The sequence below is a fragment of the Pseudomonas protegens CHA0 genome (assembly GCF_000397205.1).
Taxonomy (GTDB): Bacteria; Pseudomonadota; Gammaproteobacteria; order Pseudomonadales; family Pseudomonadaceae; genus Aquipseudomonas; species Aquipseudomonas protegens.
The window spans coordinates 6,508,276-6,619,714 of record NC_021237.1 but is presented as its reverse complement, the minus strand read 5'-3'; the positions used below and the strand labels follow the sequence as shown (position 1 = coordinate 6,619,714).

The 111,439-nt window shown below is 63.0% G+C and carries 105 protein-coding genes, 1 other RNA gene and 1 pseudogene (2 of these 107 running past the window's edge); 66 read left to right on the top strand and 41 right to left on the bottom strand.

Features of this window, described 5'->3' with window-relative positions; translation table 11 throughout:
* A protein-coding gene (locus tag PFLCHA0_RS29735; RefSeq protein WP_015637450.1) for a glutathione S-transferase crosses the window boundary here: on the top strand, positions 1-84 show its final stretch. Its footprint begins 564 nt before the window's first position; 84 of the gene's 648 nt are visible here — the last part of the coding sequence; the start codon falls outside the window, past its left edge; it ends in the stop codon at positions 82-84.
* 51 nt (positions 85-135) lie between these two features.
* On the opposite strand, the gene argH is transcribed toward PFLCHA0_RS29735, so the two are convergent.
* Positions 136-1,530, bottom strand: coding sequence for an argininosuccinate lyase (argH, locus tag PFLCHA0_RS29730; protein WP_015637449.1), 1,395 nt, complete (start codon positions 1,528-1,530; stop codon positions 136-138).
* A 626-nt stretch (positions 1,531-2,156) separates the two neighbouring features.
* On the opposite strand from argH, the gene PFLCHA0_RS29725 reads away from it, so the two are divergent.
* From PFLCHA0_RS29725 to PFLCHA0_RS29695, 7 genes are all read left to right on the top strand, one after another.
* On the top strand, positions 2,157-2,903 hold the full coding sequence (locus PFLCHA0_RS29725) for a LytR/AlgR family response regulator transcription factor (protein WP_011064176.1): 747 nt from the start codon (positions 2,157-2,159) through the stop codon (positions 2,901-2,903).
* Positions 2,904-3,029: 126 nt separating this feature from the next.
* Complete coding sequence (gene hemC, locus PFLCHA0_RS29720) at positions 3,030-3,971, top strand: hydroxymethylbilane synthase (RefSeq protein WP_011064175.1); 942 nt, start codon at positions 3,030-3,032, stop codon at positions 3,969-3,971.
* Positions 3,968-4,735 (top strand): uroporphyrinogen-III synthase, encoded by a 768-nt coding sequence (locus PFLCHA0_RS29715; RefSeq protein WP_011064174.1) that lies wholly within the window; start codon positions 3,968-3,970, stop codon positions 4,733-4,735. The genes hemC and PFLCHA0_RS29715 overlap by 4 nt, the downstream gene beginning before the upstream one ends.
* Positions 4,736-4,752: 17 nt before the next feature.
* Positions 4,753-5,892 (top strand): uroporphyrinogen-III C-methyltransferase, encoded by a 1,140-nt coding sequence (locus tag PFLCHA0_RS29710; protein ID WP_011064173.1) that lies wholly within the window; start codon positions 4,753-4,755, stop codon positions 5,890-5,892.
* The gene (locus PFLCHA0_RS29705; protein WP_011064172.1) at positions 5,889-7,127 is read left to right on the top strand and encodes a heme biosynthesis protein HemY; all 1,239 of its coding nucleotides are present in this window, start codon (positions 5,889-5,891) and stop codon (positions 7,125-7,127) included. Before PFLCHA0_RS29710 ends, PFLCHA0_RS29705 begins: the two co-directional genes overlap by 4 nt.
* A 153-nt stretch (positions 7,128-7,280) precedes the next feature.
* Entirely contained in the window at positions 7,281-7,802 is a 522-nt protein-coding gene (locus PFLCHA0_RS29700; RefSeq protein ID WP_015637448.1) for a disulfide bond formation protein B, read from the top strand.
* A gap of 207 nt (positions 7,803-8,009) precedes the next feature.
* Complete coding sequence (locus PFLCHA0_RS29695) at positions 8,010-8,468, top strand: Rsd/AlgQ family anti-sigma factor (protein WP_011064170.1); 459 nt, start codon at positions 8,010-8,012, stop codon at positions 8,466-8,468.
* Between the two features lie 60 nt (positions 8,469-8,528).
* On the opposite strand, the gene PFLCHA0_RS29690 is transcribed toward PFLCHA0_RS29695, so the two are convergent.
* Entirely contained in the window at positions 8,529-9,194 is a 666-nt protein-coding gene (locus tag PFLCHA0_RS29690) for an FKBP-type peptidyl-prolyl cis-trans isomerase (RefSeq protein ID WP_015637447.1), read from the bottom strand.
* Between the two features lie 193 nt (positions 9,195-9,387).
* On the opposite strand from PFLCHA0_RS29690, the gene PFLCHA0_RS31510 reads away from it, so the two are divergent.
* On the top strand, positions 9,388-10,536 hold the full coding sequence (locus PFLCHA0_RS31510) for an AlgP family protein (protein ID WP_080644470.1): 1,149 nt from the start codon (positions 9,388-9,390) through the stop codon (positions 10,534-10,536).
* Here PFLCHA0_RS31510 and PFLCHA0_RS29675 read toward each other — a convergent pair.
* Positions 10,533-10,997: a TIGR02444 family protein gene (locus PFLCHA0_RS29675; protein ID WP_011064167.1), complete on the bottom strand. Its 465-nt coding sequence runs from the start codon at positions 10,995-10,997 to the stop codon at positions 10,533-10,535. The two genes, PFLCHA0_RS31510 and PFLCHA0_RS29675, sit on opposite strands and share 4 nt — an antisense overlap.
* A 50-nt stretch (positions 10,998-11,047) precedes the next feature.
* Here PFLCHA0_RS29675 and PFLCHA0_RS29670 point away from each other — a divergent pair, with 50 nt between their 5' ends.
* From PFLCHA0_RS29670 to PFLCHA0_RS29660, 3 genes are all read left to right on the top strand, one after another.
* Positions 11,048-12,958: an ATP-binding cassette domain-containing protein gene (locus PFLCHA0_RS29670; protein WP_011064166.1), complete on the top strand. Its 1,911-nt coding sequence runs from the start codon at positions 11,048-11,050 to the stop codon at positions 12,956-12,958.
* Positions 12,958-13,539, top strand: coding sequence for a mechanosensitive ion channel family protein (locus PFLCHA0_RS29665; protein WP_011064165.1), 582 nt, complete (start codon positions 12,958-12,960; stop codon positions 13,537-13,539). Before PFLCHA0_RS29670 ends, PFLCHA0_RS29665 begins: the two co-directional genes overlap by 1 nt.
* Positions 13,540-13,647: 108 nt before the next feature.
* Positions 13,648-14,280, top strand: coding sequence for a LysE family transporter (locus PFLCHA0_RS29660; protein ID WP_011064164.1), 633 nt, complete (start codon positions 13,648-13,650; stop codon positions 14,278-14,280).
* Between the two features lie 57 nt (positions 14,281-14,337).
* Here PFLCHA0_RS29660 and PFLCHA0_RS31915 read toward each other — a convergent pair whose 3' ends face one another.
* Entirely contained in the window at positions 14,338-14,460 is a 123-nt protein-coding gene (locus tag PFLCHA0_RS31915) for a hypothetical protein (protein ID WP_015637444.1), read from the bottom strand.
* A 147-nt stretch (positions 14,461-14,607) separates the two neighbouring features.
* Here PFLCHA0_RS31915 and PFLCHA0_RS29655 point away from each other — a divergent pair, with 147 nt between their 5' ends.
* Both PFLCHA0_RS29655 and PFLCHA0_RS29650 read left to right on the top strand, forming a co-directional pair.
* Entirely contained in the window at positions 14,608-16,506 is a 1,899-nt protein-coding gene (locus tag PFLCHA0_RS29655) for a cytochrome c/FTR1 family iron permease (protein ID WP_011064163.1), read from the top strand.
* A 79-nt stretch (positions 16,507-16,585) separates the two neighbouring features.
* On the top strand, positions 16,586-17,041 hold the full coding sequence (locus PFLCHA0_RS29650) for a YaiI/YqxD family protein (RefSeq protein WP_015637443.1): 456 nt from the start codon (positions 16,586-16,588) through the stop codon (positions 17,039-17,041).
* A gap of 18 nt (positions 17,042-17,059) precedes the next feature.
* On the opposite strand, the gene elbB is transcribed toward PFLCHA0_RS29650, so the two are convergent.
* Complete coding sequence (elbB, locus tag PFLCHA0_RS29645; protein ID WP_015637442.1) at positions 17,060-17,728, bottom strand: isoprenoid biosynthesis glyoxalase ElbB; 669 nt, start codon at positions 17,726-17,728, stop codon at positions 17,060-17,062.
* A gap of 113 nt (positions 17,729-17,841) precedes the next feature.
* On the opposite strand from elbB, the gene PFLCHA0_RS29640 reads away from it, so the two are divergent.
* On the top strand, positions 17,842-19,077 hold the full coding sequence (locus tag PFLCHA0_RS29640; protein ID WP_015637441.1) for a sterol desaturase family protein: 1,236 nt from the start codon (positions 17,842-17,844) through the stop codon (positions 19,075-19,077).
* Here the strand turns inward: PFLCHA0_RS29640 and PFLCHA0_RS29635 are convergent.
* Positions 19,058-19,672, bottom strand: coding sequence for a DedA family protein (locus tag PFLCHA0_RS29635; RefSeq protein ID WP_011064160.1), 615 nt, complete (start codon positions 19,670-19,672; stop codon positions 19,058-19,060). The two genes, PFLCHA0_RS29640 and PFLCHA0_RS29635, sit on opposite strands and share 20 nt — an antisense overlap.
* 207 nt (positions 19,673-19,879) lie before the next feature.
* On the opposite strand from PFLCHA0_RS29635, the gene hemB reads away from it, so the two are divergent.
* Both hemB and ppk1 read left to right on the top strand, forming a co-directional pair.
* On the top strand, positions 19,880-20,893 hold the full coding sequence (gene hemB, locus PFLCHA0_RS29630) for a porphobilinogen synthase (RefSeq protein ID WP_041752681.1): 1,014 nt from the start codon (positions 19,880-19,882) through the stop codon (positions 20,891-20,893).
* An 18-nt stretch (positions 20,894-20,911) separates the two neighbouring features.
* Positions 20,912-23,131 (top strand): polyphosphate kinase 1, encoded by a 2,220-nt coding sequence (gene ppk1, locus PFLCHA0_RS29625; protein ID WP_015637439.1) that lies wholly within the window; start codon positions 20,912-20,914, stop codon positions 23,129-23,131.
* 174 nt (positions 23,132-23,305) lie between these two features.
* Here the strand turns inward: ppk1 and ppx are convergent, their stop codons facing one another.
* Positions 23,306-24,808 carry an exopolyphosphatase gene (gene ppx / locus PFLCHA0_RS29620; RefSeq protein WP_011064157.1) on the bottom strand — a complete coding sequence of 501 codons (1,503 nt, stop codon included), beginning with the start codon at positions 24,806-24,808 and terminating at the stop codon, positions 23,306-23,308.
* A 374-nt stretch (positions 24,809-25,182) separates the two neighbouring features.
* Here ppx and trxA point away from each other — a divergent pair, with 374 nt between their 5' ends.
* From trxA to PFLCHA0_RS29595, 5 genes are all read left to right on the top strand, one after another.
* Positions 25,183-25,512, top strand: coding sequence for a thioredoxin TrxA (trxA, locus tag PFLCHA0_RS29615; protein WP_003206727.1), 330 nt, complete (start codon positions 25,183-25,185; stop codon positions 25,510-25,512).
* A 247-nt stretch (positions 25,513-25,759) separates the two neighbouring features.
* Positions 25,760-27,019, top strand: a complete 1,260-nt coding sequence (gene rho, locus PFLCHA0_RS29610) for a transcription termination factor Rho (protein ID WP_011064156.1) — start codon at positions 25,760-25,762, stop codon at positions 27,017-27,019.
* Between the two features lie 125 nt (positions 27,020-27,144).
* Positions 27,145-28,611, top strand: a complete 1,467-nt coding sequence (gene ubiD / locus PFLCHA0_RS29605) for a 4-hydroxy-3-polyprenylbenzoate decarboxylase (RefSeq protein ID WP_011064155.1) — start codon at positions 27,145-27,147, stop codon at positions 28,609-28,611.
* A complete protein-coding gene (locus PFLCHA0_RS29600) occupies positions 28,611-29,579 on the top strand; it encodes a CDP-6-deoxy-delta-3,4-glucoseen reductase (protein WP_011064154.1) in 969 nt (322 codons plus the stop codon). The genes ubiD and PFLCHA0_RS29600 overlap by 1 nt, the downstream gene beginning before the upstream one ends.
* Before the next feature lie 214 nt (positions 29,580-29,793).
* A complete protein-coding gene (locus PFLCHA0_RS29595) occupies positions 29,794-30,444 on the top strand; it encodes a gamma-glutamylcyclotransferase (RefSeq protein ID WP_011064153.1) in 651 nt (216 codons plus the stop codon).
* A gap of 16 nt (positions 30,445-30,460) precedes the next feature.
* On the opposite strand, the gene PFLCHA0_RS29590 is transcribed toward PFLCHA0_RS29595, so the two are convergent.
* Positions 30,461-31,438 carry an NADPH:quinone oxidoreductase family protein gene (locus PFLCHA0_RS29590; protein WP_015637437.1) on the bottom strand — a complete coding sequence of 326 codons (978 nt, stop codon included), beginning with the start codon at positions 31,436-31,438 and terminating at the stop codon, positions 30,461-30,463.
* Positions 31,439-31,596: 158 nt separating this feature from the next.
* Between PFLCHA0_RS29590 and PFLCHA0_RS29585 the strand changes: the two genes are divergently transcribed.
* Positions 31,597-32,004, top strand: a complete 408-nt coding sequence (locus tag PFLCHA0_RS29585; protein WP_011064151.1) for a flagellar basal body-associated protein FliL — start codon at positions 31,597-31,599, stop codon at positions 32,002-32,004.
* 91 nt (positions 32,005-32,095) lie between these two features.
* Here the strand turns inward: PFLCHA0_RS29585 and PFLCHA0_RS29580 are convergent, their stop codons facing one another.
* The 4 genes from PFLCHA0_RS29580 to PFLCHA0_RS29565 all read right to left on the bottom strand — a co-directional run bounded on the left by PFLCHA0_RS29580 (position 32,096) and on the right by PFLCHA0_RS29565 (position 37,540).
* On the bottom strand, positions 32,096-33,214 hold the full coding sequence (locus PFLCHA0_RS29580) for an ABC transporter permease (RefSeq protein ID WP_015637435.1): 1,119 nt from the start codon (positions 33,212-33,214) through the stop codon (positions 32,096-32,098).
* Entirely contained in the window at positions 33,214-35,940 is a 2,727-nt protein-coding gene (gene rbbA / locus PFLCHA0_RS29575) for a ribosome-associated ATPase/putative transporter RbbA (RefSeq protein WP_015637434.1), read from the bottom strand. The genes PFLCHA0_RS29580 and rbbA overlap by 1 nt, the downstream gene beginning before the upstream one ends.
* Positions 35,937-36,902: an HlyD family secretion protein gene (locus PFLCHA0_RS29570; protein WP_015637433.1), complete on the bottom strand. Its 966-nt coding sequence runs from the start codon at positions 36,900-36,902 to the stop codon at positions 35,937-35,939. The genes rbbA and PFLCHA0_RS29570 overlap by 4 nt, the downstream gene beginning before the upstream one ends.
* A gap of 188 nt (positions 36,903-37,090) precedes the next feature.
* On the bottom strand, positions 37,091-37,540 hold the full coding sequence (locus PFLCHA0_RS29565; protein WP_015637432.1) for an EVE domain-containing protein: 450 nt from the start codon (positions 37,538-37,540) through the stop codon (positions 37,091-37,093).
* 196 nt (positions 37,541-37,736) lie between these two features.
* Here PFLCHA0_RS29565 and PFLCHA0_RS31910 point away from each other — a divergent pair, with 196 nt between their 5' ends.
* A complete protein-coding gene (locus PFLCHA0_RS31910) occupies positions 37,737-37,886 on the top strand; it encodes a hypothetical protein (protein ID WP_015637431.1) in 150 nt (49 codons plus the stop codon).
* A gap of 33 nt (positions 37,887-37,919) precedes the next feature.
* On the opposite strand, the gene PFLCHA0_RS29560 is transcribed toward PFLCHA0_RS31910, so the two are convergent.
* The 4 genes from PFLCHA0_RS29560 to PFLCHA0_RS29550 all read right to left on the bottom strand — a co-directional run bounded on the left by PFLCHA0_RS29560 (position 37,920) and on the right by PFLCHA0_RS29550 (position 39,347).
* A complete protein-coding gene (locus PFLCHA0_RS29560) occupies positions 37,920-38,525 on the bottom strand; it encodes a 5-formyltetrahydrofolate cyclo-ligase (RefSeq protein WP_011064146.1) in 606 nt (201 codons plus the stop codon).
* Positions 38,526-38,615: 90 nt separating this feature from the next.
* Positions 38,616-38,794: non-coding RNA, 6S RNA (ssrS, locus tag PFLCHA0_RS31505), on the bottom strand.
* A 23-nt stretch (positions 38,795-38,817) separates the two neighbouring features.
* Complete coding sequence (locus PFLCHA0_RS29555) at positions 38,818-39,141, bottom strand: cell division protein ZapA (RefSeq protein WP_011064145.1); 324 nt, start codon at positions 39,139-39,141, stop codon at positions 38,818-38,820.
* Entirely contained in the window at positions 39,138-39,347 is a 210-nt protein-coding gene (locus PFLCHA0_RS29550; protein WP_011064144.1) for a TIGR02449 family protein, read from the bottom strand. The genes PFLCHA0_RS29555 and PFLCHA0_RS29550 overlap by 4 nt, the downstream gene beginning before the upstream one ends.
* Before the next feature lie 235 nt (positions 39,348-39,582).
* On the opposite strand from PFLCHA0_RS29550, the gene PFLCHA0_RS29545 reads away from it, so the two are divergent.
* The 9 genes from PFLCHA0_RS29545 to gcvH all read left to right on the top strand — a co-directional run bounded on the left by PFLCHA0_RS29545 (position 39,583) and on the right by gcvH (position 49,055).
* Positions 39,583-40,140, top strand: coding sequence for a YecA/YgfB family protein (locus tag PFLCHA0_RS29545; protein WP_011064143.1), 558 nt, complete (start codon positions 39,583-39,585; stop codon positions 40,138-40,140).
* 23 nt (positions 40,141-40,163) lie between these two features.
* Positions 40,164-41,498: a Xaa-Pro aminopeptidase gene (gene pepP, locus PFLCHA0_RS29540; protein WP_015637430.1), complete on the top strand. Its 1,335-nt coding sequence runs from the start codon at positions 40,164-40,166 to the stop codon at positions 41,496-41,498.
* Entirely contained in the window at positions 41,495-42,682 is a 1,188-nt protein-coding gene (gene ubiH, locus PFLCHA0_RS29535) for a 2-octaprenyl-6-methoxyphenyl hydroxylase (protein ID WP_015637429.1), read from the top strand. The genes pepP and ubiH overlap by 4 nt, the downstream gene beginning before the upstream one ends.
* The gene (locus tag PFLCHA0_RS29530; RefSeq protein WP_011064140.1) at positions 42,675-43,160 is read left to right on the top strand and encodes a DUF4442 domain-containing protein; all 486 of its coding nucleotides are present in this window, start codon (positions 42,675-42,677) and stop codon (positions 43,158-43,160) included. The genes ubiH and PFLCHA0_RS29530 overlap by 8 nt, the downstream gene beginning before the upstream one ends.
* Positions 43,161-43,169: 9 nt before the next feature.
* Entirely contained in the window at positions 43,170-44,387 is a 1,218-nt protein-coding gene (locus PFLCHA0_RS29525) for a 2-octaprenyl-3-methyl-6-methoxy-1,4-benzoquinol hydroxylase (protein WP_172621776.1), read from the top strand.
* Between the two features lie 136 nt (positions 44,388-44,523).
* Positions 44,524-45,525 (top strand): extracellular solute-binding protein, encoded by a 1,002-nt coding sequence (locus tag PFLCHA0_RS29520; protein WP_011064138.1) that lies wholly within the window; start codon positions 44,524-44,526, stop codon positions 45,523-45,525.
* Between the two features lie 240 nt (positions 45,526-45,765).
* Positions 45,766-47,382 carry an ABC transporter permease gene (locus PFLCHA0_RS29515; RefSeq protein ID WP_019095408.1) on the top strand — a complete coding sequence of 539 codons (1,617 nt, stop codon included), beginning with the start codon at positions 45,766-45,768 and terminating at the stop codon, positions 47,380-47,382.
* 154 nt (positions 47,383-47,536) lie between these two features.
* On the top strand, positions 47,537-48,619 hold the full coding sequence (gcvT, locus tag PFLCHA0_RS29510) for a glycine cleavage system aminomethyltransferase GcvT (RefSeq protein ID WP_011064136.1): 1,083 nt from the start codon (positions 47,537-47,539) through the stop codon (positions 48,617-48,619).
* A 52-nt stretch (positions 48,620-48,671) separates the two neighbouring features.
* Complete coding sequence (gene gcvH, locus PFLCHA0_RS29505; RefSeq protein ID WP_011064135.1) at positions 48,672-49,055, top strand: glycine cleavage system protein GcvH; 384 nt, start codon at positions 48,672-48,674, stop codon at positions 49,053-49,055.
* 59 nt (positions 49,056-49,114) lie between these two features.
* Here the strand turns inward: gcvH and PFLCHA0_RS29500 are convergent, their stop codons facing one another.
* On the bottom strand, positions 49,115-50,254 hold the full coding sequence (locus tag PFLCHA0_RS29500) for a DegT/DnrJ/EryC1/StrS family aminotransferase (protein WP_041752678.1): 1,140 nt from the start codon (positions 50,252-50,254) through the stop codon (positions 49,115-49,117).
* 191 nt (positions 50,255-50,445) lie between these two features.
* Here PFLCHA0_RS29500 and gcvP point away from each other — a divergent pair, with 191 nt between their 5' ends.
* Positions 50,446-53,319 carry an aminomethyl-transferring glycine dehydrogenase gene (gcvP, locus tag PFLCHA0_RS29495; RefSeq protein WP_015637425.1) on the top strand — a complete coding sequence of 958 codons (2,874 nt, stop codon included), beginning with the start codon at positions 50,446-50,448 and terminating at the stop codon, positions 53,317-53,319.
* A gap of 7 nt (positions 53,320-53,326) precedes the next feature.
* On the opposite strand, the gene PFLCHA0_RS29490 is transcribed toward gcvP, so the two are convergent.
* From PFLCHA0_RS29490 to PFLCHA0_RS29465, 6 genes are all read right to left on the bottom strand, one after another.
* A complete protein-coding gene (locus PFLCHA0_RS29490) occupies positions 53,327-54,259 on the bottom strand; it encodes a PhlI (protein ID WP_015637424.1) in 933 nt (310 codons plus the stop codon).
* Positions 54,260-54,265: 6 nt separating this feature from the next.
* On the bottom strand, positions 54,266-55,531 hold the full coding sequence (locus tag PFLCHA0_RS29485; RefSeq protein ID WP_015637423.1) for an MFS transporter: 1,266 nt from the start codon (positions 55,529-55,531) through the stop codon (positions 54,266-54,268).
* A gap of 109 nt (positions 55,532-55,640) precedes the next feature.
* Positions 55,641-56,690, bottom strand: coding sequence for a type III polyketide synthase (locus tag PFLCHA0_RS29480; protein ID WP_011064130.1), 1,050 nt, complete (start codon positions 56,688-56,690; stop codon positions 55,641-55,643).
* 208 nt (positions 56,691-56,898) lie between these two features.
* Entirely contained in the window at positions 56,899-57,339 is a 441-nt protein-coding gene (locus PFLCHA0_RS29475; RefSeq protein WP_011064129.1) for a Zn-ribbon domain-containing OB-fold protein, read from the bottom strand.
* 12 nt (positions 57,340-57,351) lie between these two features.
* The gene (locus PFLCHA0_RS29470) at positions 57,352-58,548 is read right to left on the bottom strand and encodes a thiolase family protein (protein WP_011064128.1); all 1,197 of its coding nucleotides are present in this window, start codon (positions 58,546-58,548) and stop codon (positions 57,352-57,354) included.
* 29 nt (positions 58,549-58,577) lie between these two features.
* Positions 58,578-59,666, bottom strand: coding sequence for a hydroxymethylglutaryl-CoA synthase (locus tag PFLCHA0_RS29465; protein WP_015637422.1), 1,089 nt, complete (start codon positions 59,664-59,666; stop codon positions 58,578-58,580).
* A 461-nt stretch (positions 59,667-60,127) separates the two neighbouring features.
* Here PFLCHA0_RS29465 and PFLCHA0_RS29460 point away from each other — a divergent pair, with 461 nt between their 5' ends.
* On the top strand, positions 60,128-60,730 hold the full coding sequence (locus PFLCHA0_RS29460; protein WP_011064126.1) for a TetR/AcrR family transcriptional regulator: 603 nt from the start codon (positions 60,128-60,130) through the stop codon (positions 60,728-60,730).
* Positions 60,731-60,781: 51 nt separating this feature from the next.
* On the opposite strand, the gene phlG is transcribed toward PFLCHA0_RS29460, so the two are convergent.
* The gene (phlG, locus tag PFLCHA0_RS29455) at positions 60,782-61,666 is read right to left on the bottom strand and encodes a 2,4-diacetylphloroglucinol hydrolase (protein ID WP_019093573.1); all 885 of its coding nucleotides are present in this window, start codon (positions 61,664-61,666) and stop codon (positions 60,782-60,784) included.
* Positions 61,667-61,807: 141 nt separating this feature from the next.
* Here phlG and PFLCHA0_RS29450 point away from each other — a divergent pair, with 141 nt between their 5' ends.
* Complete coding sequence (locus PFLCHA0_RS29450; protein ID WP_011064124.1) at positions 61,808-62,479, top strand: TetR/AcrR family transcriptional regulator; 672 nt, start codon at positions 61,808-61,810, stop codon at positions 62,477-62,479.
* 72 nt (positions 62,480-62,551) lie between these two features.
* Here the strand turns inward: PFLCHA0_RS29450 and PFLCHA0_RS29445 are convergent, their stop codons facing one another.
* The 7 genes and pseudogenes from PFLCHA0_RS29445 to PFLCHA0_RS29420 form a co-directional block, all read right to left on the bottom strand.
* Complete coding sequence (locus PFLCHA0_RS29445) at positions 62,552-62,869, bottom strand: DUF2388 domain-containing protein (protein WP_011064123.1); 318 nt, start codon at positions 62,867-62,869, stop codon at positions 62,552-62,554.
* Positions 62,870-62,939: 70 nt separating this feature from the next.
* Entirely contained in the window at positions 62,940-63,389 is a 450-nt protein-coding gene (locus PFLCHA0_RS29440) for an NfeD family protein (protein ID WP_015637420.1), read from the bottom strand.
* A gap of 10 nt (positions 63,390-63,399) precedes the next feature.
* On the bottom strand, positions 63,400-64,320 hold the full coding sequence (locus PFLCHA0_RS29435) for an SPFH domain-containing protein (RefSeq protein ID WP_011064121.1): 921 nt from the start codon (positions 64,318-64,320) through the stop codon (positions 63,400-63,402).
* Between the two features lie 126 nt (positions 64,321-64,446).
* Complete coding sequence (locus PFLCHA0_RS32490; RefSeq protein WP_370059455.1) at positions 64,447-65,160, bottom strand: methyl-accepting chemotaxis protein; 714 nt, start codon at positions 65,158-65,160, stop codon at positions 64,447-64,449.
* Positions 65,161-65,301: 141 nt separating this feature from the next.
* Positions 65,302-65,628, bottom strand: a pseudogene (locus PFLCHA0_RS32485) (HAMP domain-containing protein); the annotation flags it as partial.
* Between the two features lie 496 nt (positions 65,629-66,124).
* The gene (locus PFLCHA0_RS29425; RefSeq protein WP_015637419.1) at positions 66,125-67,903 is read right to left on the bottom strand and encodes a GspE/PulE family protein; all 1,779 of its coding nucleotides are present in this window, start codon (positions 67,901-67,903) and stop codon (positions 66,125-66,127) included.
* 113 nt (positions 67,904-68,016) lie between these two features.
* Positions 68,017-68,334, bottom strand: a complete 318-nt coding sequence (locus PFLCHA0_RS29420; RefSeq protein ID WP_011064118.1) for a hypothetical protein — start codon at positions 68,332-68,334, stop codon at positions 68,017-68,019.
* Positions 68,335-68,458: 124 nt separating this feature from the next.
* Between PFLCHA0_RS29420 and PFLCHA0_RS29415 the strand changes: the two genes are divergently transcribed.
* Positions 68,459-68,929 (top strand): Lrp/AsnC family transcriptional regulator, encoded by a 471-nt coding sequence (locus PFLCHA0_RS29415; RefSeq protein ID WP_011064117.1) that lies wholly within the window; start codon positions 68,459-68,461, stop codon positions 68,927-68,929.
* 9 nt (positions 68,930-68,938) lie between these two features.
* Here the strand turns inward: PFLCHA0_RS29415 and PFLCHA0_RS29410 are convergent, their stop codons facing one another.
* Positions 68,939-70,306 carry a CYTH domain-containing protein gene (locus tag PFLCHA0_RS29410; protein WP_041752675.1) on the bottom strand — a complete coding sequence of 456 codons (1,368 nt, stop codon included), beginning with the start codon at positions 70,304-70,306 and terminating at the stop codon, positions 68,939-68,941.
* Positions 70,307-70,464: 158 nt separating this feature from the next.
* Here PFLCHA0_RS29410 and argE point away from each other — a divergent pair, with 158 nt between their 5' ends.
* From argE to coaA, 11 genes are all read left to right on the top strand, one after another.
* Positions 70,465-71,622 carry an acetylornithine deacetylase gene (gene argE / locus PFLCHA0_RS29405; RefSeq protein WP_015637417.1) on the top strand — a complete coding sequence of 386 codons (1,158 nt, stop codon included), beginning with the start codon at positions 70,465-70,467 and terminating at the stop codon, positions 71,620-71,622.
* A gap of 136 nt (positions 71,623-71,758) precedes the next feature.
* Entirely contained in the window at positions 71,759-73,057 is a 1,299-nt protein-coding gene (gene argA, locus PFLCHA0_RS29400; RefSeq protein ID WP_011064114.1) for an amino-acid N-acetyltransferase, read from the top strand.
* A 502-nt stretch (positions 73,058-73,559) separates the two neighbouring features.
* On the top strand, positions 73,560-74,885 hold the full coding sequence (locus tag PFLCHA0_RS29395; protein WP_015637416.1) for an OprD family porin: 1,326 nt from the start codon (positions 73,560-73,562) through the stop codon (positions 74,883-74,885).
* Between the two features lie 273 nt (positions 74,886-75,158).
* On the top strand, positions 75,159-75,797 hold the full coding sequence (locus PFLCHA0_RS29390) for a peroxiredoxin (RefSeq protein WP_011064112.1): 639 nt from the start codon (positions 75,159-75,161) through the stop codon (positions 75,795-75,797).
* Between the two features lie 311 nt (positions 75,798-76,108).
* Positions 76,109-76,702 (top strand): NADPH-dependent FMN reductase, encoded by a 594-nt coding sequence (ssuE, locus tag PFLCHA0_RS29385; protein WP_011064111.1) that lies wholly within the window; start codon positions 76,109-76,111, stop codon positions 76,700-76,702.
* 89 nt (positions 76,703-76,791) lie between these two features.
* On the top strand, positions 76,792-77,757 hold the full coding sequence (locus tag PFLCHA0_RS29380; protein ID WP_011064110.1) for a sulfonate ABC transporter substrate-binding protein: 966 nt from the start codon (positions 76,792-76,794) through the stop codon (positions 77,755-77,757).
* A gap of 24 nt (positions 77,758-77,781) precedes the next feature.
* The gene (gene ssuD / locus PFLCHA0_RS29375; protein ID WP_015637415.1) at positions 77,782-78,930 is read left to right on the top strand and encodes an FMNH2-dependent alkanesulfonate monooxygenase; all 1,149 of its coding nucleotides are present in this window, start codon (positions 77,782-77,784) and stop codon (positions 78,928-78,930) included.
* 9 nt (positions 78,931-78,939) lie between these two features.
* On the top strand, positions 78,940-79,728 hold the full coding sequence (gene ssuC / locus PFLCHA0_RS29370) for an aliphatic sulfonate ABC transporter permease SsuC (RefSeq protein ID WP_011064108.1): 789 nt from the start codon (positions 78,940-78,942) through the stop codon (positions 79,726-79,728).
* Positions 79,725-80,531 (top strand): aliphatic sulfonates ABC transporter ATP-binding protein, encoded by an 807-nt coding sequence (ssuB, locus tag PFLCHA0_RS29365; protein WP_011064107.1) that lies wholly within the window; start codon positions 79,725-79,727, stop codon positions 80,529-80,531. The genes ssuC and ssuB overlap by 4 nt, the downstream gene beginning before the upstream one ends.
* Before the next feature lie 34 nt (positions 80,532-80,565).
* Positions 80,566-80,781, top strand: coding sequence for a TOBE domain-containing protein (locus PFLCHA0_RS29360; RefSeq protein ID WP_011064106.1), 216 nt, complete (start codon positions 80,566-80,568; stop codon positions 80,779-80,781).
* A gap of 117 nt (positions 80,782-80,898) precedes the next feature.
* Positions 80,899-81,816: a type I pantothenate kinase gene (coaA, locus tag PFLCHA0_RS29355; protein ID WP_011064105.1), complete on the top strand. Its 918-nt coding sequence runs from the start codon at positions 80,899-80,901 to the stop codon at positions 81,814-81,816.
* 8 nt (positions 81,817-81,824) lie between these two features.
* Here coaA and PFLCHA0_RS29350 read toward each other — a convergent pair whose 3' ends face one another.
* Both PFLCHA0_RS29350 and PFLCHA0_RS29345 read right to left on the bottom strand, forming a co-directional pair.
* Positions 81,825-82,463, bottom strand: coding sequence for a TetR/AcrR family transcriptional regulator (locus PFLCHA0_RS29350; protein WP_015637414.1), 639 nt, complete (start codon positions 82,461-82,463; stop codon positions 81,825-81,827).
* Positions 82,464-82,604: 141 nt separating this feature from the next.
* The gene (locus PFLCHA0_RS29345; RefSeq protein ID WP_011064103.1) at positions 82,605-83,981 is read right to left on the bottom strand and encodes a glutamine synthetase family protein; all 1,377 of its coding nucleotides are present in this window, start codon (positions 83,979-83,981) and stop codon (positions 82,605-82,607) included.
* Between the two features lie 278 nt (positions 83,982-84,259).
* Between PFLCHA0_RS29345 and PFLCHA0_RS29340 the strand changes: the two genes are divergently transcribed.
* The 8 genes from PFLCHA0_RS29340 to PFLCHA0_RS29305 all read left to right on the top strand — a co-directional run bounded on the left by PFLCHA0_RS29340 (position 84,260) and on the right by PFLCHA0_RS29305 (position 93,444).
* Positions 84,260-85,042 (top strand): gamma-glutamyl-gamma-aminobutyrate hydrolase family protein, encoded by a 783-nt coding sequence (locus tag PFLCHA0_RS29340; protein ID WP_015637413.1) that lies wholly within the window; start codon positions 84,260-84,262, stop codon positions 85,040-85,042.
* A 38-nt stretch (positions 85,043-85,080) separates the two neighbouring features.
* Positions 85,081-86,439 carry a glutamine synthetase family protein gene (locus PFLCHA0_RS29335; RefSeq protein WP_011064101.1) on the top strand — a complete coding sequence of 453 codons (1,359 nt, stop codon included), beginning with the start codon at positions 85,081-85,083 and terminating at the stop codon, positions 86,437-86,439.
* Positions 86,440-86,495: 56 nt separating this feature from the next.
* Complete coding sequence (locus PFLCHA0_RS29330; protein ID WP_011064100.1) at positions 86,496-87,860, top strand: aspartate aminotransferase family protein; 1,365 nt, start codon at positions 86,496-86,498, stop codon at positions 87,858-87,860.
* 184 nt (positions 87,861-88,044) lie between these two features.
* Positions 88,045-89,142 (top strand): polyamine ABC transporter substrate-binding protein, encoded by a 1,098-nt coding sequence (locus PFLCHA0_RS29325; protein WP_026020018.1) that lies wholly within the window; start codon positions 88,045-88,047, stop codon positions 89,140-89,142.
* A gap of 189 nt (positions 89,143-89,331) precedes the next feature.
* Complete coding sequence (locus PFLCHA0_RS29320; RefSeq protein WP_015637412.1) at positions 89,332-90,426, top strand: polyamine ABC transporter substrate-binding protein; 1,095 nt, start codon at positions 89,332-89,334, stop codon at positions 90,424-90,426.
* Positions 90,427-90,497: 71 nt separating this feature from the next.
* Positions 90,498-91,640 carry an ABC transporter ATP-binding protein gene (locus PFLCHA0_RS29315; RefSeq protein ID WP_011064097.1) on the top strand — a complete coding sequence of 381 codons (1,143 nt, stop codon included), beginning with the start codon at positions 90,498-90,500 and terminating at the stop codon, positions 91,638-91,640.
* Positions 91,641-91,675: 35 nt separating this feature from the next.
* Complete coding sequence (locus PFLCHA0_RS29310; protein ID WP_169892555.1) at positions 91,676-92,557, top strand: ABC transporter permease subunit; 882 nt, start codon at positions 91,676-91,678, stop codon at positions 92,555-92,557.
* Complete coding sequence (locus PFLCHA0_RS29305) at positions 92,554-93,444, top strand: ABC transporter permease subunit (RefSeq protein WP_011064095.1); 891 nt, start codon at positions 92,554-92,556, stop codon at positions 93,442-93,444. Before PFLCHA0_RS29310 ends, PFLCHA0_RS29305 begins: the two co-directional genes overlap by 4 nt.
* 148 nt (positions 93,445-93,592) lie before the next feature.
* Here the strand turns inward: PFLCHA0_RS29305 and PFLCHA0_RS29300 are convergent, their stop codons facing one another.
* Positions 93,593-94,234, bottom strand: a complete 642-nt coding sequence (locus PFLCHA0_RS29300; protein WP_011064094.1) for an HD domain-containing protein — start codon at positions 94,232-94,234, stop codon at positions 93,593-93,595.
* Between the two features lie 205 nt (positions 94,235-94,439).
* Here PFLCHA0_RS29300 and PFLCHA0_RS29295 point away from each other — a divergent pair, with 205 nt between their 5' ends.
* On the top strand, positions 94,440-95,408 hold the full coding sequence (locus tag PFLCHA0_RS29295) for a GlxA family transcriptional regulator (protein ID WP_015637411.1): 969 nt from the start codon (positions 94,440-94,442) through the stop codon (positions 95,406-95,408).
* Positions 95,409-95,498: 90 nt separating this feature from the next.
* Here the strand turns inward: PFLCHA0_RS29295 and PFLCHA0_RS29290 are convergent, their stop codons facing one another.
* Together PFLCHA0_RS29290 and PFLCHA0_RS29285 are read right to left on the bottom strand one after the other, a co-directional pair.
* Positions 95,499-97,919: a penicillin acylase family protein gene (locus tag PFLCHA0_RS29290; RefSeq protein ID WP_015637410.1), complete on the bottom strand. Its 2,421-nt coding sequence runs from the start codon at positions 97,917-97,919 to the stop codon at positions 95,499-95,501.
* 95 nt (positions 97,920-98,014) lie between these two features.
* Complete coding sequence (locus tag PFLCHA0_RS29285) at positions 98,015-98,602, bottom strand: DUF6436 domain-containing protein (protein WP_015637409.1); 588 nt, start codon at positions 98,600-98,602, stop codon at positions 98,015-98,017.
* 110 nt (positions 98,603-98,712) lie between these two features.
* Here PFLCHA0_RS29285 and bipL point away from each other — a divergent pair, with 110 nt between their 5' ends.
* Positions 98,713-99,651: a phospholipase BipL gene (bipL, locus tag PFLCHA0_RS29280; RefSeq protein ID WP_015637408.1), complete on the top strand. Its 939-nt coding sequence runs from the start codon at positions 98,713-98,715 to the stop codon at positions 99,649-99,651.
* Positions 99,652-99,785: 134 nt separating this feature from the next.
* On the opposite strand, the gene PFLCHA0_RS29275 is transcribed toward bipL, so the two are convergent.
* The gene (locus PFLCHA0_RS29275; RefSeq protein WP_015637407.1) at positions 99,786-100,538 is read right to left on the bottom strand and encodes a DUF2059 domain-containing protein; all 753 of its coding nucleotides are present in this window, start codon (positions 100,536-100,538) and stop codon (positions 99,786-99,788) included.
* Between the two features lie 161 nt (positions 100,539-100,699).
* On the opposite strand from PFLCHA0_RS29275, the gene PFLCHA0_RS29270 reads away from it, so the two are divergent.
* Together PFLCHA0_RS29270 and PFLCHA0_RS29265 are read left to right on the top strand one after the other, a co-directional pair.
* The gene (locus tag PFLCHA0_RS29270) at positions 100,700-101,332 is read left to right on the top strand and encodes a 2OG-Fe(II) oxygenase (protein ID WP_011064088.1); all 633 of its coding nucleotides are present in this window, start codon (positions 100,700-100,702) and stop codon (positions 101,330-101,332) included.
* 2 nt (positions 101,333-101,334) lie between these two features.
* Positions 101,335-101,823, top strand: coding sequence for a 2-thiouracil desulfurase family protein (locus tag PFLCHA0_RS29265; RefSeq protein ID WP_011064087.1), 489 nt, complete (start codon positions 101,335-101,337; stop codon positions 101,821-101,823).
* A gap of 149 nt (positions 101,824-101,972) precedes the next feature.
* Here PFLCHA0_RS29265 and PFLCHA0_RS29260 read toward each other — a convergent pair whose 3' ends face one another.
* Positions 101,973-102,758 carry a transporter substrate-binding domain-containing protein gene (locus PFLCHA0_RS29260; protein ID WP_011064086.1) on the bottom strand — a complete coding sequence of 262 codons (786 nt, stop codon included), beginning with the start codon at positions 102,756-102,758 and terminating at the stop codon, positions 101,973-101,975.
* A gap of 132 nt (positions 102,759-102,890) precedes the next feature.
* Between PFLCHA0_RS29260 and PFLCHA0_RS29255 the strand changes: the two genes are divergently transcribed.
* The gene (locus PFLCHA0_RS29255; protein WP_011064085.1) at positions 102,891-103,328 is read left to right on the top strand and encodes a DUF4399 domain-containing protein; all 438 of its coding nucleotides are present in this window, start codon (positions 102,891-102,893) and stop codon (positions 103,326-103,328) included.
* Positions 103,329-103,388: 60 nt separating this feature from the next.
* On the opposite strand, the gene serA is transcribed toward PFLCHA0_RS29255, so the two are convergent.
* Positions 103,389-104,618, bottom strand: coding sequence for a phosphoglycerate dehydrogenase (gene serA / locus PFLCHA0_RS29250; protein ID WP_011064084.1), 1,230 nt, complete (start codon positions 104,616-104,618; stop codon positions 103,389-103,391).
* Between the two features lie 204 nt (positions 104,619-104,822).
* Here serA and PFLCHA0_RS29245 point away from each other — a divergent pair, with 204 nt between their 5' ends.
* The 4 genes from PFLCHA0_RS29245 to PFLCHA0_RS29230 all read left to right on the top strand — a co-directional run bounded on the left by PFLCHA0_RS29245 (position 104,823) and on the right by PFLCHA0_RS29230 (position 109,024).
* A complete protein-coding gene (locus tag PFLCHA0_RS29245; protein WP_019093428.1) occupies positions 104,823-106,217 on the top strand; it encodes an FAD-binding oxidoreductase in 1,395 nt (464 codons plus the stop codon).
* A gap of 43 nt (positions 106,218-106,260) precedes the next feature.
* Positions 106,261-106,926 (top strand): fumarylacetoacetate hydrolase family protein, encoded by a 666-nt coding sequence (locus tag PFLCHA0_RS29240; protein ID WP_011064082.1) that lies wholly within the window; start codon positions 106,261-106,263, stop codon positions 106,924-106,926.
* A 164-nt stretch (positions 106,927-107,090) separates the two neighbouring features.
* Complete coding sequence (locus tag PFLCHA0_RS29235) at positions 107,091-108,017, top strand: SdiA-regulated domain-containing protein (RefSeq protein WP_015637405.1); 927 nt, start codon at positions 107,091-107,093, stop codon at positions 108,015-108,017.
* Positions 108,018-108,118: 101 nt separating this feature from the next.
* On the top strand, positions 108,119-109,024 hold the full coding sequence (locus PFLCHA0_RS29230) for an SdiA-regulated domain-containing protein (protein ID WP_015637404.1): 906 nt from the start codon (positions 108,119-108,121) through the stop codon (positions 109,022-109,024).
* A gap of 73 nt (positions 109,025-109,097) precedes the next feature.
* Here PFLCHA0_RS29230 and rpiA read toward each other — a convergent pair whose 3' ends face one another.
* Entirely contained in the window at positions 109,098-109,769 is a 672-nt protein-coding gene (gene rpiA, locus PFLCHA0_RS29225) for a ribose-5-phosphate isomerase RpiA (protein WP_015637403.1), read from the bottom strand.
* Positions 109,770-109,971: 202 nt separating this feature from the next.
* Between rpiA and ilvA the strand changes: the two genes are divergently transcribed.
* Positions 109,972-111,439 carry the 5' portion of a threonine ammonia-lyase, biosynthetic gene (ilvA, locus tag PFLCHA0_RS29220; RefSeq protein WP_015637402.1) on the top strand. The gene runs 47 nt beyond the window's last position, so only the first 1,468 of its 1,515 coding nucleotides appear in the window; the start codon lies at positions 109,972-109,974; its stop codon lies off the right edge, out of view.

Here is a 111,439-nt window from a genome sequence, read left to right as displayed (position 1 = left end):
GAGCGCCTGGAGCAGACCCCCAACGCTCGGCGCATCGCCGCTGACAAGGCGGCACTGATGGCCGCCAGAAGGTCAGGGCGCTAGGAACCTGCTCGCACCGGCAGAGGATGCCGGTGTGGGCAGGCTCGCAAGGGCTTAGCGGCTGGCCAGCAGGGCCTGGCCGCGGGCCACTGCCGCCCGGACCTGGGCCGGTGCGGTGCCGCCGATGTGGTTACGGGCATTCACCGAGCCTTCCAGGGTCAGCACGGCGAACACGTCCTGTTCGATCTGGTCGCTGAACTTGCGCAGCTCTTCCAGGCTCATTTCCGCCAGGTCCTTGCCGGTTTCCACGCCGTACTTCACCGCATGGCCGACGATTTCGTGACAGTCGCGGAACGGCAGGCCACGGCGTACCAGGTAGTCCGCCAGGTCGGTGGCGGTGGAAAAACCGCGCAGGGCCGCCTCGCGCATGATGGCGTGCTTGGGCTTGATGGCCGGGATCATGTCGGCGAAGGCCCGCAGCGAATCGCGCAGGGTATCGGCGGCGTCGAACAGTGGTTCCTTGTCTTCCTGGTTGTCCTTGTTGTAGGCCAGGGGCTGGCCTTTCATCAGGGTCAATAGGCCCATCAGCGCGCCGAATACCCGGCCGCTCTTGCCCCGTACCAGTTCCGGCACGTCGGGGTTTTTCTTTTGCGGCATGATCGAGCTGCCGGTGCAGAAACGGTCCGGCAGGTCGATGAACTGGAATTGCGCGCTGGTCCACAGCACCAGCTCTTCGGAAAACCGCGACAGGTGCATCATCGCTACGCTGGCAGCGGCGCAGAATTCAATGGCGAAGTCCCGGTCCGAAACGCTGTCCAGGGAGTTGCCGCCCACGCCTTCGAAGCCCAGCAACTGGCAGGTCAGCTCGCGGTCGATCGGGTAGGTGGTGCCGGCCAGCGCGGCGCTGCCCAGGGGCATGCGGTTGGTGCGCTTGCGGCAGTCCACCAGGCGCTCGTAGTCACGGCTGAGCATCTCGAACCAGGCCAGCATGTGGTGGCCGAAGGTCACCGGCTGGGCAGTCTGCAAGTGGGTGAAGCCCGGCATGATGCTCTCGGCTTCACGCTCGGCCAGCTCCAGCAGGCCTTTTTGCAGGCGGGTGATTTCACCGAGGATCAGGTCGATCTCGTCCCGCAGCCACAGGCGGATGTCGGTGGCCACCTGGTCGTTGCGGCTGCGGCCGGTGTGCAGTTTCTTGCCGGTGATGCCGATGCGGTCGGTCAGGCGCGCTTCGATGTTCATGTGCACGTCTTCGAGGTCCACGCGCCAGTCGAAACGGCCAGCCTCGATCTCGCCCTGGATGGTCTTCAGGCCGTCGATGATGCTGTCGCGCTCGGCATCAGTGAGCACGCCGACCTTGGCCAGCATGGTGGCGTGGGCGATGGAGCCCATGATGTCATGGCGATACAGGCGCTGGTCGAAAGTGACAGAGGCGGTGAAGCGGGCGACGAAGGCGTCGACGGGTTCACTGAAGCGGCCGCCCCAGGACTGATTGGTCTTGTCAGTGCTCATGAATTCGCTCGTGATCTGCTGAAGGAAGATGGCGTGAAAAACAGGCGCCGATAATAACAGGGTTGCCCGGGCTGTCGCTGGCGCTGGTCGGCAGCTTTTTTCTGCGCCGGACACCTGGGTGGCTTGTCGCCGGCCTCGGGGGCGCAGAGACTGAGGTCGGCGCAGTCGTAGGTGCTTCCTGCGAGGTGAGCGCCTTGAGTGCGGAAGGTGATATCGGTCAAACGATATTTATCGATTGAGCAATATCGTCTTGGCAACCGTCTACAGTTGGACAGGAGGACCGGCACAATTGCGTAACACCCCTCGCGTGTTCGCAGTGGGCCCCTCCAGCAAGTTCACACCGCACAGGGCCAGGCAATCCGTCCACCAAACGAGACGGGTGCGGGCAGGGTGGGCGGCGACCACAATCACGAGGGGGGCTTTGTGTTGAATACCAGCATTCCCTGCGACGTCGTCGCGCATCAGCCGACCTTGAGCGGTATCGGGCAGGCACGGGCAAATATTGGTGCCCGACTTGCGGCACTTTTTGGCCTTCGCACTAGTCTTAGCGTGGATCGCGGTGACGGACGTCACTCCACCTGTCTACGCTATCCTTGTGCGAGACTCACGCAGGAATCCAGCGCAATATGAATGTCCTGATCGTTGATGACGAACCCCTAGCCCGCGAGCGCCTGAGCCGGATGGTCAGTGAGCTCGAGGGATACAGTGTCCTGGAGCCTAGCGCCACCAATGGCGAAGAGGCGTTGAGCCTGATCGACAGCCTGAAGCCGGATATCGTCTTGCTCGACGTCCGCATGCCAGGGCTGGACGGTCTGCAGGTCGCCGGCAAGCTGTGCGAGCGCGAGACGCCTCCGGCGCTGGTGTTCTGCGCTGCGCCGGACGAATTCGCCCTGGAGGCCTTCGATGCCAGCGGCGTCGTCCACCTGGTCAAGCCAGTGCGCTCCGAGCTGTTGCTGGAGGCCTTGAAAAAGGCCGAGAAGCCCAACCGTGTACAACTGGCGGCACTGACCCGGCCCGCGGCCGAAAGCGGTAACGGCCCGCGCAGCCATATCAGCGCCCGTACGCGCAAAGGCATCGAGCTCATCCCCCTGGCCCAGGTGGTGTATTTCATCGCCGACCATAAATACGTGACCCTGCGCCACGAGGGCGGCGAGGTGCTTCTGGATGAGCCCCTGAAGGCTCTGGAAGATGAATTCGGCGACCGCTTTGTGCGTATCCACCGCAATGCGCTGGTGGCCCGCGAGCGTATCGAGCGTCTGCAGCGCACACCGTTGGGGCACTTCCAGTTGTACCTCAAGGGCCTCAATGGCGATGCGCTGATTGTCAGCCGGCGGCATGTGGCGGGCGTGCGCAAGATGATGCAACAGCTCTAGGCCAGGGTTTGACCCCTGCAATGGGTGAAGCCTGGCGTCGGGAGGAGGCTAGGTTTCTGATACAAGTCAAAGCTGATTTGGTTGAGCTGTTATTATCTGCCGTATCTATTCAGTACGGATTGATCCATGTCCTCTCGCGAAATCCGCATCGCTACCCGCAAAAGTGCTCTGGCCTTGTGGCAGGCCGAATACGTCAAAGCCCGTCTGCAAGAGGCCCATCCGGGTCTTGTCGTGACCCTGGTGCCCATGGTCAGCCGCGGCGACAAACTATTGGACTCGCCCTTGTCGAAAATCGGTGGCAAGGGTCTGTTCGTCAAGGAACTGGAAACCGCGCTGCTGGAAAACCAGGCTGATATCGCCGTGCACTCGATGAAAGATGTGCCCATGGACTTCCCCGAAGGCCTGGGTCTGTTCTGCATCTGCGAGCGCGAAGACCCGCGTGATGCCTTTGTTTCCAACACCTACGCCAGCCTCGACGAGTTGCCTGAAGGCAGCGTGGTGGGCACCTCCAGCCTGCGCCGTCAGGCTCAGTTACTGACCCGTCGCCCCGACCTGCAGATCCGTTTTCTGCGGGGCAACGTCAATACCCGTCTGGCCAAGCTGGACGCTGGCGAATACGACGCCATCATCCTCGCGGCCGCTGGCTTGATCCGCCTCGGATTCGAGGATCGCATCAGCTCCTCCATCAGTGTCGACGACAGCCTGCCCGCCGGTGGCCAGGGCGCCGTCGGCATCGAGTGCCGCAGTGCCGACATTGAAATCCACGCCTTGCTGGCCCCCCTGCATCACGCCGACACGGCCAGCCGGGTAACCGCCGAGCGCGCACTGAACAAGCACCTCAACGGTGGTTGCCAGGTGCCAATTGCCTGCTATGCGGTGCTGGAAGGCGAGCAGATCTGGCTGCGCGGCCTGGTGGGCGAGCCTAGCGGCGGCCTGCTGCTCAGCGCCGAAGCTCGTGGCCCTCGCGCATCGGCCGCCGAGCTGGGTGTGCAAGTGGCGGATGCCCTGCTGGCCCAGGGCGCCGATGACATTCTGCGCGCGGTCTACGGCGAGGCGGGCGAGGAGTGACTGGCTGGCGCCTGCTGCTGACCCGGCCGGCCGAGGACTGCGCCGCGCTGGCGGCGATCCTGGCGCAGTCCGAGATCTTGAGCAGCAGCCTGCCATTGCTGGAAATCCAGGCGTTGCCGGTCAGTGACTCGCAGCGGGCTACCCTGCTGGCATTCGACCAGTACTGTGCGGTGATTGTGGTCAGCAAGCCGGCGGCGCATCTTGGCCTGGAGCTGTTGCGCCAGTATTGGCCGCAACCACCAGACCAGGCCTGGTTCACCGTAGGCGCCGCTACCGCGCAGATCCTTGCGGATGCCGGCTTGCCAGTGGCCTATCCCCAGCAGGGCGATGACAGTGAAGCCTTGCTTGAACTTCCCCAATTGCGCGAGGCTATCCGCCGGCCTGATCCACGGGTGTTGATCGTGCGCGGGGAGGGTGGGCGCGAGCTGCTCTCTGAGCGCTTGCGCGCCCTAGGTGCTAGTGTCGATTATCTGGAACTCTACCGCCGCTGCCTGCCGCACTACGCCGAAGGCGCGTTGCTCCAGCGGATTGAAGTGGAACGCTTGAACGGGCTGGTGGTCAGCAGTGGACAAGGTTTCAGCCACTTGCGGCAGCTGGCGGGGCCCGCCTGGCCGCAACTGGCGAAGATGCCGTTGTTTGTTCCAAGCCCCCGGGTCGCCGACATGGCGCACGCCGCAGGGGCGGAAAAAGTTGTGGATTGTCGCGGCGCCAGTGCCGCGGCTTTGCTAACGGCGTTACGGGAGCAACCCGTGCCCGTTCTCTAAACGCAAAGGATGGATACGTGAGCGAAACAGCCTTGCCTAAAGATGAAGCCCAGCCGGTGCCCGAGACACCTGCTGAACCCACGAAACCAACCGTTGAGCGTCGTGGCAACGGGTTGGCAATTCTGGCCCTGCTGCTGGGGGCGGCGGGCGTCGCCGTTGGTGGCTGGGGGATCTGGCAGGTGCGCCACCTGCAAGCCAATAACCAGCAGCAGTTCAGTCAGTTGCAGGCCCTGGGGGATCAGGCCCAGAGTCTCAAGCTCAGCGAACAGCGCTTGAGCGAACGCCTGGAACAACTGCCCGCGGCCGATGAGCTGGAAGACCGGCGGCGTCTGGTGGCCCAGTTGCAGGGTGACCAGCAGCGCCTGAACCAGCGCCTGGAAACCGTACTGGGCGCCAGCCGCAAGGACTGGCGCTTGGCGGAAGCCGAGCACCTGTTGCGCCTGGCCAGCCTGCGTCTTTCGGCGCTGCAGGACATCAGCAGCGCTAGGGCCCTGGTCCAGGGCGCCGACGATATCCTGCGGGAACAAAACGATCCGGGAGCCTTCGCAGCCCGCGAGCAGTTGGCCAAGAGCCTGGCGGCCCTGCGCAGCACCGAGCAGCCGGACCGCACCGGGCTGTTCCTGCAACTGGGGGCCTTGCGTGACCAGGTGCTGGAACTGAGCGCCGTGGCTCCGGAGTACAAGGACCGCGGTGAATCGCTGCTCGGCCTGACAGCCGATGGTGACGGCGCCAGCCGCTGGGCCCAGTGGTGGGATCAGATCTCGCGCTATTTCCGCATTGACTTCAACGCCGACAAGAACATCCGCCCCTTGCTGGCCGGTCAGGGCCTGACCCAAGTGCGCCTGGCCCTGAGCCTGGCGCTGGAGCAGGCGCAGTGGGCTGCCCTGAACGGCCAGGCCGCGGTCTATACCCAGGCGTTGACCGAAGCCCGCGACGTGCTCACCGGCAACTTCAATCAGGACAACCCGCAAAGCAAGATCATGCTCGAGCGCCTGGCCGAGCTGAGCAAGCAGCCGGTGACGGTCGTCACCCCGGACCTGGCCAAGACCCTGAGTACGGTCCAGGCCTACCTGGAGCGGCGTAACCTGAATGTCGAGGAGTCGGTCAAGCCTCTGGCCAAACCTGCGGCGAACAACGCCCAGGAGACGAGCCCATGAAGCGTACCTATGTGATCGTCCTGCTGGTCATTGCGGCCATCGGCCTGCTGGGTCTGGCCATTGCCGAGCATCCCGGGTACGTACTGATCGCCTACAGCAACTTCCGTTACGAATCGAGCCTGTGGGCAACCCTGGCCCTGGTGGCGCTGGTCTGGCTGGTGGTATGGGGCATCAAGCTGCTGATCGAGCTGGTGATGGTGTCCGGTGGTGTGGTCAATCCCTGGTCACGGCGCAATCGCAGCCGCCGGGTGCAGATCGCCATCGAGCAGGGCCAGATGGACCTCGCCGAAGGGCGCTGGGCCAGCGCGCAAAAGCACCTGCAGCGTGCCGCCGAGGCCGAGCGCCAGCCGCTGCTCTACTACCTCGGCGCTGCCCGGGCGGCCAACGAGCAGGGCCACTATGAAGAATGCGACCGGTTGCTGGAGCGGGCGCTGACCCGCCAGCCCCAGGCAGAGCTGGCCGTGGCCCTGAGCCACGCCCAACTGCAGACGGATCGCGGCGATACCGAGGGAGCCCTGAGCACCCTGCAGGCCATGCATGAGCGCCATCCCCATAGTGTCCAGGTGCTGCGCCAGTTGCAGCGCCTGCATCAGCAGCGTGGCGACTGGTCGGCCCTGATCCGTCTGTTGCCCGAGTTGCGCAAGGACAAGGCGCTGCCGGCCAGCGAACTGCAGGAACTGGAACGTCGGGCCTGGGGTGAAAACCTGTCCCTGGCCGCGCGTCGTGAAGAAGATGAGGTTGCCGGCCTGCAATCTCTCAATCGTGCCTGGCAACAGTTGACCTCGGCACAGCGCCAGGAGCCGCAGTTGGTGCTGGCCTATGCCGAACAACTGCGTCAACTGGGCGCGGGGGCCGAGGCGGAAGAGGCCCTGCGCACGGCAATTAAACGCAAGTACGAAAGCCACCTGGCACGGCTCTATGGCCTGGTGCGTGGCAGCGATCCGTCGCGCCAGTTGCAGACTGCCGAGCACTGGCTGAAAGAGCATGCGGACGATCCGAGCCTGCTGCTGACCCTGGGCCGCCTGTGCCTGCAGAACAGCTTGTGGGGCAAGGCCCGGGACTATCTGGAAAGCAGCCTGCGCTTGCAACGCAACCCCGAAGCCTGTGCGGAGCTGGCGCGCCTGTTGGCACAGCTGGGGGATACCGAGCGCAGTAACCAACTGTTCCAGGAAGGTCTGGGCATGCTCGATGAGCGCCTACTGGCCTCACCGCTGCCGGTCCCGGTGCGGGCCTGAGGTGGCCCGGGGCCGGTTGCCTGTTTCAGGCAACCGGCCCTTTTGCTGCTGTACCTGCGGCGCTGTTGTCGATCGGTTGCGACATAGCGCTTCTTGAAAGCAGCGAGCGCTTTCTCTACCGTGGCTGCCTGTTTCTCCCGTTACGGATATCTCATGTCGCTGGCCGGCTCCCGCTTGCTGTTCTCCCTGGTGTTCCTGGTGGGGGCCTTGGCCTCGTGGGCGGCGTTCAACCTGCAAACGGGTGGCGGCCTCGAGTCCTGTTCGCTGTGGGGCGTGCAGCGCCTGCTGTTGCTGGCATTGGGTGGGGTCAATCTGCTGGCCGTGATCCAGGGGCCAGGGCGCGTGGGGCGGGCGGTCTACTGGGGGCTCAACCTGCTGTTGGGCCTGCTGGGGGTGGTCACCGCGGGACGCCATGTGCTGTTGCAGAACATTCCTTCCGAACAGTTGCTGGCCTGCCTGCCGGACATGTCCTTCATGCTCCGCCAGCTGTCCTGGTGGCAGGCGTTGAAGCTGACTTTCATGGGCACCTCCGATTGCGCTGAGGTCACCTGGACCCTGCTGGACATGAGCTTGCCGGAGTGGAGCCTGCTGTTTTTCGTGATCATGCTGATCTTTAGCGGCTACCGCCTGTGGCGTCAGCTACGGGGCGTGCGCAAGGCCGTGGCGTTGCCCTGAGTCAGTGTTTGGCAGGAGGGCGGGGATTAAACGCTTGTATGAACTTTATCTCCTGCGTACCTTGATGCTGTAGTCGAGCGGGCATAATCTGGCCCGCACCTGTCACTGGAATTATGTTGCTCGATGCTGTTGTGCCTGACCGGATCCAGAGTCTCCAGAAAGGAGCGGCGGGCAAGCGGCATGACCCATAAGGGAAGAGAGATCACCATGCTCGAAAGTTGTCAGAATGCTCAGGAACGCTGGGGTGGAGTGCATCTGCTGATCGACCGCTGGTTGCAGGAGCGTCACGAACTGGTTCGAGCCTATGATGCGCTGGGCGCGGAGCCCGAGGCACTGAGTGAGAGCAAGAAGCCGCTGCAGGAATTCTGCGGGATCCTGGTGGACTACGTTTCCGCCGGCCATTTTGAAATCTACGAACAGCTGACCAGCGAAGCCAAGGCGTTTGGCGACAAGCGCGGGCTGGAGTTGGCCGACACCCTCTACCCACGCATCGACGTGATCACCGAAAAGCTCCTGGCGTTCAATGACCTGTGCGACGCCGGCCAGTGCGTGGCGCAGAAGTTCAAGGAACTCGGTGGCCTGCTGCACGAACGCTTCGAGCTGGAAGACTGCCTGATCGAAGTGCTGCACAACGCCCACAAGCAGGAAGCTGTGGCTCAGGCCTGAGCACAGGAACCTACCAGGAAAAACGGCACGCCTCGGCGTGCCGTTTTTCGTTGTGGCGCTTCAGCCAGCGACACCGAGCAATTCGATGTCGAACACCAGTGGGGTGTAGGGCGCGATCAGGTCCCCGGCGCCTTCGGTGCCATAGGCCTGGTTCGACGGGATTACCAGGCGCCACCGGGCTCCGGTGGGCATCTGCGACAGTGCGCTACGCCAGCCGGCGATCACGCTGTCGAGGCGGAACCATTGCGGCTGCTGGGTCTGATCGAACACGGTGCCGTCTGGCAGGCGCCCGGTGTAGCGCACCTGGACCGAGCCGTTGGGGCTGGCCTTGTTGCCGCTGCCAGGGCTCAACTCGGTCAGCAGGATGCCGTCTGCCAGTTGGCGGACCCCGGGCTTGGCCTTTTCTTCATCGAGAAAGCGCTGTTCGTTTTTCAGCGCGATCTCTGTCTGAGACTTGGCCGACTGTTCGCTGATCTGTGCGTCGTGCTCGGCAAGGATCTGTTCGATGCGTTCGCTTTTCAGCGCCAGAGGCTTGCCTTGATAGGCGGCCCTCAAGCCTTCGACCAGGGCCTGGATCTGCAGGTCGGGCACCTCATCGCGCAGGCGTTCACCGAGGCTTGCCCCCAGGCTGTAGGCAAGATCGTGAGCGTTGTTGGATGGTGCTTCGGCAGCCGCCTGAGCCAGTGGCAAGAACAGGCTCAAGGATAAAAACAGGTAACGCGACATGGGCACTCTCCGGCCTGAGTTGCGGTGGATTATGCCAGCGACAAAGCGCTCGTTGGTGAGCAACTTCGATGGGGGCGAAGAACATTTTCGTTCGGCTGCAACGCCAGGCTTTCGATACTGTCAACATGCCCTAGCGGCGGTAGCAGCAGAGGTCTAGTATGAGCCGCAACTCACGTCAGCCAGGAGGTAAACCATGTCGGCCAATAAGAAGCCTGTAAATACTCCGTTGCATTTGCTCCAACAGCTGTCGGGCAGCTTGCTCGAACATTTGGAAAACGCTTGTTCCCAAGCCTTGGCTGATGCTGAAAAACTGCTCGCCAAGCTGGAAAAACAACGGGGCAAGGCGCAGGAAAAACTGCACAAATCGCGCACCAAACTGCAGGACGCTGCGGCGGCCGGCAAGGCCAAGGCACAAGCCAAGGCGAAGACCGCGGTCAAGGAACTCGAAGACTTGCTGGACGCCCTGAAAGAGCGTCAGGCACAAACCCGCAGCTACATTCTGCAACTCAAGCGCGATGCCCAGGAGAGCCTGAAACTGGCTCAAGGCGTGGGTCGTGTGAAGGAAGCGGTAGGCAAGGCATTGAGCTCTCGTGATGCCAAGCCGGCAGCGGTAGCAGCTAAAAAACCAGCGGCCAAGCCTGCTGCCAAGGCACCGGCCAAACCTGTTGCCAAGCCGGCGGCGAAAAGACCTGTTGCTGCCAGTGCAGCCAAGCCCGTCGCGGCCAAAACCGCAGCCGCCAAGCCTGCTGCCAAACCAGCGGCCAAGCCTGTTGCCGGCAAAGCGGCGGCTGCCAAACCGGTAGCTGCCAAGCCAGCCGCCAAGCCAGCCGCCAAGCCCGCCGCCAAGCCCGCTGCGAAGCCTGCGACCAAAGCCGCTGCGGCCAAGCCAGCTGCTAAACCTGCCGCCAAGCCCGTAGCCGCCAAGCCAGCAGCGAAACCTGCTGCCACCAAGACCGCTGCGGCTAAACCGGCTGCCGCCAAACCGGCCGCTAAACCAGCAGCGAAACCCGCCGCTGCAAAAGCTCCGGCCAAACCCGCGAGCAAACCTGCAGCTGCCAAGCCAGCCGCGGCATCGGCGGCCAAGCCTGCCGCCAAGCCTGCTGCCGCCAAACCCGCAGCAAAACCCGCTGCCAAGCCGGCCGCGAAAAAGCCTGCTGCCAAGCCCGCAGCCGCCAAGCCTGCTGTAGCCAAGCCAACTGCTCCAGTTGCCAAACCTGCAGCTCCCGCGCCCGCAGCGGCCAAGCCTGCAACTCCTGCTCCGGCTGCCTCGCCGGCACCAGCTGCAAGTGCACCTGCTGTTCCTGCGTCGGCTCCAGCCAGCAACCCTTCCAGCGCTTCCTAAGCGCCGGCCACCGCGATGCGCAGTACCTGCAGCGCATTGCGGTTCCGGACGGCGGCTTCGGCCGCCAGTCCTTCCAGCCAGTCATTCAGGCTCCGGGCCTGAGCTTCGGGCCACTTTCGTGCCCCTTCCTGCAGACGCAGCAGCAACTGCCGTTCGGCATCCAGCTCCAGGGCCTTGAGTTGTTCGCGCAAGGTGCTCAGTTGCACGTCGCTGGCCGCGGCGGCTCGCCACTCAATCCGCAGTTTGCGCAGGGGTTCGACCACCTCCTGATACCAGGGCGCAGCCAACTCTTCGAGCGCTTGCAGGCGCTGCTTATCGCAGTCGACCCCCCTTTGGCCAAGCCAGGCGCCACAGAGCAGCAGACAGACATTGGCCCCGCCATCCTGCAGCTGCAGGCAGGCCTCCTGCACACCGGGCAGGGCGTAGGTCTTCAGGGCAAAGCTCCACAGGTCAGGGGACATATTGCTACTCGCGCCAGTTGCTAACGAAGCTGGTAGACTCCGCCGCCATTATGATTCGACTTCAGAACCTGACTTTACAGCGTGGCCCGCAACGTCTGCTAGAAGACGCCGAGCTAACCCTGCACGCCGGCCAGAAAGCCGGCCTGATCGGTGCCAACGGCGCCGGCAAATCCAGCCTCTTTGCCTTGCTGCGCGGTGAGCTGCACCCGGACTCGGGTGACTGCTTCCTGCCGGCCGACTGGCGCATCGCCCACATGCGCCAGGAGGTCGATACCCTCGAGCGCCTGGCGGTGGACTATGTGCTCGACGGCGACTTGCGCCTGCGCCAGGTGCAGCGTGACCTGGCCGCTGCAGAAGCGGCCCAGGACGGCGCCGCGCAAGCGCGCTTGCATGCCGAGCTGGACAGCGCCGACGGTTACACCGCCGACGCGCGGGCGCGCAAGCTGCTGGCTGGCCTGGGTTTCACCAACGAGCAGATGGACCGTCAGGTCGGCGACTTCTCCGGGGGCTGGCGGATGCGCCTGAACCTGGCGCAGGCGCTGATGTGTCCCTCGGACCTGCTGCTGCTCGACGAACCTACCAACCACTTGGATCTCGACGCCATCATCTGGCTCGAAGAGTGGCTCAAGGGTTACCCCGGCACCTTGCTCCTGATCTCTCACGACCGGGACTTCCTTGATGCCGTGGTCGATCACGTGGCCCACGTCGACCAGCGCAAGATCACCCTCTATCGCGGTGGCTACAGCGCCTTCGAACGCGCCCGTGCCGAGCGTCTGGCCCAGCAGCAGCAAGCCTACGAGAAGCAGCAGGCGCAGCGCGCGCACATGGAAAGCTACATCGCCCGCTTCAAGGCCCAGGCCACCAAGGCCCGGCAGGCACAGAGCCGGATCAAGGCCCTGGAGCGCATGGAGGAGCTGTCGGCGGCACACGTCGATTCGCCCTTCGATTTCACCTTCCGTGAGTCGACGAAGATCTCCAGCCCGCTGATCGACCTCTCCGATGCCCGCCTGGGCTATGGCGAGCGTGCGGTCCTGGAGAAGGTCAAGCTGCAGCTGACTCCGGGCGCGCGGATCGGCCTGCTGGGGCCCAACGGCGCCGGCAAGTCGACCCTGATCAAGAACCTCTCCGGCGAACTCCAGCCGCTGTCCGGGCGCCTGACCCGGGGCGAGAACACCGTTGTCGGTTACTTCGCCCAGCATCAGCTCGATTCCCTGGACTCCAAGGCCAGCCCCTTGCTGCATCTGCAGCGCCTGGCGCCCACCGAGCGCGAGCAGACCCTGCGCGACTTCCTCGGCGGTTTCGACTTCCGCGGCGCACGGATCGACGAGCCGGTGCTGAACTTCTCCGGCGGTGAAAAAGCCCGTTTGGCCCTGGCCCTGATCGCCTGGGAGCGGCCCAACCTGTTGCTGCTCGACGAACCCACAAACCACCTGGACCTGGAGATGCGCCTGGCCCTGACCATGGCCCTGCAAGAGTTCAGTGGTGCGGTGCTGGTGGTCTCCCACGATCGCCATCTGCTCAAGAGCACCACCGACAACTTCTTCCTGGTGGCCGACGGCAAGGTCGAAGAGTTCGACGGCGACCTGGACGACTACACCCGTTGGCTGGTGGATTACCGCCAGCGCAATGCCCCGGTCAGCAACACACCGGTGAACCCGGACAAGACCGACAAGAAGGCCCAGCGCCAGGCCGCCGCGGCGTTGCGTCAGCAACTGGCACCGCACAAGCGCGAGGCCGACAAGCTGGAAGCCGAGTTGGGCAAGGTGCATGAGCGCCTGGCCAAGATCGAGGCCAGCCTGGGCGACAGCGGTTTGTACGAGGCTGCGCGCAAGGATGAGTTGCGGGATCTGCTGGCCGAGCAGGCCAAGCTCAAGACCCGTGAGTCCGAGCTGGAAGAAGCCTGGATGGAGGCCCTGGAACTGCTGGAAAGCATGCAGGCCGAGCTGGAGGCGCTGTCCTGATGGAGGCGCTGCAATTACCGTTGCCGGCCCAGTGGATCGGCCCGTTGTGGATTGGCGTGCAGATCCTGCTGATCCTCCTGGCGGGCTACCTGGCCCAGCGCTTCGTGGCCCGTGGCCTGACCCGCCTGGGCGAGCGCTACCCGTTCCCGCCGCAGTTGCTGATGCCCCTGCGGGGCGGCCTGCGCTGGCTGATCATGGGCAGCGCGGTGATCTTCGTGCTGGAGCGGCTGGGGGTTTCCGCCACGGTGCTGTGGACCGCCCTTTCAGGCTTCGTCGCCGTGGCGGCGGTGGCCTTCTTCGCCATGTGGAGCGTGCTCTCCAACCTGCTCTGCGCGATCCTGATCTTCACGGTTGGTCCGTTCCGCCTGGGTGACGTGGTGGAGCTGGTGGACACCGTCGACAAGCCTGGGGTCAAGGGCCGGGTCGTGGCGATCAACCTGCTGTACACCACCCTGATCGAAGCCGAGGAAGCCGGCACCGGCAGCGCCATGGTCCAGGTGCCCAACAGCCTGTTCTTCCAGCGCTCGGTGCGCCGCTGGCGTGGCACTGATGTGCTGCCCGTGGGCAGCGGCGAAAAGTAACCCCTTCCTCTGTAGCCGTTGCATCACCTTTGGGCGAAAAAAATATGGTCAGCCGCCAAGCGGAGGATTAGCTTAGGCAGTCACGACCAATTCGATCCGAGGTGTGCGATGGTGCTTGAGACATGGCTGGCGTTCTTTGCCGCCAGTTGGGTAATCAGTCTTTCTCCGGGCGCCGGCGCCATTGCGTCGATGTCCTGCGGCCTGCAATACGGTTTCTGGCGCGGCTACTGGAACGCCCTGGGGCTGCAACTGGGCCTGGCCATGCAGATTGCCATTGTCGCGGCCGGTGTCGGGGCCATTCTCGCGGCCTCTGCCACTGCCTTCTATGCCATCAAGTGGTTCGGTGTCGCCTACCTGGTGTACCTGGCGGTCAAGCAGTGGCGCGCGCTGCCCAGCGACCTCAGTGATGACGCCGCCATTCGCCCCATCGGCAAACCCCTGGCCCTGGTGTTTCGCGGTTTCCTGGTAAACATCAGCAACCCCAAGGCGCTGGTGTTCATGCTGGCGGTGTTGCCGCAGTTCATCGACCCCCATGCCCCCCTGGTCAAGCAGTACCTGATTCTCGGCGCCACCATGATCGTGGTCGACCTGATCGTCATGGCCGGCTATACGGGGCTGGCGTCCAAGGTCCTGCGCCTGTTGCGCACCCCGGTCCAGCAGCGGCGGATGAACCGCACCTTCGCCGGCCTGTTCCTCGGCGCTGCGGGTTTTCTGGCAACTATCCGCAAAGCGGCGGCCTAGGTTTGCAGGAACAAGAAAAGGCGACCCACCGGGTCGCCTTTTTCGTTTGCGTGCGGTTTAGCGCAGGATCACTGGCGCCGTGTCCGGCGGCTGGTTGTTGTGCATCGGCGCTTGGCGCGGTTGCTCGCAGCTGTCACGACCCAACTGCCGGGTGACGTCTTCGCCCAGGGGCTTGGACACTTTGCACAAGCAAGGAGAGCGGGTGCTAGCTGGGCGTGGGGCTGGTGGCCTGTGAGCGAAGATGTTTCAGCGGGGCTGATAAGCCTTGAGTGAAACTCGTTGGGAGGGAACAATATGTTACTTCTTATTTCCCTTTGAGATTTATTCATGATTGCCCCTTCCCGTTTACTGGCGTTGCTAGTGTTGCCGGTGCTGGCGCTTTTCAGCTTCAACCTGCTGGCCGATACCGTCGACGGCGCGCCCAAGGCCCTGCATTTGCTGGATTACATTGGCGCGGACTATCCCGCCACGGTCGAGGGGGGCAAGGTCATTGACGAGTCCGAGTACCGTGAGCAGGTGGAGTTTCTCGGCGTCCTGCAGGGGTTGATCGCCGATCTGCCGGCCAAACCGGAAAAGGCTGAACTGGAGCAAGGCGTTGTCAGCCTGCGCAAAGCGGTGGATGACCGCGTCGATGGCAATCAGGTAGCTCGCCAGGCGCGGCAGATGGGGGCTCGGCTGGCGGTAGCCTATGAGGTCAGCCAGGCGCCGATCATCACCCCGGATCCGACCCGTGGCGCGCCGTTGTACGCCCAGCACTGCTCGGTATGCCATGGCGAGCAGGGCGCCGGCGATGGTCCGGCGGGCGTGGGCATGACCCCACCACCGGCCAACCTGCGGGATGTCGAACGTCTCGACCGCCTGAGCCTGTATGCCATCTACAACACCCTGGGGTTGGGCGTGGAAGGCACCGACATGCCGTCCTTCGCTGATCAACTGGATGATCGCCAGCGTTGGGACCTGGCCACCTACATCGCCAGTTTCAGCGCCGACCCTGCGGCCGCCAAGGGCGAGCAGAGCTTCAATCTGGCCGACCTGGCCCGGCAGACACCGGGTGAAGTACTGGCCGCCCAGGGCCCTCAGGCAGCCGCGACTTTCCGCGCCCAGCGGGCCCAGCCGCCTCAGGTCAAGCGGGGGCCGGCGCAGTTGCTGGACTACACCGCATCGACCCTGGACAAGAGCCTGGCGGCCTATCGCAGCGGTGATCACGAACAGGCCTACGATCTGTCGGTAGCGGCGTACCTGGAAGGTTTCGAGCTGGTAGAAAGCTCCCTGGACAACGTCGATGCCAACGTCCGCAAAGACACCGAAAAGGCCCTGATGGCCTACCGGCAGTCGTTGCAGGACGGTTTGCCGGTGGCCCAGGCCGAACAGCGTCTGGACGCGGCCAAGGCCAAGCTCAAGGAGTCCGCCGAGCTTCTGGGCGGCGACAGCCTGAGCTGGTCTCTGAGTTTTATTTCCGGCCTGCTGATCCTGCTGCGCGAAGGCCTGGAAGCGATCCTGGTGCTGGCGGCCATCCTCGCCTTCCTGCGTAACACCGGCCAGCAATCGGCGGTGCGCAGTGTCAACGTCGGCTGGGGACTGGCCTTGCTGGCCGGCCTGGGTACCTGGGCCTTGGCGGCCTACGTGATCGATGTCAGCGGTTCCCAGCGTGAACTGCTCGAAGGCGCCACCGCGCTGTTCGCCAGTGTCATGGTGCTGTGGCTCGGGGTGTGGATGCATGACCGCCGGCATGCGGCGGCCTGGCAGGACTACATCAAGAGCAGCCTGGTGGGCGGCGGCGGGCGATTCGGCTTTGCGGTGCTGGCGTTCTTCTCGGTCTATCGCGAGCTGTTCGAAGTGATCCTGTTCTACGAAACCCTGTGGCTGCAGGCCGGCCCTGCCGGGCACAACGCGGTACTGGCCGGTGGCGCCACCGCCCTGGTGCTGCTGGTGGGGCTGGCCTGGGTGATCCTGCGGGGCTCGGCCAAGCTGCCCCTGGCGCTGTTCTTCGGCATCAACGCGGCACTGCTCTGCGCCTTGTCGGTGGTGTTCGCCGGGCACGGCGTCAAGGCGTTGCAGGAAGCGGGTATCTTCGGTACGCGGCCAGTGCCGTTCTTCGACTTCGACTGGCTGGGTATTCATGCCGACGCCTACTCGCTGGGTGCCCAGGCGGTGGCGATCCTGGCGATCGTGGTGCTCTACAGCCGCAGTCGCATGAGTGAGAAGCGCCGCGTGCAGGCTTCCTGAGCCGGCGTAGTTGATTGCGGGCAAGCCCGCTCCTGAAGGGGCGGCTTGCCCGTTCTGCATTCTGGAGGGAGAACATTCAATGCGTGTCTGGATCGATGCCGATGCCTGCCCCAAGGCGGCCAAGGATCAAGTAGTGCGCTTCGCCCTGAAGCGCCAGTTCGAAGTGGTGCTGGTGGCCGGACAGGCGCAGATCAAGCCGGCCTTCGCCTGCGTCAGGCTGATCGTGGTGCCCAGCGGCCCGGATGCCGCCGACGATTACCTGGTGGAGCACGCAGTGCCCGGTGAACTGGTGATCTGCAGTGACGTGCCGCTGGCCGACCGCCTGGTGAAAAAGGGCGTGGCGGCCCTGGACCCGCGGGGCAAGGAGTTCGACGCACAGAACATGGGCGAGCGGCTGGCGGTACGCAACCTGTTTACCGACCTGCGTGAACAGGGGCAGGTCAGTGGTGGGCAAGCGCCCTATGGCGACCGGGAAAAACAGGCCTTCGCCAACGCCCTGGACCGCATCCTGACGCGCTTGGCGCGCCAGGCCTGAGGGGCGCTCGCTAGAGGCTCACTTGTCGCCTTCGTGGGTCAGCTCCAGCACCCGGTCCACCAGTTTGTTGATGCCCGAGGCCGCTTCGCTGATGGATTTCGCCAGCATGTAGGCGGGGGTGCTCACCAGTTTGCGCGCCTTGTCTTCGATGATCTCGCCCACTGCGCATTCGGCGTGGGTGGCGCCCATCTTGCCCAGGGCGGCTGCGGTGTCGGCATCGTTGCCGATGGTGCAGGTCACGCCGGGGCCGTAGATCTTCGCGGCCATGGCCGGGGCGATGCACATCAGGCCCACCGGCTTGCCGGCTTCGGCAAAGGCTTCGGCCAGGGCCAGGACGTCGGCCTGGACTGTGCAGGCAGCGCCTTCGGTGGCGAAGCTGGAGAGGTTCTTGGCTGCCCCGAAGCCACCGGGAATGATCAGCGCATCGAAGTCTTCGACGCGGGCTTCGCGCAGGTCCTTGACCTCACCCCGGGCGATGCGCGCCGATTCCACCAGCACGTTGCGGGTCTCGGCCATGGTTTCGCCGGTCAGGTGGTTGAGCACATGCATCTGGGGGATGTTCGGGGCGAAGCACTGCACCTGGGCGCCGCGTTGGTCGAGGCGCAGCAGGGTGATCACGCTTTCGTGGATTTCGGCGCCGTCGAACACGCCGCAACCGGAAAGGATCACTGCAACTTTTTTGCTCATGGGTTTTTCTCCAGATTCATGGCGCTAAATGTCCGCCTGTTTGTCACACCTGGCCATAGGGGGATGGAGTCGTCGGACCTAATCTTGGTTATCGATTTCGATCGGGTCGCGCCATGAACCTCATCCTCTATGCGGTGCCGTTTTTCTTTGTGTTGATTGTTGCTGAATTGTTGGCCGATCGCTGGCGGGGAGTGAATAACTACCGGGTTGCCGATGCGGTCAATAGCATCAGCACCGGCGTGTTGTCCACCACCACGGGCCTGCTGACCAAGGGGCTGGGCCTGGTCACTTATACCTTCGCCCTCCAGCACTGGGGGCTGTTCGAGCTGCCGGCGCACAGCCTCTGGGTGTGGATCGGGGCCTTTGTCCTGTACGACTTCTGCTACTACTGGCTGCATCGCTGCGGTCATGAACGCAATATCCTCTGGGCCGCTCACTCGGTGCACCACCAGAGCGAGGACTACAACCTCTCCACGGCTCTGCGCCAGACCAGCACCGGCTTCCTGTTGAGCTGGATCTTCTACCTGCCCCTGGCGGTACTCGGGGTGCCGCTGGTGGTGTTCGTCACGGTGGCAGCCCTCAATCTGCTGTATCAGTTCTGGGTGCATACCCGGCACATCGGCAAGCTGGGCTGGTATGAATGGTTCTTCGTGACCCCCTCCAATCACCGGGCCCATCACGCGCAGAACGCTCTTTATATGGATCGCAACTACGGCGGGGTGTTCATTCTCTGGGACCGGCTGTTCGGCACCTACCAGGAAGAGGACGACAACGAGCCCGTGGTGTTCGGCGTGACGACCCCGCTGGCCAGTTGGAACCCGCTGTGGGCCAATCTGCAGTTCTATTCCCAGCTCTGGAATGATGCCCGGCGCACCGAGCATGTGCGGGACAAGCTGCGGATCTGGTTCATGCGCACCGGCTGGCGCCCGGCGGATGTGCAGGCCCGTTATCCCCTGGCCAAGCCGGAGCTGAGCCAGTTTCGCAAATTCGAGGTGGCCCTGGATGTGCGGCGTCAGGTGTACGTGGTGCTGCAGTTCGCGGTGTATGTAGCCCTGGGCAGCTACCTGATGAATGCCCAGAGCAGCCTGTCGGTCCAGGCACTGCTGCTGGGCGGGGGCGCGATGGCCATGGGTCTGTTCGTACTGGGCGCGGCTCTGGAGGATCGGCCCTGGAGCCTGAAACTGGAAGGGGCGCGGCTGCTGCTGAATCTGCCCCTGGTTTGGCTGGCGCCGCTGGTCGGTCTGTGGCCGGCCAGCCCCCTGGCCTGGGTGGCGCTGGGCAGCCACAGCCTGCTGAGTGTCTGCGGGCTTTATGGCTGCGGCTCGCGTGTCACTCGGCTGGCGTCTTAGGTTCCCGGGCGGAGGCCTGTTCGGCTTCGTAGATCTGCTTGGCCAGGCGTGCGTTCTTGAAGCGCCGGCGCAGCCACAGGCCGAAGCCCAGGACCAGCAGGGCGCCCAGCACCCACAGCTCGTACTTCTTGATGCTGCCGAGCATGCCTTCCATGACTGCGCCGAAATGGTAGGCCGCCTGGGCCAGGGCTATGGCCCAGATCGCTGCGCCGATACCGTTGAGCAGCAGGTAGCGGCCCGGCGGATAGCCGGACAGGCCAATGGCCACCGGCATCACGGTGCGCAGCCCGTAGACGAAGCGAAAGCTCAGTACCCAGATATCCGGGTGCTTGCGGATATGCTCCAGCGCCCGGTCACCCATCATTTGCCAGCGCGGTTTGCGCGCCAGCAGCTTGCGGCCATGCTTGCGCCCCAGGAAGTACCACAGCTGGTCACCGGCGTAGCTGCCGAAGAAGGCAACCACCATCACCAGGTTGATATCCATGTATCCGCGGAACGCGAGAAATCCGGCAAGAACCAGAATGGTTTCGCCTTCGAAAAACGTGCCGAGAAAGAGGGCGAAGTAGCCGAAATCCTGAAGAAATTGTTGGAGCATTGTCTGGATGCTGGCGAAATGAACGCGCAGCCTACCCCTTCGACGACGTTCGGGAAAGTATCGAAATGTGTCTCGACGTGAACAATCCGGCCAATGACAATGAGTGTTGCTGCCGGTCAACAGCTTGAGCACAACTGTCATCTGTTCGTCATAATGCCCGCTTATAACTGTCCCGCTCGTCCGCCAGCGCGAGCCCTGGAGTCCGCCGTGAGCTTTACCCCCGCCAACCGTCTGTTTCCAGCCACTCGTCTGCGGCGCAACCGTCGCGATGACTTTTCCCGCCGTCTGGTGCGGGAAAACCGCCTGAGCGTGGACGACCTGATCCTGCCGGTGTTCGTGCTCGAGGGTGAGAATCGCCGCGAAGCGGTGGCTTCGATGCCCGGGGTCGAGCGCCTGACCATCGACCTGCTGCTGGAAGAGGCGGCGAACTGGGTCGAACTGGGAATTCCGGCACTGGCGCTGTTTCCGGTGACGCCCGGGGCGCTCAAGTCTCTGGATGCGGCCGAGGCCTGGAACCCCGACGGCATCGCCCAGCGTGCCACCCGCGCCCTGCGCGAACGCTTTCCGGCCCTGGGGGTGATCACCGACGTTGCCCTTGACCCGTTCACTACCCATGGCCAGGACGGCATCCTCGACGAACAGGGTTATGTGCAGAACGACATCACCGTCGACGCCCTGGTGCGCCAGGCCCTGTCCCATGCCGAGGCCGGCGCCCAGGTGGTGGCACCGTCGGACATGATGGACGGGCGGGTCCAGGCGATCCGCGAGGCCCTGGAACTGGCTGGGCATGCCAACGTGCGCATCATGGCTTACTCGGCCAAGTACGCCAGCGCCTACTACGGCCCCTTCCGCGATGCGGTGGGCTCGGCGCTGAACCTGGGCAAGGCCGACAAGGCCTCGTACCAGATGGACCCGGCCAACGGCCAGGAAGCCCTGCATGAAGTGGCGGCGGACCTCGCCGAAGGCGCGGACATGGTCATGGTCAAGCCGGGCATGCCGTACCTGGACGTCCTCTGGCGGGTCAAAGATGAATTCAAGGTGCCGACCTTTGTCTATCAGGTCAGCGGCGAATACGCCATGCACATGGCAGCAATCCAGAATGGTTGGTTGGGTGAGGGGGTTATTCTTGAATCCCTGACCGCTTTTAAACGTGCAGGTGCCGATGGCATCCTGACTTACTTTGCCGTTCGTGCTGCTCAATTGTTACGAGAGCAAAAATAGCCCTCCCAGGAACACGCGATGAATACTGAAGGACTCTCAGAAGTTGCCGTAAAAGAAGCTCAGCCGGTGGTCGAGCAAGTGGTGGAGACCCCGCCAGAACTGGAGCCAGTGGCCCCGGCCGCGGTGGCCGAGACGCAACCGGCACCGGCCATCGTCATTCCCAACCTGGATGACAGCAGCCTGTACATCCACCGCGAGCTGTCGCAGCTGCAATTCAACATCCGCGTGCTGGAGCAGGCACTGGATGAGTCCTATCCGTTGCTGGAGCGCCTGAAGTTCCTGCTGATCTTCTCCAGCAACCTGGACGAGTTCTTCGAGATCCGCGTGGCGGGCCTGAAGAAGCAGATCACCTTCGCTCGCGAACAGGCCGGTGCCGACGGTCTGCAGCCGCACCAGGCGCTGGCGCGCATCAGCGAACTGGTGCACGGGCATGTCGACCGCCAGTACGCGATCCTCAACGACATCCTGTTGCCGGAACTGGAAAAACATCAGATCCGTTTCATCCGTCGCCGCTACTGGACCACCAAGCTCAAGACCTGGGTTCGCCGCTATTTCCGCGACGAGATCGCGCCGATCATCACCCCCATCGGCCTGGACCCGACGCACCCGTTCCCATTGCTGGTGAACAAGAGCCTGAACTTCATCGTCGAGCTGGAAGGCATCGACGCCTTCGGGCGCGATTCGGGCCTGGCGATCATCCCCGCGCCGCGCCTGCTGCCGCGGATCATCAAGGTGCCGGAAGAAGTCGGCGGCCCTGGCGACAACTATGTGTTCCTCTCGTCGATGATCCACGCCCACGCCGATGACCTGTTCCAGGGCATGAAGGTAAAAGGCTGCTATCAGTTCCGCCTGACCCGAAACGCCGACCTGGCAGTGGACACCGAGGACGTCGAAGACCTGGCCCGTGCGCTGCGCGGCGAGTTGTTCTCCCGTCGCTACGGTGACGCGGTCCGCCTGGAAGTGGCCGACACCTGCCCCAAGCACCTGTCGGACTACCTGCTCAAGCAGTTCAACCTGCACGAGACCGAGCTGTACCAGGTCAACGGCCCGGTGAACCTGACGCGGCTGTTCAGCATCACCGGCCTGGACAGCCACCCGGAGCTGCAATACACCCCGTTCACTCCGCAGATCCCCAAGCTGCTGCAGAACAGCGAGAACATCTTCAGCGTCATCAGCAAGCAGGACATCCTGCTGCTGCACCCGTTCGAATCCTTCACCCCGGTGGTCGACCTGCTGCGCCAGGCTGCCAAGGACCCGCATGTGCTGGCAGTGCGCCAGACCCTGTACCGCAGTGGTGCCAACTCGGAGATCGTCGACGCCCTGGTGGACGCGGCGCGCAACGGCAAGGAGGTCACCGCGGTGATCGAATTGCGTGCGCGGTTTGACGAAGAGTCCAACCTGCAGATGGCCAGCCGTCTGCAGGCGGCCGGTGCGGTGGTGATCTACGGCGTGGTGGGGTTCAAGACCCACGCCAAGATGATGCTGATCCTGCGTCGCGAAGCCGGCGAGATCGTGCGTTATGCGCACCTGGGCACCGGCAACTACCACGCGGCCAACGCCCGTCTGTACACCGACTACAGTCTGCTGACCTCCGACGATGCCTTGTGCGAGGACGTGGGCAAGCTGTTCAGCCAGCTGATCGGCATGGGCAAGACCCTGCGCATGAAGAAGTTGCTGCATGCGCCGTTCACCCTGAAGAAGGGCATGCTCGACATGATCGCCCGGGAGACTCAGTTCGCCCTGGACGGCAAACCGGCGCACATCATTGCCAAGTTCAACTCATTGACCGATCCGAAGATCATTCGCGCGCTGTACAAGGCCAGCCAGTCGGGCGTGCGCATCGACCTGGTGGTGCGTGGCATGTGCTGCCTGCGTCCGGGCATTGCCGGGGTCTCGCACAACATCCACGTGCGCTCGATCATCGGCCGCTTCCTGGAGCACACCCGGGTGTTCTACTTCCTCAATGGCGGCGAGGAACAGATGTTCCTTTCCAGCGCCGACTGGATGGAGCGCAACCTCGACAAGCGGGTCGAAACCTGCTTCCCGGTGGAGGGCAAGAAGCTGATTCTGCGGGTCAAGAAAGAGTTGGAGAGCTATCTCACCGACAACACCCACAGCTGGAGCCTGCAGTCCGACGGCCGCTATATCCGCAACACGCCGACCGGCAACCAGAACCCGCGCAGTGCCCAGGCAACCCTGCTGGAGCGCCTTGGCAGCCCGGTACTGCCGGTGCGCTAAGCGCGTCAGGCGTCGCCGATAATAAAAAGGCCAGCCCGATCACCGGGCTGGCCTTTTTTGTGCGGCTTGCAAGAACTGTGGGAGCTGGCTTGCCAGCGAAGGCGCCCCTGAGGGCGATGCAAGGGTTCGCGGCCTTTTCGCCGGCAAGCCGGCTCCTGCAGCTCCGTGGCAGGGTCAGTTGACGTTGAGCACGATGCCCACCCGGGTCAGCCATTCGGCCTCCAGGGCGAAGTCGGCCTGGGTCAGCTGGTTTTCATCCAGCCAGTTTTCCGGGAACTCCACGTCCAGCTGATCGCCCAGGGCGCTGAGGCTCACCTGAGGCATCTGCTGGGTGCCACGGATGTGATGGAAGAGAATGGCGAAACGCAGCAGCACGCACAGCCTGATCAGCTTGATGCCGTCGTCGCCGAACTCGGCGAATTTTTCCTTGGGGATGTTGCGGCGGTGGCCGCGCACCAGGAGAGCCAGCATCTGCTGGTCTTCCCGGGAGAAACCCGCCAGGTCTGAGTGCTCGATCAGGTAGGCACCGTGCTTGTGGTAGTGATAGTGGGCGATGTCCAGCCCCACTTCATGGACCTTGGCCGCCCAGCCCAGCAGTTCGCGCCAGATGCCGTCTTCCAGGTCCCAGTCCGCGGCAACCTGGTCGAAGGCGCGCAGGGCCTTGCCTTCTACGCGCGAGGCTTGTTCCAGGTCGACGTGGTAGCGCTCCATCAGCGAGCTGAGGGTGCGTTCACGGACGTCTTCGTGATGATGGCGGCCCAGCAGATCGTAGAGCACGCCTTCACGCAGGGCGCCTTCGCAGTGATCCATGCGTTGCAGTTCCAGGGCGTCGAAGATCGCTTCGAGAATTGCCAGGCCGGCGGGGAAGATCGCCCGGCGGTCGGGCTTGATACCTTCGAAGTCGATCTTCTCGGCGTCGCCGAGCTTGAACAGCTTGCGCTTGAGCCAGGCCAGCCCTTCGGCGTTGACCTCGCCGCTACCCTGGCCGCCGGCCTTGAGGGCCAGGCCAATGGCACGAATGGTTCCGGACGAGCCGATGGCTTCGTCCCAGGTCAGGCGATGCAGGGCATGTTCGATGCTCATGATCTCCAGGCGTGCGGCGGTGTAGGCCTGGGCATAGCGGGCAGGGGTGATCTTGCCATCGCGGAAATAGCGCTGGGTGAAGCTTACGCAGCCCATCTGCAGGCTTTCGCGCAGCAGGGGTTCGAAGCGCTGGCCGATGATGAATTCGGTACTGCCGCCGCCGATGTCGGCCACCAGGCGCTTGCCCGGGGTGTCGGCGAGGGTGTGGGACACCCCGAGGTAGATCAGGCGGGCTTCTTCACGGCCGGAGATGACTTCCACCGGGTGGCCGAGGATTTCCTCGGCACGGCGAATGAACTCGCCGCGGTTGCGGGCTTCGCGCAGGGCGTTGGTGCCGACGATGCGCACCGTGCCCTGGGGCATGCCGTTGATCAGTTGGGCGAAGCGCTTGAGGCAGTCGAGACCGCGCTGCATGGATTCTTCGTTGAGCTGGCGTTCTTCGTCGATGCCGGCGGCCAGTTGAACCTTTTCTCCGAGCCGCTCGAGAATGCGGATTTCACCGTTCCGGGCCTTGGCCACGACCATGTGAAAGCTGTTGGAGCCCAGATCGATCGCGGCGATCAGGGACAGATTCTTGGCTTGGGATTGGGGCATGGTTGGGGGTCTCGGTCGATAACCTCGCCATCCTGCCACGATCAACGGCTCGCGCCAACGCGCAGTGTCCAATGCGTTGATTCAACGCATAAAAGCCTGCGCCGGGGCGGTGGGCCGGCGGTTCCCTGGCCAGTAAAGATCCCGTTCAATCGGGCGAGCCGCTCCTTGGCAGCCAGGCAAAGATCCAGCTACAACAGGTGCGTGGTGCCGGCCGGGGTTGCCGAATGGCCTGTGCAACCCGCGCAACGTCCCCAGCTGAGCTATACCCAAACTCGTGGGGCACCATAGTTAGAGTCAATCATCTCCGGCTTCCTGAACGCGGGAAGGGCAGATATGATGGGCCACGTTTTTTTGCTTACAACCTGGAGAATTCCATGAGCAGCGATCTTATCAAACACGTCAGCGACGCCAGCTTCGAGGCCGACGTACTCAAAGCCGAAGGCGCTGTACTGGTCGACTACTGGGCCGAGTGGTGTGGCCCATGCAAAATGATCGCTCCGGTTCTGGACGAAATTGCTGAAACCTACAAGGGCAAGCTGACCGTTGCCAAGCTGAACATCGACGAGAACCAGGAAACCCCGGCCAAGCATGGCGTGCGTGGTATCCCGACCTTGATGCTGTTCAAGAACGGCAACGTCGAAGCTACCAAGGTTGGCGCACTGTCGAAGTCGCAACTGGCTGCCTTCCTCGACGCCAACATCTAAGCGTCGATTTTCAGTGCCCTGGAAAAGCCCCGCAAAATGCGGGGCTTTTTCGTAATTGAGGGCTAGACGCTCCGAAACTCAGGTGTTACATTCGGCCCCGCACTGGTTTCTCCATTGCCCCCTGCAAGCCGTCGCCGACGCTCTCCTTTTCGAATTAGTACGCGATCCTGTCGCCTTCTCTGCGGCGCGGCCTCATTAAGCCAAAAGCTTAATTTCCCCCCTCTATAAATGATTACGTCATTCCTATATGAATCTGACTGAACTCAAGCAAAAGCCGATTACCGAACTGCTCGAATTGGCCGAACAGATGGGCATAGAAAATATGGCCCGTTCGCGCAAGCAGGACGTGATTTTCTCCCTGCTGAAAAAGCACGCGAAAAGCGGTGAGGAAATCTCCGGTGATGGCGTGCTGGAGATCCTCCAGGACGGCTTCGGCTTCCTTCGCTCTGCTGACGCCTCCTATCTCGCTGGCCCGGACGATATCTACGTCTCGCCAAGCCAGATCCGTCGCTTCAACTTGCGCACCGGTGACACCATCGTTGGCAAGATCCGCCCTCCCAAGGAAGGCGAGCGTTACTTCGCGCTGCTCAAGGTCGATACCATCAACTACGACCGCCCAGAGAACGCCAAGAACAAGATTCTGTTCGAAAACCTGACGCCGCTGTTCCCGACCGTGCGCATGAAGATGGAAGCCGGCAACGGTTCCACCGAAGACCTGACCGGTCGTGTGATCGATCTGTGCGCCCCGATCGGTAAAGGCCAGCGTGGTCTGATCGTTGCTCCGCCAAAGGCGGGCAAGACCATCATGCTGCAGAACATCGCGTCGAACATCACGCGCAACAACCCTGAAGTTCATCTGATCGTGCTGCTGATCGACGAGCGTCCGGAAGAGGTGACCGAAATGCAGCGCACTGTGCGCGGCGAAGTGGTCGCCTCCACCTTCGACGAGCCGCCAACCCGCCACGTGCAAGTGGCCGAGATGGTGATCGAGAAGGCCAAGCGCCTGGTCGAACACAAGAAGGACGTGGTGATCCTGCTGGACTCCATCACCCGTCTGGCCCGTGCCTACAACACCGTGATCCCGAGCTCCGGCAAGGTCCTGACCGGTGGTGTCGATGCCCACGCCCTGGAGAAACCGAAGCGTTTCTTCGGCGCCGCGCGGAACATCGAGGAAGGCGGCTCGCTGACCATCATCGCCACCGCGCTGGTTGAAACCGGCTCGAAGATGGATGAAGTGATCTACGAAGAGTTCAAGGGTACCGGCAACATGGAACTGCCCCTGGACCGCAAGATCGCTGAAAAGCGCGTCTTCCCGGCCATCAACATCAACCGTTCCGGCACCCGCCGCGAAGAGTTGCTGACCGCCGACGACGAGCTGCAGCGCATGTGGATCCTGCGCAAGCTGCTGCATCCCATGGATGAAGTCGCTGCCATCGAATTCCTGGTCGACAAGTTGAAACAGACCAAGACCAACGATGAGTTCTTCCTGTCGATGAAACGCAAGTAAATCGATCAGGCCAGCAAGAGCCGGGGAAACCCGGCTTTTTGCTATCTGACATTCTCTATTCTGAACCTGTGGGTTCGGCGCTAAACTGCCTGCCCCGAATGCCACGGCGAAAACGAGGCTCACGCATGCAGTATCGCGACTTGCGCGACTTTATCAGCGGCCTGGAACAGCGCTCGGAACTCAAGCGCATCCAGGTTCCGGTGTCCCCAGTGCTGGAAATGACCGAGGTCTGCGATCGCACCTTGCGTGCCAAAGGCCCGGCCCTGCTGTTTGAAAACCCCACCGGTTATGACATCCCCGTGCTCGGCAACCTGTTCGGCACCCCCGAGCGCGTGGCCCTGGGCATGGGCGCCGAAGCGGTCAGCGAACTGCGCGAGATCGGCAAGCTGCTGGCGTTCCTCAAGGAGCCGGAGCCGCCCAAGGGGCTCAAGGACGCCTGGTCCAAGCTGCCGATCTTCCGCAAGATCATTTCCATGGCGCCCAAGGTGGTCAAGGATGCGGTGTGCCAGGAAGTGGTGATCGAAGGCGACGACGTCGACCTTGGCATGCTGCCGGTGCAGACCTGCTGGCCGGGCGATGTCGGCCCGCTGATCACTTGGGGCCTGACCGTGACCAAGGGCCCGAACAAGGACCGGCAGAACCTGGGTATCTATCGTCAGCAGGTGATCGGCCGCAACAAGGTGATCATGCGCTGGCTGAGCCACCGCGGCGGCGCGCTGGATTACCGCGAGTGGTGCGAGAAGCACCCGGGCCAGCCGTTCCCGGTGTCGGTGGCGCTGGGCGCGGACCCGGCGACCATTCTCGGCGCCGTGACCCCGGTGCCGGACAGCCTTTCCGAATACGCCTTTGCCGGCCTGCTGCGGGGCAACCGCACTGAGCTGGTGAAGTGCCGCGGTAACGACCTGCAGGTTCCGGCCACGGCTGAAATCATCCTTGAAGGGGTGATCCATCCCGGCGAGATGGCCGATGAAGGCCCGTACGGCGACCACACTGGCTACTACAACGAGGTCGACAGCTTTCCGGTGTTCACCGTGGAGCGCATCACCCACCGCATCAAGCCGATCTACCACAGCACCTACACCGGCCGGCCGCCCGATGAGCCGGCGATCCTCGGCGTCGCGCTGAACGAGGTCTTCGTGCCGATCCTGCAGAAGCAGTTTCCGGAAATCACCGACTTCTACCTGCCGCCCGAAGGCTGTTCCTACCGCATGGCGGTGGTGACCATGAAGAAGCAGTACCCGGGCCACGCCAAGCGGGTCATGCTGGGTGTCTGGTCGTTTTTGCGACAGTTCATGTACACCAAGTTCGTTATCGTCACCGACGACGATATCAATGCCCGGGACTGGAACGATGTGATCTGGGCCATCACCACGCGCATGGACCCCAAGCGCGACACGGTGATGATCGACAACACCCCGATCGACTACCTCGACTTCGCCTCGCCGGTGTCTGGCCTGGGTTCGAAGATGGGGCTCGATGCGACTCACAAGTGGCCTGGAGAAACCACCCGAGAGTGGGGCCGGGTCATCGTCAAGGATGAGGCGGTCACCCGCCGGATCGATGCCATCTGGAATCAGTTAGGAATAGATTGATGCGTGTAACCTTGCAGCCCTCCGGAGCCGTGCTTGAGACGCTGCCCGGCGAGCGGATTCTCGATGCGGCGCGGCGCCTGGGCTATGAATGCCCGCAGAGCTGCCGCAATGGCAACTGTCATGTCTGTGCGGCGCTGCTGGTGGAGGGCAGCGTGCAGCAAGCTGGCGACGTGCGTGATCACGGCGAGTTCTACACTTGCATTGCAGAGCCGCTGGAAGACTGCATCGTGCTGTGGGATGGCGTCCTTGCGCTGGGAGAATTGCCGGTGCGCAGCCTGTCGTGTCAGCTTACTGAATGCCTGGAGGTCGGCGGCGATGTCTGGCGGGTCAGGCTGCGGGCACCGGCCGGCAAGCCGCCGCGCTATCACGCCGGGCAGTACCTGATGCTGGAGCGGGATAACGGTGAGAAGTCGGCCTTTTCCCTGGCATCGGCGCCTCACAGCGGGCGAGATCTGGAACTGCATGTGCTGGTGCGCGAGAACAGTGCGCAAAGCCTGATGGAGCAACTGCAGCGCAACCGCATGGCTCGGGTGCAGTTGCCTTTTGGCGACACCCACCTGGCCGAGTTGCCGGATGGGCCGCTGGTGCTGATCGCCGCCGGTACCGGCATGGCGCAGATGCACAGCCTGATCGAGCATTGTCGGGCCGCCGGCTTCAAGCATCCGGTGCACCTGTACTGGGGCGTGCGCCGGCCGGAAGATTTCTACCAGCTGGAACACTGGGACGAGTGGCAGCAACTGCCCAACCTCTACCTGCACAAAGTGGTCAGCGACCTGTGTGGCTGGGAGGGGCGCTGCGGCATGCTGCATGAAGCGGTGTGCGAGGACATTACCGACCTGTCGGCGGTACACGTTTACGCCAGCGGCTCGCCGGCGATGATCTACGCCACCCTGGATGCGCTGGTGAGTGCCGGGATGGATGCCCACCAAATGCGCGCCGACGTGTTTGCCTACGCCCCGCGGCCCTGACTGCATCGGGCCTGCGCGGCGCGTTATAACTCTGTATATAGCCTATCGGTATTTATCTAATTAAATAAATGCCGGTAGGTTATATATAAGCCTCCAACTTATGTGCCACTGCTTAGTGGCACTTAACTTGCCTTGAAACTCATGTGTCTTGCAGTTACTGCCAAGCGTTCTATTAAGTAACTTCTTTTACGCGGGGAGCCGAACGCTATTCGCCATGACAGCCCTTGAATCCAGTTATCTGAATCTGGCTTACCCTCCACGGCTCGATCTGGGCCCGCAGCTGACGCACGACCAACTTCGCAGTTCCATGCAATCCACCATGGCCCGGCACAAGGGTGGGCCGGTGTGGCTGTTCGCCTACGGTTCACTGATCTGGCGGCCGGAATGCTCGGCGGTCGAACGCAAGCGGGGCAGGGTGCATGGTTATCATCGCGGCCTGTACCTGTGGTCCCACGAGCATCGCGGCACGCCGGAGCTGCCGGGGCTGGTGTTCGGCCTGGATCGTGGCGGCTCCTGCAGCGGCTTCGCCTATCGGCTGCCGGAAGAGCAACTGGACGCCTCGCTGTACGCCCTGTGGCAGCGTGAAATGCCTTATCCCTCCTATCGCCCGCACTGGCTCAACTGCCGCCTTGAGGATGGCAGCCAGGTTCAGGCCCTGGGCTTTGTGCTGGAGCGGCACCTGCCCAGCTATGCCGGCAATCTGCCGGACGATGTGCTGAACCAGGTGTTCGAAAGCGCTTGCGGGCGGTATGGCACCACCCGCGATTATGTCGAACAGACGGTCCAGGCCCTGCGCAGCCACGCCATGCCGGATCGCAACCTGGAGGCGCGGCTCAAGCGCTGCAAGGGGGCGGACGCCCATTGAGGCCCTGTAGCCGGTCTTAGCGCACCTGCACCACGACCTTGCCCACCGCTCTGCGCTGGCCGAGATCATCGATGGCTCGCGCAGCCTCCGTCAGCGGATAGACGTGGGAGACCAGCGGCTTGAGCTTGCCCTCGGCGAACCAGCCGAACAGTTGCTGGAAGTTCGCCGCGTTGTCCTGGGGCTGGCGCTGGGCGAAGGAGCCCCAGAACACACCCACCACCGCTGCACCCTTGAGCAGGGCCAGGTTCACCGGTAGCTCGGGGATGCGCCCGCTGGCGAACCCCACCACCAGCAGCCGGCCGTTCCAGGCGATGGAGCGGATGGCCTGGTCGAACAGGTCGCCGCCCACCGGGTCGTAGATCACGTCCGCGCCATTGCCGCCGGTCAGGCGCTTGATCTCGTCCTTCAGGCTGCTTTCGCTGTAGTTGATCAGCTCGTCGGCACCGGCGGCCTTGGCCACGGCGAGCTTTTCCGCGCTGCTGGCAGCGGCAATCACCCGGGCGCCCATGGCCTTGCCGATTTCCACGGCGGCCAGCCCGACCCCGCCCGAGGCACCAAGCACCAGCAAGGTTTCACCGGGCTGCAGGTTGCCGCGCTGCTTGAGGGCGTGCATCGAGGTGCCGTAGGTCATGCTGAAGGCGGCGGCTGTATTGAAGTCCATGGCGGCGGGAATCGGCAGCACGTTGTAACCGGGGACGGCCACCTGCTCGGCGAAGCTGCCCCAGCCGGTCAGGGCCATGACCCGGTCACCGGCCTTGAGGTGGCCGACCTTCTCACCCACTGCGCTGACTACGCCGGCCGCTTCGCCCCCCGGGGAGAAGGGGAATGGCGGCTTGAACTGGTACTTGCCCTCGATGATCAGGGTGTCCGGGAAGTTGACGCCTGCGGCATGCACTTCCAGCAGGATCTCGTTCTTCTTCGGCACGGGGCTTGCGACCTCTTCCAGCACCAGCGTTTCGGCAGGGCCGAAGGCTTTGCACAGCACGGCTTTCATCAGGGCTATTCCTTTGGGAGTGGTGGCCGATAAGTGTAGGAGTGTGAATCAGGCGGTCAACGAGCATGCCCGGTCCTGATGACCAGCCATAAGCTTGTGCTTGGGCTCAGGCGGGCGGGCCTTTATGCTAGGCCGCAAACCGGATTAAGGAGCGAATTGTGAAAGCGTGGATCATGTTGCTGCTGGCCCTCTCCCTGCCCATGGCAGCGATGGCCGAAGAGGCCAAAGAAGGTGAAGCACCGAAAGTCAGCTACATCAGCCTGAACCCACCCTTCGTGGGCAACTACGGCCTGGACGGCGGCCCTAAACTCAAGGTCTACAAGGCCGACGTGGCCCTGCGAGTAACCGGCGACGCCTCGGCCCAGGCGGTCAAGGCCAACGAGCCGCTGATACGCAACCAGTTGGTGGCGCTGTTCGCCCAGCAGACCAGCGACACCATGAATAACGTCGAAGCCAAGGAAAAGCTGCGCCAGGAAGCCCTCAAGCAGGTGCAGCAAGTCATGAACGACGAAACCGGCAAGCCGGTGGTGGAAGACCTGTTGTTCAACAACCTGATCATTCAGTAAGCCTGCCCCCGCTACAGGCGTAGGAGCTGGCTTGCCAGCGAAGGCGTCCCTGCGGCCCTTCGCCGGCAAACCGGCTCCTACGTGGTGTGGGTCATGAAGCCAGGCTCTTGCGAAAGCGCGCCAGGGCGATGGCGAAGAACACCAGGCCGATGGTCGCCAGGGCCAGCAGGTCGGGCCAGACCACACTGACTCCCGCATCGCGGAACAGGATCGCCGCGCTGAGGCTGACGAAGTGCGTCGACGGCGAACCCTGCATCACCCACTGCAGCCACTGCGGCATGCTGTCCAGCGGCGTACTGCCGCCGGACAGCAGCAGCATCGGGATGATCACCGGAATCGCCAGCAGGCCGAACTGCGGGGTCGAGCGGGCCAGGGTGGCGAGGAAGATCCCCAGGGCGGTACTGGCGAACAGATAGAGCGCAGTAACCATCAGGAACAGCGCCATGGACCCCGCCAGCGGCACCCCCAGCACACCCTTGACTATCACCTCCAGCGATACCCAGGTGCACAGCACCACCACCAGCATGTTGCTCCAGACCTTGGCCAGCATGATCTCCAGCGCTGTCAGCGGCAGCACCAGCAGGTGATCGAGAGTGCCGTGCTCGCGTTCGCGCAGCAGCGCGGTGCCGGTGAGCACGATGGCCAGGATGGTGATGTTGTTGACGATCTGGATCACCGCCAGGAACCAGCCGCCCTCCAGGTTGGTATTGAACAGGGCGCGGGTGGTCAGCAGTGCCGGGGCCTTGCTGGTGGCGTCCGCCTGGTTGGCGTAGGTGAGCAGCTCGCGCTGGAAGATCCGGCCGATGTAGCCGGCGCCCATGAAGGCCTGGCTCATGGCGGTGGCATCGACGTTGACCTGTACCGCAGGCTGGCGCCCGGCCAGCAAGTCGCTCTGGAAGTTGGCCGGGACATTGATCACAAAGGTGTACTGGCCGCTGTCCATCACCGAGTCCAGCTGGTCATAGGGCAGCGGCACCGGAGCCTGGAACTCGGGGGGTTGCAGCGCTTCGGCCAGTTGCCGGGAGAGGGCGCTGTGATCTTCGTCCACCAGGGCCACGCTGGCGTTGTGCACGCCGATCACCGAGCCGGCGGCGGGCAGGTAGATGGCCACGGTGAAGGCATACATCAAGAACAGCAGCAGCACGCTGTCGTGGCGCAGGCTGGTGAGCTCCTTCAAGCCCAGGCGCAGGATATGGGCGAGACGATTCATCAGACCTCCTGCTTTTTCAGCATGACCAGGCTGAGCCCGGTGAAACCAAGGAAAAAGCCCACCAGGGCCAGGCACTGGGGCCAGAGTTCGCGCAGGTCCAGGGCCTTGGTGAAGGTGCCGACGGCGATGTCGAGGAAGTAACCGGCGGGAAACAGCTGGCCCATGACCGCCGCCGAGCCTTCCAGGGACGAGCGCGGCACGATCAGCCCGGAAAACTGGATGGTGGGCAGGCTGGTGATGATCATGGTGCCCAGAATCGCTGCGATCTGAGTGCGGGTGAATGCCGAGATCAGCAGCCCCATGCTGGTGGTGGCCAGCACATAGAGCACGCCGCCCAGGGCGAGGGTCAGGCCGCTGCCCTTGAAGGGCACGCCGAACAGCCAGCGGTTCATGGCCACCAGCAGGGCCAGGTTGATCAGACTGACGGCCAGGTAGGGCGCCTGTTTGCCAAGGAGGAACTCCAGGCGGGTCAGGGGCGTGGCGTAGAAGTTGGTGATCGAGCCCAGCTCCTTTTCGCGGACGATGCCCAGGGCCGTGAGCATCGCCGGAATGAACGCCAGGATCAGCGCCATGACCCCGGGGCCGATGGCATTCACGCTGACCACGTCCTGGTTGTAGCGAAAGCGCGTTTCCAGCTTGGCCGCCGGCCTGGTGCTGAGGGCCGGGCTGCTTTGTTCCGCCAGCAGCTCGAGGTTGGCCTGGTGCACGGCCTCGACATAGTTGCGGCTGGTTTCCGCACGAAACGGCATGCCGCCATCCAGCCAGGCCGCCACCGCGGGCTGGCGTCCGGCATAGAGGTCACGGCCAAAGCCGGGAGGAATCTCCAGTGCCAGCTTGATCTCCGAGCGTTGCAGGCGCCGATGCAGTTCGGCGGAGCTGCGGATGGTCGGTTTCTCCTCGAAGTAGCGTGAGCTGCGGAAGGCTTCCAGGTAGGTACGGCTCTGTGGCGTCTGATCCTGGTCGTAGACGGCGAAGGCCAGTTTCTCCACGTCCAGGGAAATGCCATAGCCGAAGATCACCATCATGAAGATCGCCCCCAGCAGGGCGAAGCCCAGGCGCACTTTGTCCCGCAGCAGTTCCTTGCCCTCGCGGCTGGCCACCGCCAGCAGGCGCGCCAGGCTCAGGCCCGAACGCGGGGCGGCTAGGGTGCCGGCAGCGGTGGGGGTAGCCGCCTCCGGTGATGGCGCAGGTGTGTCCGGCGTGCCCTGGGCCTCTTCCAGGCAGCGGACGAAGGCGGCCTCCAGGGTGTCGCCGGCAAACTGTTGCTGCAGCGCCGCCGGGGTGTCGCAGGCCAGCACCTTGCCGGCGTGCATCAGCGAAATGCGGTCGCAGCGCTGGGCCTCGTTCATGAAGTGGGTGGACAGGAAGATGGTCACTCCCTGTTCCCGGGACAGCTCGATCAGTAGGCGCCAGAAGTCGTCTCGGGCCGCCGGGTCGACCCCGGAAGTGGGCTCGTCGAGGATCAGCACTTCCGGGCGGTGCAGCACTGCCACTGCCAGCGACAGGCGCTGGCGCAGGCCCAGAGGCAAGGCGCCGGACTGCTGCTCGGCAATCGCCCCGAGGTCGAAGCGCTGGATCAGTTCCTCGATGCGCGGGCCGCTTTCGGCTTTCGGCAGGTCGAACAGGCGGGCGTGCAGTTCCAGGTTCTGGCGCACGCTGAGCTCGCCATACAGGGAAAAGCTCTGGGACATGAAACCGACCCGCTTGCGGGTGGCCAGGTCCTTGGCGTCCACCGGGTTGCCCAACAGCTTGGCGCTGCCCTCGCTGGCGGGCATCAGCCCGGTGAGGACCTTCATGGTGGTGGTCTTGCCGCAGCCGTTGGAACCGAGGAAACCGAAGATCTCCCCGCGGCCGATGGCGAAGCTGACCTTGTTGACCGCGGTGAAGTCGCCGAAGCGCAGGGTCAGCTCATGGGCCTCGATGGCGATGTCCTGGTTGTCGCCGGAACGCGGCGGAATCACCAGGGGCTGGTTGTCATGACCGCTGTCGCCCTGGAAATGGGTGAAGGCGTCGTCCAGCTTGCCGCTGGCGGTGATCTGCGCCAGCTCCTGGCTCAGGCCCTGGGCGATCAACTTGCCCTGGTCGAGCATCAGGCAGTGCTCGAACTGTTCGGCCTCCTCCATGTAGGCGGTTGCCACCAGCAGGGTCAGTTGCGGGCGTTGCCGGCGTACGTCTTCGACCAATTCCCAGAAACGCCGGCGCGATAGGGGGTCGACCCCGGTGGTGGGCTCGTCGAGGATCAGCAGGTCCGGTTCGTGGATCAGCGCACAGCACAGGCCAAGCTTCTGCTTCATCCCGCCGGACAGCTTGCCCGCCGGGCGTTCGGCGAAGCGCAGCAGGTCGGTGGCCAGCAACAGGCTGTGCATGCGCTGTTCGCATTCATCCTTGGGCAGGCCGAACAGGGTGGCGAAGAAGCGGATGTTCTCGCTGATGGACAGCTCGGGATACAGGTTGCCCCCCAGGCCCTGGGGCATGAAGGCGATGCGCGGATAGAGGCTGCTGCGGTGGCGCCGTTGCGAGATCGGTCCGCCGAGCACGTCGAGCTCGCCCTGCTGAAGTTTCTTGACCCCGGCGATCAGCCCCAGAAGGCTCGACTTGCCGGCACCGTCCGGGCCGATCAAGCCGCAGCGGGTGCCCGCTGGCAGGTTGAAGCTGATGTCGCTCAGGGCCTGCTGTGAACCATAGCGATGGCTGATGCCGTTCGCTTGCAGCGCCAGGGCGCTCATTGCAGGTTGGCCGGCCAGTCCACGGGGGCGGTGCGCACATAACCGGCGCCGGGCATGCCCGGTTTGGCCTGGGGCACGGCGGCGGGTTGAGTCAGGCGCACCTTGACCCGGAACACCAGCTTCTGGCGCTCGTCCCGGGTTTCCACCTCTTTGGGGGTGAATTGGGACTTGGCCGCGACGAAGCTGATCTTCGCCGGCAGGGGCTGGTTGGGCAGGGCGTCGAGGAGGATCCGCGACTCGTCGCCAACGGTCAGGCGGCCGGTGACCGAAGCCGGCAGGTAGAGGTTCATGTACTGGTCATTGGGGTCGATCAGCAGCAGCACACGGCCGCCGGCGCCCAGCACTTCGCCGGGTTCGGCCAGGCGCAGCTGGATGATGCCGTCGATGGGCGCCCGCAGGCTGCTGTCGTCGATTTCGCTGGTGAGCTGGGCAACCTGGGCCTGGGCGGCGCCGATGGCGGCCTTCACCGCTGCGACCTGGGCCTGGGCCGCCAGGACTGCTGCGTTGCCGGTGTTCAGGCGGGCCTGCTGCTGGTCGATGATCTGCTGGCTGGCGAAGCCGCGCTTGAACAGCTCCTGAGAGCGCCTGAGTTCCTGATTGGCCAGCAGCAGTTCGCTCTGGCGCAACTGCACATTGGCTTCGGCCGCAGACAGGTTCTCTCGGGCGCGCAGCACTTCGGCCTCGGCCTGATTGCGCTGGGCTTCCAGGGTGCGGGTGTCCATGCGTGCCAGCAACTGGCCTTGAAGCACCTTGTCGCCTTCGTTGACCCGCACTTCCGCCAGGCGCCCGGGAATCTTGCTGGCGATCTGCACTTCGGTGGCTTCGAGCCGGCCGTTGCCCATGCTCAGGCCTTCGGGCAGGCGATCCTGGAGGGATTTCCAGTAGCCGAAAGCACCGGCGGCGAGTAACAGAATCAACAGGGAAACAGCAAAAAGGCGGGAGGAACGGTGGTTCGTCGACATGTGTTCTGCGTCCTGCGGCAATAGCGTCCAAGTCTGACGGCTCAAGGCTTTCTACGGCTTGATGCCCGTCAAATGAAAGGGCCAAGCCTAAACCTATTGTTTGCAGGCTGCATGATGATCGGGGCAAAAAAACGTTCGGGCCGGCGCCGTGGACAGATCCGACTCCCGGCGCCAGGGGGGCGGGGTGGTCAGCGCAGGGCGAGTACGGCAGCCCATTGTTCGGCGGTGACCGGCATGACCGACAGGCGGCTGCCTTTGTGCACCAGAGGCATTTCGGCGAGAGCTGCCTGCTGCTTGAGGTAATCCAGGCGCAGCACCTTGGTGAAGGTTTCCACATGGGCCACGTCGATGGCGCTCCAGGCATTCTTTTCGGCACTGGATTTGGGGTCGAAGTAGACGCTGTCCGGCTCCAGGGCGGTGGGGTCCGGGTAGGCGGCCTTGATGATCCGGCCGATGCCGGCGATACCCGGTTCCGGGCAGCTGGAGTGGTAGAAGAAGAACTCGTCGCCTACCGCCATGGCGCGCAGGAAGTTGCGCGCCTGGTAATTGCGCACCCCGTCCCAACGGGCTTGGCCGAGTTGCTGCAAACCCTGGATCGAGAGTTCGTCGGGCTCGGATTTCATCAGCCAATAGGCCATCTTTCTTACCCTCCAAAGGGTGATTGGGCAGGTTGTCGGGCAATTTTATGACAAACCGACGGTCGGTTGACGTCAGCATTTGCGTGTCGGTTCACGTTATCGCAGAATGCCGGGATTTTAAGCTTGACGCTGCTGCATGGCCTGTTATGGAAACCATGCCTGGAGCGTGTGTGATTTGCCTGAGGGGGGGCAATCGATGAAACGCCAACCGGATTTACTATGGATTTTGGTTATTTTGTTCGGTTTGGGCGTTGTGACCACCGGTTATGCGCAGAGCTTATGGGCCAGCAAGACCGATGCCCCCATCGAAATCGCACAACAGCAGCCGCAGCCTTTCAAGCGCTGAACCAGCTCGGGTGCCGCTGATCGAACGCGGCACCTATCGAGCGAAGTACCACCCCCGGTCCGTCACCGTACCGTGCAAGGGTACATCCCAACTGGCCTGGTCCAGCTTTCCGACTTTCTGACATTCATGGGCCAGCCCCAGCAGCTTCGGCTTGCGCCAGTTCTGGCGCCGCGCAAGGTAGGCCAGGCTGCGGTCATAAAAGCCGCCACCCATCCCCAGGCGTCCACCTTCTTCATCAAAGCCAACCAGGGGCAGCAGCACCAGGTCCAGGGCCCAGACCTTGCGTTGCCGCGCGCAATTGACCCGGGGCTCGAGAATGCGAAAACGATTGGGCCGCAGCGTTTCTCCCGGGAGGACCCGCTGGAAAACCATCTTGGTCCGGGGCCAGGCGCTGAGCACCGGCAGGTAGGTGGCCTTGCCCCGGCGCTGGGCGGCACGCAGCAGCAGGCGCGGGTCGATTTCACCGTCGGTGGGCAGATACAGGGACAGGTGCCGTGCCCGACGAAACACCGGGTCCTGAGCCAGTTGGCGGTACAGGCCAAGGGCTGCCTGGCGTTGCTCGGCAGGGCTCAGGGCGCGACGGGCCTTGCGCAGCATGCGGCGAAGTTGCGGGCGGGAAAGCGGCGCAGGTTCGGTCATGAAAGAGGCTATGAGAAGGTCGGATTTGGCAGAACAGCCTACCCGGAAAAACCAATGCCAGCATGGATAACTGGCATTGGCTGACAATTCAGGCTCCCCAGGCGAACCGCTGTCGACTTAGCCCTTGAACCCGAAAGTTCAAGGCGGAAGATGCAGCAGGCTTTAAGGCTTTCCGTCTAGCGGACATGCACACCAGCCCAACGTGCAACTTCCAGGGTAGTGCGAATCGGCTCAGGGACATCGCCAACTGGCAAGCACCCCAGGGAGTGGCGGGAGTATACCGCAACCGCTGTCAGGAATCAGCTTTGCTTGTGTCCGAATCGGTGGCCAGAACCAGGTCAACACGCTCCAGCAGATCCCTCACCTGTTCCCGGGTGGTGGCGCTGGCCTGCACATCCGGACGCTCCTGGCGGTGCAGCAGGTCGTGGGTGATGTTCAGGGCGGCCATGACCGCGATGCGATCGGCGCCGATGACTTTGCCGCTGCTGCGGATCTCGCGCATCTTGCCGTCCAGGTAACGGGCGGCGCTCACCAGATTGCTGCGCTCTTCCTGGGGGCAGATGATCGAATACTCTTTGTCGAGGATCTGCACGGTAACGCTATTGCTTGAACTCATGAGTCTTGCTCCAGGGCCTTGAGGCGCGAAATCATCGATTCGACCTTACGCCGGGCGATTTCGTTTTTTTCAATGAGGTGCGCGCGTTCCTCGCGCCAGGTCTTTTCCTGAGCTAATAAGAGTGCGTTTTGACTCTTTAGTTGCTCGACCCGGGTAATAAGCAGTTCGAGTCTGGCCATCAGTGCGTGCAGGTCGGTGTCTTCCATTGTGTCCCACTGAAGTTGGTCTGATGAGTGGCAACTGGCTGGGCAGCGCCTCAATGGCCTGAGCAGTCGTGGCGCATCTGGCGTTGTCCGGTCGGCGATCTGTCTGTCGCCCGAGGCCCTGCGGGCCACTGTAACGGGGCGCAAAGCACAACGCGGCGCTGGCAATGAATGATGACACGCCCTACGATACAAGGCCTTCATTCTAGACATTGCGCCGCTTGGCGCCTAGCTGCCCATGCCCATTCAGAATTCCCCGTACAACGCCTTCGCCACCCTGCTCAGCAGCAGCGGTCATCCTGTTTCTCCTGCCGAGCTGCACGGCCTGTTGCTGGGTCGCAGCTGCGCCGGCGCCGGCTTCGAAGTCGACGGCTGGCTGGTGGACGCCGCCGAACTGCTCGAAGGCGAGCCGCAAGACAACGTGCGCAGCGCCTTGATCGGCCTGCAGGAGATGGTCAAGGGCGAGCTCACCAGCGATGACATGACCGTGGTCCTGCTGCTGCCCAGCGACGACGCCCCCCTGGCCGAGCGTGCCGCTGCCCTGGGCCAGTGGTGCCAGGGCTTCCTCGCCGGTTTCGGCCTCAACTCCCGCGACAGCAGTGCCCTTAGCGTCGAGGCCACGGAAGTGTTGCAGGACCTTGCAGCCATTGCTCAGGTCCAGGACGCGCTGGAGGAATCCGATGACGGTGAAAGCGACTACATGGAAGTGATGGAGTACCTGCGGGTTGCGCCTCTGCTGCTATTCACCGAGACCAACAAGACTGTTGCGCCGGCTGCCAAGCCTTCTCTGCACTGACTGACAGGGAACTGCGTCCGCCCATGATTCATATCCCGAAAGCGGAATACAGCCGTCGCCGCAAGGCGCTCATGGCGCAGATGGAGCCCAACAGCATCGCGATCCTGCCGGCGGCGGCCGTGGCCATTCGCAATCGCGATGTGGAGCACGTCTACCGCCAGGACAGCGATTTCCAGTACCTCAGCGGGTTTCCCGAGCCCCAGGCGGTGATTGTGCTGATCCCCGGCCGGGAGCACGGCGAGTACGTGCTGTTCTGTCGCGAGCGCAACCCGGAGCGCGAACTCTGGGACGGATTGCGGGCCGGCCAGGAGGGCGCGATTCGCGACTACGGTGCCGATGACGCATTTCCCATCACCGATATCGACGACATCCTGCCGGGCCTGATCGAAGGCCGCGACCGGGTTTACTCGGCCATGGGCAGCAACCCCGAATTCGACCGTCACCTGATGGACTGGATCAACGTGATCCGCTCTAAAGCGCACCTCGGCGCCCAGCCGCCGAACGAATTCGTTGCCCTGGATCATCTGCTGCACGACATGCGCCTGTATAAATCGGCGGCAGAAGTGAAGGTGATGCGCGAGGCCGCACGGATTTCCGCCCAGGCCCATATCCGCGCAATGCAGGCCAGCCGTCCCGGGTTGCATGAGTTCAGCCTGGAAGCCGAGCTGGATTACGAATTCCGCAAGGGCGGGGCGAAGATGCCGGCCTATGGCTCGATCGTCGCGGCGGGCCGCAACAGCTGCATCCTGCATTACCAACAGAATGACGCCGTGCTCAAGGACGGTGACCTGGTGCTGATCGACGCCGGTTGCGAGATCGACTGCTATGCCAGCGATATCACCCGCACCTGGCCGGTCAACGGCAAGTTTTCGCCGGAGCAGAAGGCGATCTACGAACTGGTGCTGGCTTCCCAGGAAGCGGCGTTTGCCCAGATCGCCCCGAACAAGCACTGGAACCAGGCTCATGAGGCGACGGTCCAGGTGATCACCGCCGGCCTGGTGCAACTGGGCCTGCTGGAAGGCGATGTGGACCAGCTGATTGCCAGCGAGGCCTACAAGACGTTCTACATGCACCGTGCCGGACACTGGCTGGGCATGGATGTACACGACGTCGGCGAGTACCGGGTCGGCGGCGAGTGGCGGGTGTTGGAGGTCGGCATGGCGCTGACCGTGGAGCCGGGCATCTACATATCCCCGGACAACCAGCAGGTAGCGAAGAAGTGGCGCGGCATCGGCGTGCGCATCGAGGACGACGTGGTAGTGACCAAGCAGGGCTGTGAAATTCTGACAGGTGGCGTGCCCAAGAGCGTGGCCGAGATCGAGGCCTTGATGGCCGCTGCGCGGACCCAGGCGTCATGAGCCGGGTCAATCTGGCCATCATCGGTGGCGGTCTGGTAGGCGCGAGCCTGGCCCTGGCGCTGCAGGCCGGGGCCAAGGCCCGGGGCTGGAAGATCGTGCTGATCGAGCCCTTCGCCCCGGGCGACAGTTTCCAGCCCAGCTACGACGCCCGCTCCTCGGCCCTGTCCTTTGGCGCCCGGCAGATCTACCAGCGCCTGGGGCTGTGGCAGGCGATCTCCCGGCGGGCCGAGCCGATCAAGCAGATTCACGTGTCCGACCGTGGGCGGTTCTCCACCGCGCGCCTGTCGGCCATGGAAGAAGGGGTGCCGGCCCTGGGCTATGTGGTGGAAAACGCCTGGCTCGGCCAATGCCTGTGGCAAGGGCTGGACAAGGACGTGATCAGCTGGCGCTGCCCGGCCGAAGTCACCCGTCTGGAGCCCCTGGCAGGCGGCTATCGCCTGACCCTGAACGACGAAACCACCCTGGAATGCGATCTCGCCGTGCTGGCCGACGGCGGCCGCTCCGGCCTGCGCGAACAACTGGGCATCGGGGTCAAGAACCGCCCCTATAACCAGAGTGCGCTGATTGCCAACATCACCCCCAGCGAAGCCCACAACGGCATGGCCTTCGAGCGCTTCACCGACGATGGCCCAATGGCTTTGCTGCCGCTGCCGGATAATCGCTGTGCACTGATCTGGACCCGCCAGGGCATGGATGCACAGCGTCTGGCCGACCTGGACGAGCGCAGCTTCCTCAGTGAATTGCAGGGCGTGTTCGGTTACCGCCTGGGAACCCTGAAACAAGTCGGCGCCCGCCATCTCTACCCGCTGTCCCTGGTGGAAGCCGAGGAACAGGTGCGCCCGCACCTGGTGGTGCTGGGCAATGCGGCCCACAGCCTGCATCCGATCGCCGGCCAGGGCTTCAACCTTTCACTGCGCGATGCCCAGGCACTGGCGGACGCCTTGTTGGCCAGCGAAGCGCTGCCGGGGGATTTTGCCGTGCTGCAGGCCTACCGCGAACGTCAGCGCCTGGACCAGAACCTGACCGTGGGCTTCTCCGATCAGGTCACCCGGCTGTTCGGCAGCAAACTGACGCTGCTGTCCGTGGGGCGCAACCTGGGCCTGCTCGGCCTGGACCTGCTGCCACCGGCCAAACGCTGGTTCGCTCGCCAGGCCATGGGCCTGGGCACTCGCCCGGATGCGTGACTGGCTGACCCGGCGGTTCGGCAAGGCCCGCCTGTTGCGCTGGGTGTTGAACCTGTACCCGCCCTACCTCGGGGCTGGCGTGCGGGTTCGGCACATCAGCGCGGATTTCCGTGACGTCCAGGTCTGCATGGGCCTGGGCTGGTACAACCGCAACTATGTCGGCACCCAGTTCGGCGGCAGCCTGTATTCCATGGTGGACCCATTCTTCATGCTGATGCTGATGGAGAACCTGGGCCCCGACTACATCGTCTGGGACAAGGCCGCGACCATCGATTTCATCGCCCCGGGCAGAGGGCCGGTGTTTGCCCGGCTCAGTATCGACCAGGCGCTGCTCGACGATGTTCGCCAGCAGACCGCAACGGGCGAGAAGTACCTGCCGCAGTGGCAGGTAGAGATTCATGACGGCTCCGGCACCCTGGTGGCGCGGGTCGATAAAACCCTTTATGTGCGGCTCAAGCCGCCAGTGAGACAGGCCTAAAGCATGGAAATGCGCGCAGATGTGCTGATTGTCGGAGCCGGAATGGTCGGCAGTGCCTTGGCGTTGGCGTTGCAGGGCAGCGGCCTGGAAGTGCTGCTGCTCGATGGCGGTTCCCTGAGTGTCAAACCCTTCGATGACCAGGCGCCGTTCGAGCCTCGGGTCAGTGCCTTGTCGGCGGCCAGCCAGCGCATCCTGGGGCGCCTGGGCGCCTGGGACGGCATTGCCCGGCGCCGTAGCAGCCCCTACTGCGACATGCAGGTCTGGGACGGCAGCGGCACCGGGCAGATCCACTTCTCGGCGTCCAGCGTGCATGCCGAGGTGCTGGGTCATATCGTCGAGAACCGGGTGGTTCAGGACGCCTTGCTCGAACGCCTGCATGAATGCGATATCGGCCTGCTGGCCAATGCCCGTCTGGAGCAGATGCGCCGCTCCGGCGACGACTGGCTGCTGACCCTGGCGGATGGCCGGCAATTGCGTGCGCCGCTGGTGATCGCTGCCGATGGCGCCAACTCGGCCGTGCGCCGGCTTACCGGTTGTACCACTCGCGAGTGGGATTACCTGCATCACGCCATCGTCACCAGCGTGCGCAGCAGCCAGCCTCACCAATTGACCGCCTGGCAGCGCTTCACCGATACCGGCCCGCTGGCCTTCCTGCCCCTGGTACGGGACGGGCAGCATGATTGGTGTTCGATCGTCTGGTCGACCACCCCGAGTGAGGCCGAGCGCCTGATGGCGCTGGACGACGAGAGCTTCTGCGCCGAACTGGAGCGCGCCTTCGAAGGCCGCCTGGGTTCGGTGATCAGCGCCGACCCGCGGCTCTGCGTGCCGTTGCGCCAACGCCATGCCAAGCGCTACGTGGCCGAAGGCCTGGCGCTGATCGGCGACGCCGCCCACACCATCCACCCGTTGGCGGGGCAGGGGGTCAACCTGGGCTTCCTCGATGCCGCCGTGCTGGCCGAAGTGCTGTTGCAAGCGGCCAGCCGCGGTGAGCGCCTGGCCGAGGTCAAGGTGCTGAGCCGCTTCGAGCGCCGGCGCATGCCCCACAACCTGGCGCTGATGGCGGCCATGGAGGGCTTCGAGCGGCTGTTCCAGGCCGACCCGTTGCCCATGCGCTGGCTGCGCAACACCGGCCTCAAGGTGATCGACCAGATGCCCGAGGCCAAGGCCCTGTTCGTGCGCCAGGCCCTGGGCCTGAGCGGCGACTTGCCGGAACTGGCCAGAGCCTAGGCGCCGGCTTGCTGGCCAAGCGTCGCGAGGACGAGCCTACGCAACATCTGGTAACTCCTCAGCGCCGGGTTCGGTTGAGATGGCAAATGGGAGTCCTTATCATTTCGCCTCACTTTGAAATCGAGAGACCGCTCCCATGTTGGCACCGAAGCGTCTACTGACCGCCCTGGCCCTCACACTCATCGGTGGCACCGCCTACGCCGCCGATGAAGTCGTGGTCTACTCCTCGCGTATCGATGAGCTGATCAAGCCGGTGTTCGATGCCTACACCCAGAAGACCGGGGTGAAGATCAAGTTCATCACCGACAAGGAAGCGCCGCTGATGCAGCGGATCAAGGCCGAGGGCGAGAACGCCACCGCCGACCTGCTGCTCACCGTGGATGCCGGCAACCTCTGGCAGGCCGAGCAGATGGGCATCCTGCAGCCGTTCACCTCCAAGGTCATCGACAGCAACATTCCCCTGCAATACCGCTCCTCCAACCACGCCTGGACCGGCCTGAGCCTGCGGGCGCGGACCCTGGCCTACTCCACCGACCGGGTCAAACCTTCAGAACTGACCACCTATGAAGCCCTGGCGGACAAGCAGTGGGAAGGTCGCCTGTGCCTGCGCACGGCGAAGAAGGTCTACAACCAGTCGCTGACCGCCACGCTGATCGAGACCCACGGTGCCGAGAAGACCGAAGAGATCATCAAGGGCTGGGTCAACAACCTGTCTACCGATGTGTTCTCCGACGACATCGCGGTGCTCGAGGCGATCAACGCCGGGCAATGCGACGTCGGCATCGTCAACACCTACTACTACGGCCGCCTGCACAAGCAGAAACCGAACCTGGCGGTGAAGCTGTTCTGGCCGAACCAGGGCGATCGCGGGGTGCACGTCAACCTGTCGGGCATCGGCCTGACCAAACACGCACCGCACCCGGAAGCGGCCAAGGCCCTGGTGGAATGGATGACCACGCCTGAGGCGCAGAAGATCTTTGCCGACGTCAACCAGGAGTTCCCGGCCAACCCGGCGGTAGCGCCTTCCGCGGAAGTGGCCAGCTGGGGCAAGTTCGTAGCCGACACCCTGCCGGTTGAAATCGCCGGCAAGCGCCAGGCCGAAGCCATTCGCCTGATGGACCGCGCTGGCTGGAACTGAGCCTGCCGTTATACTGCGCCCCGCTTTTGCGGGGCGTTTTCTTTAGCGGCTGGGCTTTTGTGGCGAGGGAGCTGGCTCCCGTTCCACCGCGCAGCGGTGGCCAGCCCTGAATACGTGATTCAACTGGCGTAACGTGGTTGTAGCCGTTGGGGCGGCCATGGCGTCCAGCGGGTGCCGCTCCCTGGCCCCACGCGTTTTGCGCAAGTATTTTTGTCTGTTCCACCTGCCCGAGAGTTTTTTGTGGCCCATCCCGCTCAACGTCGCTGGTATCCCCTGGTCTTTGCCGTAGCGGCCCTGGTCCTTTTGCCGCTGAGCGTGCTGCTATTGTCCTGGCAGGCCGTCGACCAGCAGATCTGGTCCCACCTGTGGGACACGCAAATGCCGCGGCTGTTGGGCAATACCCTGACCCTGGTGCTTGGGGTGGGCGTTGGCGTCACGCTGCTGGGCGTGAGCCTGGCCTGGCTCACCAGTCTCTGCGAGTTTCCCGGACGGCGCTGGCTGGACTGGGCCTTGATGCTGCCCTTTGCGATCCCGGCCTATGTGCTGGCTTTCGTCTTTGTCGGCCTGCTGGATTTTTCCGGGCCGGTGCAAAGCCTGCTGCGGGAATGGTTCGGCAGCGGCCTGCGACTGCCGCGGGTACGTTCCACCGGTGGGGTGATCCTGGTGCTGGTGCTGGTGTTCTATCCCTATGTCTACCTGCTGGCGCGCAACGCCTTCCTGGCCCAGGGCAAGGGGTTGATGGAGGCAGCGCGGGTCCTCGGGCAATCGCCCTGGCAGGCGTTCTGGCGGGTGGCGCTGCCCATGGCGCGGCCGGCCATCGGCGCCGGGGTGGCCCTGGCGCTGATGGAAACCCTGGCGGATTTCGGTGCGGTGTCGGTGTTCAACTTCGATACCTTCACCACCGCTATCTACAAGACCTGGTACGGCTTCTTCAGCCTTTCCAGCGCCGCCCAGCTGGCCAGCCTGCTGCTGCTGGCGGTGATGCTGGTGCTGTACGGCGAGCGCCGCGCCCGTGGCGCCAGCCGTACCGGTAACGAGCGGCCCCGGGGCAAGGCGCTGTACCACTTGCGCGGGCTCAAGGCGTTGGCGGCCACGGGCTGGTGCCTGCTGGTATTCGCCTGTGCCTTCGTGATTCCGCTGCTGCAGTTGCTGGCGTGGTTCTGGCAGCGCGGGCGCTTCGACCTGGATGAGCGGTATGCCGGCTTGATCATCCACACCCTGTACCTGGGCGGCATGGCGGCGCTGATCACTGTCAGTGTGGCTCTGCTCCTGGCCTTTGCCCGACGCCTGGCGCCGACCCGGGGCATCCGCGCCGGGGTCAGCCTGGCCAACCTGGGCTACGCCTTGCCCGGCTCGGTACTGGCGGTATCGATCATGCTGGCCTTCAGTTACCTGGATCGCGAGCTGGTGATCCCGCTGTCCGGCTGGTTGGGCGGGGCCGGCAAGCCGCTGCTGCTGGGCAGCCTGTCCGCCTTGTTGCTGGCCTATCTGGTGCGTTTTATCGCCGTGGCCTACGGGCCGCTGGAAAACAGCCTGGAGCGGATCCGCCCGTCGCTCCCCGAAGCGGCGCGCAGCCTGGGGGTCGCTGGCCCGCGACTGTTTTTCAAAGTGTATCTGCCGTTGTTGCTGCCCGGGACCTTGAGTGCCGCCTTGCTGGTGTTCGTCGATGTGCTCAAGGAAATGCCCGCCACCTTGCTGATGCGCCCGTTTGGCTGGGACACGCTGGCGGTGCGGATCTTCGAGATGACCAGTGAAGGGGAGTGGGCCCGGGCCTCGCTGCCGGCACTGACCCTGGTGCTGGTGGGCCTGCTGCCGGTGATTGGCCTGATCCGCCGCTCGGCCCATCGAATCGGTTAGGTGCCAGCCTTGCACCTTGCAGCTACAATGCGCGGCATTCGGTGCGGCCTGTTGTTTGGCCGGGACGCTGAAATCGGCTGAAAGCCATCTATTTCAAGGCTTTCACACCAACAGCGCCAGTCCGCACCCTCGCCACGCCCGGAAGGAGAAACCCATGGGACAGCGTACGCCTCTGTATGACCTGCATCTCGCCCTCGGCGCGAAAATGGTCGATTTTGGCGGTTGGGATATGCCCTTGCATTACGGCTCGCAGGTCGAGGAGCACCATCAGGTGCGACGTGATTGCGGTGTGTTCGATGTATCCCACATGACCGTGATCGATGTCAGCGGTACCCAGGCCAAGGCCTGGCTCCAGCGGTTGCTGGCCAATGATGTCGAACGCCTGCACAACCCCGGCCAGGCTCTGTACAGCACCATGCTCAATGAACGGGGCGGCATCGTTGACGACATGATCGTCTATCGCCTCGAAGACGCTTATCGCCTGGCGCTCAATGCCGCCACCCGTGATCAGGACCTGGCCTGGATGCAGGCGCAGCTGGGGGATTTCCAGGTGCAGCTGCACGAGCGCCCGGAGCTGGCGATGCTGGCGATCCAGGGCCCTCAGGCGCGGCACAAGATTGCCGAGCTGGTAACCCAGTCCCGCGGCACCCTGATCCAGCAGCTCAAGCCATTCGAAGCCGGCTTTGACGGCGACTGGTTCATTGCCCGGACCGGCTACACAGGCGAGGACGGTCTGGAGATCGTCCTCCCTGCCGACCAGGCCCCGGCCTTCTTCAACGACCTGGTGGGGGCGGGGATCTCGCCCATCGGCCTGGGCGCCCGGGACACCCTGCGCCTGGAGGCCGGCATGAACCTCTATGGCCAGGACATCCATCAGGATGTCTCGCCCCTGGCGGCGAACATGGCCTGGAGCATTGCCTGGGAACCGGCGTCACGTCAGTTCATCGGTCGCAGTGCCCTGGAAGCCGAACGGGCGGCCGGGGTGAAGCAGAAACTGGTGGGCCTGGTGCTCGAAGAACGCGGGGTTTTACGCGCGCATCAGGTGGTTCGCATCGCCGATGTTGGCGAAGGTGAGATCACCAGTGGTAGTTTCTCCCCTACGCTGAGTAAATCGATCGCACTGGCGCGGGTGCCGATGGCCACCGCCGACCGTGCCGAAGTGGAAATCCGCGGCAAGTGGTACCCGGTCCGGGTGGTCAAACCGACCTTCGTGCGCCACGGCAAAACCCTGATCTAACTATTTCCAGCAGGCATTGCGCCGCTGACACTTCTTCTTGAGGACACAGAACATGAGCGATATCCCTGCCCACCTGCGTTTTGCCGACAGTCACGAATGGGCCCGCCTGGAAGCCGACGGCAGCGTGACCGTAGGTATTAGCGACCACGCTCAGGAAGCCCTGGGCGATGTGGTTTTCGTCGAGCTGACTGAAGTCGGCAACGTGTTTGGCGCAGGGGACCAGGCCGGTGTGGTGGAGTCGGTGAAAGCCGCTTCCGACATCTATGCGCCGGTGGCCGGTGAAGTGATTGCGGTCAACGAAGAGCTGAGCGCCAGCCCCGAGCTGCTCAACAGCGATCCGTACGGTGCCTGGATCTTCAAGCTCAAGCCAAGCAACCCGGGCGATCTGGACAAGCTGCTGGACGCCGCCGGCTACAAGGCCGCCATCGGCGAGTAAGCCGTTCTCGCCGGCACGTCCGCCCTGTTTGCGCAGGGCGGGCTTGCTGGCGAAGGCTCTTAAGCCTGCAACACCTCTTTCACCGCCGCCACCGCGCGTTCCACGTCAGCCTTGCTCATGGCGGTGAACATCGGCAACGAGACGATCAGCCGACCGACCCGTTCCGCTACCGGGAACATCCCCTCCTTGAAGCCGCGCTCGCGGTACAGGCTCAGCAAGTGAATCGGCGGGTAGTGATAGCCGATGCCAATCCCGCGTTCCTGCATCTGCTCCATGAAGGTGGCGCGGGCCGGCTTGCCATCCTTGCGCTCTGGCAGTACCAGCTGGAACAGGTGCCAGTTGCTGTTGGTGAAGTCCGCCGGCGGTAGCTGGGCGCCATAGCGGGCTTCGAAATCGCTGCCAAAGCATTCGAAGTAGTGCCGGGCCAACTCACGGCGATGGGTGGTGATCGCCTCGATATGGGCGAACTGCCCCAGGCCGATGGCGGCCGCCACGTCGGTCATGTTGAACTTGCCGCCAAGGACATCCACATCCAGGCCGTCGAAGCCGTTGCGGGTCACGCCTTGCAGGCGGTACTTCTCGGCCAGGCGCACCTCCTCTGGCGTGTTGAGCACCAGGCAGCCGCCCTCGGACGAGGTGACGTTCTTGTTGGCCTGGAAGCTGAAGGACACGAAGTCGCCACCGGCACCGATGCGCTGGCCGTTCCAGCTGGAGCCCAGGGCCTGGGCGGCATCTTCCACTACCCGCAGGCCGTGCTTGTTGGCCAGGGCGTAGAGGCGGCTCATGTCCACCGGCAGCCCGGCCAGGTACACCGGGATAATGGCCTTGGTGCGTGGGGTGATGGCGGCTTCGACCTGGGCCAGGTCGATATTGCGGGTGACCGGGTCGATATCGGCGAACACCGGCGTGGCCCCGACTTCGAGGATGACGTTGGCGGTGGCCACCCAGGAAATCGGCGTGGTGATGACTTCGTCACCGGCACCGATGCCGGCAATGCGCAAGGCGATCTCCATGGTGCAGGTGCCGGAGTTGAAGGTGCGTACCGTGCGCCCGCCGAAAAACTCCGAGAGCTGGGCTTCGAAGGCCTGGACCTTGGGGCCGCTGGTGATCCAGCCCGAACGCAGGACTTCGCCGACAGCGGCGATGGTGGGTTCATCGATGGTGGGTTTGGAGAACGGCAGGAAAGGCAGTTGGCTCATGACGATGGGACACCCGATAAGCGGACGATAGGGGCACAGGTTGCGATGCGCCGGGGCTGGCGCGTTGACGTCGAGCATGATGGTACCGATTGCCCCGGGACGCCAGAGCATCGACGCGGGAAATCGACTGCTATGCTGCTTGGCACCCTGTTGCAGCGACGCTGAGCGCCGTTTATCGGAGAGAGCCGGTCATGTCCCAGTTGCTATCTTTGAGCCAGTTACGCGAGCCCAACGCTTTTCTCAACCGGCACCTGGGGCCCGACGCCGAGGAGCAGCAAGCGATGCTCGCCAGCCTCGGGCTGGGCAGCCGGGCCGAACTGATCGAGCAGACGGTGCCGCCGGGAATCCGCTTCAACCGCGCACTGGACCTGCCGCCGGCCCTGGACGAAGCGGCCGCCCTGGCCAGGCTCAAGGGTTATGCCGGGCAGAACCAGGTCTGGACCAGCCTGATCGGCATGGGTTACCACGCCACCCTGACGCCGACGGTGATCCTGCGCAACGTGCTGGAGAACCCCGGCTGGTACACCGCCTATACCCCCTACCAGCCGGAAATCGCCCAGGGCCGGCTCGAAGCCTTGTTGAATTTCCAGCAGATGACCATCGACCTCACCGGCCTGGACCTGGCCAACGCCTCGTTGCTGGATGAAGCCACCGCCGCCGCCGAAGCCATGGCCCTGGCCAAGCGTGTGAGCAAGTCTTCGAGCAACCTGTTCTTTGTCGATGAACACTGCCACCCGCAAACCATTTCCGTGGTCCGCACCCGGGCCGAAGGCTTCGGTTTCGAGCTGGTGGTCGGCGGGGTCGACGAATTGTCCGGGCACCAGGTGTTCGGCGCGTTGCTGCAGTACCCGGACACCCATGGCGAGATCCGCGACCTGCGGCCGCTGATCGACCAGTTGCACGCCCAGCAGGCCCTGGCCTGTGTCGCGGCCGACCTGCTCAGCCTGTTGTTGCTGACCCCGCCGGGCGAACTGGGGGCCGACGTGGTGCTCGGTTCGTCCCAGCGCTTCGGCGTGCCCATGGGCTACGGCGGCCCCCATGCGGCGTTTTTCGCCTGCCGCGACGAGTACAAGCGCGCGATGCCCGGGCGCATCATCGGCGTGTCCAAGGATGCCCGCGGCCAGGTGGCCCTGCGCATGGCCTTGCAGACTCGCGAGCAGCATATCCGCCGCGAGAAGGCCAACTCGAACATCTGCACCGCCCAGGTGCTGCTGGCCAATATCGCTGGTTTCTACGCCGTCTATCACGGCCCGGCCGGGCTCAAGCGCATTGCCCAGCGGGTACACCGGCTGACCTGCATCCTCGCGGTCGGCCTGGAGCGCCACGGCATTGCCAGGGTCAATCGGCACTTCTTCGACACCCTGACCCTGGAGGTCGGCGGCAGCCAGACGGCGATCATCGAAAGCGCCAGGGCGCAGCAGATCAACCTGCGGATTCTCGGCCGTGGCCGGCTGGGGCTGAGCCTGGATGAAACCTGTGACGAAAGCACCGTGGCCCGTTTGTTCGACGTGTTCCTGGGTGCCGATCACGGGCTGAATGTCAGCAGCCTGGACGCCGAGGCGCTGGAGTCGGGGATTCCCGACCCGTTGCTGCGACGCACGCGCTACCTGACCCACCCGGTGTTCAGTGCCCATCACAGCGAAACCGAAATGTTGCGCTACCTCAAGCAGCTGGAGAACAAGGACCTGGCGCTCAACCAGTCGATGATTCCCCTGGGCTCCTGCACCATGAAGCTCAATGCCAGCAGCGAGATGATCCCCATCACCTGGCCGGAGTTCGCCAACCTGCATCCCTTCGCACCCCGGGAGCAGGCTGCCGGCTATGGCCTGCTGATCGCGGAGCTGGAGCGTTGGCTGTGCGCCATCACTGGTTTCGACGCCGTCTGCATGCAGCCCAACTCCGGGGCCCAGGGCGAGTACGCCGGGCTGCTGGCGATTCGTCGCTACCACGAGAGCCGCCGGCAAGGCGGCCGGCATGTCTGCCTGATCCCGGCGTCGGCCCACGGCACCAACCCGGCCTCGGCGCAGATGGCCGGGATGCAGGTGGTGATCGTCGAGTGCGACGAGGACGGCAACGTCGACCTGGAAGACTTGAAGGCCAAGGCCCAGGCGGCCGGCGAGCGCCTGTCGTGCCTGATGGCTACCTACCCTTCCACCCACGGCGTGTACGAAGAGGGCATCAGCCAGATCTGCGAAGTTATCCACAGCCACGGCGGCCAGGTGTACATGGACGGCGCCAACCTCAACGCCCAGGTAGGCCTGGCCCGGCCGGCGGACATTGGCGCCGATGTCTCGCACATGAACCTGCACAAGACTTTCTGCATTCCCCATGGCGGCGGTGGCCCGGGCATGGGACCGATTGGCGTGTGCGCGCACCTGGCGCCGTTTGTCGCCAACCACCCGGTGGTGCCCATCGACGGGCCGTTACCGGAGAACGGCGCCGTCAGCGCAGCGCCCTGGGGCAGTGCGAGTATCCTGCCCATCAGCTGGATGTACATCGCCCTGATGGGGCCGCAGCTGGCGGATGCCAGCGAGGTGGCGATCCTTGCGGCCAACTATCTGGCCGAGCAATTGAGCGGTGCCTTCCCGGTGCTCTACAGCGGCCGCAACGGCCGGGTGGCCCACGAATGCATCCTAGATCTGCGCCCGCTCAAGGCCCAGACCGGGATCAGCGAGGAAGACGTGGCCAAGCGCTTGATGGACTACGGCTTCCATGCCCCGACCATGTCCTTCCCGGTGCCGGGCACCCTGATGGTGGAGCCCACGGAAAGCGAATCCAAGGCCGAGCTCGACCGTTTTATCGAAGCCATGCTGAGCATCCGCGCCGAGATCGCCCAGGTGCAGGAGGGCAACTGGCCGGCCGAGGACAACCCGCTCAAGGGCGCTCCCCATACCCTGGCGGATATCACCGGAGTCTGGGAGCGCTCCTACAGTATCGAACAGGCGGTGCTGCCCACCGCCCATACCCGAGCCCACAAGTACTGGCCGGCGGTGAACCGGGTGGACAACGTCTATGGCGACCGCAACCTGTTCTGCGCCTGCGTGCCGCTGGCGGACTATCGCTGAACGGGCCTCAGTAGTGGTGGCGCGTCCGCGCCGGCTGGCTGCCATGGCTACTGGCACGGGCAGGTTGGGTTTCCAGGGGATAGAGGTGCAGCAACTCTTCCTCGATCACCTGGTTGCTCAGGCCCAGTTCCAGCTCCGGGCAGTCCAGGTCCAGCCAGTCACCGTGCTGCAACTGCAGGTCGCTCTCGCGCCGGCTGGCGCTGTGGAACACATAGTGGACCATGCCCGGTTGCAGGAACTGTTCGTGCTGTTCGAGGAAGGCCTGGGAGTATTTGCGAATAGCCCACCAGTTCTGCTGGTCGAGGCGATAGCTGCGCTGCGGCAACGGCGTGCCCTGGCGTTCGACCCGGACATTGAGTGACAGGCTGTTCTGCAGTTCGCCGAGGATCAGCGCCGGGGCGATGGCGCACTGGCGCAAACGCGATTGCGCGCAGGAACTGGCGTCCTGATGGCTCAGCAACGGGTCGTGAATGTCGTGGCCGAGGCTGAAGCCGACAAAGCGCAACTGGCCGAAGGGGTCCACCAGGTACACGCACACCACCCCGGGCTGGCTGGAAATGCTCTGGGCGTGGTACGGAATCATCAGCGGCTCGCCGTCGGTCTTCAGCAGGCTGCCATTGCCCTTGTAGAACCAGCCCTGGCGGGTGTGCGGAGTGTTCAGGGTGACTTCGCTGACCTGCACCAGCAGGTTGTCCCGAGGCTTGAGCGGTGGGCGCAACGGGCCTTGCTGGGGGCCGTCCGCGGGCAGTTGCGGGTGGGGCGCGAGGCTGCGCAGGTGTTCGCTCCAGCCCAGATGGCGACGGCTGCAGAACAGCAGGGTCTCGTACAGCCCGCCGTGTTCGGAATAGGCCCGCACGCTGCGGCCATTGTGAAAGTCGAACAGCCCGATGGCGCGCTGGTCCTTGTGGCAGACATCCAGCAACAGCAGGTAATCGTCCATGATTCTCTAGTCCTTCAGGGGCAAGGGGGCGGGGAGGATGGGCAGCGCTTCGCGCACGCGCGAACGGCGCGGTTCGAGGGCCTGTTCCTTGAGCAGGAATGACAGCAGCAAGCCGGCCAGGCTGCCGCTCAGGGCCACGTACAGGATCGATGGCAGGCCGAAATGGCTGGCGGCGAACCCGGCCACGGCCGGTGACAACCCGCCACCCAGGATCTCGCCGAACCCCACCACGATTCCGGTCGCCGCCGGCAGCAGGGCCGGGGTGACCGATTCGCTGGTCAAAGGGCCGACTGTCATGCAGATCAGGCTGAAGTTGAAGAACGACAGCAGGAACAGCAGCAGGAACAGCAGCCAGGGAAGGGGCGGGCTGACGATCAGCAGGCCCACCAGGGTGCTGCTGGTCATGAAGCACACCGACACCACCGGCTTGCGCCCGAGACGGTCGGACATGCCGGGGATGATCAATTGGCCGATGAAGCCGCCCACGCCGATGGCCGAGATGACGAAGGCCATGGACAGGGTTTCCAGGTGCATATGGTCGGTCAGGTAGCTGGGCAGCATGGCGCAGAGGACGAACTGGCAGGTGAGTATGCAGAACATGATCAGGATGTTCAGGCTCACGTTGCCGCTCTTGAAGGCCGCCAGCCAGGTGCCTGCGGTGCGGTCGGCCTGGGGCGCCGGCAGCGGTCGGTAGATTTTCCACAGGTAGCCGGCCAGCAGCAGGCCCGGCAGGGAAATGATGGCGAACACCGCACGCCACGAGCCAGTGATTTGCAGGAGGTATGCGGCGATCAGCGGCCCCAGGCACAGGCCGAGAATCGGGAACAGCGCCTGCTGGATACCCAGGTTCAGCCCGCGCCGGTCGGGGCGCGAGACTTCATTGGTGACAATGATGCTGGTGGGGGTGAAGGCACCCTCGCAGATGCCCATCAGCCCGCGCAGAATCACCAGCCCCAGCACGCCGGTGGCCAGCGCGGAAAAACCGGACAGTAGCGAAAGCACGGCAATCGAGGTCACCAGCACGCGGCGGGTGCCCAGGCGCTCGATCACGCTGCCCATGCCCAGGGCGGACAGCCCCCAGGTGAAGGCCAGCGCGGCGGACAGGTAGCCCAGGTCCTGATAGTCCAGTTGCAGGTCGTGCATGATCACCGGAAACAGCGGCAGGATGATGAAGCGATCCAGCCCCACCAGCCCGAAACTCAGTGACAGCAACAGCACCATGGATCTTTCGTAACGGCTGTTGGCAGCCGTGGTCGGCATTCCAGTGTTCATCGCTCAGCTTCCTTGTGAAACCATGAACCCGGCGCAAGCGCCGTGGGAGGCCACCCGACGTTGCCATGCAGCCCGGCAACGTCAGGTGGGACAGGCACAGGCAGTCACATCAGGCGGTCCACTCGCCCACCGCCATTTCCGCGGTGAACCCCGGGCCGAAGGCCGCCAGCAGGCCGATGTCGCCGCGATTGAGGTTGGAATCGAACTGCCGCTTGAGTACGTCGAACACCACCACGCTGGCAATGTTGCCGGCTTCCGACAGGCTGCTGCGCGATTGCGAGACCCGGTTGGATGCCAGGTCCAGGTGCATCACCAGCTCGTCGAGGATCTTGCGACCACCGGTGTGGAAGATGAAGAAGTCGTTGTGCGCACAGTTCTGTTCGAAACTCTCGTAGTTGAGCCGCTCCATGACCGGTGCCACGTCCTTGATGGAGTTCATCACCGCCTTGTCGAGGGTGAAGTGAAAGCCGGTGTCCTTCACGTCGTACTTGATGTAGTGCTCGCTCTTGGGCAGGAAGTACGACTCGGTCTTCTTGATCTTGAAGCCGCCGGCCTGGTCATCGGCGCGCAGCACGCAGGCGGATACCGCATCGCCGAACAGCGCCGCGGAGATGAAGGCGTGCAGCTTGGTGTCGTCCGGCTGGTAGCACAGCGAGGAGAACTCCAGGGACACGATCAGTACGTGGTTGCGGGCATCGAGCCGGGCGAAGTCGTTGGCGCGGTTGATGGCCGCGGCACCGGCCACGCAGCCCAGCTGGGCGATCGGCAACTGCACGGTGGAGGTTGGCAGGGCCAGGTCGTTGATCAGGTGCGCGGTCAGCGACGGCATCATGAAGCCGGTGCAGGAAGTGACGATCACCATGCGAATGTCGCTGATCTGCAGCCCGGCATTCTCGATGGCCTGGCGCGCCGCGGCCGACGACATCTGCCGGGCTTCACGCTCGTAGACGATGCTGCGGTGGGTGAAGCCGGTGTGCACTGCCAGTTCGTCGATCGGCAACACCAGGTGGCGCTCGTTGACTTCGGTGTTGGCGATCATGCGCTTGGCCAGGGCCATGCGTGGATGGTCGGCGTGCAGGTTTTCCAGGTGATCGACCATCTGTTGCTGGGTGATCTTGTGTTGCGGAAACATGACGTGTGGAAGGCAAAGTGTAGACATGATGGGTCCTTGGCTTTAAGTAAGCCAACAAGTTAAGGGGTGGGGATAGTCCCCGTTTATAGGCACAGGAATCTGTAGGCCCTAAAGGAAATCAGGGCCTTAAGGCAACTTCGGGGCGTGAAGTTGCCGTTGATGTAACTTTTAAGTTGGATTTTATTTTAATGGCTAACTTCAAGGTGCCTTATATAAAGGCACCTTGAATAACAACTTATATATCGAGTACGAACTTATAAGCGTATTGCCAGGCCAGGTTGCTTTCGCGCACATGCTTGCGGATCACCATGCGCACCGGCGCACCGACTTTCAGCTGTTGCTGATCGCACACATCGACGATTTCCGAAGCGATCACCAGGCCGTCGTCCAGGCGCACCATGGCCATGATGCGCGGCACGGTTTCGCCATAGCCCATGGCGGCCAGGATCGGGTTCTCGGCCGGGGCCATGACCTCGATCTTGCCACTGCGCGCGCAGCGATACGGCTTCACACTCAGGGAGTTGCAAGCGCCGCAGACGGTGCGCCGGGGGAAGAAGATTTCGTTGCATTCTTCGCACTGGCTGCCTTCGAGGCGGTACTTGCCGCCATGCTCGCGCCATTCGCGAAGCATGCTGGCGGTGGTCATTCTGTGGATCTGTTCTGGGTACATGGACATGGTCCGGGCTCCTTAGTCGTTCGAGAGGACAATCACTGAGTTGTGCGCCGCGTAACCGCCAAGGTTCTGCGACACGCCGATGCGCGCGCCCTTGACCTGGTTGTCGGATTCACCCCTCAGCTGCCGGAACAGCTCGGTGATGTGCAGGATGCCGTCGCAGCCGGAGGCATGGCCGCGGCCGATGTTGCCGCCGTCGGTATTGAGCGGCAGCTGGCCATCCAGGGCAATGCCGCCTTCGAGCACGAAGTCGCCGGCCTGGCCCTTGCCACAGATGCCCATGGATTCCATCTGGATCAGCCCTGCGCCGAGCAGGTCGTAGACCTGGGCCACGTCGATGTCCTTGGCGGTGATCCCGGCTTTCTTGTAGGCGATCTCCGCACAGGCGATGGAGTTGGCCGAAACCGCCATGCCCACATCCTTGGGCAGGCCCGGATGATGCAGGGTCGGGTTGTGAAAGCGCGTACCGAAATAGTGGGAGACCCCGGTATAGGCGCAACCGCGTACGAACACCGGTTTATCGGTGTACTTGTGGGCCAGGTGTTCGGCCACCAGGATCGCGCAGCCACTGGCTTCGCCCCAGGCCAGCATCGAGCCGCAGGCTTCGCTGTTCTTCAACACTTCCAGGGATGGAATCGGCTGGCCATAACGGGTGGCGGTGGGGGTGTTCTGTGCGTAGATGCGCATCTGCCGGCCGAAGGTGGCCAGTACGTCGGCCTCGCGACCGGCATAGCCGAACTTCTGGAAGTACTCGGCGGTGGCCAGGGCGAAGGCATCGGTGTGGGAAATGCCGAGGAAATAATCGTATTCACATTCAGTGCTGGAGCCGATGTATTCGGCGTAGTTGAAGTGATCGGTCATCTTCTCGAAGCCGCCGCACAGGACGATGTCGTACTCCCCGGACGCCACCATCTGGTGGCCCATCTGGAACGACACCGAGCTGCTGGTGCAGTTGGCGGTGCTCATGAAGGTCGGCGCCGGGCTGATGCCCAGGGCGTCGGAAATGGTCGGGCCCAGGCCGCCATATTCGGAAATGCCTTCACCGTGATAACCATAGGCCACGGCCTGGATTTCCCGGGGGTGCATCTTGGCGTCCTTGAGTGCCTTGTAGGCGGACTCGACGATCATTTCCTTGAACGTCTGCCGAACTCGTGAACTTCCGGGTTTCGGCGTATAGGCGGCCGAAACGATTGCAACACGACGTGCGCACATGTGCATGCTCCTTGCGTAGACAGGCGTAATCAGAGATAGGCGGTCAGGGCGTAGTCAGCCCGCAGGTACTTGAACTCGTACTTGATGGACGTGCCGTAGTCGACGTAGATCTTGGATTCCAGCAGTTCGCGCAGAGGCTTGTTGTGCTTCTGGTACTGCTCGATGGCGTCGGTGACGGTCAGGGCGATGGCGTCGCTGCCGGCGCCGAAACCGTAGGACACCAAAAGAATTTTCTGCCCCGGGCGTGCCTGGTCCAGTACGTTGATCAGGCCGAGCAGCGGGCTGGCCGATCCGGCATCGCCAACGTTGCCGGCATAGATGCCCGGTTCCACCTGCTTGGGGTTGAAGCCCAGGTGCTTGGCCAGGGAGTAGGGCGTGGACACCAGGTTTTGCTGGAACACCACATAGTCATAGTCGGCGGGGCTGGTGTGCAGCTTGGCCATCAGGCCTTCGGCGGCGCGGCGGGTCTGGTCTTCCAGGCCGATGCTGTTCTTGTCCGAGCCCAGGCCCATGCCCGAACGAATGTAGCGATCGCCCTGGGGGCGGATGTTGTCGGCGACATCGGCGGCGCAGGAGAAGCTGGCGTCGAATTCGGCGATGACATCCTGGCTGCCGATCAGCAGCGCAGCGGCTCCGGCCCCGGCATAGGATTCGGTCAGGTCGCCCGGCGCGGTGTTGCGGTTGATGGTGTCGGCGCCGATGGCCAGGGCGCTGCCCGTCATGCCGGAAGCCACCAGCGCCTGGCAGATCTGCAGGGCAGAAGTTCCGGACTTGCCGGCGAACTGCACGTCGGCGCAATAGGCGTCGTAGCCGCTGCCGAGCATTTCCAGGATGATCGAAGCCGAGGCCCGTGAGTCATAGGGATTGGTGCAGGTGCCCAGGTACAGGGCTTCGATCTGATGACCGGGGACTTTATCCAGGGCCCGTTGCGCCGCCAGCACCCCGAGGGTGATGACATCTTCATCCGGTTGCAGCACGGCTCTTTCCGTGACGCCGAGGTTTTCCTCCACCAGCTTGAGGTCGGTGTTTTTCCAGACGTTGATCACTTCCTGGACTTTCAGGCGGCATACCGGAATACCCGCGCCATAGCTGACAATACCTATCTTTTTCACGTTCATTTTCCTCTTGATTCCATTCTTTTCAGAAAACTGGGTCGTGCCTGCTCAGAAGCACCCTTGAAACATACGGAAAACAGTTTTGCTGCCTTTCTCCTGGCCACACCTGATGAAACCTGCAGGCCAGAGCGGTTTAACAGCAGACTCCAAATAGGGGAAAACCCACTCGAAAGCTGTTTTTATTCACCTCACTGTGCTATGATACGGAACGTTTCGTTTAGTAATAATTTCAGACGATCTAATCTCTTAAGGGAAAAGGGCCGAAGCCTCGAATTCGAGGAACTCCAAGTTACAAGGCCTGAGCTGCTCAACCCTTACGCGATATTTTAAAAACTAGATAGATCGGTGTAAGAAATTCATGATTCTTTCAAGAATGAAACGAAACGGACCGTTTCATTTCGATTCGAGGGAATCCTATACCCTGCGTTGCGTTTGTCAAGCGCCCTGCCTGGAGATTTTTTATTGTGGCTCGTACCCCCTCTCGCAGCTCCATCGGCTCTTTGCGAAGTCCCCATACTCATAAAGCCATTCTCACTTCCACCATCGAAATCCTTAAGGAATGCGGCTATTCCGGGCTCAGTATCGAGTCCGTCGCCCGTCGGGCGGGGGCCAGCAAGCCAACTATCTATCGCTGGTGGACGAACAAGGCGGCGTTGATCGCCGAGGTTTATGAAAACGAGAGCGAACAAGTCAGAAAGTTTCCTGATCTCGGCTCGTTCAAGGCAGATCTCGACTTTTTGCTGCGAAATCTCTGGAAAGTCTGGAGGGAGACTATTTGTGGCGAGGCCTTTCGCTGTGTGATCGCCGAAGCGCAACTGGATCCCGCAACCTTGACCCAGCTCAAGGATCAGTTCATGGAGCGCAGAAGGGAAATGCCGAAAAAACTGGTGGAAAATGCCATCAGCAACGGCGAGCTGCCCAAGGACACCAACCGTGAATTACTGCTGGATATGATCTTCGGCTTTTGCTGGTATCGGCTGTTGACTGAGCAACTGACGGTGGAACAGGACATCGAGGAGTTCACTTCTCTGCTGATCAACGGTGTTTGTCCTGGTACGCAACGTTGATCCTTTCGAGCCATTAAGCCCTGGAGTTTCTCGGGCTTAATGGCTGTTGTTTCAGGCCGCGGGGGTGCCGAACTCTCGATACAGGTCCGGCAGGAAGCTGGCCAGATGATTGAACTCGCACATGTCGTGCACCGCGAACTCGTAGGCCAGGGTCTCCAGTTCGGCCTCGCCAAAGCCATTTTCCTTCAGCAGCGATGCAGCCTTTTCTGCCCCTGGAAAGCGGGCCATCGACGGGTGCGCCCCGACCCAGTAACGGCTGGTCAGGTACATGCCGTCCGGTACTTCCTTGAACAGATGCACCATCAACGACACCGGCACCTCAGGATGATCCGCCAGGCTCATCAGGGCGCTGACACTGCCGTCGATCTTCGCTTCGCGATACAGATCGGTGTTCAGGCCCAGGCTGGCCGGCTGCTGGAAGTCGATATGCAGGTGCATCAGGCGATCACCGACATATTCCGATGCGCAGAAGGTGTTGCCATACAGCCGTTCCTCAAAACTCAGGGACTCATCGCACAGGCGTTGGTGGTGCACGCATGGGTTGCTGACATGGGCATAGGGGAACCACAGGGTGTAGCGCTCCGATTCCGCGGGGTGCCAGATGAACCACCACTTGAACATCTGCGCGGTGCAGCCGGGGAAGAACTTGCGGCTTTGCACGTAGGCCATCGGCCCCGGTAGCAGGGCGTAACCGGATTCCTCGCTGACGAAGTCCGGTTCGAGCAGGCGATTGATGTCCTCGATGCTCGGGGTCAGGGTGTCTTCCAGGGCCATGGGGCCTTGCTGAATCTTACGGACGGCGGACAGCGGCACGCGCATTTCCGACCGGAAATACTTGGCGTAGGGCTTGTTCCTGACCGCCGCCTGATTGCGTAGGAACAGCTTCTGCATGGGCAGTGAGAAGTAGGTGAAGGGAGTCATGTTGCGCGCTTCCATGCTGATATCCTTTGGCGTGAATTGACAGATAGCCGCCATTTCGCTGCAACCCTTGACGGAATTGAACGAGAAACTGGCGCTTTGTAGCTAAGCAGTCCATAAACAAAAGTCAAATTTGAATTTAACTTAGTGAGAGCGCCTATGGCCGTTTCCGCTTCCCCGCAGCCAACTGCGGCCCGTACGCCGCGTCAGGATGGCCAGGCTACCCGCCAACAGATCCTGGAGACGGCCGGCCAGCTTTTTGCTGAGCTGGGGTACGCCAACACCACCAGCAAGCAGATCTGCGAGAACTCCAGGGCCAACAACGCCTCGGTCAACTACCACTTCGAGAACAAGGACGGCCTGTATCGGGCGGTGCTGCGCGAGGCCCACGACCGCCTGGTGCGGATCGAGACCATGATCAGCCTGAGTGAAAGCCAGGGCAGCCCCGAGGACAAGCTGCGGGCGATCATCACCGTGCTCATCGAGGGGCTGGGCAACCAGCGTGAGGGCTGGGCGCTGAAAGTCCTGACCCGCGAACTGTTGTCACCCTCCGCGGTGCTGCCGGCGATCCTGGAGGAGCAGGCGTTTCCCAAGGCGAAGATCGTGCGCACCATCCTCGGCCAGATCATGGATCTATCGCCTGAGGACCCGGTTACCCTGCGCAGCGCCGTCAGCGTTTTTGCGCCCTGCCTGTTCCTGCTGATCGCCCATCAGCCGCTGGCGCGCAATGTATTGCCCGGCCTGGAGCTGGATCCACCGGCGTTGATCGAGCACATGATGAGTTATGCCCTGGCCGGCCTGGCTGCAGTGTCCCGCACACCTGGGGTCTAGCCGGCTGATCGGGCACACAAAAACGCCGACCCTGGGGTCGGCGTTTGCTGTCGGCCATCCCTGGGGCAACGGTTACTCCTGAGCGACAGCGTTCTTCGCCAGGATGGCGTTGGCCAGTTCCATGTCGGTGGCCTTGAGGCCGGGGTTGTCGGCGCGGACTTTCTGCATGGCGGCTTCCAGGTACGGGCCGCGAATGCTGCCATCGCTGGCAACGAAGCTGCCGGCGTCATCCTGGGCGGCGACGATCAACTTGTGGTCCTTGAAGGTCAGGTAGGTGGAGCCGGTGGTGGCCCCGGAGGAAATGACGTTACGCCAGAAGGTGTCGGCCATTGCCGAACCAACGGGAAGAGACAGCAGGGCAAGGGTGGCGACAGCAATTTTCAGACGCATGATGGGTGACTCCGAAAGGGGGTATCTGCATCGTTTGATTCTAGATAACCCCGCGGAGTTCCGTGACTCATCAGTCAAGGTTTTCGACCAACAGGATTGCGCCTTCCTGGCCCACCACCCGCACCCGGGCGCCCGCGGGGGCGTCGGCCCCCTTGGCGATCCACACGCCGTCGGCCACCTTGATCCGCCCGCGGCCGTCGACAATCGCCTGGTGCACCACAAAGGTCTTGCCGATCAGCTCCTGGCCCCGCAGGTTGAGGTTCGGCTGATCGCTGGGGCGTACCACGCTGCGCTGGCGGCGCCACCAGTACAGTGCGGTGAGCACCGACAGCAGGCCGAACAGGAGGAACTGCACCTCCCATGACAGGCCGGGAATGAGAAAGGTCAGGACCCCGACTGTGGCGGCTGCGAGGCCGATCCACAGCAGGTAGCCGCCGGCCCCGAATACTTCGAAGATCAGCAGGATGGTGCCAAGGGCCAGCCAGTCCCAGAACGATAGAGCTTGCACAAATGCCAACATGAAGCCTGCCTCAGACCTTCTTGCTGTCGAACGTGGCCTTGACGATCTCGCCGATGCCGCCCACGGCGCCGATGACCTGGCTGGCCTCCAGCGGCATCAGGATCACCTTGCTGTTGTTGGCCGACGCCAGTTTGCCCAGGGCATCGATGTATTTCTGCGCGACGAAGTAGTTGATCGCCTGGACGTTGCCGGTAGCAATCGCCTCGGACACCACTTGGGTCGCCCGGGCCTCGGCTTCGGCCTGGCGCTCCCGGGCTTCGGATTCGAGGAATGCCGCCTGGCGTTCGCCCTCGGCTTCAAGAATCTGTGCCTGCTTCTTGCCTTCTGCGGTAAGGATGGCGGCGGCCCGCAGGCCTTCGGCTTCGAGGATCTGCGCACGCTTGACCCGCTCGGCCTTCATCTGCCCGGACATGGCCGCCATCAGGTCGGCGGGTGGGCTGATGTCCTTGATTTCGATCCGGGTGATCTTGATCCCCCAGGGAGCGGTGGCCTCATCGACGGTTCGCAGGAGTTTCTCGTTGATGCCGTCACGTTGGCTGAGCATGGCGTCCAGTTCCATGGAACCGAGCACCGTACGGATATTGGTTTGCAGCAGGTTGCGGATGGCGTGCTCGAGGTTGTTGACCTCATAGGCGGCCTGGGCGGTGTTGACCACCTGGAAGAAACACACGGCGTCGATCTGCACCGTGGCGTTGTCGGCGGTAATGACTTCCTGGGGTGGGATATCCAGCACGCTTTCCATCACGTTGATCTTGCGCCCGATGCGATCCATCACCGGAATGATGATGTTCAGCCCCGGCTTCAGGGTGTTGGTGTAGCGGCCGAAGCGTTCCACGGTCCATTGGTAGCCCTGGGGCACGACCTTGAAACCCATGAAGACGATGGCCACGGCGAGGCCGACGAAAAGTAACAACACGCTTCCGATCTGCATAACATTCTCCTGCTCAGATGTGATCAAGGGGCACAGGGGGGCGAGTGTACGGCGGCGCCCGGTCGCGCGCAGAGATACCGTGGCCCTTGCATCATCAGGACACACATCACCGGCGTGCCCGTGGCCTCACAGTTGGAAGCGAGTGACCGAGGTCTGCAAGGTGGCCACGGAGTTTTCCATCTGCTCCACGGTCTGGGTCAGCTCACGCATGGCCTGGCTGTTGCGCCGGGCTACCAGGCTGATCATCTCCACCCGTTGCGCCACTTCGCTACTGGCCTTGGACTGCTCGCCGATGGTGAGGGAAATCTCCTCCACCATCACCGCCGAGCGCTGGGCGCCCTGGCGGATCTCATTGATCGAGGTGCCCGCTTGCTGGGCCATCTGGACCCCGTCGTTGACCCGGCTGACCCCGGTTTGCATGCTGTTCACGGCTTGTTCGGTGGTTTCCCGGATGCGTTCGATCATGCCGGTGATTTCCCGGGTGGACTGTGCGGTGCGGGCTGCCAGATTGCGCACTTCGTCAGCCACCACGGCGAACCCCCGGCCGGCTTCCCCGGCCCGGGCGGCTTCGATGGCGGCGTTCAGGGCCAGCAGGTTGGTCTGCTCGGCGATGCCGTTGATCACCTGGATGATCGAGTGGATTTCTTCCGAGGACTGGCCCAGGGCGGTGATGCTGCGGGAAGACTGGTTTACCGCCTCGGCAATATGGCTCATGCCGTCCACGACCCCGAGGATTACCTGGCCGCCGCTACCGGCCAGGGATTCGGACTGGGCGGCAATGCCCTGGGCATTGCGCGCGTGTTCGGCCACCTGGGCGATATTGCTGATCATCTGCTCCATGGCGGCGGCCATGTTGGTGGCGCCGTCGGCCTGCTCGCTGGCGCCGTCGGCAATGCTCAGCGACGTGTCGCTGAGGCTGTGGGAGCGGCCGCGCAACTCTTCGCTTTCATGGCGGATGGTGGTGATCATCTGCCGCAGGTTGTCTTGCATTTCTCCAAGGGCCTGTTGCAGTTGGCCGGCCTCGTCATGCCTGTCGACGCTGATGGGCGTGGTCAGGTTGCCCTGGGCAATGGCCCGGGCGGTGGCCACGGATTTTTCCAGGGGTTTGAGCACCCGGGTGAGCAGCTGCCGGGTCAACAGGGCCAGTGCCAGGGCGGCCAGCAGGCTGCCGCCGATCAGCCACCAGGCGGCCTGGCGGACCGCACTTTCACTGAGTTCGCGGGTTTGGGCGGTGCTGGCTTCGATCTGGCTGCTGAGGGCGGCGTTGCGGCTCTCCACTTCGCTGAAGCGCTGGGAGAACTCCGGCATTTGCAGGCGCGCGGCCTGTGGGTCCTTGAGGGCCTGCCCGGCGATGTTCTCGGCGGCGTGAATGTAGTTTTCCAGCACCGGCTGCAGTTCGGTGATGGCGTTGCGGATTTCCGGTGCCAGGGGCAACTTGGCGTTTTCCGCCAGGGCCTTGCGGAACCAGTCGCCGTGTTCGCGCAGGCTATTGCGGACCTCTTCGCCCGCGGCGGCATCGCCGGGCTGGCTGCTCAGGGCCTCCAGCACATCGGCCCGCAGGGCGTCGTGCATCATGTCGGCCTCCAGGTGGTTGCGCAGGGCGCTGGCGTTGAGCTCGTTGTCCACCAGTGCCCGCGCCAGGCGTGACTGGCCCCATAAACCCAGCCCGGCCACCAGGGCAATGGCCAGGAGGCTGACAACCCCGGTGGCGAGCATGTTTTGACGAATGTTCATACCGGGCTCCCTGCTTATCTCGGCGGTGACTCAAGCGTAGTCCAGCGCCTGGGGTTCGCCTCCTGTGCCGCTATGGGGGCTGGTTGCCGGGCGTGACCCGTAGCACTTCCTCAAGGCTGGTCAGACCTTGGGCAACCTTGTGCGCGGCAGCCAGGCGCAGGCTGCGCATGCCTTCCGCGCAGGCCTGGTGGTGCAGGCGGGCAAGATCCAGGTCGCGATGGATCAGGGCCTTGAGGGGGGAACCCAAGGGCATGATTTCGTAGACCCCGGTGCGCCCGTGGTAACCGGTACCCCGGCATTCGGCGCAGCCCACCGCGCGCTGGCCGCCGGCAGCGGGTGGCAGGTGCCGGGTTCCGGTCAGGCTTTCCCAGTCATCCGCCGTCAGCTCGGCGGGAACCTTGCAGTACGGGCAGAGGGTGCGCAGCAGGCGCTGGGCCATGACCCCGATCAGGGTGGCCTTGATCAGGTAATGGGGCACGCCCAGTTCCAGCAGCCGGCTGATGGCGCCGGGGGCGTCGTTGGTGTGCAGGGTAGACAGCACCAGGTGCCCGGTAAGTGCGGCCTGGATGGCCATTTCCGCAGTCTCAAGGTCACGGATCTCGCCGATCATGATGATGTCGGGGTCCTGGCGCATCAGTGCACGCACGCCGCTGGAAAAACTCAGGTCGATATTGTGCTGGACCTGCATCTGGTTGAACGCCGGTTCGATCATCTCGATCGGGTCCTCGATGGTGCACAGGTTGACCTCGGGGGTCGCGAGCTTCTTCAGGGTGGTGTAGAGGGTGCTGGTCTTGCCCGAGCCGGTGGGCCCGGTGACCAGGATGATGCCGTGGGCCTGGGTGGTCATGGCTTGCCAGCGGCTCAGGTCATCGGTGCCAAAGCCCAACTGGTCGAAATCCTTGAGCAGGACCTGGGGATCGAAGATGCGCATCACCAGCTTTTCACCGAACGCCGTGGGCAGGGTCGAGAGCCGCAACTCGATTTCGCTGCCGTCGGGGGTGCGCGTCTTGACCCTGCCATCCTGGGGCTTGCGCTTTTCCGCGACGTTCATGCGCCCCAGGCTCTTGAGGCGGCTGACGATGGCCAGGGTGACCTGGGGCGGGAACTGGTAGACGTTGTGCAATACGCCATCGATGCGAAAGCGCAGGGTGCCGTGCTCGCGGCGGGGTTCGATATGGATGTCGCTGGCCCTTTGCTGAAAGGCGTACTGGAACAGCCAGTCGACGATATTGACGATGTGCGCATCGTCGGCATCCGGCTCCTGGTCGCTGGCCCCCAGTTTCAGCAGTTGCTCGAAGTTGCCCAGGCCACTGGCTTTCTGTTCGCTGCTGGCGCCGCTGACCGACTTGGCCAGGCGATAGAACTCCAGGGTCAGGCGCTGGATGTCCAGCGGGCTGGCCACCACCCGTCGCACCGTGCGCTTGAGAACATGGGCCAGGTCTGCTTCCCAGGCACTGACGTAAGGTTGGGCGCTGGCCACGGTAACGCTCTGCCCATCCACGGCCACGGCAAGGATCTTGTGCCGCTGGGCGAAGGCGAAGGACATCAGCGGCGTGATGCTGGCCACGTCGATGCGCAGGGGGTCGATACGCAGGTAAGGCTGACCGGCTTGCCGGGCCAGCCAGGCCGTGAGGCTGTCCAGGTCCAGATGTGTGCCGAGTTGCTGCAGGTCGGGCAATTGCTGGCCGGCGATCACTTCCAGGGGATGCAGCAGGTTACCGGCTGCCTGATGCCGGACGCTCATGACCTGTTCGGCGGCATCCTGGCTGATGCGGCCCTGGGCCAGCAGTTCACGCAGCAGTTCGCTGAGGTCCAGCCAGCGGTCCTGGGGAAGGTGCGCGGCGCTCATGGGCGATTCCTTGGGGCTGTTGTCCAGATGTGGGTCTCTGACCACGAACAGCCAAGAATAGTCCCCGGGGCCTCAAGGGAATGCTTGCCAAGGGTTGCAGGGTTTTGCCGGGATCAACCCGCGGCCTGCAGGCGCGAAGGTTCCGCCAGCTCCAGTTCCACGTCACAGACACTGATCAGGTTGCGCAGCTTTGCGCCGATCACCTGGGCCCGATGCCAGCTCAGGTCGTCGAGTTCCACCTCCATATACAGCGTGGCGTCCTGCTGCTGCATCGACACCCGCTGCGGCACCAGGAACTGCAGGGCGAAGTGGTTGAGGATGCGGCACAGCACATCGGCCTCGGCGTCGGCCACTATCCGGTAGTGCACGCGACAGTGAGCATTGTTGAGGTTCCAGGCATCGGCGCGGGGGGCTGGCTCGAAAGGGGGCATGGCGGTCTCCAGGTCAGTGGAGAAATTTTTACATTCGGTTTCGGGTATTTCTTATCTAAGATTGGGTTTGTTTGCTTAAATATGAATTGTTCAATTCATTTTTTAATGTTTATGGGTATTTATTATGCATAGCGACCTGGACGCCTATGACCGCCGCATCCTCGCGCTGCTGCAAGAGGACGCCTCGCTTTCCAGTGCGCAGATCGCCGAGCAGGTGGGGTTGTCCCAGTCGCCATGCTGGCGACGGATCCAGCGGATGAAGGAGGAGGGGGTGATCCGCGGCCAGGTGACCCTGCTGGACCGCAAGAAGATCGGCCTCAACACGCAGATCTTCGCCGAGATCAAGCTCAACGCTCACGGGCGCTCCAACTTCACCGAGTTCACCGAGGCGATCCGCGGCTTTCCGGAAGTGCTGGAGTGCTATGTGCTGATGGGCGCGGTGGACTTTCTGCTGCGGATCGTGACCGCGGATATCGAAGCCTATGAACGCTTCTTCTTCGAGAAGCTGTCCATGGTGCCGGGTATCCAGGAGGTGAACTCGATCGTTGCCCTGTCGGAGATCAAGTCCACCACCAGCCTGCCGGTCATGCGCTGAGGGGCGGGGTTACAGGCGCAGGAGGGTTTTCCAGGCACGGTTCTGGAACACCGCGATGGCCTGCTGCTTGCGGGCGTCGAGAGCTTCGTCGGTGATCGGCTCGTTGGCCAGCTGGGCCAGTTTGTTCAACTCGCCATAGAGACGGTCCAGTTCCGGGATCTCCAGCGCGGAGCGGGAGTGGTGCAACCAGGCCTGGATGCGTTCAATGCGCGGCAACTGCTCGGCCAGGTCTTCCGGTTGCTGCTGATAGCGCGGCAGTTGCAGGGAGGTGGCTTCCTCGGCCAGCAGGCGTGGCAACCAGCTGCCCAGCTGTGCGGCGCCCTGGCGGTTGCCCCGGGTGTTGCGGTCAGCGGTCCAGGCCCGGGCCAGCAGCCAGCGCGAGGTATTCAGCGAGAACAGGCCCCAGCGCACGTCCTGCAACTCTTCGATGAACTGCTCCGGCGCGGCCTTGCGCACGTCTTCGTCATCAAGACCGGCCTGTACCAGCGGACGCCAGTCTTCCAGCAGGGCGTCCAGGGCACTGCGCAACTCAGCGGTGGACTGGCGCGGTGCGGCCTGGCCCAGGCTGCTGGCCAGGGCTCGCAGCTCGGCAAGGTTGTCCACCCAGTCCTGCAGCAGGCGCCAGTGGCCATTGAAGCGGTACTGCTCGGCCAGGCGCTGGCTGCTGCCCAGCAGGTGCCAGGCCAGAGCGGCGAAAGCTTCGTCCAGGGGCGTCTCGGCGCTCAATTGCGGCGCGGGCAGGCTCAGGGAGTAGCTGCCGGCGTCGAACAGGCGATAGCCGCGCTCGGCCTTGCTGATGTCGCAGGGCATCAGCGGCAGGGTCAGGGCCAGCTCCGCTGCCAACTCCAGCAGGGCAGCCGGTTCGCCTTCACGCAGCTCCAGTTCCAGCTCGCAGATTTCTTCCTTTTGCTTGCCGGCGATGACTTGGCCCAAGTCCAGGGCGGCTTCGATCACCACCTTGGCCTTGCCGCGGCCCCAGGCGATTTCCGCGCGCTCGCGGACGAAATCCGTGGTGAACAACGGCTTGAGGGTCTTCTTGTCCAGTTCGGCCAGGGCTTCGGGCCAGCATTGGCCTTCGAGCTTTTTCACGTCCAGCTTGGCCTTGGCCAGTTGCCAGTCGTACTCGTTGCGTTCGGACAGGCCGGCGACGCTCTGGCCGCTGGTCTTCAGGGTCTGGATCACCGCGTCACCGTCGCGACGCAGGCGCAGGGCGACTTTGGCCCGGGCCAGGTCGCGTTCTGGGGTGTCGAAGTACTGATTCATCAGTTCACGGCGTTCCCAGCCACTTTTATTGCGTTTTTTCAGTAGCGGGTGCTCGCGCAGGGCGGCGAGGGTTTCGCGGCTGACGCGGAGTTTGATTTCGGTTTCTTTCTGCATGGCCGGAAAATCCAGGATCGGGAGCGCAGCCGGGGAAGAGTTGGCTGCCAAGGCCGTGCAGTGTACAGGACAAGGCGCCCGCAGGTGCCGCGGCGGTTCCTTCCGCTTGCGGGATGCCTCTATGATGGGCCTCACATTGGGATTCCCGGAGACAGCTCATGCCCCTGCCGTCCATGAAGGATCAGTTTGCCGCGCTGATCGCCGCGCCATCGGTGAGCTGCACTCAAGCAGCACTGGATCAATCCAACCGTGCGGTGATCGACCTGCTGGCCGGTTGGCTCGGCGACCTGGGTTTTGCCTGTGACATCCAGCAGGTCAGCCCCGGCAAGTTCAACCTGCTGGCCAGTTTCGGCAGTGGCCCTGGCGGCCTGGTACTGGCCGGGCACAGCGACACCGTGCCCTATGACAGCGCGCTGTGGCAGACCGACCCCTTGAAACTGACCGAAGTCGACGGCCGCTGGGTCGGCCTGGGCAGTTGCGACATGAAGGGTTTCTTCGCCCTGATCATCGAGGCAGTGCGGCCCCTGCTGGATCAGCCTTTCAAGCAGCCGCTGCTGGTCCTCGCCACTTGCGACGAAGAAAGCTCCATGGCCGGGGCGCGGGCCTTGGCGCAAGCCGGCCGACCCCTGGGGCGCGCGGCGGTGATCGGCGAGCCTACGGGGCTCAAGCCGATCCGCCTGCACAAGGGGGTGATGATGGAGCGCATCGAGATCCTCGGCCGCAGCGGCCATTCGTCGGACCCGAGCCTGGGTCGCAGTGCCCTGGAAGCCATGCACGATGCCATTGGCGAGCTGCGGGGCCTGCGGTTGCTGTGGCAGCGCGAGTACCGCAATGCGCAGTTCAGCGTCCCGCAACCGACCCTGAACTTCGGCTGCATCCATGGCGGCGACAACCCCAACCGCATCTGTGGCCAGTGTTCCCTGGAGTTCGACCTGCGGCCCCTGCCGGGCATGGATCCGGATGTGCTGCGCGAGGCCATCCGGCAGAAGCTCAAGCCGATTGCCGAACGCCATGAAGTGAAGATCGACTATGCGCCGCTGTTCCCCGCGGTCCCGCCTTTCGAGCAGCCCGAGGATGCCGAGTTGGTGCGAGTGGCAGAGCGGTTGACCGGACATCGTACCGAAGCAGTAGCGTTTGGCACCGAAGCACCTTATCTTCAGCGCCTTGGCTGCGAGACCCTGGTGCTCGGCCCGGGTGATATCGCCTGTGCCCACCAGCCGGGGGAGTACCTCGAAATGTCACGCTTGCAGCCTACCGTGCATCTATTACGTGAATTGATTGAACATTACTGCCTGACGCCGGCCCAATTTCAGTAAATTGCCGGTGGCCTTGTCCGTACCCATGAGGAGAGTAAGCGTGTTGCCAAGCCTGTTCCGACGATAACCATCAGCCCGCTGTGAGTTTTCCGTTTCGTCCTTTCATAGGCTGCTTTTTATTTACAGGCTCAGGTTCATGCCCGAATACGTCAATTGGCTTCGCCACGCGTCTCCCTATATCAATGCCCACCGCGACTGCACCTTCGTGGTCATGCTGCCCGGCGACGGCGTTGAACACCCCAACTTCGGCAATATCGTCCACGACTTGGTGCTGCTCCACAGCCTGGGGGTGCGCCTGGTGCTGGTGCACGGCTCGCGCCCACAGATCGAAGCCCGCCTGGCGGCCCGTGGCCTGACGCCCCATTACCATCACGGCCTTAGGATCACCGACGCGGCAACCCTGGAGTGCGTGATCGATGCCGTGGGCCAGTTGCGCATCGCTATCGAGGCGCGCCTGTCCATGGACATGGCCTCTTCACCGATGCAGGGCTCGCGGTTGCGGGTGGCCAGCGGCAACCTGGTGACTGCCCGTCCGATCGGCGTGCTGGAGGGCGTCGACTATCACCACACCGGCGAAGTGCGCCGGGTCGATCGCAAGGGCATCAATCGCCTGCTGGACGAGCGCTCGATCGTCCTGCTCTCGCCCCTGGGTTATTCCCCCACCGGGGAAACCTTCAACCTGGCCTGCGAAGACGTGGCCACGCGCGCCGCCATCGACCTTGGGGCCGACAAATTACTGCTGTTCGGTGCCGACCCGGGCCTGCTGGATGAAAACGGCAAACTGGTGCGCGAATTGCGCCCGCAACAGGTGCCGGCGCATTTGCAGCGCTTGGGGGGCAACTATCAGGCCGAGCTGCTGGATGCCGCCGCCGAGGCGTGCCGCGGCGGGGTCGGACGCAGCCATATCGTCAGCTACGCCGAGGACGGCGCCTTGCTAACCGAACTCTTCACCCGCGACGGTGGCGGCACCCTGGTGGCCCAGGAACAGTTCGAGCGGGTGCGCGAGGCGGCGATCGAGGACGTGGGCGGCTTGCTGGAGCTGATCAGCCCGCTGGAAGAGCAGGGCATCCTGGTGCGGCGTTCCCGCGAGGTGCTGGAGCGCGAGATCGAGCAGTTCAGTGTGGTGGAGCGCGAGGGCATGATCATCGCCTGCGCGGCCCTGTACCAGATTGCCGATTCCGATGCCGGTGAGCTGGCGTGCCTGGCGGTGAATCCCGAGTATCGCCATGGCAAGCGTGGCGACGAGTTGCTGGAAAGGATCGAGACCCGCGCTCGGGCCCAGGGCTTGAAGACGCTGTTCGTCCTCACCACTCGTACCGCTCACTGGTTCCGCGAGCGGGGTTTCGTGCCCAGCAGTGTCGAGCGCCTGCCATCGGCCCGGGCCTCGCTGTACAACTACCAGCGCAATTCGAAGATCTTCGAAAAAGCCCTCTGAACCCGCCTCTTTGCACAACTGGCCGCCACGGCCCGATCAATTGATCGAACCGTGGCGGCCAGTTGCACATGTCAGAAAAATTTCATTTCGATACAAAAACTGTAACAAATTGACGGGAGGATAGGCTCTTAGCCATGATTGCGTCGCTTTTTTGATCCTGAATGATGTTTTGCGCTTGCTACACGCAGGGGATCTTGGGGGCTGAGTCAGGGGAATATTTTTCAGAAATAAGCTTGCGAGCGTCTACGCTGCGATTCGCCGTTTGATAATGGCGAGCTTTATTCCTGAAAGGTATGAAAAAGAATTAAACAATTCTTTTTGGGTTTATGAGTAATTCATTACCCTGCATGGACCAAATCGCTGCGATTAGACCATGGTCGTAGACACAGGTCGTTACGATTGACTTATCAGTCACGGTCTGGCGCTAATCGCGCATCTGTGGCACCCGGGCGTTCGATCCGGGGCCAGGAACCACAAGAATTAGAAACGAGAGGAGCGAAACATGAACAAGTCCACCTTGGCCCTGGCTGTGGCCGTAGGGGTTTTGGCGCAGCAGGCAGGCGCCGCCGGTTTCATCGAAGACAGCAAGGCCACCCTGGGCTTGCGCAACTTCTATATCAATACTGATAACCGTGACGGTCCTGGCGCGAACAAGAACGAAGAATGGGGCCAAGGCTTCGATCTGCGTTTCATCTCGGGTTACACCCAAGGTACCGTTCAGTTCGGTGTTGACGCTATTGGCCTGTACGGCGTTCGTCTGGATTCCAGCCCTGCCAAGAGTGGTAACTCCAGCGGGAGTGCTTCCGGTGGCACCATCTTTCCAAGCGACGGCAACCGTGCAGTTCCTGACTTCGCCAGCCTGGGCCTGACCGGCAAGGTCAAGATTTCCCAGACCGAACTGAAGATCGGTACCCTCCAGCCGAACAACCCGGTTATCAAGACCAACGATGGTCGTCTGCTGCCACAAACCTTCCAGGGTGGCCAGATCACTTCGAACGAGATCAAGGACCTGACCCTGACCGCAGGTCAGATCGAGCACGCCAAAGGCCGTAACTCGACTAACAACGAAGGTCTGTCGATCGCCAACGCCAACGCTGGTTCCAACTACAGCAAAGGTGAGTTCACCAACAAGTTCTATTTCGCCGGTGCGGACTACAAGATCACCAAGGATCTGACCGCTTCCTACTACTACGGCGAGCTGAAAGACTTCTACACCCAGAACTTCCTGGGCCTGGTGCACAACTGGGCTATCGGCCCGGGCGTCCTGAAAAGCGACTTGCGTTACTACCGCAGCCGTGACAACGGCGCCAACGGTGACACCGCCACTTATTTCTCCCCAGGCTACTACGGCGGCAACATCACCAAGGGCAAGGTCGACAACAACCTGTACAGCTACCTGGCTCTGTACTCGGTTGAAGGTCATACCTTCGGTGGCGGTTATCAATACACCAACGGCGACAGCGATTTCCCTTGGCTGAACCAGGGTGATGGTTCGTCCAACAGCACCATCACCGACATGCAGATCCAGAAGTTCGCCCGTGCTGGCGAGCGTACCTGGCAGGCTCGCTACGGCTATGACTTCGCCAAGGTTGGCGTACCAGGCCTGACCGCTAACGTGATCTACCTGCGCGGCAACAACATCGAGACCACCGTCGGCGACAAGACTGAGTGGGAACGTGACCTGACTGTTGCTTACGTTATTCCGGAAGGCCCGCTGAAAAACCTCGGCTTTGCCTGGAAAAACGCTATGTGGCGTACCGACCTGGCTTCGACTCGTTCCCAGGACGAAAACCGCCTGATCGTCAGCTATTCGATCCCGCTGCTGTAATAGCGTGATAAAGCCTCGCCCGGCGCAATGCCGGGCGAGGTGTTGTTTCAAGTCAGGCCCACCCCCGTGAGCCCTTCCTGAATCCCCCTCTTTTTACAGCTACTCAAGGCCTTCTCGAACCTTGTTGAGAAGGGTGGTCTTCGCTTGTCCGCGAGTCCAGTGAAGAGATTTTTAATATTCAATTCAGTTATTAATAAATCGATATATATTCTTTTTAAATAGTCTCCCGTGCAGGCAGAGTAGCTTCATCACGCACTCACAGGAGCAGCACCCATGAGCCTCAGACTGGGCGACATCGCCCCCGACTTCGAACAGGATTCCAGTGCCGGCAAGATTCGTTTCCACGAGTGGCTGGGCGATAGCTGGGGCGTGCTGTTTTCCCATCCGGCGGACTTCACGCCGGTATGCACCACCGAGTTGGGCTTTACCGCCAAGCTCAAGGACGAATTCGCTCAACGCGGGGTGAAGGCCATTGCCCTCTCGGTGGACCCGGTGGACTCCCATCACAAGTGGATCGAAGACATCAACGAGACCCAGAACACCCGGGTCAACTTCCCGATCCTGGCGGATGCCGATCGCAAGGTCTCGGACCTCTATGACCTGATCCACCCCAATGCCAACGACACCCTGACCGTACGCTCGCTGTTTGTCATCGACCCGAACAAGAAGATTCGCCTGACCATCACCTACCCGGCCAGCACCGGGCGCAACTTCCACGAAATCCTGCGGGTAATCGATTCGCTGCAACTCACCGACAACTACAAGGTGGCCACCCCGGCCAACTGGCAGGACGGTGACGAAGTGGTGATCGTGCCTTCGCTCAAGGACGAGGAAGAGATCAAGCGTCGCTTTCCCAAGGGCTATCGTGCAGTGAAGCCCTATCTGCGCCTGACGCCGCAACCCAACCGCTGATACACCAACCGCCGTAGGAGCTCGCTTGCCGACAAAGGCGGTCGTGAGGCTGGCGCAAGTTTCGCGGACCCTTTCGCGGGCAAGCCCGCTCCTACGAAGCACGCAGGAGCAACAGATCCATAAAGCAGGGGTTTTAAGGCCGTTCCGACGGCCTATTTTTTTGCCTGCGGAAAATACTTCCTTATATATTTTTAATGAATAAACAAATGAATAAATAAGATTTATGGATATAAAAATAGGCTGTTAAGGTCTCTCCAATTCGGCGAGATCGCATCCCGCGAATCGCTTTCTTCGTTCAAGGAATTCTCTGCATGCTGGTGGTCTCTCTCGGTGGCAGTCCCAGCCAACGCTCCCGTTCCGGGGTGCTGCTGGAGTTGGCCAAGCGCTGGTTACAGCAGCAAGGCGTGGAAGTGGTCAGCTACCAGGTACGGGACTTCCCGGCCGAGGATCTGCTCCACGCGCGCTTCGACAGCCCCAAGGTCATCGACCTGCTGCAACAGATCGAACAGGCCGATGGCCTGCTGATTGCGACGCCGGTGTACAAAGCGTCGTTTTCCGGGGCCCTGAAAACCCTGCTCGACCTGCTGCCCGAGCGGGCCCTGAGCCACAAGGTGGTGCTGCCCATGGCTACCGGCGGCAGCATTGCCCACATGCTGGCGGTGGATTACGCATTGAAGCCGGTGCTTTCGGCCCTCAAGGCCCAGGAGATGCTCCAGGGCATCTTTGCCGAGGACAGCCAGATCGCCTACGGCGAGGGCAGCGCCCAGCCGCAATTGGCCGAAGCCCTGGAGCAACGCTTGAAAGAAGCGCTCGAGCAGTTCCACAGCGCCATGGCCCGTCGCCCCAAACCGCTGGATCCGCATCTGCTCAATGAACGCCTGTTGAGTGCTCGCTGGAGTATTTGAGCCTCACCCCCGATTGAAATACTCGCCTTACTCGCCCGCCAACGGGCAAGCAGGTGCAGCCACAACCCCACAGCAAAAAGGAGAGCGCCATGCGCCCTGTCATTTTGCGTCGCGGTCTGGTCGCTCTGTTTGCTGCGGCTGTGTCCTTCGGCGCCATTGTTCAAGCTCAGGCCGAGACCTTGCGGATCGGTTATCAGAAGTACGGCACCCTGGTGCTGCTCAAGGCCAAGGGTTCCCTGGAGAAGCGCCTGGCGCAGCAGGGCGTCGAGGTGCAGTGGACTGAATTTCCCGGAGGCCCACAGTTGCTGGAAGGCCTCAATGTCGGGTCCATCGACTTCGGCGTGACCGGCGAGACCCCGCCAGTCTTTGCCCAGGCCGCCGGTGCCGACCTGCTGTATGTGGCCTACGAGCCGCCGGCCCCCCATAGCGAAGCGATCCTGGTGCCCAAGGGTTCGCCGATCCAGTCGGTGCAGGACCTCAAGGGCAAGAAGGTGGTGCTGAACAAGGGCTCCAACGTCCATTACCTGCTGGTCCGCGCTCTGGAAGACGCCGGCCTGAAATACAGTGATATCCAGACCGTGTTCCTGCCGCCGGCTGATGCCCGCGCCGCATTCGAGCGGGGCAGCGTCGATGCCTGGGCCATCTGGGACCCTTACCAGGCAGCCGCCGAGCAGCAGCTACAGGCTCGTACCCTGCGTGACGGCTCGGGCATCGTCGACAACCACCAGTTCTACCTGGCCACCAAACCCTACGCGCAACAGCATCCCGAGGTGATTACCGCCCTGGTGGAAGAAGTACGGGCGGTGGGCGAGTGGTCCAAGGGCAATCCGCAGGAGGTCACCCAACAGGTGGCACCGCTTTTGGGCCTGCCGGCCGACATCACCCTCACTTCGGTTAAGCGCCAGGGCTATGGCGCGGGCTTCCTGACCCCGGAAGTGATCGCCGCGCAGCAGAAAATCGCCGACAGCTTCTACCAGCTCAAGCTGATTCCCAAGCCGCTGAGCATCAAAGACGTGATCTGGACGCCCACCGCCGCCGTGGCCAAAGCACCGTAATTCGACCCCTTAGGAGACAACTCCATGAGCCTCAATATCTTCTGGTTCCTGCCTACCCACGGCGACGGCCATTACCTTGGCACCGCCGAAGGCGCTCGCGCCGTCGATCATGCTTACCTGCAGCAGATCGCCCAGGCTGCCGATCGCCTGGGGTTCGGCGGCGTGCTGATCCCCACCGGACGCTCCTGCGAGGACTCCTGGCTGGTGGCGGCGTCGCTGATCCCGGTGACCCAGCGTCTGAAGTTCCTCGTGGCCCTGCGCCCGGGGATCATCTCCCCGACGGTAGCGGCGCGCCAGGCAGCGACCCTGGACCGGTTGTCCGGCGGCCGGGCGCTGTTCAACCTGGTGACCGGGGGGGATCCGGACGAACTGGCCGGCGACGGCCTGTTCCTCGACCATGAGGAGCGCTACCAGGCTTCGGTGGAGTTCACCCGTATTTGGCGCCGGGTGCTGGAAGGTGAAACCGTGGACTACGACGGCCAGCACATCAGCGTGAAGGGCGCCAAGCTGCTCTATCCGCCGCTGCAGCAACCCCGTCCGCCGCTGTACTTTGGTGGCTCCTCGGAAGCTGCCCAGGACTTGGCTGCCGAGCAGGTGGAGATGGTCCTGACCTGGGGCGAGCCGCCGGCCGCGGTGGCCGAGAAGATCCAGCAGGTGCGGGACAAGGCCGCCAAACTCGGGCGTACCGTACGCTTCGGCATCCGCCTGCACGTGATTGTGCGGGAAACCAACGCCGAGGCCTGGCAGGCTGCCGAGCGGCTGATTTCCCATCTGGACGACGACACCATCGCCCGGGCCCAGGCGTCCCTGGCGCGCTTCGATTCCGTAGGCCAGCAGCGCATGGCCGCCTTGCATGGCGGCCGTCGCGACCAGTTGGAAGTCAGCCCCAACCTCTGGGCAGGGGTCGGCCTGGTGCGCGGCGGTGCCGGTACGGCCTTGGTGGGCGACGGCCCGACCGTGGCGGCCCGCATGCAGGAGTATGCGGACCTGGGCATCGACACCTTCATCTTCTCCGGCTATCCGCACCTGGAAGAGGCCTACCGGGTGGCCGAACTGCTGTTCCCGCACCTGGACATCGAACGTCCCAAGCTGCCTGAGGCGGCGGGTTACGTCAGCCCGTTCGGGGAAATGGTCGCCAACGACATCATTCCCAAAGCCGTGTCCCAGAGCTGAGGTGCGACCATGAACGGACAACGCATAGTGCAGCGTCTGGCGCCCTGGGGCCTGCCGCTGCTGTTGTTGGCGGTGTGGCAACTGTCGGTGTCTGCGGGCTGGCTGTCGACCCGCATCCTGCCGGCCCCCAGCGCGGTGATCGAGGCCGGGGTCAGCCTGGTGCGCAGTGGCGATATCTGGACCCACCTGGCCATCAGCGGCTGGCGCGCCGGCCTGGGTTTTGTCATTGGTGGCGGCATCGGCCTGGCGCTGGGCTTTATCACTGGCCTGTCGAAATGGGGTGAGCGGCTGCTGGACAGCTCGGTACAGATGATCCGCAATGTGCCGCACCTGGCACTGATTCCCCTGGTGATCCTGTGGTTCGGCATCGATGAGTCGGCGAAGATTTTCCTGGTGGCCCTGGGCACGCTGTTCCCGATCTACCTCAACACCTACCACGGCATCCGCAACGTCGACCCGGCACTGGTGGAGATGGCGCGCAGCTACGGCCTGTCCGGCTTCGCCCTGTTCCGCCAGGTGATCCTGCCCGGCGCCCTGCCTTCGATCCTGGTGGGGGTGCGCTTTGCCCTGGGCTTCATGTGGCTGACCCTGATCGTCGCCGAAACCATTTCCGCCAGCTCCGGCATCGGCTACCTGGCAATGAACGCCCGGGAGTTCCTGCAGACCGACGTGGTGGTGCTGGCGATCGTTCTGTACGCGGTGCTCGGCAAGCTGGCGGACCTGGCCGCGCGTGGCCTGGAGCGGGTCTGGCTGCGCTGGCATCCGGCCTACCAGGTCGCCAAAGGCGGTGCCCAATGACGGCTCAACAACCTCCGCGGCTGCTGCAGGGCATTCCCCTGGCGGTGCGCAAACTGCAAAAGACCTTCGGCTCGCGGCAGGTGCTGCGGGAAATCGACCTGCACATTCCCGCCGGCCAGTTCGTGGCGGTGGTGGGGCGCAGCGGCTGCGGCAAAAGTACCTTGCTGCGCCTGCTGGCCGGTCTCGACCAGCCAAGTGCTGGCGAACTGTTGGCCGGTTCCGCGCCCTTGAGCGCTGCCATTGAAGACACCCGGTTGATGTTCCAGGAGGCGCGCCTGCTGCCCTGGAAAAAGGTCATCGATAACGTCGGGCTCGGGCTCAAGGGCAACTGGCGCCCCCAAGCCCTGCAGGCTCTGGAAGCCGTGGGCCTGGCGGACCGCGCCCAGGAATGGCCGGCGGCCCTGTCCGGTGGGCAGAAGCAGCGCGTGGCCCTGGCCCGTGCCCTGATCCACCAGCCGCGGCTGTTGCTGCTGGACGAGCCGCTGGGGGCGCTGGATGCCCTGACGCGGATCGAGATGCAGCAGTTGATCGAACGCCTGTGGCAGCAGCATGGCTTCACCGTGTTGCTGGTCACCCACGATGTCAGCGAAGCGGTGGCGATCGCCGATCGGGTGATCCTGATCGAAGACGGCGAGGTCGGTCTCGACCTGCACGTCGAGCTGCCACGCCCGCGGGTACGGGGTTCCCATCGCCTGGCGGCGCTGGAAACCGAAGTCCTCAACCGCGTGCTGTCATTGCCCGGCTCGCCGCCGGAACCGGAACCCGTTTCACCCTTGCCCACGCAACTGCGCTGGGCACTTTAAAACAGCCGCTCATTTCGACCCCAGGAGAAACACCATGACCATCAAGGCCATCAACGTACGCAACCAGTTCAAGGGCACCATCAAGGAAATCGTCGAAGGCGACGTGCTGTCGGAAATCGACGTGCAGACCGCTTCCGGCATTGTCACTTCGGTGATCACCACCCGCTCGGTGAAAGAGCTGGAGCTGTCGATTGGCAGCGAAGTGATCGCCTTTGTGAAGTCCACCGAGGTATCGATCGCCAAGTTGTGAACGGCGCCCGATCACGGCCCCGAACGGTGCGAGCCCTTCGGGGCTTTTTCATGGGCGCTGTAAATACCGGTCAGATTTGATACTTTCCCTGCTTTCGGCAAGACCTGAACAGTAAACATGACAACAGAGCAGGGTCCAAATGTGGGGTATCTGGAGTTCGATCGCGACCATTGGGCCGCTCTGCGGGCCGGTGAGCCGATGAGTCTTGCGCCATCCGAGATGGAGACGCTGACCAGTCCGACCCAGCCCATGGCGTCCGAAGAAGTGCGGCAGATCCTCCTGCCGCTGTCGCGCCTGCTGCATTTGCATGCGGCGCAGGTGCAATCGCTGAAGGTGCCGCAGACAGGTTTCAAGGCCCCCTACGTGATCGGTGTTTCCGGCAGCGTGGCGGTGGGCAAGAGCAGTTTTGCCCGGGTCCTGGCGGCGCTGCTGGCCTATTGGCCGGGCAAGCCCAATGTGCACCTGGTGACCACGGATTCGTTCCTGTTCCCGCTGGCCACCCTGCAGGAAAAAAACATCCTGCACCGCAAGGGCTTTCCAGAGTCCTATGACGAGCCGCTGTTCTTGGATTTTCTCCAGGCGGTGTGCCGCCGTGGCGAAGCGGCGCGGATTCCCATCTATTCCCATGTGCGCTACGACATCCTGGCCGATGAGGCGCAGTCGGTGGAGGCGCCGGACATCATCATCCTGGAAGGCTTGAATGTGTTGCAGGGGGAGCAGGGCGAGGGCCTGAACGCCCTGGATTTCATCGACTTCTCGATCTATGTCGACGCTCCCGAAGCGACCATCAAGACCTGGTACCTGGAGCGGTTCGTCTACCTGAAGAACACTGCCTTCCAGTCGGGGGATTCCTACTTCAACAAGTACAAGGGCCTGTCCGATTCCGAGGCGCTGTCAGTGGCCTCCGATACCTGGGACCGGGTCAACCTGAAGAACCTGGTTGAAAACATCCTGCCGACTCGGGAGCGAGCCAACCTGATCATCCACAAGTCGGCGGACCACAGCATCGACCGGTTGCTGCTGCGTCAGGCCTGAACCGGCGTTCAGGGTGGGGTGGGGCGCTTGGCCAGGTAGGGCGGCAGGTACAGGCCCAGGTAGGCATCGAAGACGCGCATGCCTTCCTCGGCCATGCGCGTGGTGATCTGCCCGTGCTGCTGCACGGAGCGGGCATACACCCGATCTCCCAGCTCCATGGCCAGGGCGAACACGTCCACATCGACGGGCAGCGTCGGCAACTCGAAATGATGATCGAACAGCTTGTGCATCAGGTCCCCCAGCTCGATGTCGTGCTGGCGGTCGGCCTGGGTGACTTCGGTCAGGCCGTGCTGGGCGAGGATCAGTTGGCGGGCCGCCGCGTCCTCGCCGTAGATGTCGAGCATGCGTTGCTCCACCAGGCGTGACAGATCGCGCCAGCTGCTGAGCCGCTCATGGTCGATAGGTTCCAGCAGGCAGGCGCGGAACGCCGCGTGGACATCGGCGGTAAGGGCTTCCAGCAGGGCCGGGACGCTGGCGAAGAAGTGATAGACCGAGGATGGCGGGATCTGCGCCTTGTCGGCCACGCTGTAGATCGACAGGCTGGCCACGCCCTCGGCTGCCAGCAGGGTCCGTGCGGCGTCGAGTATGGAGTCGATCCGGGCCTGGCTGCGTGCACGGGGTTTGCGAAGCGGGGCGGTGCGCGTCATCAGTCTCTCCTACAGGGCAGCGGGCATTGTACGCGAGTGGGCCGTTGTCCCTGTAGCCGCAGCCTGGGCGCATCCGAATCACGGGCATAAAAAAAACGCCGCCGGGATGAACCCGGCGGCGTTCTTCAATGCAGCTGGCGCTTACACGGTGTGCAGGTACCAGTTGTACTCGAGGTCGGAGATGGAGTGTTCGAACTCCTCCAGCTCACTTTCCTTACAAGCGACGAAGATATCGATGTATTTCGGATCGATGTACTTGGCCATGACTTCGCTGTCGTCCAACTCGCGCAGGGCATCACGCAGGTTGTTCGGCAGGCTCTGCTCGTTCTGCTCGTAGGAGTTGCCTTCGGTAGGCGCCCCCGGCTCGATCTTGTTGGTCAGGCCGTGGTGCACGCCCGCCAGGACCGAAGCCATCAGCAGGTAGGGGTTGGCGTCGGCGCCGGCGACCCGGTGTTCGATGCGCACTGCATCGGCCGAGCCGGTGGGGACGCGAATGGCCACGGTACGGTTGTCCAGGCCCCAGCTCGGCGAGTTCGGCACATAGAACTGCGCGCCGAAACGGCGATAGGAGTTGACGTTCGGGCAGAGGAAGGCCATCTGCGCCGGTAGGGTCTCGAGCACACCGCCGATCGCGTGACGCAGTGCGGCGTTCTGCTCGGGATCCTCGCTGGCGAAGATGTTCTTGCCATCTTTGTCCAGAACCGAAATGTGAACGTGCAGACCGTTGCCCGCCTGGCCCGGGTAAGGCTTGGCCATGAAGGTGGTGTCCATCTCATGGTCGTAGGCGATGTTCTTGATCAGGCGCTTGAGCAGGACCGCGTAGTCGCAGGCCTTGATCGGGTCGGCCACGTGGTGCAGGTTGACTTCGAATTGTGCCGGGGCACTTTCCTTGACGATGGCGTCGGCCGGGATGCCTTGTTCCTTGGCACCTTCCAGGATGTCCTGCAGGCAGTCGACGTATTCGTCGAGGTCGTCGATCAGGTAGACCTGGGTGGAGTGCGGGCGCTTGCCGGAAATCGGCGAGCGTGGTGGCTGTGGCCGGCCGTTCACGTTCTCCTGGTCGATCAGGTAGAACTCCAGCTCGAAAGCAGCGCAGATGGTCAGGCCCAGTTCGTCGAACTTGGTCACCACCTGGCGCAGGACTTCCCGTGGATCGGCAAAGAAGGGGTCGCCTTCGAGTTCGTGCATGGTCATCAGCAATTGCGCGGTAGGGCGCTTCTGCCAGGGTTCGTTGCACAGGGTATCGGGGATTGGATAGCAGATCCGGTCGGCGTCGCCGATATCCAGACCCAGGCCGGTGCTTTCCACCGTAGAGCCATTGATATCCAGGGCAAACAGGGAGGCCGGCAGGTTGATGCCTTTCTCGTAAACCTTGTGGAGGCTGGTGCGTTCGATGCGCTTGCCGCGCACCACACCATTCATATCCGCAATCAGAAGGTCAACGTACAGAACCTCAGGATGTTCCTTAAGGAACGCGTTCGCTTCGTTGAGCTGAACGGCACGCGGGGGTACCGACATGATGCAACACCTTTGTTGTTAAAAATATCAATCATTGATCTTTTCTGGTTTCAGTCAACCCGAACGGCATGCCGAAGTCAAGTAAGGCCTTTTATGCCCTAATAAAGGGCTGGCAAGGCTCTTTTGGGGCAAAACAGGGCGTTTTTTGGGGCTCGGCCGCCTTGGGTACCGCAGGCTTGAGCGGGCCGTGTTGTATTTTTTACGGGGGTGTTGTGTAAAAAAATGAACAAGGCTAAGCTCGAATCAAACCCATAACAGCAATAATACCGGGGTGTTTCATGTCTCGCCTGCCGTTAATCGGCATCACCGCCTGCTCCAGGCAGATCGGTTTGCATGCTTATCACATCAGTGGCGACGAGTATGTCCACGCAGTAGCCAGCGCAGCCCAGGGCGTGCCGGTGATTATCCCGTCCATGGCGCAACTGCTTTCCCCGTCCGATATTCTGGACGGTCTGGACGGCATTCTCTTTACCGGCTCTCCCTCCAATATCGAACCTTTCCATTACCAGGGTCCTGCCAGCGCGCCGGGCACTGCTCATGATTCTGCACGGGATGCTGCCACCCTGCCGCTGCTGAACGCCGCTGTCGCGAGTGGCGTTCCGGTGCTGGGCATCTGCCGCGGCTTCCAGGAAATGAACGTGGCCCTGGGCGGCAGCCTGCATCAGAACGTGCAGCAGGTGCAGCCTTTCATGGACCACCGGCACGCCGAACAGCCCGGCCAACCCCTGGACGCCTGGTACGCGCCCGCCCATGACCTGCATATCAAGGCAGGTGGTGTTCTGGCGGAGCTGGGCCTGCCGGAGCGGATTCAAGTCAACTCGATCCATGCCCAGGGCGTCGAGCGTCTGGCCCCGGGGCTGCGGGTCGAGGCGCTGGCTCCCGACGGGTTGGTAGAGGCGGTCTCGGTAGAAGCCAGCAAGGCTTTTGCACTAGGGGTGCAATGGCACCCCGAATGGCAGGTAAGCTGCAACCCTCACTACCTGGCCATCTTCCAGGCTTTTGGTGATGCCTGCCGCAAGCGGGCAAGACAACGCGACGCCGAAGCGTCACACAAGGCCTGACTTAATAGAGAGTCAGGAAACTCAGCCTAGAGGCATTTATGAGTAACAACCTCGACCAGCTCACCGATTGGTTGAAAGACCACAAGATCACAGAAGTCGAATGCATGATCGGCGATTTGACCGGGATCACCCGGGGCAAGATCTCGCCGACCAACAAGTTCATTGCCGAAAAAGGCATGCGCCTGCCCGAGAGCGTGCTGCTGCAGACCGTGACCGGCGACTATGTCGAAGACGACATCTATTACGAACTGCTGGACCCGGCCGACATCGACATGGTCTGCCGCCCGGACCAGAACGCGGTGTACCTTGTGCCCTGGGCCATCGAGCCTACTGCCCAGGTGATCCATGACACCTACGACAAGCAGGGCAACCCCATCGAGCTGTCGCCGCGCAACGTCCTGAAGAAGGTCCTGAAACTCTACGCCGACCACGGCTGGCAGCCCATCGTGGCGCCGGAGATGGAGTTCTACCTGACCAAGCGCAGCGACGACCCGGACTACCCGCTGCAGCCGCCGATCGGCCGCTCCGGCCGCCCGGAAACCGGGCGCCAGTCGTTCTCCATTGAGGCTGCGAACGAATTCGACCCGCTGTTCGAAGACGTCTACGACTGGTGCGAACTGCAGGAGCTGGACCTGGATACGCTGATCCACGAGGACGGCACGGCGCAGATGGAGATCAACTTCCGTCACGGCGATGCCCTGTCCCTGGCCGACCAGATCCTGGTGTTCAAGCGCACCATGCGCGAAGCCGCGCTCAAGCACGACGTGGCCGCCACCTTCATGGCCAAGCCCATGACCGGCGAGCCCGGCAGCGCCATGCACCTGCACCAGAGCATCATCGACATCAACACCGGCAAGAACGTCTTCTCCAATGAAGACGGGACCATGAGCCAGCTGTTCCTCAACCACATCGGTGGTTTGCAGAAGTTCATTCCCGAGCTGCTGCCGCTGTTCGCCCCCAACGTCAACTCGTTCCGTCGTTTCCTGCCCGATACCTCGGCGCCGGTGAACGTCGAGTGGGGCGAAGAGAACCGCACCGTGGGCCTGCGGGTGCCGGATGCCGGGCCACAGAACCGTCGCGTGGAAAACCGCCTGCCGGGCGCCGACGCCAACCCGTACCTGGCCATCGCCGCCAGCCTGCTGTGTGGCTACATCGGCATGGTCGAAGGCCACAACCCGAGCGCGCCCGTGGTGGGCCGTGGCTACGAGCGCCGCAACCTGCGCCTGCCACTGACCATCGAAGACGCGCTGGAGCGTATGGAAAACAGCAAGACCATCGAGAAGTACCTGGGCCAGAAGTTCATCACCGGCTATGTCGCGGTGAAGCGGGCCGAGCACGAAAACTTCAAGCGCGTGATCAGTTCGTGGGAGCGGGAGTTCCTGTTGTTCGCCGTCTGATCCGCCGGGCGCCACTGCCCGCCAGTGGCGCCTTCACTGACACTAAGGAGAGATTGATGACTCATAAAAACCCGCAAACCCGCGAGTGGCAAACCCTCAGCAGTGATCACCACCTGGCACCGTTCAGTGACTTCAAGCAACTGAAGGAAAAGGGCCCGCGGATCATCACCCATGCCAAGGGTGTGTACCTCTGGGACAGTGAAGGCAATCAGATTCTCGACGGCATGGCCGGCCTGTGGTGCGTAGCCATCGGCTATGGCCGTGACGAACTGGCGGAAGCCGCCAGCAAGCAAATGCGCGAACTGCCCTATTACAACCTGTTCTTCCAGACTGCCCACCCACCGGTGCTGGAGCTGTCCAAGGCGATCGCCGATATCGCGCCAGAAGGCATGAACCACGTGTTCTTCACCGGTTCCGGCTCCGAAGGCAACGACACCATGCTGCGCATGGTCCGCCACTACTGGGCGATCAAGGGCCAGCCGAACAAGAAAACCATCATCAGCCGGGTCAATGGCTACCACGGTTCCACTGTGGCCGGTGCCAGCCTCGGCGGCATGACCTACATGCACGAGCAGGGCGACTTGCCGATCCCGGGTATCGTCCATATCCCGCAGCCTTACTGGTTCGCCGAAGGCGGCGACATGAGCCCCGAAGAGTTCGGTATCTGGGCCGCCAACCAGCTCGAAGAGAAGATCCTCGAACTGGGCGTGGACAATGTCGGGGCCTTTATCGCCGAACCGATCCAGGGCGCCGGTGGTGTGATCGTGCCGCCGGACAGCTACTGGCCGCGGATCAAGGAAATCCTTGCCAAGTACGACATCCTGTTCGTCGCCGATGAAGTGATCTGTGGCTTCGGGCGCACCGGTGAGTGGTTCGGTAGCGATTTCTACGACCTCAAGCCGGACATGATGACCATCGCCAAGGGCCTGACCTCCGGCTACATCCCCATGGGTGGGCTGATCGTGCGCGACGAAGTGGTGGCGGTGCTCAACGAGGGCGGCGACTTCAACCACGGTTTCACCTATTCCGGGCACCCGGTGGCCGCTGCCGTGGCCCTGGAAAACATCCGCATCATGCGCGAAGAGAAAATTATCCAGCGCGCCCATGAAAAAGCGGCACCGTATTTGCAGAAACGTCTGCGCGAGTTGAGCGACCACCCGCTGGTGGGCGAGGTTCGCGGGGTAGGGCTGCTGGGGGCCATCGAACTGGTCAAGGACAAGGCCACCCGGGCGCGTTACGAAGGCCGAGGCGTGGGCATGATCTGCCGGCAGTTCTGCTTCGACAACGGCCTGATCATGCGCGCGGTGGGTGACACCATGATCATTGCGCCGCCCCTGGTGATCAGCGAGGCGGAGATCGACGAGCTGGTGGCCAAGGCGCGCAAGTGTCTGGACCTGACCTTGAGTGTGCTCGAGGGCTGAGTGCTAGGCTTTGAGCGCGGTGCTTGCGGGCACTGCGTTCAAAGCAGATGTAAAAGCCTGGTCTTTTCTTGAAAGCCGGCCTTGGATCTTGCCAGACTACCCGCCGTTTTGGTTGCCCGGATATTGGCCGCTGAGCGAGTGGTTAAAAAGAATAATTGGAGCATTACGCATGAAGGCATTAGGTATGAAGTTAGCTGGCAAGACCCTCCTCGCCATGTCCCTGATGGGCGTGATGGCGGCGGCGGCACAAGCGGACGATAAAGTGCTGCACGTTTACAACTGGTCCGATTACATCGCGCCGGACACTATCAAGAAGTTTGAAGCCGAGTCGGGCATCAAGGTTGTCTACGACGTGTTCGACAGCAATGAAACCCTGGAAGCCAAGTTGCTCGCCGGCAAGTCCGGTTATGACGTTGTGGTGCCTTCCAACAACTTCCTGGCCAAGCAGATCAAGGCCGGTGTCTACCAGGAACTGGACCGCTCCAAGTTGCCGAACTGGAAGAACCTCAACGAATCGCTGCTCAAGGCGGTTTCGGTGAGCGACCCGGGCAACAAGCATGCCTTCCCTTACATGTGGGGCTCGATCGGTATCGGCTTCAACGCCGAGAAGGTCAAGGCCGCGCTGGGTGCCGATGCACCGACCAACTCCTGGGACCTGCTGTTCAAGCCTGAGAACGCTGAGAAGCTGAAGGCCTGCGGCGTCAGCTTCCTCGATTCGCCAACCGAGATGATTCCGGTGGCGCTGCACTACCTGGGCTACCCGACCGACAGCCAGGACAAGAAGCAACTGGCTGAAGCCGAAGCGCTGTTCCTCAAGATCCGTCCTTCGATCGCCTACTTCCACTCCTCCAAGTACATCTCCGACCTGGCCAACGGCAACATCTGCGTCGCCGTGGGTTACTCGGGCGACATCTACCAGGCCAAGGCCCGTGCCGCCGAAGCCGGTGACAAGGTCAAGGTCAGCTACAACATCCCCAAAGAAGGTGCTGGCAGCTTCTATGACATGGTGGCCATCCCCAAAGACGCGGAAAACGTCGAAGGCGCCTACAAGTTCATGACCTTCCTGCAAAAGCCTGAAGTCATGGCCGAAATCACCAACGCCGTGCGTTTCCCCAACGGTAACGCGGCTGCAACCCCATTGGTCGATAAAGACATCACCAGCGACCCGGGCGTCTACCCGCCAGCTGAGGTGCAGGCCAAGCTGTACGCGATCGCCGACCTGCCGGCCGCGACCCAGCGCATCCTGACCCGCAGCTGGACCAAGATCAAATCCGGCAAATAAGCCGATTTGCAGCACTCCCTGTTGCCGTCGTCGTGGCGAGGGCGGCAACAGGAAACAATTAAATGACAGAAAGTTTTGCTGGATTGGTTTATCGAGGGTAAGTTGCGCGCCGGTTTTGTTGCTGGGCAGCTTGGAGGCTGTCAGGTAGCGCGGGGCAACTTGGGCCCAACTATTTAAGAGGACCTCCACTTGCCTATTTCTTTATTTCGCAAAGCCATGCTGGCCGCCGCCGGCCTGACGCTGATGGCTGGCGTCCAGGCTGCACCGACCGTGCATATTTATAACTGGTCCGATTACATCGGTCAGAACACTCTGGCCGAGTTTGAAAAGGCCACCGGTATCAAGCCGGTGTATGACGTATTCGATTCCAATGAAACCCTGGAAGGCAAGTTGCTGGCCGGCCGTACCGGTTATGACGTGGTCGTGCCGTCCAACCACTTCCTGGGCAAGCAGATCAAGGCCGGGGCTTTCCAGAAGCTCGACAAGAGCCTGCTGACCCACTATTCGAACCTTGACCCGGTACTGCTCAAGCGTCTGGAAATGAACGATCCGGGCAACCAGTACGCGGTGCCGTACCTGTGGGGTACCAACGGCATCGGCTACAACGTCGACAAGGTCAAGGCCGCCCTGGGCGTGGACAAGATCGACTCCTGGAGCGTGCTGTTCGAGCCGGAGAACATCAAGAAGCTCAACAGCTGCGGCGTGGCCTTCCTCGACTCCGCCGACGAGATGATGCCCACGGTCCTCAACTACCTGGGCCTGAACGCCAACAGCACCAACCCCCAGGACTACAAGAAGGCCGAGGCCACGTTACTGGCAGTGCGTCCTTACGTGACCTACTTCCATTCGTCCAAGTACATCTCGGACCTGGCCAACGGCAATATCTGCGTGGCCATCGGGTTTTCCGGCGATGTGTTCCAGGCCAAGGCCCGGGCCGCCGATGCCGGCAAGGGTGTGAACATCGCCTATGCGATTCCGAAGGAGGGCGGTGCCCTGTGGTTCGACATGCTGGCGATCCCCAAGGATTCGACCAACGTCAAGCAGGCCCACGCCTTCATCAACTATTTGCTGCAACCTGAAGTGATCGCTCAGGTCAGTGACTATGTCGGTTATGCCAACCCCAACCCCGGGTCGGACAAGCTGATGGAGCAGTCCATCCGCACCGACGAAGCGGTCTACCCACCGCAGGAAGTGCTCGACAAGACCTACGTGTCCACCGAGTTGCCACCCAATATCCAACGCTTGATGACCCGCAGCTGGACCAAGGTCAAGACGGGTAAATAGTTCCACAGGCTCAAACTATCCAAGGTCCGCCCGCATGGGGCGGGCTGCAAATTTTGTTGGGAGTTTCGCAAATGGCAGTTGCCTCCGGCGCCTATAAGAAAGCCCTCGAGGGCGACCAGACACCTAAGCAGGTGCTGGTCAAAATCGACCGGGTCACGAAGAAGTTCGACGAGACGGTTGCCGTGGACGATGTGTCCCTGGAAATCAAGAAGGGCGAGATCTTCGCCCTGCTCGGCGGTTCGGGTTCAGGCAAGTCCACCTTGCTGCGGATGCTGGCCGGCTTCGAACGGCCAACGGAGGGGCGAATCTTCCTCGATGGTGTAGACATCACTGACATGCCGCCTTACGAGCGGCCGATCAACATGATGTTCCAGTCCTACGCCTTGTTCCCCCACATGACCGTGGCGCAGAACATCGCCTTCGGTCTCAAGCAGGACAAGATCCCCAGCGCGGAAATCGACGCCCGGGTGGCGGAGATGCTCAAGCTGGTGCAGATGAGCCAGTACGCCAAGCGCAAGCCGCACCAGCTCTCCGGCGGCCAGCGCCAGCGCGTGGCCCTGGCCCGTTCCCTGGCCAAGCGTCCCAAGCTGCTCTTGCTGGACGAGCCCATGGGCGCCCTGGACAAGAAGCTGCGCTCGCAGATGCAGTTGGAGCTGGTGGAGATCATCGAGCGCGTGGGCGTGACCTGCGTAATGGTGACCCACGACCAGGAAGAGGCCATGACCATGGCCGAACGCATCGCCATCATGCACCTGGGCTGGATCGCCCAGATCGGCAGCCCGATCGACATCTACGAGACCCCGGTCAGCCGCCTGGTCTGCGAATTCATCGGCAACGTCAACATCTTCGAGGGTGAAGTGGTGGACGATGCCGAGGGCCACGCCCTGATCACCTGCAAGGACCTGGACCGCAGCATCTATGTCGGCCACGGCATCAGCACTTCGGTGCAGGACAAATCGGTGACCTACGCGATCCGCCCGGAAAAGCTCCTGGTGACTGCCGAGATGCCGACCTGCGAGTACAACTGGTCCAGCGGCAAGGTCCACGACATTGCCTACCTGGGCGGCCACTCGGTGTTCTACGTCGAGCTGCCGAGCGGCAAACTGGTGCAATCCTTCGTCGCCAACGCCGAGCGCCGTGGTGCGCGGCCGACCTGGGGTGACCAGGTCTACGTCTGGTGGGAAGACGACAGCGGCGTGGTACTGCGCTCATGAACATGCGAAAGCTCAAGCGCCGACTCAATCGAATAATTCCCGGTGGCCGTCAGCTGGTCATCGGGGTTCCGTTCATCTGGCTGTTCCTGTTCTTCATGCTGCCGTTCTTCATCGTCCTGAAGATCAGCTTCGCCGAAGCGGACGTGGCCATTCCGCCGTACACCGAGATCTACAGCTACGTCGACCAGAAGCTGCAGTTGCTGCTGAACCTGGGCAACTACGCGATGCTCGGCGACGACGAACTCTATATCGCCGCCTACCTCGGCTCGCTGAAGATGGCGTTCTTCAGCACCATCCTCTGCCTGCTGATCGGCTACCCGATGGCCTACGCCATCGCCAGTGCCCGCAAGGAATTGCAGACGGTGCTGGTGCTGCTGATCATGATGCCGACCTGGACCGCGATCCTGATCCGCGTCTATGCCTGGATGGGCATCCTCAGCAATAACGGCCTGCTCAATGGCTTCCTGATGTCCATGGGCTGGATCAACGAGCCGCTGCAGATCCTCAACACCAACATCGCGGTGTATATCGGGGTGGTCTATTCCTACCTGCCGTTCATGATCCTGCCGCTGTACGCGAACCTGGTGAAACACGACACCAGCCTGCTGGAGGCCGCGGCCGACCTGGGTTCGAGTACCTTCAACAGCTTCTGGAAAATCACCGTGCCGCTGTCCAAGAACGGCATCATCGCCGGCTGCATGCTGGTGTTCATCCCGGTGGTGGGTGAGTTCGTGATTCCGGAACTGCTGGGCGGTCCGGAAACCCTGATGATCGGCAAGGTGCTGTGGCAAGAGTTCTTCAACAACCGTGACTGGCCGGTGGCTTCCGCCCTGGCGGTGGTGATGCTGGCGATCCTGATTGTGCCGATCATCCTGTTCAACCGCAGTCAGGCCAAGGAAATGGAGGGCAAGGAATGAAGCGCTTCAGTTTCTCCAGCCTGATGCTGGTGCTCGGCCTGTTGTTCATCTACCTGCCGATGCTGATCCTGGTGATCTACTCGTTCAACGCCTCCAAGCTGGTGACGGTGTGGGGCGGCTGGTCAATCAAGTGGTACATCGGCCTGCTGGATAACCAGCAACTGATGGGCTCGGTGATGCGCTCCCTGGAAATCGCCTGCTACACCGCTGTAGCGGCGGTGGCACTGGGCACCCTGGCGGCGTTCGTGCTGACCCGGATCACCCGCTTCAAGGGCCGTACCCTGTTCGGTGGCCTGGTCACCGCGCCGCTGGTGATGCCGGAAGTGATCACCGGTCTTTCCTTGCTGCTGCTGTTCGTGGCCATGGCCCAGGCGGTCGGCTGGCCTCAGGAGCGCGGCATCGTCACCATCTGGATCGCCCACACCACGTTCTGCGCCGCCTATGTGGCAGTGGTGGTGTCGGCCCGCCTGCGTGAGCTGGACCTGTCCATCGAAGAGGCGGCCATGGACCTGGGCGCGCGGCCGTGGAAGGTGTTCTTCCTGATCACCATCCCGATGATCGCGCCTTCGCTGGCGGCCGGCGGCATGATGTCCTTCGCCCTGTCCCTGGATGACCTGGTACTGGCCAGCTTCGTCTCCGGCCCGGGTTCCACCACCTTGCCGATGGAAGTGTTCTCGGCGGTGCGCCTGGGGGTGAAGCCGGAGATCAACGCCGTGGCCAGCCTGATCCTGCTGGCGGTGTCCCTGGTGACCTTCCTGGTCTGGTTCTTCAGCCGGCGCGCCGAAGAAGCCCGCAAGCGGGCGATCCAGCAGGCCATCGAGGAAAGCGCTGCCGACTCCTGGAAACAGCCGGACGTGCGTCGGGCCCAGGCGCCGGAAACCGCCTGACTTGCAGTTGTGTCATCAAAAAACCTCGCCCCGGTTTCCGGGAGCGAGGTTTTTTATTGGCCCTTGCCGGGGCAAGCGTCCTTCAGAAGGGGATTGGGCTTGCGGGTCTCTTCGCTGGCCAGCCAGCTCCTGCAACGGAGGTGGTGGGTCAGGATTGCCAGGGTGAACGGCGAATCACCTCGACGAAATTCAACGCCTTGAACCCTGGCTGCTGGTCGGCCAGGACGTCGGTCTTGACGTTGCCGAAGGTGGTTTGCGGGCGATGGCGCAGGCCGTCGGCGAAGGCGCAGATGATGCATTCCTTGAAGCCTTCACCGCGCGGGTGGGCGTGGACCACGGCTTCACGCTGGGCCGCGGGGAACGCGGCGTAGTCGATGCCCAGCACATCCATCTCGACCCCGGCGGTGACCAGGGCCACGGTAGGGCGCAGGTGCTGGGGGATGCCTGGGGTGGTGTGCAAGGCGATGGACAGCCAGACCTGCTCGATATCGTCGGCGCTGAGGCCGTAGGGCTGGAGAAAGTCGCGTGCGGCGTTGGCGCCGTCGACTTCGAAGCGCTGGTCGGCGCTGCGCAGGCCCTCCACCAACCCCAGGTCGTGGAACATGGCGCCGACGTAGAGCAACTGCGGGTCGTAAGCCAGCTGCCGGCGTTCGCCGCTCAGGGCGCCGAACAGGAACACCCGGCGCGAGTGGTGATAAAGCAGGTCGGATTCGACATCGCGGATGTACTCGGTGGTGGCCCGGGCCAGGGCGCTGTCGGGTATCCGGATCCCGGCGATGGTGGAGCTCATGGGGCGTTCCTCGTGGCGGGCGCCGTGCTGGCGCTGGAGCCTTCAGTCTGTTACCGGGCCTTTCGGCCCACAATCGCACCGGGGCTGTGATCCCGGCCAACCTGCGCGCATTTCCTGCCAGTGCTATGTTCCCCCGAGCTTTGCTTGCGACAATTGCCCGCCGCTCGGGGTTGCCGGGCGCGGGTCATAGAGGGCTGTTTGCACCATGGGTAGAAGCGTTGCCGTGCTGGTTTTTCCGGGTGTCCAGGCCCTCGATGTCACCGGGCCCATGGATGTGTTTTGCGAAGCCAACCGGTTTCTGCCGGCCGAGGATCATTACCGCTTGCGGGTGATTGGCGTCGAGGCTGGGGCGCAGGCCTGTTCCAATGGCCTGCTGTTGCAGGCCCATTGTTCCTTCACCCAGGCCCTGGAGCCCTTTGACCTGTTGCTGGTGGCGGGCGGCCCACAGGTGCCTGGCAGCCAGTTCAGCCCGGCCTTCTACGCCTGGCTGCGCGAGGCCTGCGCCCGGGCCAAGGGCTTCGGCTCGATCTGCAACGGCGCGTTCATCCTGGCCCGGGCCGGGTTGCTGGAAGGGCGCACGGTGACCACCCACTGGAGCGATGCACCGGCGCTGGCTGCGCTGTGCCCTGGCACCCGGGTCGAGGCTGATCGCCTGTACGTCCGGGACGGCAGGCTGTTCACTTCGGCGGGGGTCACCGCCGGCATCGACCTGTCGCTGTACCTGCTGGCCCAGGATCATGGTGCGGGGGTGGCCCTGAGCGTGGCCAAGCGTCTGGTGGTGTTCACCCAGCGCACGGGGGGGCAGTCGCAGTTCAGCCCGTTTCTGCTGCCCCAGGCCGAGACCACCTCCACCGTGGCTCGGGTCCAGCAGCATGTGCAGGACCGGTTGCAGGCGGACCTGAGCATTGCCGAGCTGGCCCGGGCGGTGAACATGAGCCCGCGCAACTTTGCCCGAGTGTTCGTTCGAGAAGCGGGGGTGACTCCGGCGGAATTTGTCGAAGGCGCGCGGATGGATGCGGCGCGGGGGATGCTCGAACGCAGCGCGGCGCCGCTCAAGACCGTGGCCTACGCCTGCGGTTTTCGCGATGCCCAGCACATGCGCAGCGTGTTCAACCGGCGCCTGGGGCTGACCCCGCAACAGTTCCGCCTGAACTTCAGCACCGTACCCTTGTAGGAGCCGGCTTGCCGGCGAAGGCGTCCTTCAGCGGAGTGCAGGGCTTGCGGGCCTCTTCGCTGGCCAGCTCGCTTCTACACCCGCCGCTGGTCAAGGCGCGGGGACCCGGGGGCGTGCCGGCAGCAGCTTCAGGGTGCTGCGGGTGTTGGCGGTGACTTCCTCGTCGCTGAAGTGCGCCTGCTGGTAGACCCCTTCGATATAGGCTTCGGCCTGATCGTCGTAGTGCTTGTCGAACAGCACGCCACTCTGGCCCACCGGGTTGATGGTCAGGCTGTGGGCCGGGTCGGCGAAGTCGATGATGCGCCGGGTCGAGGGCCCGTAGACTACTGACCAGGGCGCCGGGCCGATCTTGGCGGTGAGGTTGTTCGGCACTTCGTGGCTACCGGGGGCGTCCAGGGGGCCGACGTTGAACAGCCGGTCCAGGGGCTTCTGCATGCCCAGCGGGTGGCCGTGGGTCAGCGTGTGGGCCTGGCCCCAGCGCCATTGCGCCGGGTTGGCGCCCAGGGTCAGGCGCAGGTGGTCGATACTGGCGCGCCAGGCCAGCTTGACCGTGTCGGCGCGGCTTTCGCGCTGGGGCGTGGTGCGGTTGTCCCACCAGGGCGAGTCGGGGTCCGCCGCCAGCCGGGGCAGGGCGGCGTCCACCACCCGGGCCTGGATCAGGGCGTCGAAATAGGCGTCGCCGAGTTTTTCATGGAAAGTGGCATCGGCCAGGTTGAACAGGAACTGGTTGAACAGCGTCGCGCTGGTGGATTCCAGTGGATAGTCGCCCTGCCATTTCGCCAGTTGCTCCACCAGCTTCAGTTCCTCGGGGTCGCTGACCACTTCACGCAACACCGGCAACAGCGGCGCCAGCAAGCGCGGCCCGTAGGCGGTGGTGGTGCCCAACTGCAGTTTCTGGGTGTTCTCCAGGTCCCATTTCTGACTCTTGTCGCTGAGCTGCCGATCCAGTTGCTGACCACGGTCGGCCAGGTTGTAGTAGCCGGGGATCTCCATGCCGGTGGGGGATACCGGCTGGAAGTTGGCCGAGACGATATAGCCCCGGGCCGGGTTCTCTTCCTGGGGGTTGGCGCTGAAGGGGTAGAAGCCTTCCTTGTCCGCCAGGCTGGTGCTGCCATCGAGGATGAAGGCCGGCTTGGCCCCCGCCGGGCGCTTGGGCAGGAGCGCCGCCGCCCACCAGCCGATGTCGCCCTTGGCGTTGGCCCAGACGATGTTCAGGCCCGGTGCATGGACCTTGGCGGCCGCAGCGCGGACCTTGGCCAGGGTGTCTGCGCGGTTGAGCTGGTAGAAGCCGTCGAGGATCGGGTTCGGGGTTTCCAGAAAACCCCACCACATGGCGATCGGCGCCTTGCCCACGGTGGTGCCGAGCATGTCGTTGATGATCGGGCCGTGGGGCGACTGGCGCAGAGTAAGGGTTACCGGTGCCTGGCCCTTAACTGCGATCTGCTGCTCGCTGGTGATCAGGTCCACCCACTTGTCGTGGAACCAGACCTGATTGGGGTTCTCCGGGTTGACCTTTTCGGCGATCAGGTCGAGGTCATCGTTCTGGAACATGGTCAGGCTCCAGCCGAAGTCCAGGTTGTGGCCGAGGAAGGCGAAGGGCACCAGGGCCTGGTGATGACCGTAGAGTTCAAAGCCAGGGGCCGAGAGCTGGGCCTCGTACCACACCGACGGCAGCGAGTAGCGGATATGCGGGTCGCCGGCCAGCAGCGCGCGGCCGCTCTTGGTCCGCGAGCCGGAAACCACCCAGGCATTGCTGCCCTCGAATTGCGGCAGCCCGGCTTCTTCCAGGGCTTGCAGGCTCAGGCGGGCGATCCGGCCCAGGCCCTGCCAGTCGACGGTGGCCAGTGGCGCTGAAGGTGGGGTCTTGCCCTTGGCCAGCACGCCCTTGGGCTGCCAGTCGAGGTCGAACACCTTTAGGTAGTCATTGCCCAGTTCGTCGCGGATGTAGGTCAGCAGCGGCTCGGTGCGAAAGGCCATGGCAAAGCTGTAGGCCATGAAACCGGCGACGCTGACGGTGTCTTCTGCGGTGAAAGGCCGCTTGCGGATACCCAGGACGTCGAACTCGATGGGGCTGGCGTGGCTGTCCTGATACTGGTTGATGCCGTCCAGATAGGCTTCCAGGGCCTTCCAGGCGGGTGACTGATGGTCGAGCCCGGCGATATAGCTGTCGGCCCGTTCGCGAATCCGCAGGCTGCGGAACAGTTTGTCGGTGTCCACCAGCTTGGGCCCCAGCACCTCTGCTAGCTCGCCCCGGGACAGGCGCCGCAGCACTTCCATCTGGAACAGCCGGTCCTGGGCGTGCACGTAGCCCAGGGCGCGGTACAGGTCGGCTTCGTTTTCGGCGCGAATGTGCGGCACCCCGCGTTCGTCGTAACGCACGGTGACCGAGCCTTGCAGGCCATTGAGCTCGACCTGGCCCTGACGCGTCGGCTGCTTGCTGTACAGGTAGCCGGCAAGCCCTGCCAGCAGGGCGAGGATCAGTACGGCGACGACGGTCAGGCTGCGTTTCATGCGGGCTCCTTGCTGTTGTTGTATTCAATGCCGCCTTGGGAGAGCTGCAGAGATTTAGCACAAGTCAGGGGCCCCGCGCAGGAGGCAGTCCTTGATTAGTCGCGAATGCCTTGTTCGGCCGGCCAGGGGCAGTAGCAGCCGATGGCCAGGGTGTGGGTGGCGCTGACCGGGCGATTGTCCTCAAGGGCCTGGAGGATGGGCTCGATGAAGCTGTTGCTGGAATTGCAGGTCAGGCCTTCGCTGTAGGGGCCGAAGTAGGCCAGCTTGCCGTTGCGGTCCCAGATCGCCACTGCCGGGCTGGCGGGGATCTGTTCCGCTCCGGGCACGCTGTCGAGGTGCTTCAGGCGGCTCAGGGTGGCGGGTAGCTGGCCATGGCTGCCGGGCTTCTGTACGGCATAGAACTCCACGCCCCGCGGGCCATAGGTTTCGATCAGCTCGGCCAGGTGCTGCTGGTTACCGACATTGCAGGGGCAGGCCGGGTCCCAGAAATGTACCAGGCGGATCGCCCCGGGGCCGGCCAGTTCGGCGGGCAGTTGCAACGGGTCGCCGGAGAACATCGCGGTGTGCTCGCTGAACGCCCGCAGATAGCGGCCCTGGAACCATTCGTAGGCGTTCCACAGCACCACGGCGCAGATCAGGACGAGCAGGCTGGCAAGCAGGGGCGTGCGGTAAGACTGGCGCATTAAGATCGGTCCTCGAAGGTCGCGTAGCTTGCCATGCTTGCCGCGACAGATGAATATCGCAGGCCCAGAAAGCCCGTTTTGTCGCCGGTACCCCCGCTTTGGAATTCTCTATGCCCGCCACTTTCGACCCCGACCACCTGCGTGCCAGCCTGCAACCTCTGGTCGCCGGGCAGCCTTTGTCGGTGGAGGGGCAGGCTTACCAGCGCTTCTATGGGCTGGATTTCGCCGGACGGGCGCTGGTGCCGCGCAGCCGCCTGGGGCGTTTCCAGGTGGACGGCTACGAAGTGGTGAGCCAGGTCTGGTGGCCGGAGCAGCCACGGGCCACGCTGTTTCTGTTCCACGGCTTCTACGACCACATGGGCTTGTACCGGCATGTGATCGAGTGGGCGCTGCAACGGCGTTTCGTGGTGATTTCCTGCGACCTGCCCGGGCACGGCCTTTCCAGTGGCGAGCGGGCCAGTATCGATGATTTCGCGGTGTACCAGCGGGTGCTGCAAGGCCTGTTCGCCGAGGCCCGGTCCCTGGAGCTCCCCGAGCCCTGGCACCTGTTCGGGCAAAGCACCGGCGGCGCGATCATCATGGACCACCTGCTCAACCAGGGCGCCGAGAGCCCGGCCCAGGGGCAGGTGATGCTGCTCTCGCCGCTGGTGCGGCCGCGGGCCTGGGGCTGGTCGATGCTCAGTTATTACGCGCTGCGGCCCTTCGTCACCGGCATTGCCCGGCGCTTCAGTGAAAACTCCAACGACCCGGATTTCCTCGCGTTCCTGCAGGTCGACCCGTTGCAGCCGCAACGCTTGCCGACGGCCTGGGTGGGAGCGCTGTCGCGCTGGATCAAGCGCCTGGAGGCGGCGCCCCGCAGCTCCAGGCAGCCGTTGATCGTTCAGGGGGATGCGGACATGACCGTGGACTGGCAGCACAATCTGCAGGTGATTCGCGGCAAGTTCGCCGCGCCCGAGCTATTGATGCTGCCCGATGCGCGGCACCACCTGGCCAATGAAATCCCGTTGTATCGCGATCAGTACTTCGCCTTTCTGACCCAGCACCTCTAGAGATTGGTGCAGCCGCTGCCGCAGGCTGCGAACGGCCCGAAGGGACGCAAGAGCCCAAGGCTACTGCAGGCTCGTCAGGCGAGTGCCAGGCAAGGGCCTGCGGGCTCGGCAGCGGTCACAGGCGAGTTGCCGGGTCAGGGGACGAGGCTGGAAGTGCTCTGGCCGACCGCCAGGCCGGCGCGAATCGCTGCCAGGGCGGCCTGGTAGTAGGCCTTGCCTTCGCTGGATTCGGCGAAGGTGGCGAACTCTTCCAGCTCCGTGTCGGACAGATCCCGATAGACGTACAGCAAGGTGTTGTTCAGGTCATTGCCGATCTGCTGCATCAGCCGCTGGCGCTGGCCGTTGAGCATGCCCTGGGCCTGGCCGCCCCCCAGCAGGCCGGGAATCATCTGGCTCAGGCTATCGGCAGCGACACCGGCAATCGCCAGGCTCACCTCTGCACCCGCTTCCCGGGCCGGCAGGGCCTGGGCCAGGTGGCCGATGATCAACTGGCGGTTGTCGCTGGCCTGCATCTTCGGCAGGCCCTGGGCGTTCTTGGCCAGCTGGTCGCGGCGGGTCGCCAGCAGTTCGGCGGCGACGATCTTGCGGCCCAGGGGCGACTGGAAGAAGGCCAGGGCCGGTGCGGGGTCCGCCAGGTTCTGCCGCAGTTGGGCCTCGGCGCGACGGTCCACGGCCTGGGGTGCGAAGCGCTGGTTGCTGTTGTCCACCAGGGCTTGATAGACCGCCGGCGGCAGGCTGCTCTGGTAGCGCTGCTGGGCGGCGCTGAGAGCATCGTTGAAATGCGCGCGCTGTTGCGCCCAACCGGCGACCTGGTACAACTGGTCGTGGCTGTCTGCCCAGGCAGGCAAGGCGCAGAAGATCAACAGTGAGAAAAGCAAACGGCGCATAAGGACTCCTGTCAGCAGGCGACTATTCTCCGGGGCAAGAGGGTGGTTGTCGAGAATTCGTATCAGCATCCCTCGGCAAACCGATGATGTGTAAGCCCATTGAAAAAAATGCTTCATCCTTCGCTCTGCGGCTCTGTCAGATTTTTCTGAGGCTGGATACTATGCGCGCCATGCAAATACCCTCTGATCATCCGCTGTTGTTGAACATTGTCGACGACCTGGCCGCCTGTGGCTGGTCGCAGCAAAATGTCTTCCTGTCCGAGGCTCTGACCCTCGAACTGGCGGCTGAGTGCCGTAAACGTGCGGCTGAAGGTGAACTGGCGCCGGCGGCGGTAGGACGCGGGCCGGCCCAGGAGATCCGCGAGGGTATACGCGGCGACCATATCCAGTGGCTCGAGCCCGGTCAGGCCCAGGCCTGCGATAGCTACCTGGAACTGATGGACAGCCTGCGCGAGGCTCTGAACCGAGGCCTGTTCCTCGGGCTTGAAGATTTCGAATGCCATTTCGCGATGTACCCGCCGGGAGCCTTCTACAAGCGCCACGTGGATCGCTTTCGCGATGACGACCGGCGCATGGTCTCGGCGGTGGTCTACCTCAATGAGGAGTGGCTGCCCGAGCAGGGCGGGCAATTGCGCATGTACCTCAATGACCGGGGGCAATACGATGTAGTCCCTGTCGGGGGGCGGCTGGTGGTGTTTCTTTCCGGCGAAGTCCCCCATGAAGTCATGCCCGCGACCCGGGAACGCCTGTCCCTGACCGGCTGGTTCCGGCGCCGTGGTAACGAGCCGTTCTAAATATGCACAAGATCCTGGTCAGCCGCTGCCTGTTGGGCCACCGCGTACGCTACGACGGCGGTGCCAGCGGCCCGTTCGATCAACTGGCCGCCTGGCAGCAAGAGGGACGAGTGGTTGCCTTGTGTCCGGAGGTTGCTGGTGGTTTGCCCACTCCACGGGCGCCGGCGGAGATCCCCGGCGGGCAGGGTGTCGATGTGCTCGAGGGGCGGGCACCGGTGATGACCTGCGAAGGTGAAGATGTCAGCGCCCAGTTCCTGGCTGGCGCCCGCCAGGCCCTGGAGCTGGTGGAAAAGCACCGGATCCGCGTTGCCGTGCTCAAGGCCCACAGCCCATCCTGCGGCAACCTGCTGACCTATGACGGCAGCTTCAGCGGGGTCAAGGTTTCGGGGGAGGGCGTCACCGCCGCGTTGCTCAAGCAGCACGGGGTGCAAGTCTTCAGCGAGCTGCAACTGCCCGAGGCCGCCAGCGCCCTGGCCGCATTGTCCTCGTAGCCGCTGCCGAGTTTTAGCGAGGCTGCGAAAAGGCCCTAAGGGCCTTGCTTGACGATTTCCCGCCGACCTCTAGCAGCCATGAAGCCCCTGGGTCCCTTCGGGCCGTTCGCAGGTTGCGGCTACAGGTCAATCCAGGCAGCTTGTGTCGTTTACTGCCCGGCTTCGGCCTTCGGCGGTTTGCTCGCGTCCATGCCGAACCATTTCTCCGACAGGGCCATCAGGCGCCCGTCGGCCTTGATCCGCTGCAAGGCGCTGTCCAGGCTCGCGCGAAACGCTGGGTTACCTTTCTGGAAGGGGATCGCCAGGCTCAGGGTCGGTCCGACCTTGGCGCCTTCTTTCACCGGCAGGCGGCTGTCGCGAATGGCGTAGGGAATCAGCAGGCGATCGCTGATGGCAGCGTCGATCTGCTTGTCCGCCACGTCCTTGATCGGCTGCTGGGCATCGGCGTAGCTGCGCAGGTTGATCCCTTCCACAGTCCGCGCCTGATCGACGAACTGGCTGCCCTGGGCCACCCCCAGCGCCTGGCCGCGCAGGGCCTGCAGGGAAAACAGCGGACGCTGCTCTTCCTTGCGCACAATCAACTGCGCACTGGAATAGCTGTAGGGTTCGCTGAAATCGAAACGATCCTTGAGTTCCGGGGTCATTGCTATGTGGTTGATCGCCACGTCGAACTTGCCGCTTTCCACTCCCGGGAGCAGTTCGGCGGCCTCGGTCACCACGAAGTCCGCGCGTACGTCCAGTTCACTGGCCAGCAGTTGCCCCAACTCCACCTCGAAACCGGTGAGTTTGCCGTCGTCCTTGAAATTGAAGGGTGGCGTATCGGCTTCCAGGGCGATGCGCAGCTCGCCGCGGTCATTGATATCGTCCATCAGTTCGGCTTGAGCGCAAGTGCTCGCAAGGGGCAGCAAAAGTAACAGGCCAGGCAGGAAACGCATGGTCACTCCTTGAATTTATATGAGCGATGCGCCGTTCAGGCTCGCTTTGCTAAGGTGTTGAGTGCCTTCGACAACGAATTGCCACGAAGTTGTCATAACCGTAAAAGATTTGCGGAAAAACTGGAGAAGATAATGAAAATTTTTATGTCGCGTGCTGCTTTGGCCGGTCTGTTGCTGGGAACCTCGATGCTGGCCGGTGCAGCGGAAATTCCGCGTACCGAGGCACCTGCCGGCGCCAAGGTGACTATCGTTTCCCCGGCCGACGGGGCCACCGTGGACAAGACCTTCAAGGTCAAGTTCGGCGTTGAAGGCATCGCCCTGGCTCCGGCGGGCGATCAGACCGCCAACACCGGCCACCATCACCTGCTGATCGATGTCGATCAGTTGCCTGCCGAGAACCTGCCGATCCCGATGGACGCCAACCACCTGCACTTCGGCAAGGCCCAGACCGAAACCGAAGTGACCCTGACACCCGGCAAGCACACCCTGCAACTGGAACTGGGGGACAAGAACCACGTGCCTTTCAACCCGGTGATCGTTTCCAAGAAAATCACAGTAACAGTGAAATAATCGTAAACACGATAAAAAAGGGAGCCCAGAGGGCTCCCTTTTTTGTGCCGCGGTCGAGGCTTAGAACAGCACGCGGCAACGGATGGTGCCGTTGATGTGCTGCAGCTTCTCTTGCGCCAGGTCCGAGTACTCGGCGTCGACGTCGATCACCACGTAGCCGACCTTCTCGTTGGTCTGCAGGAACTGACCGGAGATGTTGATGCCGTTTTCGGCGAAGACCTTGTTGATCTCGCTCATCACGCCCGGAATGTTCTCGTGGATGTGCAGCAGACGGTGCTTGCCCGGGTGGGCCGGCAGCGCCACTTCAGGGAAGTTGACCGAGGACACCGAGGTACCGTTGTCGCTGTACTTGACCAGTTTTTCTGCCACTTCCAGGCCGATGTTGGCCTGGGCTTCAGCGGTGGAACCGCCGATGTGCGGGGTCAGGATCACGTTGTCCAGGCCGCGCAGCGGGCTTTCGAACTCTTCGTCGTTGGAGCGCGGCTCCACCGGGAATACGTCGATGGCCGCGCCGATCAGGTGCTTGTCCTTGATCGCGTCCGCCAGGGCGTCCAGCTCGACCACGGTGCCGCGGGCGGCGTTGATCAGGATGCCGCCCTTCTTGATGGCGCGGATTTCCTTCTCGCCGATCATCCACTGGGTGGCCGCGGTTTCCGGCACGTGCAGGGTGACGATGTCGGACATGCCCAGCAGTTCGTGCAGGTTGCCCACCTGGGTGGCGTTGCCCAGTGGCAGCTTGGTCACGGTGTCGTAGAAGAACACCTGCATCCCTAAGCCTTCGGCCAGGACCGACAGCTGAGTACCAATGGAGCCGTAACCGACGATACCCAGCTTCTTGCCACGGATTTCGAAGGAGTTGGCCGCGCTCTTGATCCAGCCGCCACGGTGGCAGGAAGCGTTTTTCTCGGGGATGCCGCGCAGCAGCAGGATGGCCTCGGCCAGCACCAGCTCGGCAACCGAACGGGTGTTGGAGTACGGCGCGTTGAACACCGCGATGCCGCGCTCGCGAGCGGCGGACAGGTCAACCTGGTTGGTGCCGATGCAGAAGCAGCCCACTGCGACCAGTTTCTTCGCGTGGTCGAAGATCTCTTCGGTCAGTTGAGTGCGGGAGCGAATGCCGATGAAGTGTGCATCGGCGATCTTTTCCTTGAGCTGGGCTTCCGGCAGAGAACCGGTGAGGTACTCGATGCTGGTGTAGCCGGCGGCCTTGAGGACGTCGACAGCGGATTGGTGGACGCCTTCGAGGAGAAGGAACTTGATCTTGCTCTTATCGAGAGAAGTCTTGCTCATCTGCGTAAACCTGTGTCCCGGAGAAAAATGGCAGGGAAGTGGACAGCTTGAGCTGACCTGGGCGGCACTGGGCCGACACCGCAGAAAGGCCCTTGGGCACTCTCCTGCGGGGGCGGTATGCTAGCATACGCGCCCCGCTAAACACTCATTCCTGCGACGTGAAGCGTTCTCAGGATGACCATGAATTGTTCGAGAGTTCTGTCGATGACCAATCCTGCCCTGATTGATGAGCTGAAGACCCTGGTTGAGCCTGGCAAGGTGCTGACCGACGCTGACTCCCTGAATGCTTACGGCAAGGATTGGACCAAGCATTTCGCCCCGGCCCCGACAGCCATTGTGTTTCCGAAAACCATCGAGCAGGTCCAGGCCATTGTGCGCTGGGCCAATCAGCACAAGGTTGCGCTGGTGCCTTCGGGCGGTCGCACCGGGCTTTCGGCGGCAGCGGTGGCAGCCAACGGCGAGGTGGTGGTGTCCTTCGACTATATGAACCAGATCCTCGACCTGAACCTGACCGACCGCACCGCAGTGTGCCAGCCGGGCGTGGTCACCGAGCAGTTGCAGAACCTGGCGCAAGAAAACGGCCTGTACTACCCGGTGGATTTCGCTTCTGCAGGTTCCAGCCAGATTGGCGGCAATATCGGTACCAATGCCGGCGGGATCAAGGTGATTCGCTACGGCATGACCCGCAATTGGGTGGCCGGCATGAAGGTGGTCACCGGCAAGGGCGACCTGCTGGAGCTGAACAAGGACCTGATCAAGAACGCCACCGGCTATGACTTGCGCCAGCTGTTCATCGGCGCCGAGGGCACCCTGGGCTTCGTGGTCGAGGCCACCATGCGCCTGGACCGGGCCCCGAAGAACCTCACGGCGATGGTCCTGGGCACCCCTGATTTCGACTCGATCATGCCCGTGTTGCACGCCTTCCAGGGCAAGCTGGATCTGACGGCCTTCGAGTTCTTCTCCGACAAGGCCCTGGCCAAGGTCCTGGCCCGTGGCGACGTACCGGCGCCGTTCGAGTCCGACTGCCCGTTCTATGCGCTGCTGGAATTCGAAGCCACCACCGAGGAAGTGGCCAACCACGCCCTGGAAACCTTCGAGCACTGTGTCGAGCAGGGCTGGGTGCTGGACGGCGTGATGAGCCAGAGCGAAACCCAGTTGCACAACCTGTGGAAGCTGCGCGAATACATCTCCGAGACCATTTCCCACTGGACGCCGTACAAGAACGACATTTCGGTCACTGTGTCGAAAGTCCCGGCCTTCCTTCAGGAAATCGACGCCATCGTCGGCAAGCACTACCCGGACTTCGAAATCGTCTGGTTCGGCCACATCGGCGACGGCAACCTGCACCTGAATATCCTCAAGCCGGATAACCTGAGCAAGGACGAGTTCTTTGCCAAGTGCGCGACGGTCAACAAGTGGGTGTTCGAGACGGTCGAGAAGTACAACGGCTCGATTTCCGCGGAGCACGGCGTGGGCATGACCAAGCGTGATTACCTGACCTACAGCCGCTCGCCGGTGGAGATCGAGTACATGAAGGCGGTCAAGGCCGCGTTCGACCCGAACGGCATCATGAATCCGGGCAAGATCTTCGCGATCTGAAGCCGGGTAGTGTCCAGATAAAGCACACAAGCAGGAGTCGGTAATGAGCTATCAGCACCAGTATGTCGACGGTACCCGGATCCATTTTCCGGTGGGCAAGGTGGTGTGCATCGGTCGCAACTACGCCGAGCACGCCAAGGAGCTGGACAACCCGGTACCTACCGAACCCCTGCTGTTTATCAAGCCGGGCAGTTGTGTGGTACCCCTGGAAGGTGGGTTCGCCATTCCCACCGAGCGTGGTTCGGTGCACTACGAAGCGGAAATCGCGGTGTTGATCGGCAAGCCGCTCTCCACCAAACCCAGCCGTGAAGAAGTGCTGGATGCCATTTCCGGCTTTGCCCCGGCACTGGACCTGACCCTGCGGGACAAGCAGGCCGAACTCAAAGCCAAGGGCCTGCCCTGGGAAATCGCCAAGTCGTTCGACGGCGCGGCGGTGATCGCTCCCTTTGTGGTGGGCAGCACCTTCGCCGACCTGACCGACATCGGCATCCGCCTGACCATCAACGGTGAAGTACGCCAGGACGGCAACAGCGCCATCATGCTCAACCCCATAGTGCCGATGATCCAGTACATGGCCGGTTGTTTCTCCCTGCAGGCCGGCGATGTGATCCTCACGGGCACGCCGGTCGGGGTTGGGCCGCTGAATGTCGGCGATGAGCTGGTGCTGGAGCTTCCCGGTGCCAGCCGTTTCACCAGCAGCGTCCGTTGATCCGAATCTTTCTGCGCTGGGCCCGGTAATCCAGGGCCCGGCGCAGAGAGATCAGCGGCTTTAACCGTTTTTTCACATTTTTCCCGGATAATTCCGAAGTTTATGGTTCGCGGATCTAAAATCCCTGTGCTATTAACTTTGGCCGCGTTTCTGGAATCTGTGTGATGGACGCCCACCCTCTACCTAAACCTCGCCTCATCCGCCGCTTGCGATTGCGTATGCGCTGGTATTCCTGGCTGCTGTTGGCGGGCGTGATCTGCTATGGCGTAGCCAGCCTCATGCATTGGGATGACCGTGGGGCTCTCTGGGTCCAGGAAGGTTTTGTCAGTACCGCCGAACGCAGCTCCAGTATCTGGCTGCCCAGCTACCGGGCGGTGATCGATGCCAAGGTCCTGCCAGGCATGGAGCGGGACGAAGCCTCCGATCTTTCCTATAACCCCCAGACCAAGACCCTGTTTTCGGTAATGGGCAAATACCCATTCCTGGTGGAGCTGTCGCTGCAAGGCGACGTCCTGCGCAAGATGCCTCTAGTGGGCTGGAGCAACCCGGAAGGGGTCGCGGTCCTGGAAAATGGCCTGCTGGCGATTGTCGATGAGCGCGAGCATTCGCTGGTGATCGTCAAGGTCGATGGCAGTACCCGGTCGCTGAATGTCGCGGACTTCCCCAAATACGACCTGGGCCCTTCGGCAGACCAGAACAAGGCGTTCGAAGCCATTGCCTGGAACCCGCGCAGGCAACAGTTGCTGCTCGGGGAGGAGCGCCCGCCGGCGTTGTTTACCTGGAGCAGCGACGGTAGCCAGGTACTCAAGGGCAACAAGCAGAAGCTGGCCAGCGACGAACTCGACTTGCGCAACCTGTCGGCCCTGGGTATCGACCCGCGCACCGGCCATACCCTGGTGCTGTCGGCTGATTCCCATCTGCTGCTGGAACTGGACGAGCAGGGCGAGCAGGTCAGCTTCATGGCCCTGCTCGGTGGCTTCAATGGCCTGGAAAAAACCATTCCCCGGGCCGAAGGGGTGGCCATGGATGAGGCCGGCAACCTGTACATGGTCAGCGAGCCCAACCTGTTCTATCGCTTCGAGAAACAGTGAGCCCCGGCCTGGCACCCGAGCCGGGCCATTCAGGGCATTAAGCTTGAATTCAGGCGGCTGTGATATTTCATCAGCCTGTCCTGATTTCGAGCCTGCCCGCCATGTATCGCCTCACCCGCCTGCAACCCCTTTACCTGATCCTCTGCCTGATGGCCGTGCTGCTGGCGGTGTTTGTCCATAACCACAGGTTGTGGCAGCGCGCCTGGTTCGACTGGCAATCCTACTGGCAGGTGGCGGCCCCCCAATCCCTGGGGTTGGGCGATTATCGTGTCGTGCTGGAGGCGCAGCCCATCGAGGGTCTGGATGAGGTCTCGGCGCTGACCTACGATCCGCTGCGCAACAGCCTGTTCACCGTGACCAACAAGAATTCCGAACTGATCGAGCTATCCCTGGACGGGCAGATCCTGCGCCGCATCGCTCTGGTGGGCTTTGGCGATCCGGAAGCGGTGGAGTTCATCAGTGCCAATACCTATGTGATCAGTGACGAGCGCCAGCACCGGCTGATCAAGATCCAGCTGGACGATGAAACCACGGCGGTGGATGCGGCAGAAGCCGAGCAGATCACCCTGGGCGTGCACCTTGCCGGCAACAAAGGCTTCGAGGGGCTGGCCTACGACTCCCAGGGCAAGCGCCTGTTCGTCGCCAAGGAGCGCGACCCGATGCTGATCTATGAAGTGCAGGGCTTCCCCCATCAAGATCCGGAACAGTCCTACGGGATGCATGTGGTGAACAACCCCAAGCGCGATGCCGGCCTGTTCGTGCGTGATCTATCCAGCCTGCAATACGACGAGCGCAGTGGCCACCTGCTGGCACTGTCGGACGAGTCACGGCTGGTGGTGGAGCTGGATGTCGAGGGGCGCCCGCTGAGTACCCTGGCCCTGGGCAAGTGGCGTCAGGGTCTGAGCAAGGCGGTGCCTCAGGCGGAAGGGATGGCCATGGATGACGCCGGCACCCTGTACCTGGTGAGCGAACCGAACCTGTTCTACGTCTTCAAGAAACCGATGTAGGAGCCAGCTTGCCAGCGAAGAGGCCTTCAAAACCGCCTTCGCCCGCCAGCCGGCTCCTATCTGCAGGGCAGGCTCAGGCCTTGAGGGTCTTCACCCCTTCGGCGGTACCCAGCAGCAGCACATCAGCGGGGCGTGCAGCGAACAGGCCATTGGTGACCACGCCGACAATGGCATTGATCTGGCTTTCCAGTTCCACCGGATTGGTGATCTGCATGTTGTGCACATCGAGGATGATGTTGCCGTTGTCGGTGATCACGCCTTCGCGGTACACCGGGTCGCCGCCCAGTTTCACCAGTTCACGGGCCACGTGGCTGCGGGCCATGGGGATCACTTCCACGGGCAGCGGGAAGTTGCCCAGCACCGGCACCAGCTTGCTGGCGTCGGCGATGCAGATAAACGTCTTGGCCACGGCGGCGACGATCTTTTCCCGAGTCAGGGCGGCGCCGCCGCCCTTGATCAGGTTCAGGTGCTCGTCGCTTTCGTCGGCGCCGTCGATGTAGAACTCCAGGTCGCTCACGGTGTTGAGCTCGTAGACCGCAATCCCGTGGCCCTTGAGGCGCGCGGCGGTGGCTTCGGAGCTGGCCACGGCGCCGTCGAAGGCGCCCTTGTGCAGGGCCAGGGCGTCGATGAAGCAGTTGGCGGTGGAGCCGGTGCCGACCCCGACGATGCTCTTGTCATCGAGTTTCGGGAGGATAAGGTCGACGGCGGCCTGGGCAACGGCCTGTTTGAGTTGATCCTGGGTCATGCGGGCTCCGAAGCGGGCAAGGGGGGCACAAAGGCCGGCATTATAGGCGCCGCAGCAGATCAGGTCATTGCCCGTTTGGCTAATCGGCCGGGCTTCAGAGAAGGCGAGGGGGCGGCTAAAACCTCTGTATTCGTGTGGTCGCCCGGGCAAACGCTGGGTTAGACTCCCTGGCCCTGCCCAACCCGCTCAGTGATGCTTTCCGATGCTCGAACAGTACGTCAAGAAGATCCTCACCTCGCGCGTTTATGACGTTGCCGTAGAAACCCCATTGCAGACTGCCCGCCAGCTCTCCGAGCGGCTGGGCAATCAGATCTGGCTCAAGCGTGAAGACTTGCAGCCGGTGTTCTCGTTCAAGATCCGTGGTGCCTACAACAAGCTGACCCAGCTCAGCGAAGCCGAGCGCGCCCGGGGCGTGGTCACTGCGTCGGCGGGCAACCACGCCCAGGGCCTGGCCCTGGCGGCCAAGGTGCTGGGGGTCAAGGCTACTATCGTGATGCCCAAGACCACCCCCGAGATCAAGGTCGAGGGCGTGCGCTCCCGTGGTGGCAAGGTGGTGCTGCACGGCGATACCTTCCCTGAAGCGCTGGCCTACTCCCTGAAGCTGGTGGACGAGAAGGGCTACGTCTACATCCATCCCTACGATGATCCGCACACCATTGCCGGGCAGGGCACGGTGGCCATGGAGATTCTGCGCCAGCACCCCGGCCCGCTGGATGCGATCTTCGTTCCGGTCGGCGGCGGCGGCCTGATCGCCGGCATCGCGGCCTATGTGAAATACCTGCGCCCGGAGATCAAGGTCATCGGCGTCGAGCCGGACGACTCCAACTGCCTGCAGGCGGCCATGGCTGCCGGTGAGCGCGTGGTGCTGCCGACCGTGGGGATCTTCGCCGACGGCGTGGCGGTGGCGCAGATTGGCCAGCACACCTTCGACATCTGCAAGGATTATGTGGATGAAGTGATTACCGTCAGTACCGACGAGATCTGTGCGGCAATCAAGGATATCTACGACGATACCCGCTCGATCACCGAACCTGCCGGCGCCCTGGGCGTTGCCGGGATCAAGAAGTACGTCGAGCAGCGCGGTATCAGCGGGCAGACCCTGGTGGCCATCGACTCCGGAGCCAACGTCAACTTCGACCGCCTGCGCCACGTGGCCGAGCGCGCCGAACTGGGCGAAGGCCGCGAAGCCATCATCGCCGTGACCATCCCCGAGAAGCCCGGCAGCTTCAAGGCCTTCTGCGAGGCGGTGGGCAAGCGCCAGATCACCGAATTCAACTACCGCTACAACACCGGCAGCGAGGCGCACATCTTCGTTGGCGTGCAGACCCACCCGGAAAACGATCCGCGCAGCGCCCTGATCGCCAGCCTGACCGAGCAGGGCTTTCCGGTGATCGACCTGACCGACAACGAGCTGGCCAAGCTGCACATCCGCTACATGGTCGGCGGCCATGCCGAGAAGGTCAGCGACGAAGTGGTGCTGCGTTTCGAATTTCCGGAGCGTCCGGGGGCGCTGTTCAACTTCCTCAACAAGCTGGGCGGGCGCTGGAATATCTCGATGTTCCACTACCGCAACCATGGTGCGGCGGATGGCCGGGTAGTTGCCGGCCTGCAAGTGCCGGCCGATGAACGTCACCTGGTGCCCGCGGCGCTGGAGCAGATCGGCTATCCGT

Coding starts and splice junctions, on each gene's coding strand:
- PFLCHA0_RS29275 (WP_015637407.1), bottom strand. CDS start 100,538: ATGCGCCGTTTGCTTTTCTCACTGTTGATCTTCTGCGCCTTGCCTGCC.
- PFLCHA0_RS29380 (WP_011064110.1), top strand. CDS start 76,792: ATGCGCCCTGTCATTTTGCGTCGCGGTCTGGTCGCTCTGTTTGCTGCG.
- argH (WP_015637449.1), bottom strand. CDS start 1,530: ATGAGCACTGACAAGACCAATCAGTCCTGGGGCGGCCGCTTCAGTGAA.
- PFLCHA0_RS29330 (WP_011064100.1), top strand. CDS start 86,496: ATGACTCATAAAAACCCGCAAACCCGCGAGTGGCAAACCCTCAGCAGT.
- PFLCHA0_RS29290 (WP_015637410.1), bottom strand. CDS start 97,919: ATGAAACGCAGCCTGACCGTCGTCGCCGTACTGATCCTCGCCCTGCTG.
- PFLCHA0_RS29655 (WP_011064163.1), top strand. CDS start 14,608: ATGATTGCCCCTTCCCGTTTACTGGCGTTGCTAGTGTTGCCGGTGCTG.
- PFLCHA0_RS29665 (WP_011064165.1), top strand. CDS start 12,958: ATGGAGGCGCTGCAATTACCGTTGCCGGCCCAGTGGATCGGCCCGTTG.
- PFLCHA0_RS29525 (WP_172621776.1), top strand. CDS start 43,170: ATGCGCGCAGATGTGCTGATTGTCGGAGCCGGAATGGTCGGCAGTGCC.
- PFLCHA0_RS29295 (WP_015637411.1), top strand. CDS start 94,440: ATGGGTAGAAGCGTTGCCGTGCTGGTTTTTCCGGGTGTCCAGGCCCTC.
- ubiD (WP_011064155.1), top strand. CDS start 27,145: ATGCAGTATCGCGACTTGCGCGACTTTATCAGCGGCCTGGAACAGCGC.
- PFLCHA0_RS29590 (WP_015637437.1), bottom strand. CDS start 31,438: ATGAAAGCCGTGCTGTGCAAAGCCTTCGGCCCTGCCGAAACGCTGGTG.
- PFLCHA0_RS29255 (WP_011064085.1), top strand. CDS start 102,891: ATGAAAATTTTTATGTCGCGTGCTGCTTTGGCCGGTCTGTTGCTGGGA.
- coaA (WP_011064105.1), top strand. CDS start 80,899: ATGACAACAGAGCAGGGTCCAAATGTGGGGTATCTGGAGTTCGATCGC.
- PFLCHA0_RS29690 (WP_015637447.1), bottom strand. CDS start 9,194: ATGTCGCGTTACCTGTTTTTATCCTTGAGCCTGTTCTTGCCACTGGCT.
- PFLCHA0_RS29640 (WP_015637441.1), top strand. CDS start 17,842: ATGAACCTCATCCTCTATGCGGTGCCGTTTTTCTTTGTGTTGATTGTT.
- PFLCHA0_RS29725 (WP_011064176.1), top strand. CDS start 2,157: ATGAATGTCCTGATCGTTGATGACGAACCCCTAGCCCGCGAGCGCCTG.
- PFLCHA0_RS29245 (WP_019093428.1), top strand. CDS start 104,823: ATGACCAATCCTGCCCTGATTGATGAGCTGAAGACCCTGGTTGAGCCT.
- PFLCHA0_RS29470 (WP_011064128.1), bottom strand. CDS start 58,548: ATGTGCGCACGTCGTGTTGCAATCGTTTCGGCCGCCTATACGCCGAAA.
- PFLCHA0_RS29465 (WP_015637422.1), bottom strand. CDS start 59,666: ATGAACGTGAAAAAGATAGGTATTGTCAGCTATGGCGCGGGTATTCCG.
- gcvP (WP_015637425.1), top strand. CDS start 50,446: ATGTCCCAGTTGCTATCTTTGAGCCAGTTACGCGAGCCCAACGCTTTT.
- PFLCHA0_RS29315 (WP_011064097.1), top strand. CDS start 90,498: ATGGCAGTTGCCTCCGGCGCCTATAAGAAAGCCCTCGAGGGCGACCAG.
- ppx (WP_011064157.1), bottom strand. CDS start 24,808: ATGCCCCAATCCCAAGCCAAGAATCTGTCCCTGATCGCCGCGATCGAT.
- PFLCHA0_RS29410 (WP_041752675.1), bottom strand. CDS start 70,306: ATGCAGAAAGAAACCGAAATCAAACTCCGCGTCAGCCGCGAAACCCTC.
- rho (WP_011064156.1), top strand. CDS start 25,760: ATGAATCTGACTGAACTCAAGCAAAAGCCGATTACCGAACTGCTCGAA.
- rpiA (WP_015637403.1), bottom strand. CDS start 109,769: ATGACCCAGGATCAACTCAAACAGGCCGTTGCCCAGGCCGCCGTCGAC.
- PFLCHA0_RS31510 (WP_080644470.1), top strand. CDS start 9,388: ATGTCGGCCAATAAGAAGCCTGTAAATACTCCGTTGCATTTGCTCCAA.
- ppk1 (WP_015637439.1), top strand. CDS start 20,912: ATGAATACTGAAGGACTCTCAGAAGTTGCCGTAAAAGAAGCTCAGCCG.
- PFLCHA0_RS29490 (WP_015637424.1), bottom strand. CDS start 54,259: ATGGACGATTACCTGCTGTTGCTGGATGTCTGCCACAAGGACCAGCGC.
- PFLCHA0_RS29500 (WP_041752678.1), bottom strand. CDS start 50,254: ATGAGCCAACTGCCTTTCCTGCCGTTCTCCAAACCCACCATCGATGAA.
- PFLCHA0_RS29485 (WP_015637423.1), bottom strand. CDS start 55,531: ATGAACACTGGAATGCCGACCACGGCTGCCAACAGCCGTTACGAAAGA.
- bipL (WP_015637408.1), top strand. CDS start 98,713: ATGCCCGCCACTTTCGACCCCGACCACCTGCGTGCCAGCCTGCAACCT.
- gcvT (WP_011064136.1), top strand. CDS start 47,537: ATGGGACAGCGTACGCCTCTGTATGACCTGCATCTCGCCCTCGGCGCG.
- PFLCHA0_RS31910 (WP_015637431.1), top strand. CDS start 37,737: ATGAAACGCCAACCGGATTTACTATGGATTTTGGTTATTTTGTTCGGT.
- PFLCHA0_RS29300 (WP_011064094.1), bottom strand. CDS start 94,234: ATGAGCTCCACCATCGCCGGGATCCGGATACCCGACAGCGCCCTGGCC.
- PFLCHA0_RS29335 (WP_011064101.1), top strand. CDS start 85,081: ATGAGTAACAACCTCGACCAGCTCACCGATTGGTTGAAAGACCACAAG.
- PFLCHA0_RS29340 (WP_015637413.1), top strand. CDS start 84,260: ATGTCTCGCCTGCCGTTAATCGGCATCACCGCCTGCTCCAGGCAGATC.
- PFLCHA0_RS29350 (WP_015637414.1), bottom strand. CDS start 82,463: ATGACGCGCACCGCCCCGCTTCGCAAACCCCGTGCACGCAGCCAGGCC.
- PFLCHA0_RS29345 (WP_011064103.1), bottom strand. CDS start 83,981: ATGTCGGTACCCCCGCGTGCCGTTCAGCTCAACGAAGCGAACGCGTTC.
- PFLCHA0_RS29600 (WP_011064154.1), top strand. CDS start 28,611: ATGCGTGTAACCTTGCAGCCCTCCGGAGCCGTGCTTGAGACGCTGCCC.
- PFLCHA0_RS29390 (WP_011064112.1), top strand. CDS start 75,159: ATGAGCCTCAGACTGGGCGACATCGCCCCCGACTTCGAACAGGATTCC.
- phlG (WP_019093573.1), bottom strand. CDS start 61,666: ATGGAAGCGCGCAACATGACTCCCTTCACCTACTTCTCACTGCCCATG.
- PFLCHA0_RS29425 (WP_015637419.1), bottom strand. CDS start 67,903: ATGAGCGCCGCGCACCTTCCCCAGGACCGCTGGCTGGACCTCAGCGAA.
- PFLCHA0_RS29570 (WP_015637433.1), bottom strand. CDS start 36,902: ATGTCGACGAACCACCGTTCCTCCCGCCTTTTTGCTGTTTCCCTGTTG.
- PFLCHA0_RS29475 (WP_011064129.1), bottom strand. CDS start 57,339: ATGTCCATGTACCCAGAACAGATCCACAGAATGACCACCGCCAGCATG.
- PFLCHA0_RS29635 (WP_011064160.1), bottom strand. CDS start 19,672: ATGCTCCAACAATTTCTTCAGGATTTCGGCTACTTCGCCCTCTTTCTC.
- PFLCHA0_RS29285 (WP_015637409.1), bottom strand. CDS start 98,602: ATGCGCCAGTCTTACCGCACGCCCCTGCTTGCCAGCCTGCTCGTCCTG.
- PFLCHA0_RS29480 (WP_011064130.1), bottom strand. CDS start 56,690: ATGTCTACACTTTGCCTTCCACACGTCATGTTTCCGCAACACAAGATC.
- PFLCHA0_RS29325 (WP_026020018.1), top strand. CDS start 88,045: ATGAAGTTAGCTGGCAAGACCCTCCTCGCCATGTCCCTGATGGGCGTG.
- ubiH (WP_015637429.1), top strand. CDS start 41,495: ATGAGCCGGGTCAATCTGGCCATCATCGGTGGCGGTCTGGTAGGCGCG.
- PFLCHA0_RS29670 (WP_011064166.1), top strand. CDS start 11,048: ATGATTCGACTTCAGAACCTGACTTTACAGCGTGGCCCGCAACGTCTG.
- PFLCHA0_RS29435 (WP_011064121.1), bottom strand. CDS start 64,320: ATGCAGATCGGAAGCGTGTTGTTACTTTTCGTCGGCCTCGCCGTGGCC.
- PFLCHA0_RS29555 (WP_011064145.1), bottom strand. CDS start 39,141: ATGAGTTCAAGCAATAGCGTTACCGTGCAGATCCTCGACAAAGAGTAT.
- rbbA (WP_015637434.1), bottom strand. CDS start 35,940: ATGAGCGCCCTGGCGCTGCAAGCGAACGGCATCAGCCATCGCTATGGT.
- PFLCHA0_RS29595 (WP_011064153.1), top strand. CDS start 29,794: ATGACAGCCCTTGAATCCAGTTATCTGAATCTGGCTTACCCTCCACGG.
- PFLCHA0_RS29445 (WP_011064123.1), bottom strand. CDS start 62,869: ATGCGTCTGAAAATTGCTGTCGCCACCCTTGCCCTGCTGTCTCTTCCC.
- PFLCHA0_RS29305 (WP_011064095.1), top strand. CDS start 92,554: ATGAAGCGCTTCAGTTTCTCCAGCCTGATGCTGGTGCTCGGCCTGTTG.
- PFLCHA0_RS29565 (WP_015637432.1), bottom strand. CDS start 37,540: ATGGCCTATTGGCTGATGAAATCCGAGCCCGACGAACTCTCGATCCAG.
- PFLCHA0_RS29650 (WP_015637443.1), top strand. CDS start 16,586: ATGCGTGTCTGGATCGATGCCGATGCCTGCCCCAAGGCGGCCAAGGAT.
- argA (WP_011064114.1), top strand. CDS start 71,759: ATGCCCGAATACGTCAATTGGCTTCGCCACGCGTCTCCCTATATCAAT.
- PFLCHA0_RS29695 (WP_011064170.1), top strand. CDS start 8,010: ATGCTCGAAAGTTGTCAGAATGCTCAGGAACGCTGGGGTGGAGTGCAT.
- elbB (WP_015637442.1), bottom strand. CDS start 17,728: ATGAGCAAAAAAGTTGCAGTGATCCTTTCCGGTTGCGGCGTGTTCGAC.
- ssuD (WP_015637415.1), top strand. CDS start 77,782: ATGAGCCTCAATATCTTCTGGTTCCTGCCTACCCACGGCGACGGCCAT.
- PFLCHA0_RS29660 (WP_011064164.1), top strand. CDS start 13,648: ATGGTGCTTGAGACATGGCTGGCGTTCTTTGCCGCCAGTTGGGTAATC.
- PFLCHA0_RS29440 (WP_015637420.1), bottom strand. CDS start 63,389: ATGTTGGCATTTGTGCAAGCTCTATCGTTCTGGGACTGGCTGGCCCTT.
- PFLCHA0_RS29420 (WP_011064118.1), bottom strand. CDS start 68,334: ATGCCCCCTTTCGAGCCAGCCCCCCGCGCCGATGCCTGGAACCTCAAC.
- ssuC (WP_011064108.1), top strand. CDS start 78,940: ATGAACGGACAACGCATAGTGCAGCGTCTGGCGCCCTGGGGCCTGCCG.
- PFLCHA0_RS29675 (WP_011064167.1), bottom strand. CDS start 10,997: ATGTCCCCTGACCTGTGGAGCTTTGCCCTGAAGACCTACGCCCTGCCC.
- PFLCHA0_RS29530 (WP_011064140.1), top strand. CDS start 42,675: ATGCGTGACTGGCTGACCCGGCGGTTCGGCAAGGCCCGCCTGTTGCGC.
- argE (WP_015637417.1), top strand. CDS start 70,465: ATGCCCCTGCCGTCCATGAAGGATCAGTTTGCCGCGCTGATCGCCGCG.
- PFLCHA0_RS29360 (WP_011064106.1), top strand. CDS start 80,566: ATGACCATCAAGGCCATCAACGTACGCAACCAGTTCAAGGGCACCATC.
- PFLCHA0_RS29580 (WP_015637435.1), bottom strand. CDS start 33,214: ATGAATCGTCTCGCCCATATCCTGCGCCTGGGCTTGAAGGAGCTCACC.
- PFLCHA0_RS29260 (WP_011064086.1), bottom strand. CDS start 102,758: ATGCGTTTCCTGCCTGGCCTGTTACTTTTGCTGCCCCTTGCGAGCACT.
- PFLCHA0_RS29240 (WP_011064082.1), top strand. CDS start 106,261: ATGAGCTATCAGCACCAGTATGTCGACGGTACCCGGATCCATTTTCCG.
- PFLCHA0_RS29450 (WP_011064124.1), top strand. CDS start 61,808: ATGGCCGTTTCCGCTTCCCCGCAGCCAACTGCGGCCCGTACGCCGCGT.
- trxA (WP_003206727.1), top strand. CDS start 25,183: ATGAGCAGCGATCTTATCAAACACGTCAGCGACGCCAGCTTCGAGGCC.
- PFLCHA0_RS29520 (WP_011064138.1), top strand. CDS start 44,524: ATGTTGGCACCGAAGCGTCTACTGACCGCCCTGGCCCTCACACTCATC.
- ssuE (WP_011064111.1), top strand. CDS start 76,109: ATGCTGGTGGTCTCTCTCGGTGGCAGTCCCAGCCAACGCTCCCGTTCC.
- serA (WP_011064084.1), bottom strand. CDS start 104,618: ATGAGCAAGACTTCTCTCGATAAGAGCAAGATCAAGTTCCTTCTCCTC.
- pepP (WP_015637430.1), top strand. CDS start 40,164: ATGATTCATATCCCGAAAGCGGAATACAGCCGTCGCCGCAAGGCGCTC.
- PFLCHA0_RS29230 (WP_015637404.1), top strand. CDS start 108,119: ATGTATCGCCTCACCCGCCTGCAACCCCTTTACCTGATCCTCTGCCTG.
- PFLCHA0_RS29270 (WP_011064088.1), top strand. CDS start 100,700: ATGCGCGCCATGCAAATACCCTCTGATCATCCGCTGTTGTTGAACATT.
- hemC (WP_011064175.1), top strand. CDS start 3,030: ATGTCCTCTCGCGAAATCCGCATCGCTACCCGCAAAAGTGCTCTGGCC.
- PFLCHA0_RS29265 (WP_011064087.1), top strand. CDS start 101,335: ATGCACAAGATCCTGGTCAGCCGCTGCCTGTTGGGCCACCGCGTACGC.
- PFLCHA0_RS29700 (WP_015637448.1), top strand. CDS start 7,281: ATGTCGCTGGCCGGCTCCCGCTTGCTGTTCTCCCTGGTGTTCCTGGTG.
- PFLCHA0_RS29705 (WP_011064172.1), top strand. CDS start 5,889: ATGAAGCGTACCTATGTGATCGTCCTGCTGGTCATTGCGGCCATCGGC.
- gcvH (WP_011064135.1), top strand. CDS start 48,672: ATGAGCGATATCCCTGCCCACCTGCGTTTTGCCGACAGTCACGAATGG.
- PFLCHA0_RS29550 (WP_011064144.1), bottom strand. CDS start 39,347: ATGGAAGACACCGACCTGCACGCACTGATGGCCAGACTCGAACTGCTT.
- PFLCHA0_RS29545 (WP_011064143.1), top strand. CDS start 39,583: ATGCCCATTCAGAATTCCCCGTACAACGCCTTCGCCACCCTGCTCAGC.
- PFLCHA0_RS29560 (WP_011064146.1), bottom strand. CDS start 38,525: ATGACCGAACCTGCGCCGCTTTCCCGCCCGCAACTTCGCCGCATGCTG.
- PFLCHA0_RS29415 (WP_011064117.1), top strand. CDS start 68,459: ATGCATAGCGACCTGGACGCCTATGACCGCCGCATCCTCGCGCTGCTG.
- ssuB (WP_011064107.1), top strand. CDS start 79,725: ATGACGGCTCAACAACCTCCGCGGCTGCTGCAGGGCATTCCCCTGGCG.
- PFLCHA0_RS32490 (WP_370059455.1), bottom strand. CDS start 65,160: ATGGAGCAGATGATCAGCAATATCGCCCAGGTGGCCGAACACGCGCGC.
- PFLCHA0_RS29395 (WP_015637416.1), top strand. CDS start 73,560: ATGAACAAGTCCACCTTGGCCCTGGCTGTGGCCGTAGGGGTTTTGGCG.
- PFLCHA0_RS29235 (WP_015637405.1), top strand. CDS start 107,091: ATGGACGCCCACCCTCTACCTAAACCTCGCCTCATCCGCCGCTTGCGA.